Origin of the sequence: Actinomadura nitritigenes (assembly GCF_017573545.1) — a bacterium.
In the GTDB taxonomy this organism is placed as follows: Bacteria; Actinomycetota; Actinomycetes; order Streptosporangiales; family Streptosporangiaceae; genus Spirillospora; species Spirillospora nitritigenes.
In genome coordinates this window covers 55,812-168,721 of sequence record NZ_JAGEOK010000019.1, presented here as the reverse complement: position 1 = coordinate 168,721, position 112,910 = coordinate 55,812, and the positions used below count along the sequence as shown (strand labels likewise).

At 74.2% G+C, this 112,910-nt stretch carries 106 protein-coding genes and 3 pseudogenes (2 of these 109 cut by a window edge); 50 read left to right on the top strand and 59 right to left on the bottom strand.

The window, feature by feature from the left end; translation table 11 throughout:
* Positions 1-365 carry the 3' end of an AMP-binding protein gene (locus tag J4557_RS28635; protein ID WP_208269853.1) on the top strand. Its footprint begins 1,195 nt before the window's first position, so only the last 365 of its 1,560 coding nucleotides appear in the window; the start codon falls outside the window, past its left edge; its stop codon occupies positions 363-365.
* Here J4557_RS28635 and J4557_RS28630 read toward each other — a convergent pair.
* Entirely contained in the window at positions 362-1,564 is a 1,203-nt protein-coding gene (locus tag J4557_RS28630; RefSeq protein ID WP_208269852.1) for an MFS transporter, read from the bottom strand. The genes J4557_RS28635 and J4557_RS28630 overlap by 4 nt on opposite strands.
* Positions 1,565-1,656: 92 nt before the next feature.
* Between J4557_RS28630 and J4557_RS28625 the strand changes: the two genes are divergently transcribed.
* The 4 genes from J4557_RS28625 (at position 1,657) to J4557_RS51740 (ending at position 4,616) form a co-directional block, all read left to right on the top strand.
* Positions 1,657-2,574, top strand: a complete 918-nt coding sequence (locus J4557_RS28625) for a LysR family transcriptional regulator (RefSeq protein ID WP_208269851.1) — start codon at positions 1,657-1,659, stop codon at positions 2,572-2,574.
* 2 nt (positions 2,575-2,576) lie between these two features.
* Positions 2,577-3,602 (top strand): L-glyceraldehyde 3-phosphate reductase, encoded by a 1,026-nt coding sequence (gene mgrA / locus J4557_RS28620; RefSeq protein WP_208269850.1) that lies wholly within the window; start codon positions 2,577-2,579, stop codon positions 3,600-3,602.
* A 205-nt stretch (positions 3,603-3,807) separates the two neighbouring features.
* Positions 3,808-4,296, top strand: coding sequence for a YbhB/YbcL family Raf kinase inhibitor-like protein (locus tag J4557_RS28615; RefSeq protein ID WP_307800257.1), 489 nt, complete (start codon positions 3,808-3,810; stop codon positions 4,294-4,296).
* Positions 4,293-4,616, top strand: coding sequence for a DUF6343 family protein (locus J4557_RS51740; RefSeq protein ID WP_208269849.1), 324 nt, complete (start codon positions 4,293-4,295; stop codon positions 4,614-4,616). Before J4557_RS28615 ends, J4557_RS51740 begins: the two co-directional genes overlap by 4 nt.
* Here the strand turns inward: J4557_RS51740 and J4557_RS28605 are convergent, their stop codons facing one another.
* Positions 4,617-5,498, bottom strand: a complete 882-nt coding sequence (locus J4557_RS28605) for a helix-turn-helix transcriptional regulator (RefSeq protein ID WP_307800256.1) — start codon at positions 5,496-5,498, stop codon at positions 4,617-4,619. It abuts the gene before it with no gap.
* Between the two features lie 102 nt (positions 5,499-5,600).
* Between J4557_RS28605 and J4557_RS28600 the strand changes: the two genes are divergently transcribed.
* Entirely contained in the window at positions 5,601-7,028 is a 1,428-nt protein-coding gene (locus tag J4557_RS28600) for an MFS transporter (protein ID WP_208269848.1), read from the top strand.
* 24 nt (positions 7,029-7,052) lie between these two features.
* Here J4557_RS28600 and J4557_RS28595 read toward each other — a convergent pair whose 3' ends face one another.
* Positions 7,053-7,877 (bottom strand): glycosyltransferase family 2 protein, encoded by an 825-nt coding sequence (locus J4557_RS28595; RefSeq protein WP_243776464.1) that lies wholly within the window; start codon positions 7,875-7,877, stop codon positions 7,053-7,055.
* 17 nt (positions 7,878-7,894) lie between these two features.
* A complete protein-coding gene (locus J4557_RS28590; protein WP_208269846.1) occupies positions 7,895-8,782 on the bottom strand; it encodes a glycosyltransferase family 2 protein in 888 nt (295 codons plus the stop codon).
* A 271-nt stretch (positions 8,783-9,053) separates the two neighbouring features.
* Between J4557_RS28590 and J4557_RS28585 the strand changes: the two genes are divergently transcribed.
* The 10 genes from J4557_RS28585 (at position 9,054) to J4557_RS28540 (ending at position 20,105) form a co-directional block, all read left to right on the top strand.
* Positions 9,054-10,694, top strand: a complete 1,641-nt coding sequence (locus J4557_RS28585; protein WP_208269845.1) for a carbamoyltransferase family protein — start codon at positions 9,054-9,056, stop codon at positions 10,692-10,694.
* Positions 10,691-12,211 carry an HAD-IIIA family hydrolase gene (locus J4557_RS28580; RefSeq protein WP_208269844.1) on the top strand — a complete coding sequence of 507 codons (1,521 nt, stop codon included), beginning with the start codon at positions 10,691-10,693 and terminating at the stop codon, positions 12,209-12,211. The genes J4557_RS28585 and J4557_RS28580 overlap by 4 nt, the downstream gene beginning before the upstream one ends.
* Positions 12,208-13,236, top strand: a complete 1,029-nt coding sequence (locus tag J4557_RS28575; RefSeq protein WP_208269843.1) for a glycosyltransferase family 9 protein — start codon at positions 12,208-12,210, stop codon at positions 13,234-13,236. The genes J4557_RS28580 and J4557_RS28575 overlap by 4 nt, the downstream gene beginning before the upstream one ends.
* Positions 13,233-14,228 (top strand): glycosyltransferase family 4 protein, encoded by a 996-nt coding sequence (locus J4557_RS28570; protein ID WP_208269842.1) that lies wholly within the window; start codon positions 13,233-13,235, stop codon positions 14,226-14,228. The genes J4557_RS28575 and J4557_RS28570 overlap by 4 nt, the downstream gene beginning before the upstream one ends.
* Before the next feature lie 8 nt (positions 14,229-14,236).
* Positions 14,237-15,442 (top strand): glycosyltransferase, encoded by a 1,206-nt coding sequence (locus tag J4557_RS28565; protein ID WP_243776463.1) that lies wholly within the window; start codon positions 14,237-14,239, stop codon positions 15,440-15,442.
* On the top strand, positions 15,442-16,053 hold the full coding sequence (locus J4557_RS28560) for a D-sedoheptulose-7-phosphate isomerase (protein ID WP_208269840.1): 612 nt from the start codon (positions 15,442-15,444) through the stop codon (positions 16,051-16,053). The genes J4557_RS28565 and J4557_RS28560 overlap by 1 nt, the downstream gene beginning before the upstream one ends.
* Positions 16,054-16,131: 78 nt before the next feature.
* Entirely contained in the window at positions 16,132-17,529 is a 1,398-nt protein-coding gene (locus J4557_RS28555) for a PfkB family carbohydrate kinase (protein ID WP_208269839.1), read from the top strand.
* Entirely contained in the window at positions 17,526-18,203 is a 678-nt protein-coding gene (locus J4557_RS28550) for an SDR family oxidoreductase (protein ID WP_208269838.1), read from the top strand. Before J4557_RS28555 ends, J4557_RS28550 begins: the two co-directional genes overlap by 4 nt.
* Positions 18,194-19,138 carry a glycosyltransferase family 9 protein gene (locus J4557_RS28545; RefSeq protein ID WP_307800255.1) on the top strand — a complete coding sequence of 315 codons (945 nt, stop codon included), beginning with the start codon at positions 18,194-18,196 and terminating at the stop codon, positions 19,136-19,138. The genes J4557_RS28550 and J4557_RS28545 overlap by 10 nt, the downstream gene beginning before the upstream one ends.
* A 10-nt stretch (positions 19,139-19,148) precedes the next feature.
* Positions 19,149-20,105, top strand: coding sequence for an NAD-dependent epimerase/dehydratase family protein (locus J4557_RS28540; protein ID WP_208269837.1), 957 nt, complete (start codon positions 19,149-19,151; stop codon positions 20,103-20,105).
* A gap of 19 nt (positions 20,106-20,124) precedes the next feature.
* On the opposite strand, the gene J4557_RS28535 is transcribed toward J4557_RS28540, so the two are convergent.
* The 5 genes from J4557_RS28535 to J4557_RS28515 all read right to left on the bottom strand — a co-directional run bounded on the left by J4557_RS28535 (position 20,125) and on the right by J4557_RS28515 (position 23,174).
* Entirely contained in the window at positions 20,125-21,006 is an 882-nt protein-coding gene (locus tag J4557_RS28535; RefSeq protein WP_307800254.1) for a polysaccharide pyruvyl transferase family protein, read from the bottom strand.
* 342 nt (positions 21,007-21,348) lie between these two features.
* Positions 21,349-21,711 (bottom strand): fluoride efflux transporter FluC, encoded by a 363-nt coding sequence (locus J4557_RS28530; protein ID WP_208269836.1) that lies wholly within the window; start codon positions 21,709-21,711, stop codon positions 21,349-21,351.
* Positions 21,708-22,058, bottom strand: coding sequence for a DUF190 domain-containing protein (locus J4557_RS28525; protein ID WP_208269835.1), 351 nt, complete (start codon positions 22,056-22,058; stop codon positions 21,708-21,710). The genes J4557_RS28530 and J4557_RS28525 overlap by 4 nt, the downstream gene beginning before the upstream one ends.
* Complete coding sequence (locus J4557_RS28520; RefSeq protein ID WP_307800253.1) at positions 22,055-22,540, bottom strand: fluoride efflux transporter FluC; 486 nt, start codon at positions 22,538-22,540, stop codon at positions 22,055-22,057. Before J4557_RS28520 ends, J4557_RS28525 begins: the two co-directional genes overlap by 4 nt.
* Before the next feature lie 172 nt (positions 22,541-22,712).
* Positions 22,713-23,174, bottom strand: coding sequence for an SRPBCC family protein (locus J4557_RS28515; RefSeq protein ID WP_208269834.1), 462 nt, complete (start codon positions 23,172-23,174; stop codon positions 22,713-22,715).
* A gap of 174 nt (positions 23,175-23,348) precedes the next feature.
* Here J4557_RS28515 and J4557_RS28510 point away from each other — a divergent pair, with 174 nt between their 5' ends.
* Positions 23,349-24,164, top strand: coding sequence for a SigB/SigF/SigG family RNA polymerase sigma factor (locus tag J4557_RS28510; RefSeq protein ID WP_208269833.1), 816 nt, complete (start codon positions 23,349-23,351; stop codon positions 24,162-24,164).
* 6 nt (positions 24,165-24,170) lie between these two features.
* On the opposite strand, the gene J4557_RS28505 is transcribed toward J4557_RS28510, so the two are convergent.
* Complete coding sequence (locus tag J4557_RS28505; protein WP_208269832.1) at positions 24,171-25,016, bottom strand: S1 family peptidase; 846 nt, start codon at positions 25,014-25,016, stop codon at positions 24,171-24,173.
* 119 nt (positions 25,017-25,135) lie between these two features.
* Between J4557_RS28505 and J4557_RS28500 the strand changes: the two genes are divergently transcribed.
* Positions 25,136-26,125, top strand: coding sequence for a Gfo/Idh/MocA family protein (locus J4557_RS28500; RefSeq protein ID WP_208269831.1), 990 nt, complete (start codon positions 25,136-25,138; stop codon positions 26,123-26,125).
* Here J4557_RS28500 and glpK read toward each other — a convergent pair.
* From glpK to J4557_RS28465, 7 genes are all read right to left on the bottom strand, one after another.
* Complete coding sequence (gene glpK / locus J4557_RS28495) at positions 26,101-27,618, bottom strand: glycerol kinase GlpK (RefSeq protein ID WP_208269830.1); 1,518 nt, start codon at positions 27,616-27,618, stop codon at positions 26,101-26,103. The genes J4557_RS28500 and glpK overlap by 25 nt on opposite strands.
* Positions 27,619-27,699: 81 nt before the next feature.
* Entirely contained in the window at positions 27,700-28,551 is an 852-nt protein-coding gene (locus J4557_RS28490) for an MIP/aquaporin family protein (protein WP_243776462.1), read from the bottom strand.
* A 93-nt stretch (positions 28,552-28,644) separates the two neighbouring features.
* Positions 28,645-30,342, bottom strand: a complete 1,698-nt coding sequence (locus J4557_RS28485) for a thiamine pyrophosphate-binding protein (RefSeq protein ID WP_208269829.1) — start codon at positions 30,340-30,342, stop codon at positions 28,645-28,647.
* Complete coding sequence (locus J4557_RS28480) at positions 30,339-31,112, bottom strand: cyclase family protein (RefSeq protein ID WP_208269828.1); 774 nt, start codon at positions 31,110-31,112, stop codon at positions 30,339-30,341. The genes J4557_RS28485 and J4557_RS28480 overlap by 4 nt, the downstream gene beginning before the upstream one ends.
* Before the next feature lie 105 nt (positions 31,113-31,217).
* Positions 31,218-31,721, bottom strand: coding sequence for a MarR family winged helix-turn-helix transcriptional regulator (locus J4557_RS28475; RefSeq protein ID WP_208269827.1), 504 nt, complete (start codon positions 31,719-31,721; stop codon positions 31,218-31,220).
* Positions 31,722-31,764: 43 nt separating this feature from the next.
* The gene (locus J4557_RS28470) at positions 31,765-33,435 is read right to left on the bottom strand and encodes an FUSC family protein (RefSeq protein WP_208269826.1); all 1,671 of its coding nucleotides are present in this window, start codon (positions 33,433-33,435) and stop codon (positions 31,765-31,767) included.
* An 89-nt stretch (positions 33,436-33,524) separates the two neighbouring features.
* Positions 33,525-33,986, bottom strand: a complete 462-nt coding sequence (locus J4557_RS28465) for a nuclear transport factor 2 family protein (RefSeq protein WP_208269825.1) — start codon at positions 33,984-33,986, stop codon at positions 33,525-33,527.
* Positions 33,987-34,173: 187 nt separating this feature from the next.
* On the opposite strand from J4557_RS28465, the gene J4557_RS28460 reads away from it, so the two are divergent.
* Positions 34,174-35,019: a siderophore-interacting protein gene (locus J4557_RS28460; RefSeq protein WP_208269824.1), complete on the top strand. Its 846-nt coding sequence runs from the start codon at positions 34,174-34,176 to the stop codon at positions 35,017-35,019.
* 43 nt (positions 35,020-35,062) lie between these two features.
* Here the strand turns inward: J4557_RS28460 and J4557_RS28455 are convergent, their stop codons facing one another.
* Together J4557_RS28455 and J4557_RS28450 are read right to left on the bottom strand one after the other, a co-directional pair.
* On the bottom strand, positions 35,063-36,421 hold the full coding sequence (locus tag J4557_RS28455) for an ABC1 kinase family protein (RefSeq protein WP_208269823.1): 1,359 nt from the start codon (positions 36,419-36,421) through the stop codon (positions 35,063-35,065).
* A 100-nt stretch (positions 36,422-36,521) separates the two neighbouring features.
* Positions 36,522-37,199, bottom strand: a complete 678-nt coding sequence (locus J4557_RS28450) for a QsdR family transcriptional regulator (RefSeq protein WP_208269822.1) — start codon at positions 37,197-37,199, stop codon at positions 36,522-36,524.
* A 202-nt stretch (positions 37,200-37,401) separates the two neighbouring features.
* Here J4557_RS28450 and J4557_RS28445 point away from each other — a divergent pair, with 202 nt between their 5' ends.
* On the top strand, positions 37,402-38,235 hold the full coding sequence (locus tag J4557_RS28445; RefSeq protein ID WP_208269821.1) for a cyanophycinase: 834 nt from the start codon (positions 37,402-37,404) through the stop codon (positions 38,233-38,235).
* 2 nt (positions 38,236-38,237) lie between these two features.
* Positions 38,238-40,895 (top strand): cyanophycin synthetase, encoded by a 2,658-nt coding sequence (gene cphA / locus J4557_RS28440; RefSeq protein ID WP_208269820.1) that lies wholly within the window; start codon positions 38,238-38,240, stop codon positions 40,893-40,895.
* Here the strand turns inward: cphA and J4557_RS28435 are convergent, their stop codons facing one another.
* From J4557_RS28435 to J4557_RS28375, 13 genes are all read right to left on the bottom strand, one after another.
* A complete protein-coding gene (locus J4557_RS28435; RefSeq protein WP_208269819.1) occupies positions 40,896-41,723 on the bottom strand; it encodes a phosphatase PAP2 family protein in 828 nt (275 codons plus the stop codon).
* Positions 41,724-41,822: 99 nt separating this feature from the next.
* Entirely contained in the window at positions 41,823-44,048 is a 2,226-nt protein-coding gene (locus J4557_RS28430; protein WP_208269818.1) for an MMPL family transporter, read from the bottom strand.
* 161 nt (positions 44,049-44,209) lie between these two features.
* Complete coding sequence (locus J4557_RS28425) at positions 44,210-44,803, bottom strand: acyl-CoA-like ligand-binding transcription factor (RefSeq protein ID WP_208269817.1); 594 nt, start codon at positions 44,801-44,803, stop codon at positions 44,210-44,212.
* A gap of 129 nt (positions 44,804-44,932) precedes the next feature.
* A complete protein-coding gene (locus J4557_RS28420; protein WP_208269816.1) occupies positions 44,933-46,090 on the bottom strand; it encodes a 4-hydroxybenzoate 3-monooxygenase in 1,158 nt (385 codons plus the stop codon).
* A gap of 66 nt (positions 46,091-46,156) precedes the next feature.
* Positions 46,157-46,957: an IclR family transcriptional regulator gene (locus tag J4557_RS28415; RefSeq protein ID WP_208269815.1), complete on the bottom strand. Its 801-nt coding sequence runs from the start codon at positions 46,955-46,957 to the stop codon at positions 46,157-46,159.
* 14 nt (positions 46,958-46,971) lie between these two features.
* Positions 46,972-47,361, bottom strand: coding sequence for a 4-carboxymuconolactone decarboxylase (gene pcaC, locus J4557_RS28410; RefSeq protein WP_208269814.1), 390 nt, complete (start codon positions 47,359-47,361; stop codon positions 46,972-46,974).
* A 49-nt stretch (positions 47,362-47,410) separates the two neighbouring features.
* On the bottom strand, positions 47,411-48,205 hold the full coding sequence (locus tag J4557_RS28405; RefSeq protein WP_208269813.1) for an alpha/beta fold hydrolase: 795 nt from the start codon (positions 48,203-48,205) through the stop codon (positions 47,411-47,413).
* Entirely contained in the window at positions 48,202-49,419 is a 1,218-nt protein-coding gene (locus J4557_RS28400; protein WP_243776461.1) for a lyase family protein, read from the bottom strand. Before J4557_RS28400 ends, J4557_RS28405 begins: the two co-directional genes overlap by 4 nt.
* The gene (gene pcaG / locus J4557_RS28395; RefSeq protein WP_208269812.1) at positions 49,409-49,975 is read right to left on the bottom strand and encodes a protocatechuate 3,4-dioxygenase subunit alpha; all 567 of its coding nucleotides are present in this window, start codon (positions 49,973-49,975) and stop codon (positions 49,409-49,411) included. Before pcaG ends, J4557_RS28400 begins: the two co-directional genes overlap by 11 nt.
* Positions 49,975-50,640 (bottom strand): protocatechuate 3,4-dioxygenase subunit beta, encoded by a 666-nt coding sequence (pcaH, locus tag J4557_RS28390; RefSeq protein WP_208269811.1) that lies wholly within the window; start codon positions 50,638-50,640, stop codon positions 49,975-49,977. Before pcaH ends, pcaG begins: the two co-directional genes overlap by 1 nt.
* A gap of 264 nt (positions 50,641-50,904) precedes the next feature.
* Positions 50,905-51,891, bottom strand: coding sequence for a sigma-70 family RNA polymerase sigma factor (locus J4557_RS28385; protein WP_208269810.1), 987 nt, complete (start codon positions 51,889-51,891; stop codon positions 50,905-50,907).
* A gap of 160 nt (positions 51,892-52,051) precedes the next feature.
* Positions 52,052-52,300 (bottom strand): DUF397 domain-containing protein, encoded by a 249-nt coding sequence (locus J4557_RS28380; protein WP_307800252.1) that lies wholly within the window; start codon positions 52,298-52,300, stop codon positions 52,052-52,054.
* 256 nt (positions 52,301-52,556) lie between these two features.
* Positions 52,557-53,405, bottom strand: a complete 849-nt coding sequence (locus J4557_RS28375; RefSeq protein WP_208269809.1) for a helix-turn-helix domain-containing protein — start codon at positions 53,403-53,405, stop codon at positions 52,557-52,559.
* Positions 53,406-53,999: 594 nt separating this feature from the next.
* Here J4557_RS28375 and J4557_RS28370 point away from each other — a divergent pair.
* The 5 genes from J4557_RS28370 (at position 54,000) to J4557_RS28350 (ending at position 58,432) form a co-directional block, all read left to right on the top strand.
* The gene (locus J4557_RS28370) at positions 54,000-54,629 is read left to right on the top strand and encodes a hypothetical protein (RefSeq protein ID WP_208269808.1); all 630 of its coding nucleotides are present in this window, start codon (positions 54,000-54,002) and stop codon (positions 54,627-54,629) included.
* 74 nt (positions 54,630-54,703) lie between these two features.
* On the top strand, positions 54,704-56,197 hold the full coding sequence (locus tag J4557_RS28365; protein ID WP_208269807.1) for a B12-binding domain-containing radical SAM protein: 1,494 nt from the start codon (positions 54,704-54,706) through the stop codon (positions 56,195-56,197).
* Positions 56,198-56,272: 75 nt separating this feature from the next.
* Entirely contained in the window at positions 56,273-56,827 is a 555-nt protein-coding gene (locus tag J4557_RS28360; RefSeq protein ID WP_208269806.1) for a universal stress protein, read from the top strand.
* 44 nt (positions 56,828-56,871) lie between these two features.
* The gene (locus tag J4557_RS28355; protein ID WP_208269805.1) at positions 56,872-57,516 is read left to right on the top strand and encodes an adenylate kinase family protein; all 645 of its coding nucleotides are present in this window, start codon (positions 56,872-56,874) and stop codon (positions 57,514-57,516) included.
* A 58-nt stretch (positions 57,517-57,574) separates the two neighbouring features.
* The gene (locus tag J4557_RS28350) at positions 57,575-58,432 is read left to right on the top strand and encodes a 1-aminocyclopropane-1-carboxylate deaminase/D-cysteine desulfhydrase (RefSeq protein ID WP_208269804.1); all 858 of its coding nucleotides are present in this window, start codon (positions 57,575-57,577) and stop codon (positions 58,430-58,432) included.
* 73 nt (positions 58,433-58,505) lie between these two features.
* Here J4557_RS28350 and J4557_RS28345 read toward each other — a convergent pair whose 3' ends face one another.
* The 4 genes from J4557_RS28345 to J4557_RS28330 form a co-directional block, all read right to left on the bottom strand.
* A complete protein-coding gene (locus J4557_RS28345; protein WP_208269803.1) occupies positions 58,506-59,579 on the bottom strand; it encodes an acyl-CoA dehydrogenase family protein in 1,074 nt (357 codons plus the stop codon).
* The gene (locus J4557_RS28340) at positions 59,576-60,769 is read right to left on the bottom strand and encodes an acyl-CoA dehydrogenase family protein (protein WP_307800251.1); all 1,194 of its coding nucleotides are present in this window, start codon (positions 60,767-60,769) and stop codon (positions 59,576-59,578) included. Before J4557_RS28340 ends, J4557_RS28345 begins: the two co-directional genes overlap by 4 nt.
* Positions 60,770-60,903: 134 nt before the next feature.
* On the bottom strand, positions 60,904-61,314 hold the full coding sequence (locus J4557_RS28335; RefSeq protein ID WP_208269801.1) for a nuclear transport factor 2 family protein: 411 nt from the start codon (positions 61,312-61,314) through the stop codon (positions 60,904-60,906).
* Positions 61,311-61,709 carry a nuclear transport factor 2 family protein gene (locus tag J4557_RS28330; RefSeq protein ID WP_208269800.1) on the bottom strand — a complete coding sequence of 133 codons (399 nt, stop codon included), beginning with the start codon at positions 61,707-61,709 and terminating at the stop codon, positions 61,311-61,313. Before J4557_RS28330 ends, J4557_RS28335 begins: the two co-directional genes overlap by 4 nt.
* An 83-nt stretch (positions 61,710-61,792) precedes the next feature.
* Between J4557_RS28330 and J4557_RS28325 the strand changes: the two genes are divergently transcribed.
* Positions 61,793-62,389: a TetR/AcrR family transcriptional regulator gene (locus J4557_RS28325; protein ID WP_208269799.1), complete on the top strand. Its 597-nt coding sequence runs from the start codon at positions 61,793-61,795 to the stop codon at positions 62,387-62,389.
* Here the strand turns inward: J4557_RS28325 and J4557_RS28320 are convergent.
* Together J4557_RS28320 and J4557_RS28315 are read right to left on the bottom strand one after the other, a co-directional pair.
* Positions 62,368-63,261, bottom strand: coding sequence for a DNA-3-methyladenine glycosylase family protein (locus tag J4557_RS28320; protein ID WP_208269798.1), 894 nt, complete (start codon positions 63,259-63,261; stop codon positions 62,368-62,370). The two genes, J4557_RS28325 and J4557_RS28320, sit on opposite strands and share 22 nt — an antisense overlap.
* A 61-nt stretch (positions 63,262-63,322) precedes the next feature.
* Positions 63,323-65,326 carry a HelD family protein gene (locus J4557_RS28315; RefSeq protein ID WP_208269797.1) on the bottom strand — a complete coding sequence of 668 codons (2,004 nt, stop codon included), beginning with the start codon at positions 65,324-65,326 and terminating at the stop codon, positions 63,323-63,325.
* 228 nt (positions 65,327-65,554) lie between these two features.
* Between J4557_RS28315 and J4557_RS28310 the strand changes: the two genes are divergently transcribed.
* Both J4557_RS28310 and J4557_RS28305 read left to right on the top strand, forming a co-directional pair.
* A complete protein-coding gene (locus J4557_RS28310; protein WP_208269796.1) occupies positions 65,555-66,247 on the top strand; it encodes an alpha/beta fold hydrolase in 693 nt (230 codons plus the stop codon).
* Positions 66,248-66,352: 105 nt separating this feature from the next.
* Positions 66,353-67,162 carry an SDR family NAD(P)-dependent oxidoreductase gene (locus J4557_RS28305; protein WP_208269795.1) on the top strand — a complete coding sequence of 270 codons (810 nt, stop codon included), beginning with the start codon at positions 66,353-66,355 and terminating at the stop codon, positions 67,160-67,162.
* A gap of 6 nt (positions 67,163-67,168) precedes the next feature.
* Here J4557_RS28305 and J4557_RS28300 read toward each other — a convergent pair whose 3' ends face one another.
* Positions 67,169-68,527 (bottom strand): NAD(P)/FAD-dependent oxidoreductase, encoded by a 1,359-nt coding sequence (locus J4557_RS28300; protein WP_208269794.1) that lies wholly within the window; start codon positions 68,525-68,527, stop codon positions 67,169-67,171.
* A gap of 158 nt (positions 68,528-68,685) precedes the next feature.
* Here J4557_RS28300 and J4557_RS28295 point away from each other — a divergent pair, with 158 nt between their 5' ends.
* Entirely contained in the window at positions 68,686-69,534 is an 849-nt protein-coding gene (locus J4557_RS28295) for an ATP-binding cassette domain-containing protein (protein WP_208269793.1), read from the top strand.
* Here J4557_RS28295 and J4557_RS28290 read toward each other — a convergent pair.
* From J4557_RS28290 to J4557_RS28280, 3 genes and pseudogenes are all read right to left on the bottom strand, one after another.
* A complete protein-coding gene (locus J4557_RS28290) occupies positions 69,467-72,679 on the bottom strand; it encodes an acetyl-CoA carboxylase family protein (protein ID WP_208269792.1) in 3,213 nt (1,070 codons plus the stop codon). The two genes, J4557_RS28295 and J4557_RS28290, sit on opposite strands and share 68 nt — an antisense overlap.
* Before the next feature lie 119 nt (positions 72,680-72,798).
* Positions 72,799-73,032 (bottom strand): annotated as a pseudogene (locus J4557_RS28285) (family 1 glycosylhydrolase); the annotation flags it as partial.
* A 70-nt stretch (positions 73,033-73,102) separates the two neighbouring features.
* A pseudogene (locus J4557_RS28280) lies at positions 73,103-73,648 on the bottom strand (RNA-guided endonuclease TnpB family protein); the annotation flags it as partial.
* Positions 73,649-73,907: 259 nt separating this feature from the next.
* On the opposite strand from J4557_RS28280, the gene J4557_RS28275 reads away from it, so the two are divergent.
* Positions 73,908-75,206, top strand: a complete 1,299-nt coding sequence (locus tag J4557_RS28275; RefSeq protein ID WP_208269790.1) for an ROK family transcriptional regulator — start codon at positions 73,908-73,910, stop codon at positions 75,204-75,206.
* On the opposite strand, the gene J4557_RS28270 is transcribed toward J4557_RS28275, so the two are convergent.
* Positions 75,131-75,931, bottom strand: a complete 801-nt coding sequence (locus J4557_RS28270; protein ID WP_208269870.1) for a class I SAM-dependent methyltransferase — start codon at positions 75,929-75,931, stop codon at positions 75,131-75,133. The two genes, J4557_RS28275 and J4557_RS28270, sit on opposite strands and share 76 nt — an antisense overlap.
* 55 nt (positions 75,932-75,986) lie before the next feature.
* Here J4557_RS28270 and J4557_RS28265 point away from each other — a divergent pair, with 55 nt between their 5' ends.
* Both J4557_RS28265 and J4557_RS28260 read left to right on the top strand, forming a co-directional pair.
* Positions 75,987-76,595, top strand: a complete 609-nt coding sequence (locus tag J4557_RS28265; RefSeq protein ID WP_208269789.1) for a TetR/AcrR family transcriptional regulator — start codon at positions 75,987-75,989, stop codon at positions 76,593-76,595.
* Between the two features lie 137 nt (positions 76,596-76,732).
* Positions 76,733-78,241 carry an RtcB family protein gene (locus tag J4557_RS28260; protein WP_208269788.1) on the top strand — a complete coding sequence of 503 codons (1,509 nt, stop codon included), beginning with the start codon at positions 76,733-76,735 and terminating at the stop codon, positions 78,239-78,241.
* A 4-nt stretch (positions 78,242-78,245) separates the two neighbouring features.
* On the opposite strand, the gene J4557_RS28255 is transcribed toward J4557_RS28260, so the two are convergent.
* Positions 78,246-79,679 (bottom strand): aldehyde dehydrogenase family protein, encoded by a 1,434-nt coding sequence (locus J4557_RS28255; protein ID WP_208269787.1) that lies wholly within the window; start codon positions 79,677-79,679, stop codon positions 78,246-78,248.
* A gap of 146 nt (positions 79,680-79,825) precedes the next feature.
* Here J4557_RS28255 and J4557_RS28250 point away from each other — a divergent pair, with 146 nt between their 5' ends.
* Positions 79,826-81,007: an acyl-CoA dehydrogenase family protein gene (locus J4557_RS28250; RefSeq protein ID WP_208269786.1), complete on the top strand. Its 1,182-nt coding sequence runs from the start codon at positions 79,826-79,828 to the stop codon at positions 81,005-81,007.
* A gap of 70 nt (positions 81,008-81,077) precedes the next feature.
* Here J4557_RS28250 and J4557_RS28245 read toward each other — a convergent pair whose 3' ends face one another.
* Positions 81,078-82,544 carry a class I adenylate-forming enzyme family protein gene (locus J4557_RS28245; RefSeq protein ID WP_208269785.1) on the bottom strand — a complete coding sequence of 489 codons (1,467 nt, stop codon included), beginning with the start codon at positions 82,542-82,544 and terminating at the stop codon, positions 81,078-81,080.
* Between the two features lie 120 nt (positions 82,545-82,664).
* On the opposite strand from J4557_RS28245, the gene J4557_RS28240 reads away from it, so the two are divergent.
* The gene (locus J4557_RS28240; RefSeq protein WP_208269784.1) at positions 82,665-83,099 is read left to right on the top strand and encodes an SRPBCC family protein; all 435 of its coding nucleotides are present in this window, start codon (positions 82,665-82,667) and stop codon (positions 83,097-83,099) included.
* A 23-nt stretch (positions 83,100-83,122) separates the two neighbouring features.
* On the opposite strand, the gene J4557_RS28235 is transcribed toward J4557_RS28240, so the two are convergent.
* The 3 genes from J4557_RS28235 to J4557_RS28225 form a co-directional block, all read right to left on the bottom strand.
* Positions 83,123-83,926 carry an enoyl-CoA hydratase/isomerase family protein gene (locus J4557_RS28235; RefSeq protein ID WP_208269783.1) on the bottom strand — a complete coding sequence of 268 codons (804 nt, stop codon included), beginning with the start codon at positions 83,924-83,926 and terminating at the stop codon, positions 83,123-83,125.
* Positions 83,923-84,876, bottom strand: a complete 954-nt coding sequence (locus J4557_RS28230) for an alpha/beta hydrolase (protein WP_307800250.1) — start codon at positions 84,874-84,876, stop codon at positions 83,923-83,925. The genes J4557_RS28235 and J4557_RS28230 overlap by 4 nt, the downstream gene beginning before the upstream one ends.
* 96 nt (positions 84,877-84,972) lie before the next feature.
* Positions 84,973-85,722 carry a gamma-glutamyl-gamma-aminobutyrate hydrolase family protein gene (locus J4557_RS28225; RefSeq protein WP_208269781.1) on the bottom strand — a complete coding sequence of 250 codons (750 nt, stop codon included), beginning with the start codon at positions 85,720-85,722 and terminating at the stop codon, positions 84,973-84,975.
* 668 nt (positions 85,723-86,390) lie between these two features.
* Between J4557_RS28225 and J4557_RS28220 the strand changes: the two genes are divergently transcribed.
* Entirely contained in the window at positions 86,391-87,503 is a 1,113-nt protein-coding gene (locus tag J4557_RS28220) for a globin domain-containing protein (protein WP_243776460.1), read from the top strand.
* Between the two features lie 46 nt (positions 87,504-87,549).
* Here J4557_RS28220 and J4557_RS28215 read toward each other — a convergent pair whose 3' ends face one another.
* Both J4557_RS28215 and J4557_RS28210 read right to left on the bottom strand, forming a co-directional pair.
* The gene (locus J4557_RS28215; RefSeq protein WP_208269869.1) at positions 87,550-88,350 is read right to left on the bottom strand and encodes a helix-turn-helix domain-containing protein; all 801 of its coding nucleotides are present in this window, start codon (positions 88,348-88,350) and stop codon (positions 87,550-87,552) included.
* A 193-nt stretch (positions 88,351-88,543) separates the two neighbouring features.
* Positions 88,544-89,011, bottom strand: coding sequence for a tyrosine-type recombinase/integrase (locus tag J4557_RS28210; protein WP_208269779.1), 468 nt, complete (start codon positions 89,009-89,011; stop codon positions 88,544-88,546).
* Positions 89,012-89,100: 89 nt separating this feature from the next.
* On the opposite strand from J4557_RS28210, the gene J4557_RS28205 reads away from it, so the two are divergent.
* A complete protein-coding gene (locus tag J4557_RS28205; protein WP_208269778.1) occupies positions 89,101-89,241 on the top strand; it encodes a hypothetical protein in 141 nt (46 codons plus the stop codon).
* A 2-nt stretch (positions 89,242-89,243) separates the two neighbouring features.
* Entirely contained in the window at positions 89,244-90,656 is a 1,413-nt protein-coding gene (locus J4557_RS28200) for an RtcB family protein (protein WP_208269777.1), read from the top strand.
* 32 nt (positions 90,657-90,688) lie between these two features.
* Here J4557_RS28200 and J4557_RS28195 read toward each other — a convergent pair whose 3' ends face one another.
* Positions 90,689-91,129, bottom strand: coding sequence for an archease (locus J4557_RS28195; RefSeq protein ID WP_208269776.1), 441 nt, complete (start codon positions 91,127-91,129; stop codon positions 90,689-90,691).
* Positions 91,104-91,619: a nitroreductase family protein gene (locus J4557_RS28190; RefSeq protein ID WP_208269775.1), complete on the bottom strand. Its 516-nt coding sequence runs from the start codon at positions 91,617-91,619 to the stop codon at positions 91,104-91,106. Before J4557_RS28190 ends, J4557_RS28195 begins: the two co-directional genes overlap by 26 nt.
* 205 nt (positions 91,620-91,824) lie before the next feature.
* On the opposite strand from J4557_RS28190, the gene J4557_RS28185 reads away from it, so the two are divergent.
* Positions 91,825-92,064 (top strand): hypothetical protein, encoded by a 240-nt coding sequence (locus J4557_RS28185; protein WP_208269774.1) that lies wholly within the window; start codon positions 91,825-91,827, stop codon positions 92,062-92,064.
* Between the two features lie 832 nt (positions 92,065-92,896).
* Here J4557_RS28185 and J4557_RS28180 read toward each other — a convergent pair.
* Positions 92,897-94,540 carry a hypothetical protein gene (locus J4557_RS28180; protein ID WP_208269773.1) on the bottom strand — a complete coding sequence of 548 codons (1,644 nt, stop codon included), beginning with the start codon at positions 94,538-94,540 and terminating at the stop codon, positions 92,897-92,899.
* Positions 94,541-94,711: 171 nt separating this feature from the next.
* Here J4557_RS28180 and J4557_RS28175 point away from each other — a divergent pair, with 171 nt between their 5' ends.
* The 4 genes from J4557_RS28175 (at position 94,712) to J4557_RS51735 (ending at position 100,291) form a co-directional block, all read left to right on the top strand.
* Entirely contained in the window at positions 94,712-96,103 is a 1,392-nt protein-coding gene (locus J4557_RS28175; protein WP_208269772.1) for a serine/threonine-protein kinase, read from the top strand.
* A gap of 430 nt (positions 96,104-96,533) precedes the next feature.
* Positions 96,534-97,136: a TetR/AcrR family transcriptional regulator gene (locus tag J4557_RS28170; protein WP_208269771.1), complete on the top strand. Its 603-nt coding sequence runs from the start codon at positions 96,534-96,536 to the stop codon at positions 97,134-97,136.
* 72 nt (positions 97,137-97,208) lie between these two features.
* Positions 97,209-97,934, top strand: a complete 726-nt coding sequence (locus J4557_RS28165) for an ABC transporter ATP-binding protein (RefSeq protein WP_208269770.1) — start codon at positions 97,209-97,211, stop codon at positions 97,932-97,934.
* Positions 97,931-100,291 (top strand): ABC transporter permease, encoded by a 2,361-nt coding sequence (locus J4557_RS51735; RefSeq protein WP_208269769.1) that lies wholly within the window; start codon positions 97,931-97,933, stop codon positions 100,289-100,291. Before J4557_RS28165 ends, J4557_RS51735 begins: the two co-directional genes overlap by 4 nt.
* A gap of 214 nt (positions 100,292-100,505) precedes the next feature.
* Here the strand turns inward: J4557_RS51735 and J4557_RS28155 are convergent, their stop codons facing one another.
* Both J4557_RS28155 and J4557_RS28150 read right to left on the bottom strand, forming a co-directional pair.
* The gene (locus J4557_RS28155) at positions 100,506-100,886 is read right to left on the bottom strand and encodes a recombinase family protein (RefSeq protein ID WP_208269768.1); all 381 of its coding nucleotides are present in this window, start codon (positions 100,884-100,886) and stop codon (positions 100,506-100,508) included.
* A 259-nt stretch (positions 100,887-101,145) separates the two neighbouring features.
* Positions 101,146-101,643 (bottom strand): MarR family winged helix-turn-helix transcriptional regulator, encoded by a 498-nt coding sequence (locus J4557_RS28150; protein ID WP_307800249.1) that lies wholly within the window; start codon positions 101,641-101,643, stop codon positions 101,146-101,148.
* 138 nt (positions 101,644-101,781) lie between these two features.
* Here J4557_RS28150 and J4557_RS28145 point away from each other — a divergent pair, with 138 nt between their 5' ends.
* Genes J4557_RS28145 through J4557_RS28135 form a run of 3 tightly spaced genes read left to right on the top strand, consistent with a single transcriptional unit; the run spans position 101,782 to position 105,467 of the window.
* A complete protein-coding gene (locus J4557_RS28145; RefSeq protein WP_208269766.1) occupies positions 101,782-103,665 on the top strand; it encodes a chloride channel protein in 1,884 nt (627 codons plus the stop codon).
* Between the two features lie 24 nt (positions 103,666-103,689).
* Positions 103,690-104,658, top strand: coding sequence for an ATP-binding cassette domain-containing protein (locus J4557_RS28140; RefSeq protein ID WP_208269765.1), 969 nt, complete (start codon positions 103,690-103,692; stop codon positions 104,656-104,658).
* Complete coding sequence (locus J4557_RS28135) at positions 104,655-105,467, top strand: ABC transporter permease (protein ID WP_208269764.1); 813 nt, start codon at positions 104,655-104,657, stop codon at positions 105,465-105,467. The genes J4557_RS28140 and J4557_RS28135 overlap by 4 nt, the downstream gene beginning before the upstream one ends.
* On the opposite strand, the gene J4557_RS28130 is transcribed toward J4557_RS28135, so the two are convergent.
* Together J4557_RS28130 and J4557_RS28125 are read right to left on the bottom strand one after the other, a co-directional pair.
* Positions 105,449-108,532, bottom strand: a complete 3,084-nt coding sequence (locus J4557_RS28130; RefSeq protein WP_208269763.1) for an AfsR/SARP family transcriptional regulator — start codon at positions 108,530-108,532, stop codon at positions 105,449-105,451. The genes J4557_RS28135 and J4557_RS28130 overlap by 19 nt on opposite strands.
* Before the next feature lie 228 nt (positions 108,533-108,760).
* Complete coding sequence (locus J4557_RS28125; protein ID WP_208269762.1) at positions 108,761-109,240, bottom strand: hypothetical protein; 480 nt, start codon at positions 109,238-109,240, stop codon at positions 108,761-108,763.
* A gap of 72 nt (positions 109,241-109,312) precedes the next feature.
* Here J4557_RS28125 and J4557_RS28120 point away from each other — a divergent pair, with 72 nt between their 5' ends.
* From J4557_RS28120 to J4557_RS28110, 3 genes are all read left to right on the top strand, one after another.
* Complete coding sequence (locus tag J4557_RS28120; RefSeq protein WP_208269761.1) at positions 109,313-109,633, top strand: antibiotic biosynthesis monooxygenase family protein; 321 nt, start codon at positions 109,313-109,315, stop codon at positions 109,631-109,633.
* Positions 109,634-109,728: 95 nt separating this feature from the next.
* Positions 109,729-110,499, top strand: coding sequence for a hypothetical protein (locus J4557_RS28115; protein ID WP_208269760.1), 771 nt, complete (start codon positions 109,729-109,731; stop codon positions 110,497-110,499).
* Between the two features lie 281 nt (positions 110,500-110,780).
* Positions 110,781-111,206, top strand: a complete 426-nt coding sequence (locus J4557_RS28110) for a permease-like cell division protein FtsX (protein WP_208269759.1) — start codon at positions 110,781-110,783, stop codon at positions 111,204-111,206.
* 157 nt (positions 111,207-111,363) lie between these two features.
* Here the strand turns inward: J4557_RS28110 and J4557_RS28105 are convergent.
* Positions 111,364-111,555: pseudogene (locus J4557_RS28105) on the bottom strand (hypothetical protein); the annotation flags it as partial.
* Positions 111,534-112,187 carry a membrane protein YczE gene (gene yczE, locus J4557_RS28100; RefSeq protein WP_208269758.1) on the bottom strand — a complete coding sequence of 218 codons (654 nt, stop codon included), beginning with the start codon at positions 112,185-112,187 and terminating at the stop codon, positions 111,534-111,536. The gene yczE and the pseudogene J4557_RS28105, both read right to left, overlap by 22 nt.
* Before the next feature lie 118 nt (positions 112,188-112,305).
* On the opposite strand from yczE, the gene yczR reads away from it, so the two are divergent.
* On the top strand, positions 112,306-112,910 hold the beginning of the coding sequence (yczR, locus tag J4557_RS28095; protein WP_208269757.1) for a MocR-like transcription factor YczR. 787 nt of this gene lie beyond the right edge of the window; only the first 605 of its 1,392 coding nucleotides appear in the window; its start codon is at positions 112,306-112,308; its stop codon lies off the right edge, out of view.

The following is a 112,910-nucleotide window of genomic DNA, read 5'->3' as shown; positions in this document are numbered from 1 at the left end:
TCGGCGGGCTGATGGCCGTCGGCGACCTCGGCCACCTGGACGAGGCCGGCCGGCTGCACGTGGACGGCCGCGCCGACGACATGATCGTCTCCGGCGGGGAGAACGTCCATCCGGGCGAGGTCGAGGACCTGCTGGCCGCCCATCCCGCCATCGCCGAGGCCGCCGTCGTCGGCGTCCCCGACGAGGAGTTCGGCCAGCGGCTGCGCGCCTTCGTCGTCGCCGCCGGCCTCGGCGAGGACGACGTGAAGAAGCACGTCGCCGCCAACCTCGCCCGCCACAAGGTGCCCCGCGAGGTCGTGTTCCTCGACGCCCTCCCCCGCAACCCCGCCGGCAAGGTCCTCAAACACGCCCTCCCCGAGCCCTAGGCGGCCTCGCGGCGCAGCGCCGCCGTCCCCGCGAGCATCGAGGCCGCCCCGGCCAGCACGATCAGCGCCGCGACCAGCACGGTCACCGGAACGCCCAGCGCGGACGAGGCGGCGCCGAAGGCGAGCGGCGCGACCGCCGCACCGCCGAACAGCCCGATCTGCACCGTCGCGCCGGCCCGCTCGCCCTGCCCCGGCAGCAGCCGCATCACCGCGGCGAGCAGCAGGCCCGTCCAGCCCCAGCCCCCGGCGACGGCGAGCAGCGCGCCCGCGACGAACGCGGCGGGGCCGCCCGCGGCGACCAGCGCGAGGCCGGCGGCGCCGCTCAGCATCATCGCGGTGACCAGCGCCGGGTTGCGGCGCGGCGCGCGGTCGGCCAGCCCGCCGGCGGCGAGCCGCACGGCGACGGCGACGATCCCGGCCAGCGACTGCATCAGCCCGGCGAGCGCGGTCGACAGGCCGGAGTGGGTGCCGAGCTGCACGAAGTACGACGCGGCGGCGTTAGAGCCGATCGTGGCGAGACCGGCGGCGAGCGTCCACAGCACCAGCGTGCGGCCGGCCCGCGCGGCGCCGCCCGCCGCGGCCTCCGGCGCGGGACCGGCCCGGCCCGTCCCGGCCAGGAACGCCGCCGGGATCGCCAGGGCGGGCAGGACGGCGCCGAGCAGCAGCGCCGGCCGCCAGCCGAGCGGCCCGGCGGCGAACCCGGCGAGCAGCCCCGGGACGAGCGGCGCGGCACCGAGCGCGGCGCTCACCATGCCGGTGGCGAGCGACAGCCGCCCGCGCGGGACCCGCGCGCCGATGTAGCGGCCCGCCGCGGGCTGCACCAGCGCGTTGCCGGCCCCGCCCACCAGCAGCGCCGCGGCCAGCGCGGCCAGGTTCCCGGCGGCCGCCGCCAGTGCGAGCGCGGCGAGCGCGAGCACCCCGGCCGCCGTCAGCACCACCGGCACGGGCAGCCGCGCCGCGACGCGCTTGGCGGCGAACGAGCCCAGCGCGCTCGCCGCGAAGAAGCCGCTCAGCGCCAGCCCGAAACCGGTGGCGGAGACCCCCAGCCCGCGTTCGACGGGCGTGGCCAGCGCCGCGACGCCGAACGCCGGCGTCATGGCCGCCACGGACGTCAGCACGATCGCGCCCATCCCCGCCCACGGCCGGCCCGCCTCACCCGCCGGGCGGGCGGTCTCGATGTCGATCTCAGTGGTCGTCACTGTCCCCCCTCCTCGGTCCCCGAGACTGGCCCCGGCCGCCCCGCCACGTCCAAGATCCGTCGTCATGCCCGGATGGAATTAGCATTCGGGGCATGGACATAGCGGTCCGGTCGCTCCGGTACTTCGTGGCGGTCGCCGAGGAACTGCACTTCACCCGCGCCGCGGAACGGCTGCGCATCGCCCAGCCGGCGCTCTCCAAGTCGATCCGGCGGATGGAGCGGGAGATGGGCGTGACGCTCTTCGAACGCAGCCGCCAAGGCGTGGCGCTGACCGACTCGGGCCGATCGCTGCTGCCCGTCGCGCGCGGCGTGGTCGGCGACCTCGACTCCTGGCTCGCGGGCGTGCGCCGGGACCGCGACGCCGCGTCCCGCGTCCTCCGCGTCGAGTACCACTCCGGCATGGACGCCGAGACGATCGAGCCCGTCATCGCCCGGTTCGCTCAGCTCCGTCCCGGCTGGCGGGCCGACCTCCGCGTCGGCGACTGGCACGACCCGGCCGGGGGCGTCCTCGACGGCCGGGTGCACGCCGCGTTCCTTCCGCTGCCGGTGCCCGGCCAGGAGAGCCTGGACGCGGAGATCCTGCGCCGCGAGCCCCGCCGCGTCGCGCTGCCCGCGGAGCATCCGCTGGCCGCGCGCGCGACGGTCCGGCTGGACGACCTGCGCGACGAGAGGTTCGTCGCGCTGCCGGCCTCGTCCGGCCCGCTCCGCGAGTTCTGGCTCGCGACCGCCGAGTTCGGCCGGACCCCCGCGATCGGCGCCGAGGTCGCGAACTCCGAGGACTGGCTCCAGGCGGTGCTGTCCGGCCGCGGCGTCGCGCTGATCACCGAGTCGAGCGCCCGCGTGTACGCGCGGCCGGGCATCGTCTACCGGCCGGTGGAGGGCGTCGCGCCGGCCGTCCGCGCCGTCGTGTGGCGGCGCGACGCGACCGATCCCGTCCTGCGCGACTTCGTGCGCGCCTGCGTCGAGGCCGCCGGGGCGCGGGCGGGGCGCGGCGGCCTGAAATACTCGTGACCATGACTTACACGGCCGACGGCGACCGATACGAACGACTTCCCTACCGGCGGTGCGGGCGCAGCGGGCTGCGGCTCCCCGCGATCTCGCTCGGGCTGTGGCACAACTTCGGCGACGACCGCCCGGTCGACGTCCAGCGGGCGATCCTGCGGCGGGCGTTCGACCTCGGGGTGACGCACTTCGACCTCGCCAACAACTACGGGCCCCCCTACGGGTCGGCGGAGACCAACTTCGGCCGCATCATGCGCGAGGACCTCGCGCCCTACCGGGACGAGCTCGTCATCAGCACGAAGGCCGGCTACGACATGTGGCCCGGCCCGTACGGCGAATGGGGGTCGCGCAAGTACCTGCTCGCGAGCCTCGACCAGTCCCTGAAGCGGATGGGGCTGGACTACGTCGACATCTTCTACAGCCACCGGTTCGACCCGGAGACGCCGCTGGAGGAGACGATGGGCGCGCTGGACCACGCCGTCCGGTCCGGGAAGGCGCTGTACGCGGGGATCTCGTCGTACTCGCCGAAGCGCACCGCGGAGGCCGCGCGGATCCTGCGGGAGATGGGGACGCCGCTGCTGATCCACCAGCCGTCCTACTCGATGCTGAACCGGTGGATCGAGGGCGGCCTGCTCGGCACCCTTGAGGAGGAGGGCGTCGGCTGCATCGCGTTCTCGCCGCTGGCGCAGGGCATGCTCACCGGCAAGTACCTCGGCGGCATCCCGGAGGGGTCGCGGGCCAGCAGGAACACCTCGTTCTCCAGCGATCTGCTCACCGAGGAGAACGTCCGGCACGTCCGGACGCTCGACGAGATCGCCCGGGGGCGCGGCCAGTCCCTCGCGCAGATGGCCCTCGCGTGGTCGCTGCGGGACGAGCGGGTCACCTCGGCGCTCATCGGCGCGAGCAGCGTCGCGCAGCTGGAGGAGAACCTCGCCGCGCTGGACCGGCTCGACTTCGCCCCGGACGAGTTGGAGGCGATCGACCGGGACGCGGTGGAGGCCGGCATCAACATCTGGGCGGCGTCCAGCGCCGACTGACCGGCGACCGGAGCGGAGCGCCAGCGGAGCGGAGGTCGCCGGTCAGTCGGCTTTTCCGGGGGGCCTGGGGGGTCGCCCCCCAAGAGGGGAACTGCCGGCGACCGGAGCGGAGCGCCAGCGGAGCGGAGGTCGCCGGTCAGTCGCCCTTTCCGGGGGGCCTGGGGGTCGTCCCCCAGAGGGGAACTGCCGGCGGCCGGAGCGGGGCGTGCATCGTCGTGCCCGCACCGGGCACGACGCCCGCATGGAAGAGATGACGCTGCGCAGTGCCGCATTCGACGATCACACGCTCATGCCGTCGGAGTACTCGCACGACAGGGGCGACGTCTCGCCGCCCCTGGAGTGGTCGCCGGTCCCGGAGGAGGTGGTGGAGCTGGCGCTCTCCTGCGAGGACCCGGACGCCCCGGTCGGGACGTTCGCGCACTGGCTGGTCGCCGGGATCGACCCGGTCACCACCGGCCTTGACGCCGGCGAGCGGCCGACGGGCGCGGTCCTCGGCCGCAACGACTACGGGACCGAGGGGTACGGCGGGCCGAAGCCGCCGGCCGGCGACGACCCGCACCGCTACTTCTTCCGCCTGTACGGGCTGTCGGAGCCGTCCGGGCTGCGGGACGGCTTCACGGCGGAGGAGCTGAGGGACGCCGTCGAGGACAAGGTCGTGGCGGCGGGCACGCTCGTCGGCACGTTCGCGCGGTGACGGCCGGGAGCCCCGGCCCGGACGACGACGGCCGCGAGCACGACCACCACGGCCGCGAGGGCGGCGAGCATCGCGAGCACGGGGGGCGCGAGCAGCCGCCGGGGACCGAGCCGATGACCGCGCGGAGCGCGCTGGGCCTGCGCGCCGTCCTGTCCGGCATCGCGCTCGTGGCGGCGGTCGCGGCCGCCATCGTGTTCGGCATCGTCGCGAACCACGACGGGAGCGGTGCCGCCTGGGGCGCGGCGGTGGTCTGCGTCATCGTCGCCGCGATCGCGGCGACGGACCTCGCGGTGATCGCCCGCCGCGCCCGCGGCCGCTGATCAGTGGCGGTGGGCCGGTGCGGCGAGCTCCGGATGGGCGAGCAGCCAGGAGATCCGCTCGCGGCTCTCGTCGTCGGTGGGCGTGTACACGACCATCCGGGCGCCCGCCGACCCGGTGATGTCCAGGTTGGTGGTGCGGGTGCGGATCTCCTCGACCACGGGGTGCCAGAGGACCTTCACGCGCGGGCCCGGCAGGGCCACCTCGTGCTCGGCCCACAGCCGCGCGAACTCCGGATTGGCCGCTTGGAGCCGCTGGACCAGTTCCTTCCAGCCCGGCTCGTTCATGTGCCGGCTGTAGCGGTAGCGGAACACCGCGACGTGCATCGGCATCTCCTCGGCCATGTTCCCGACCGGGTTGCAGCACGGCGGGGTCGTGAAGGTGATCCACATCGTGTTGCGCTCGCACGGCGGGGCGGTCGCGATGGACGGGAAGATCGCCGCATAGGCGGCGTTCCAGGCGAGCACGTCGGAGCGGGCGTTGCACACCGACGCGGGCAGCGGCAGCAGCCCGTCCAGGATCGTCTGCATGTCCTCGGGCAGCTGCTCGGCCTCGTCCGGCGGCTCCGCCTCCGGCACCTCCGCCAGCCGGTACAGGTGCTCGCGCTCGGCGCCGTCGAGGCGCAGCGTGCGGGCCACCGCGTCCAGCACCTGGGTGCTGGCGTTGATCGGGCGGCCCTGCTCCAGCCAGGTGTACCAGGTGACGCCCACCCCGGCGAGCTGCGCGACCTCCTCGCGGCGCAGGCCGGGCGTGCGGCGCCGCGGGCCCGGCGGCATTCCCACCTCGTGCGGGGTGATCCGCTCGCGCCTGCTGCGCAGGAACTCCGCCAGTTCGGTGCGGCGCCTGGACGCCCTGCGCCCGGTCGCCGTTCCGGTCGTCGTCACGGTTCCACACTGCCCTCTGCCCGCTCGCGTTGCCAGGTGCTGTCAGTACCAGTATCGAGGGGCTCTCGTTACCGGTACCGGATCGGCGCCAGTGTCGTTCCCATGACACAGACAACCGATCTGCGCGGGGTCGTTCCCGAGCGGGATGCGCGGAGCGGTCCCGGAGGCCTCACCCTCGGCCTCCTGCTGCTGGGACAGTTCATGGCGATCCTCGACGTGAACATCGTCAACGTGGCGCTGCCGACGATGCGCGCGGACCTGCACGCGTCCGGCGCGGGACTGCAGCTCATCGTCGCCGGATACACCATCACCTACGCCGTGCTGCTGATCACCGGGGCGCGGCTCGGCGACATCGCCGGGCACCGCCGGACGTACCACGCCGGCCTGGCCGCGTTCACGGTGCTGTCGCTGGCCTGCGGCCTGGCGCCGTCCACCTGGCCGCTGGTCGGGTTCCGGTTCCTGCAGGGCGCCGGGGCCGCGCTGATGACGCCGCAGGTGATGTCGATGATCCAGCGGAACTTCGCCGGGGCGGCGCGGGCGCGGGCGCTCGGGCTCTACTCGGCCGTGATCGCGGGCGGGGTGGTCGTCGGCCAGGCGGCCGGGGGCCTGCTGGTGAGCGCGGACCTGTTCGGCGCGGGCTGGCGGACGGTGTTCCTCGTCAACGTCCCGATCGGCGCGGTGCTGCTGGTGGCCGGGCCGCGGCTGCTGCCGCGCGACGGCGGCGCGCGGGGCGGGGACCTCGACGTCCCGGGGCTGCTCACGCTGTCGCCGGCCGTGCTGCTGTTCGTCGTCCCGCTGATCCTCGGGCACGAGCTGGGCTGGCCGCTGTGGGGGTGGTTCTCGCTCGCGGCGAGCGCCGCGTTCCTCGCCGCGTTCGTCGCGGTGGAGCGGGGCGCGGCGGCGCGCGGCGGCCGGCCGCTGATCTCGCCGCGGGTGCTGCGGGCGCCGCGGCTGCTGCCCGCCTGCGGGGCGCTCATGCTGGCGCCGGGGACATGGGGCGCGTTCCTGTTCACCACGACGCTGCACCTCCAGGGCGATCTGAGGATGTCGCCGCTCCGGTCGGGGCTGGCGTTCGTCCCGTGCGTCGCCGCGTTCGCGCTGGTGGGGCTGAACTGGCAGCGGCTGCCGGCCCGCTGGCACCGGAGGGTGATCCCGGTCGGCTTCGCCATCGCCGCCGCGGGCTACCTGTGCGTCGGCCCGCTGGCGGGCGGCGGCGTCGCGTACGAGCTGCTCACCGCCGTGATCGGGTTCGGCCTCGGGGTCATGTCGATCATCATGACGGCGGGGCTGGAGCACGTCCCGGCGGCGGACGCGGCGGACGCCAGCGGGCTGCTGCTGACGCTCATGCAGATCAGCCAGGTCATCGGCATCGCGACGATCGGGACGCTGTTCCTGACCGCGGCGGAGTCGAGCGGCTCCACCCGGCACGCCGAGTACGCCACCGGGTGGGCGCTCGGGGCCGTGGCCCTGGCCGGCACCGCGTTCACCGTGCTGCTGGCCCGGAACCGGGCGGGCGCGCGCGACGCGTGACGCGCCGCGCCTCCAGAAGGAGGGTCAGCCGCCGAGGCGGGCGCGCGCGCCCTCCACGGCGGGCGGAAGGGGGCGCCGCGCGCCGGCCAGCCGCGGCAGCGCGCGCGCCGCGTCGGCGAGTCCCGCCCGGCCGTCACGCGTGCCGAGCGCCGCACCGGCCATCCGCGCGACCGCCGGAAGGGGGCGGCGCAGCCAGGCGGTCAGCAGCGCGTTGCGGATCTCCCGGCGGCGCCGTGCCGCCGGGTTCCGGCCGCTCCGCGACGGATGGTGGTGCACGACCAGCTCCGGCACGTAGGCCAGCCCCCAGCCCGCGGACGCGAGGTCGAGCGCGAGGAGCTCCTCCTCGCCGGCGAAGTGCAGGACGTCGGAGAATCCCCCGGCGTCGAGGTAGGCGTCGCGGCGGACGACGGCCGAGCACGCGAGGAAGCCGAGGACGGCGGGCCCGGGCAGCCCGTCCGGGCTCCCGAGCGGTGACCGCGCCATCGCCTCCGACACCGGTTCCAGACGTTCGTCTTCGCCGACCAGGACGCGGGCGGCCAGCAGCGCCGTCCTCGGATGGGCGTCGAGGATCTCCACGGCCCGCTCCAGCGCGCCCGGCTCCCACCAGGAGTCGTCGTCGGCGAAGGCGACGTAGCGGGTCGCGGCCTCCCGCACGCCGGCGTTGCGGGCGGCGGCGCCGAGGTTGCCCGGCAGCCGCAGCACCCGCGCGCCGGCGTCCTCCGCGACCTCCGCGGTGCCGTCGGTGGAGGCGTTGTCGGCCACGATGACCGGCGCGGTGTGCCGGGTGAGGCTGTGTCGCAGTTCGGCGGCGCGGTCGCGCGTCGCGACCACGATCGTGACATCGGGCATGCTCTCCCCCGCTCCCATCAGCTGACGTACCGGCGCGCCTTGGAGGTCCGCTGCGCCTCCTCCAGGCTGCGCAGCCTGGCCTCGACGTCGCGCGGCAGCGTCCGGCGCTCCCGGGCGACCCAGCGCAGGCCCGCCGCCGCCTCGGCGAGCGCGCCCGCGGTGACGCGGTCGCGCGGCAGCGTGCGCAGCAGCCCGGCGGTGCGGCGGAACGCGACGGGCAGCGGGCGGCGCAGCCAGGTGAACCACAGCGTGTTGCGGATGCCGTGCCGGCGCCGCAGGTGGGCCTCGCGCAGCGGGGACGGCTCGTGGTGCACGACGACGTCCTCGGCGTAGCAGAGGTGCCAGCCGAGGGCCATCAGGTCGGCGCTCAGCAGCTCCTCCTCGCCGCCCAGCCACAGCCGGGGCGAGAACCCGCCGGCCTCCCGGAACGCCTCGGCCCGCAGCATGGACGCGCCCGCCAGGAACGAGCCGAGCGCGGGTCCGGGGATCCAGGACGGCCCGGGGACGGGCGAGCCGCGCAGTTCCGGGACGATCGGGTCCTCGCGCCCACCGGGCTCGACCAGGATCCGCCCGGTCACCACGGCCAGCCGCGGGTGCGCGTCCAGCAGGTCGGCGGCGCGCGGCAGCGCGCCCGGCTCCCACCAGGTGTCGTCGTCGCAGAACGCCACGTACGGGGTGCGGACGTGGTCGACCGCGAGGTTGCGGGCGACGGCGCCGAGGTTGCGCTGCGACCGGATCAGCCGGAAGCCGGGGAACTCCTCGGCGACGGCGTCGGGCGACCCGTCCCGCGAGGCGTTGTCCACCACGATGACGGGCGGCGGCCCGGGCAGCGCCCGCAGCCGGCCGAGCGTCGCCAGCAGCGAGCGCCGCCGATCCCGGGTGATGACGACGACGGTGCAGCGCATGGCACGCCCCCTACCCCCCGCACCTGCCCCCATGTCCGACTTGCGTCTTCAAACCCAATAAACCCCCGCAGCCATCGCGATGCACGTAAAAGCCGACTGAACTGTCAGTTCGCTCATCAGCGACTTTTCCCGGCACAGCGTTTAGAACCGGACTTCCCGGCAATGCCCGAAATCACCTATAGGGGATTCGCTCCATCGAGATCCCGGGCCGATGCCCACGACGGACGGCATCGGTACTCCACCGAACGCTGCGCCGAAACGGGGTTCATACATGCGCGTGCTCGGAATCAACGCGATCTTCCACGACCCGGCCGCCGCCCTCGTGGTGGACGGAACGGTCGTGGCCGCGGCGGAGGAGGAACGGTTCAGCCGCCGCAAGCACGGGAAACGGCCGGTCGCCTTCTCCGCCTGGGAACCGCCCGAGCAGGCGGCCCGCTGGTGCCTGGAACGCGCCGGGCTCGAGCCCGGCGACCTCGACGCCGTCGCCTACTCCTACGACCCCGACCTGGTCGAGCCCGGACTGGACGGCCACGACGAGCAGTGGGAGCGGCTGCGGACCCTGTACGCGCGCCGCGCCCCGAACTTCCTCGCCGCCGCCCTGCCCGGCCTGGACCCCGGGATCGTCCGGTACGTCCCGCACCACGTGGCGCACGCCGCGTCCGCCGCCCTGGCCGCGCCGCGGCCCTGCGACGGCGACGTCCTCGTGCTGGACGGCCGGGGCGAGTCGCACTCGCACCTCGCCGGGACCTACGCCGGCGGTGAGCTGACCCCGCTGCACGCGCAGCGCCTGCCGCACTCGCTGGGCCTCATGTACGAGGACCTCACCGAGCACCTCGGCTTCCTGCGCTCCAGCGACGAGTACAAGGTGATGGCCCTGGCGTCCTACGGCGAGCCGCGCTTCCTCGACGAGATGCGCGAGCACGTGCGGGCCACGGGCGACGGCGGCTTCGCGGTCGCCCCGATCGACTGGGGCGCGCTCGCCAAGGCCCGCTCGTCCGAAGGCGAGTGGACCCGCGACCACGCCGACCTCGCCGCGAGCGTCCAGGCGCGGCTGGAGGAGGTGCTGCTCGACCTGGTGACGTGGCTGCACGGGCGGACCGGCTCGCACCGGCTGATGCTCGCGGGCGGCGTCGCGCTCAACTGCGTGGCGAACTCGCGGCTCGCCGCGGACGGGCCCTACGACGACATCTGGGTGCAGCCCGCCGCGGGCGACTCCGGCACCGCGCTCGGCGCCGCCCTGCACCTGGCGCACGACGGCGGCGACGACGTCACCGCGATGCCGGGCGCCGACCTCGGCCGCCAGTGGGACGACGCCTCGATCGCGCGGTACCTCGACATCGCCAAGGTGCCGTACGAGCGTCCGCCCGACATCGCGGCGGCCGTCGGCGAGGCGCTGGCCCGCAACGAGATCGTCGCGTGGTTCCAGGGCCGTTCGGAGTTCGGCCCGCGCGCGCTGGGGCACCGGTCGCTGCTCGCCCATCCCGGTCATGCCGCCAACGTCGAGCGGCTCAACGACGTGAAGGGCCGCGAGCAATTCCGGCCCATCGCCCCGATGGTCGCACTGGAGCACGCCGCCGAGATCTTCGAGGGCCCGATCCCGAGCCCGTACATGCTGTTCGTCCATCGCGTCCGGCCGGAGTGGCGGGAGCGGATCCCCGCCGTCGTCCACGTGGACGGCACCGCCCGGATCCAGACCGTCGCGAGTGGCCACGAACCGCTCGTCGCGCGGCTGCTGGAGGAGTTCCGGCTGCGCACCGGCCTGCCGGTCGTCGTCAACACCAGCCTCAACACCGCGGGCCGGCCCATGGTGGACGACCCGCGGGACGCACTGGAGTGCTTCGGGTCCGCGCCCGTGGACCTGCTGGCGATCGGCCCGTTCGTCGTCCGCCGCCGGGAGGTGCACGCCCGATGAGCTGCACCGTCGTCATCCCGACGATCGGCAGGCCGAGCCTGCGCAGCGTGCTGGACGCGCTGCTGGACTCGATAGCCGGCGGCCCGGAGCCCGCCCCGCACGAGATCATCGTCGTGGACGACCGGCCCGCGCACGGCGCGCCGCTGCCGCTGCCGGACACCGGCGGCCGCCGCGTCCGGGTGATCCGCTCCGGCGGGCGCGGCCCGGCCGCCGCGCGCAACGCGGGCTGGCGCGACGCCGCCACCGAATGGGTCGCCTTCCTGGACGACGACGTCGTCCCCGACCCCGGCTGGACGCAGCGGCTGGCCGCCGACCTCGCCGGGCTGCCGCCGAAGGTCGCGGGATCGCAGGGCCGCGTCACCGTCCCGCCGCCGGACGGCCGCCGCCTCACCGACTGGGAGCGCAACACCGCCGGCCTCGCCGCCGCCGAATGGATCACCGCCGACATGGCCTACCGGCGCGGCGTGCTCGCCGAGCTGGGCGGCTTCGACGAGCGGTTCCGCCGCGCCTACCGCGAGGACGCCGACCTCGCGCTGCGCGCCCTGGCCGCCGGGCACGACCTGGTCCGGGGCGAGCGGCACGTGACGCATCCGGTGCGCCCGGCCGGGTTCTGGGCCTCGGTCCGCGCCCAGGCCGGCAACGCCGACGACGTCCTCATGTGGCGGATCCACGGCGCCGGCTGGCGGGCCCGCGCGGGCGAGGCCAGGGGCCTGCTGCGCCGGCACGTCCTGACGGCCGCCGCCGGGACCGCCGCGCTCGCCGCCGCGCCCGCCGCGCTGCGCGGGAGCGGGACTGGCACGGCCGCCGCCGCGCTGGCCGCGGGCGCGTGGGCGGTCTCCACCGCCCGGTTCGCGTTCGAGCGGATCCGTCCCGGGCCCCGGACGCCCGGCGAGGTGCTGAAGATGGCGGTCACGAGCGCCGTCATCCCGCCCGCCGCCGTCGGGCACCGGATCCGGGGCCTGCTGGCGCACCGCGACGCCCGGCCCTGGGCCGGGCCTTGGGTCGTGCTGTTCGACCGCGACGACACCCTCATCCGCGACGTCCCGTACAACGGCGACCCGGCGCTGGTCGAGCCGATGCCGGGCGCGCGCCGGGCGCTGGACCGGCTCCGCCGGCACGGCGTGCGGATCGGCGTGGTGTCCAACCAGTCGGGCGTGGCGAAGGGGCGCATCACCGTCCGCGACGTCCGGCGCGTCAACGCGCGGGTCGAGGAGCTGCTCGGCCGCATCGACGTGTGGGAGTTCTGCCCCCACGACGGCGGCGACGGCTGCGACTGCCGCAAGCCGCGGCCCGGGATGATCGTGCGGGCCGTGCGGCGGCTCGGCGCGCTGCCGGCCGACTGCGCCGTCATCGGCGACATCGGCCGCGACATCGAGGCCGCGGCGGCGGCCGGCGCGCGGGGCATCCTGGTGCCGACCGTCCGCACCCGGCCCGCCGAGATCGCGCGGGCGCTGGAGACCGCGCCGAACCTCGGCGCCGCCGTCGATCTGGTCCTCGGCGGAAGGCGGGCGCGATGAGGGTGCTGCTGGCACGTCAGGACAACCTCGGCGACGTGCTGCTCGCCGGGCCCGCCGTACGGGCGGTCGCCGCGCGCGCGGACGAGGTCGTGCTGCTGTGCGGGCCGCGCGGCCGTGCCGCCGCCGACCTGCTGCCCGGCGTGGACGAGGTCATCGAGTGGCGCGCGCCCTGGATCGACCCGAAGCCGGACCCGGTCGACCGGGCCGACGTCGAGCGGGCCGTCGCGAAGCTGGCGGGCTTCGACCGGGCGCTGATCCTCACCTCGTTCCACCAGTCGCCGCTGCCGCTCGCGCTGCTGCTGCGGCTGGCCGGGACCCCGTGGATCGGGGGCATCAGCGAGGACTACCCCGGCTCCCTGCTGGACCTGCGGCACCGTCCCGAGGGCGACGTGCCCGAGCCGCTGCGGATGCTGGCGCTGGCGGAGGACGCCGGGTTCCCGGCGCCCGCCGACGCCCGGCTTCGGGTGCGCGAGCCGCTGCCCGACACCGACCACCTCACCGGCGGCGCCGGCTACGTGGTGGTGCATCCCGGGACGTCCGTCCCGGCGCGGGCCTGGCCGCCGGAGCGGTGCGCCGAGGCCGTCCGGCTGCTGCGCGCCGCCGGCCACCGGGTCGTCGTGACCGGGCACGGCGAGGAGAAGGAGCTGACCGCGCTGGTCGCCGGGGAGGACGGCCTCGACCTCGGCGGCCGCACCGCCCTGCCGGAGCTGGCGTCGGTGCTGCGCGGCGCGCGCGCCGTCGTCGCCGGCAACACCGGCCCCGCGCACCTCGCCGCCGCCGTCGGGACCCCGGTCGTGTCGCTGTTCGCGCCGACCGTGCCCGCCGCCCGATGGGCGCCGTTCGGGGTGCCGATGGCGCTGCTCGGCGACCAGGGCGCCCCCTGCAAGGACAGCCGCGCCCGAGAGTGCCCGGTGGAGGGCCACCCCTGCCTGGCGTCGGTCGGCGCCGACGAGGCCGCCGCCGCCGTCGAGGTCGTCGCCGCGGACCCGCGCGGAACACCGCGTGAGGAGGCCCCCGCCCGATGAGAGTCCTGCTCTGGCACGTCCACGGCTCGTGGGCCACGTCGTTCGTGCACGGGCCGTGGACCACGCTCGTCCCCGTCACCCCCGACCGGGGGCCCGACGGCCGGGGGCGCCCCGACACCTTCACCTGGCCGGACCGCGCCGTCGAGGTCGCCCCCGAGCGCCTGCGGCACGAGGACGTCGACGCCGTCGTCCTGCAACGCCCCCATGAGCTGAGGCTCGCCGAGGAATGGCTCGGCCGCCGCCCCGGACGCGACGTCCCCGCCGTCTACGTCGAGCACGACACCCCGCGCCGCACGCCCGCGGACGCGAGCCTCCCCGAGGAGGTCGTCCCCGACAGCCGCCACTTCCTGCACGACCGCGACGACATCCCGGTCGTGCACGTCACCCACTTCAACCAGCTGTTCTGGAACTGCGGCCGTGCCCCGACCACGGTCATCGAGCACGGCGTCGTCGACCCCGGCTACCGCTGCACCGGCGACATGCCCCGCGCCGGCGTCGTCATCAACGACCCGCTGCGGCGCGGACGCGTCGCCGGGACCGACCTGCTCGCCGGCCTGGCGCGCGCCCTCCCCCTGGACCTGTTCGGCATGAACGTCACCGGCGTCCCGGAGGCGCTCGGCATCGCGCCGGAGTCCCTGTGGACGTTCGAGGACCTCCCGCAGGGGCGGATGCACGAGGAGCTCGCCCGCCGCCGCGTCTACGTCCACCCCTACCGGTGGACCTCGCTCGGCCTCGCCCTGATCGAGGCCATGATGCTCGGCCTGCCCGTGGTGGCGCTCGCCACCACCGAGGCGGTCGAGGCGGTGCCGCCGGAGGCCGGGGTGCTGTCCACGCGGGTCGCCGCACTGGCCGACGCCGCGCGGACCCTGGCCGCCGACCCGCCGCGCGCCCGCCAGATGGGCAAGGAGGCGCGCGCCCACGCCGTCGAACGCTACGGCCTGCCGCGGTTCCTGCGCGACTGGGAGCGAACTCTCACGGAGGTAACGCGATGAGAATAGCCATGATCTCCGAGCACGCCAGCCCGCTGGCCGCCGAGGGCGGGCTGGGCGGGGCGGACGGCGGCGGCCAGAACGTCTTCGTCGCGGAACTGGCGGCCGAGCTCGGGCGTCAAGGCCACTACGTCACCGTCTACACGCGGCGGGACGCGCCCGCCCGGCCGCGCCGGGTGCGGCTCGCGCCCGGCGTGGCGGTCGAGCACGTCCCGGCGGGCCCCGCCGCGCACGTCGCCAAGGACGACCTGCTGCCGTGGATGCGCGACTTCGGGCTGTACCTGGAGCAGCGCTGGGCCGCCGACCCGCCGGACGTCGCGCACGCGCACTTCTGGATGAGCGGCCTCGCCGCGCTCCAGGCGTCCGCACCGACGCTGGCGCGGCGGGTGCCGGTGGTGCAGACCTACCACGCGCTCGGCACCGTGAAGCGGCGCCACCAGGGCGGCAACGACACCAGCCCGGCGTCGCGGCTCCAGCTGGAGCGCGCGATCGGGCTGTCCGCCGACGCGGTCATCGCCACCTGCGCCGACGAGGTCGCCGAGCTGACCGCGATGGGCGTGCCGCACGAGCGGATCTCGGTGGTGCCCTGCGGCGTCGACCTCCGCCTGTTCACCCCGGACGGGCACGGCTCGGACGGCCGGGAGCGGCACCGCCTCGTCGTGCTGTCGCGGCTCGTCGAGCGCAAGGGCGTGGACACCGCGATCCGCGCGCTGGCGCACCTGCCGGACGCCGAGCTGGCCGTCGCCGGCGGGCCGCCGCGGAGCGGCCTGGACGGCGACGCGGAGGTGCGGCGGCTGCGGCGCGTCGCGCGGGACGCGGGCGTCGCCGGGCGGGTCGAGTTCCTCGGCAGGCTGGACCGCGAGGAGGTCCCGCCGCTGCTGCGGTCGGCGAGCCTCGTGGTGACCCTGCCCTGGTACGAGCCGTTCGGCATGGTGCCGCTGGAGGCGATGGCGTGCGGCGTGCCGGTCGTGGCCAGCGCCGTCGGCGGGCACCTGGACACCGTCGTGGACGGCGCCACCGGCGTGCTCGTCCCGCCGCGCGACCCGGAGGCGGCGGCCGCCGCGATCCGGTCGCTGCTGGACGACCCGGCCGGCCGCGCCGCGATGGGCTTCGCCGCAAGCGACCGGGCCCGCGACCGCTACTCCTGGACGCGCGTCGCCGCCGACACCGCCGGCGTCTACGAGCGCGCGGCGGCGCTGAGCGGGGTGGCCGCCTGATGACGACCACCACCCAGCGGGTCGCGCGGACCCGCATCGCCACCGCGCAGGACAGGCGCCTGGAGGCGCTGGCCGACGCGGCGCTGGCGTTCCGCGAGCAGGTCCCGACCATCGAGGCGTGGGGCCGCCGGCTCGCCGGCGTGCTGCGCGCCGGCGGCCGGCTGCTGGCCTGCGGGAACGGCGGCAGCGCCGCCGAGGCCCAGCATCTGACCGCCGAGCTCGTCGGCCGGTTCGAGGACGAGCGGCGGCCGCTGTCGGCGATCCCGCTGCACGGCGACACCTCGTCGTTCACCGCGATCGGCAACGACTACGGCCCGGCGCACGTGTTCGCCCGGCAGGTGCAGGCGCACGGCCGCCGGGGCGACGTGCTGGTGTGCCTGTCCACCAGCGGCCGCAGCCCCAACGTGATCACCGCGGCGGACCGGGCGCGCGAGCTCGGGATGACGGCCTGGGCGGTCACCGGGCCCGGCCCGAACCCGCTCGCCGACGCCTGCCACGACGCGATCACCGTGCGGGCCGCGGCGACCTCGACCGTCCAGGAGATCCACCTCGCCGCGGTGCACCTGCTGTGCGGGGTGGTCGACGACGCCCTGGGGGCGCCTCGTGCCTGAACTCGGCTTGTGCGGCGGCCGCACGGGCGCGGCCGCCGCCGGGAGGTATGGGGGCCCGTCCCCCCGGAAGGAGGCGAGATGACCGCACCGCTGGTGGTCGTGGGCGACGTGCTGCTCGACGTCGACATCGTCGGCACGAGCAGCCGGCTGTGCCCGGACGCGCCCGTCCCGGTCGTCGAGCAGGCGGAGGAGCACGCCCGGCCCGGCGGCGCCGGGCTGGCCGCGCTGCTGGCGGCGGCCGGCGGCCGGGAGGTCGTGCTGGTCACCGCGCTCGCCGACGACGAGCCGGGACGGCGGCTGCGCGCCATGCTGGAGCGGCACATGGAGGTCGCCGCATTCCACCTGCACGGCGGCACCCCCTGCAAGCTGCGCATCCGCTCGGGAGACCAGTCGGTGGCGCGCCTGGACGCCGGGGAAGGGCAGGCCCTCGACGGGCCCGTCGGTCCGCGCGTCACCGACGCGATCTCGGGGGCCGGCGCGGTGCTGGTCTCCGACTACGGGCGCGGGGTGACCCGGCACCGCGCCGTCCGGTCGCTGCTCGCGGCGCTGCCGCGCGGGGTCCCGGTCGTGTGGGACCCGCATCCGCGCGGCGAGCCGCCGGTGCCGGGGACGCGGCTGCTCACCCCGAACGAGGAGGAGGCCGCCCGGCTGGCCGCCGCGGACGGCGCCGACATCACCGGGTTCGGGCTGTCGGCGGCGGGCCGCCGCGGCCGGCACCTCGGCCGGGCGTGGGGCATCGAGGGCGTCGCGATCACGCTCGGGTCCGAGGGCGCGCTGCTGTGCGACGGGTCGGAGGCGCCGTTCCTGGCCCCCGCCGAGCCGGCCCGCGGCGACGCCTGCGGCGCGGGCGACAGCTTCGCCGCCGGAACGGTGGAGGCGCTCGTGGAGGGGGCGTCGCTCACCGGCGCGGTCACCGCGGGCGTGCGGCGCGCGTCGGACTACGTCCGGGCGGGCGCAGCGGCGGCCGTCGCGGCGCAGCTCGCCGAGTCCGGCACGGCCCGGCTCGTTCCCGAGCGCGGGGAGGACGCCTGGGACGTCGTCGAGCGGACGCGGCGGGCGGGCGGCACGGTCGTGGCGACCGGCGGCTGCTTCGACCTGCTGCACGCCGGGCACGTGAGCATGCTGCAGCAGGCCCGGCGGCTCGGCGACTGCCTGATCGTCTGCGTCAACTCCGACGCCTCGGTGCGCCGCCGCAAGGGCCCGACCCGCCCGGTGACGCCGGCCGCGGACCGCGTCCGGGTGCTGGAGGCGCTCAGCGACGTGGACGCCGCGGTCGTGTTCGACGACGACACCCCGGCGCCGCTCCTGGAGCGGCTGCGCCCCGACGTCTGGGTCAAGGGCGCCGACTACGCCGGGACGATCCTGCCCGAGGCCGAGACGGTCCGGGCGCACAACGGCGAGGTGGTCCTGCTGCCTCTGCTGGAAGGGCGCTCCACCACGCGCCTGCTGTCCACCACGAAGGGAAACGCGTCATGAACGTCCTCATCACCGGCGGGTCCTCCGGACTCGGCGCGGCCGTCGCGCGCAAGGTCGCGGAGGACGGAGGGCGGCCCCTCGTCCTCGACCGGCACCCCCCGAAGGACGACTTCGAGCACATGCAGGCGGACCTCGCGGACCGGCCCTGCGCCGAGCGCGCCGTGCACGGGCTGGCGCGCGCGGCGGGCGGCCTCAACGCGGTCGTCACCGCGGCCGGCACCGACGCGTGCGGCACCCTGGGCGACGTGCCCGCCGAGGACTGGGAGCGGGTCGTGCAGGTGAACCTGCTCGGCACGGCCGCGGTCGTCCGCGCAGCGCTCCCCTACCTGGAGAACGAGCCGAGCGGGCGGATCGTCACGGTCGCCTCGACGCTCGGCCTGCGGGCGCTGAGCGACGCCACCGCGTACTGCGCGTCCAAGTTCGGCGTCGTCGGCTTCACGCGCGCGCTGGCCGCGGAGATGGCCGGGAGGGTCTCCGTCACGATGATCGTGCCGGGCGGGATGGACACCGCGTTCTTCGACGACCGCACCGAGCAGTACAAGCCGGGGCCGGACGCCCAGCTGAACAGGCCGGAGAACGTCGCCGCGGCGATCGCCTTCGCGCTCCGGCAGCCGCCCGGCTGCGAGGTGCGGGAGATGGTGGTCTGCCCGTCGAACGAGCCGTCGTGGCCGTGACGCCCTCCCGCCGCGCGCTGGTGCTGCGGGCGCTCGGGCTGGGCGACCTGCTCACCGCCGTGCCCGCGCTGCGGGCGCTGCGGCGCGGCATGCCCGGCGCGCGGATCACACTCGCCGCGCCGCCCGCGCTGGCGCCCCTGGCGCTGGCCACGGGGGCGGTGGACGACGTCATGCCGGCGGACTCCGGGCTCGGCCCGCTGCCGCCCTCGGAGCCGGTCGGCACGGCCGTCAACCTGCACGGCCGGGGCCCGCAGAGCCACCGGGTGCTGGCGGCGCTGCGGCCCGCCCGGCTGGTGGCGTTCGCGTCCGCGAGCGCCCTGCACACCGACGGGCCCGACTGGGATCCGGGCGAGCACGAGGTGGCGCGCTGGTGTCGGCTGGTGCGCGCCTACGGGTTCGACGCCGAGCCCGACGACCTGGACCTGGCGCCGCCGGCGGTCCCCTCGCCCGCGCCCGGCGCCGTCGTCGTCCATCCGGGTGCCGCGTTCGCGGCGCGGCGCTGGCCGGCCGAGCGGTTCGCCGCGGTCGCGGCGGCGCTGCGCGCCGGCGGCGAGCGGGTCGTCGTCACCGGCGGCCCCGGCGAGGGACCGCTCGCGCACCGCGTCGTGGAGCTCGCGGGGCTGGACCCCCGCGACGACCTCGCCGGCCGCACCCACCTGCCGCAGCTGGCCGCGCTCGTCGCGGGCGCCCGGCTGGTGCTGTGCGGCGACACCGGCGTCGCGCACCTCGCGACCGCCTTCCGCACGCCGTCGGTGCTGCTGTTCGGGCCGACCCCGCCCGCCCGCTGGGGGCCGCCCGACCGGGCCGAGCACCGGGTGCTGTGGGCGGGACGGTCCGGCGACCCGCACGGCCGCGAACCCCACCCCGGTCTGCTGGAGATCTCCGCGGACCAGGCCGTCGAAGCCGCCGGGAAGGCGCTCACGCTACACGCTTAGGAGGAAACCGATGAGGCATGCCCGCGCCGTCGTCACCGGAGGTTCCGGCTTTCTCGGCTCGCACCTGTGCGAGGCCCTGCTGGCGCAGGACATCTCGGTCGTCTGCCTGGACAACCTGCTGACCGGCACGTCCCGCAACATCGCGCACCTCGCCGACCGGCGGGACTTCCGGTTCCTGAGGCGCGACCTCACCGAGCCGGTGCACGTGCCCGGCGACGTCGGCTACGTGTTCCATCTGGCGTCGTCCGCGTCCCCGGCGGACTACATGCGGTACCCGATCCAGACGCTGGATGTCGGCAGCCAGGGCACCCGCAACGCGCTGGAGCTCGCGGAGAGCAAGGGCGCCCGGTTCGTGCTGGCGTCCACGTCCGAGGTGTACGGGGACCCGCTGGTCCATCCGCAGCCCGAGACCTACTGGGGCAACGTCAACCCGGTCGGCCCGCGCAGCGTCTACGACGAGGCCAAGCGGTTCGGGGAGGCGCTGACGTCGGCGTTCCGGCACTCCCGCGGGCTGGACGCCGGGATCGTGCGGATCTTCAACAGCTACGGGCCGCGGATGCGCCCCGACGACGGCCGCGCGATCCCGACGTTCCTGCGGCAGGCGCTGACCGGCGAGGACCTCACCGTCACCGGGGACGGTGCGCAGACCCGGTCGATCTGCCACGTCAGCGACACCGTCCGCGGCATCATCGCGCTCGCGATGGCGGACCATCCGGGGCCGGTCAACATCGGCAGCCCCTACGAGATCTCGATGGCCGACCTCGCCGGGCTGATCGTCGAGCTGACCGGGTCGCCGTCGCGGGTCCGGTTCGTCGACCGGCCGCAGGACGACCCGAAGGTGCGGCGGCCGGACACCTCGCTCGCCGAGGAGGTGCTGGGCTGGCGCCCCCGGTTCGGCATCGAGGAGGGGCTGCGCTCCACCATCGAGTGGTTCTCCCGCGAGCTGCTCATCGCCCGTCCCGCCTAGCCGTGGTCCGCGCGACGGGCTAGAGGGCGGCCAGGAGGTCGGTGAGGAGGCCGGAGGACGGGGGCCGGGCGGGCGTGCGGCCCGCGCCCCCGGTCTCCAGGCACCAGCTCCACCACCGGTCGAGTTCCGCCGGGTCCAGCAGCGGCGGCGCGTCGCGTTCGCCCGTGGTGACGACCGCGGGCCACGACCAGGCGCGGGCCTGCGCCGTGACCTTCGCGCCGCCGGCCACCGGGTCGACGGCCAGGGCGGGGACGCCGTTCTTCAGCGCGAGGACGAGCCCGTGCAGCCGCGTCGTGACGACCACGTCGAGGCGGCGGAGCGCGGACTCCAGCTCGCCGGCCGTCGAGAACAGCCGCCAGTCGCGCGGGTCGAGCCGGGTGTCCAGGGGCATCCGCGCGCACGCGCGGCCGGAGAGCCAGTCCGTGAGCTCGGCCTCGATCCGGTCGTGGCGGCGCCGCGTCCCGTACTCGCGCTGGCCGGGGGCGAGGACGACGCCCGCGACGGGCACCCGCTCCGCCTCCGGCAGCGCCGCCAGGTCGTGCCGCGCCGCCGTCCCCGGCGCGTCCCTCGGCAGGACGGCGTCGAAGCCCGTGACGGCGGGGTCGTCCGGGTCGATGACCGAGACGCCGACCGCGACGCGCCGGCAGCGCGCGTACCGGCGGTGCAGTTCCTCGACCTGAGCGCCGTGAAGCGGGCCGCAGGCGAACACCAGGTGGGTGTAGCGCGCGGGATCCGCCCGGCCGAGGTCGAGGCCGCCCGGCCGGAAGACGGGGCTCCAGGCGACGTCGCACCCGATCCCCGCGCCGTCGAGGGCCCGCCGGACGGCCTCCATCGCCAGGACGTCCCCCGCCGTGGCCTCGCCGTGCAGGAAGGACGGCCACCCGGTCACCAGTGCCCGCACGCCGCCCTCAGCCGCCGCTCGGACGAGTCATGTCGATCCCCCATAGGTGACGCGCTGGTGCGCTGTTACCCGGGGGCGGCGCTCCCATGCCCGCGGCGGCCCCGGCTTGGGCCGTCCGTGGCGGAGCACGGAACGCCGCGTGGCCCGCCTCCCCGCGCCGTGACACTTCGGACACCTGCCGGTTTACCGAACCGGGCGGACGGGAACTGTACCGTCGCGGCCCACTCGCCGGCCGGGTTCTGCCAGGTCCCTTGGTCAGCGAGCCTGGGCCGCGCCAAGCTTCCGCGGGCGACGATCCGCAGGCGATGGTCTCGCGGTGGCAGCCCCGCGCGGAGCGGGCCGTCAGCCCGTGAACGCCTGCGCGAGCGCCATCCCGCAGTAGGCGGCGCCGAGCCCGCCGGCGACGCTCGCGCCCGCGTTGAGGACGGCGTAGAAGCGGGCGCCGTCCTCGGCCAGCCGGAGCGTCTCGTAACCGAACGTGGAGTACGTCGTCAGCGCGCCGCAGAAGCCCGTCCCGGCCAACGCCATCGGCCCCCCGGACAGGGGCAGCGCGGCCAGGAACCCCAGCAGCGCCGATCCCGCCACGTTGACGGTGAACGTCCCCCACGGGAACACCGAGTCGTGGCGCGCCTGCACGGCCCGGTCGGTGAGGTAGCGCAGCGGCGCGCCGAGCGCGGCGCCCAGCGCGATGAGCAGGACCGTCACGCCTTCCCCTCCGTGCCGCGGCCCGTGTAGCGGATCACCTCGACCGGGTCGATGATCACCAGGCCCTCCTCCAACAGCTCGTCCAGCTCCGGCAGGAAGGCGCGGATCTTCCGCTCGGCGTCCACGATCACGATCACCATCGGCAGGTCCTCCGACAGCGACAGGATGCGCGCGGTGTGGATGCGGCTGGACGCGCCGAACCCCTCGCATCCGCGCAGCACGCTGGCGCCGGCGAGCCCGGCCCGGTGGGCCCGGTGCACGATCTCGGTGTACAGGGGCCGGTGGTTCCACCGGTCGCTCTCCCCGACGAACACGGTCAGGCGCAGCGCCGGACCCTGGATTCTCATGACCGCTCCCTGGGACGCGCGCGGACGGCGAGGCGGGTCAGCCGGACACCCGCGAACACCGCGGCGAGCGCGGCGGCGAGCGTCCCCCCGAGGTACGACAGTCCCACCCCGGGCGCCCCGGCCGCCAGCGCCTTCTGGAAGTCGACGATATGGGTGGAGAAGGTGGTGTAGCCGCCGAGCACCCCGACGCCGAGGAAGGGCCGGACGAGCCGGTGCACGCGCCACGTCTCGGTGATCAGCACCATCAGCGCCCCGATCACCAGGCAGCCCGACACGTTGATCAGGAACACCGGCCACGGGAACTCGCCGGGACGGTACGGCATCGCCTCGGTGAGCCCGTACCGGGCGAGCGCCCCGAGGATTCCTCCGGCCGCGATGGCGCCGAGCGTCGCCCAGGGGGCGCGGCGCAGCTCGAAGCGCTGGCGCGGCACGCTGAGGTCGACGTCGGGGTCCACGGGACGTCCGGTCACGGCATCGGGCACGGCACACTCCTACCAGCGGAAACATCGGTCACCGGTAGGGACCGTTGGCGGATCGCACCGCGGTTCTCCCCCGTCGCGGGGACGGCGGGCCCCACCGCCGCGGCGCCGCTCTCCCGAGGGCGCGCGCCCAGTCTACCGGCCACCGGGAGACGCGCTGGAGCGGCCCGCCCGGTCAGGACCCGGGACGATCGGCCTCGCCGCGCCGCCCGCCCGTCCGCACGCCCCGCGACTCCACGAACGTCTTGAAGCGCCGCAGGTCCGCCTTGACGCGGCGGTGCAGCGCCCCGGCCCTGTCGCCGGCCTTCTCCACCAACCCCTCGGGTGCGAACTCCATCTGCGCGGTGACGCGGGTGGTGTCGCCGTCGAGGCGATGGAACGTCACCACGCCCGCGTGCGCGGGTCCCTCCGTCGACGTCCACGCGACGCGCTCGTCCGGCAGCCGCTCGGTGATCCGCGCCTCGAAGCGCCGGGTGACGCCGGCGACCCGGACGGTCCAGTGCAGCGTGGTGTCGTCCACCCGCCGGATCTCCTCGACGCCCTCCATGAACAGCGGGAACTCCTCGAACCGCGCCCACTGCTCGTAGGCGACGCGGATCGGAACGGTGACGTTGACCGACTCGGTGATGGTGCTCACGGGGCTCTCCCCTTCGTCCGTCACCCGCCCCGCTACCCTCCCGGTCTCCTTCTACACGGTGGCCTTCCACACGGCGGCGGGTCCGGTGTGAGCGGCGGCTCGCCGGGTACAGGAGGCGCAGCGATCAGCGCCCCCGCCCATCGCCGGCACCTCTGACAAGGAGGCCAGACCCCCATGACGTCGGCGCGTCCGTCCAGCTCCCCGCGGTCCGATGCCCGGGTCCCCCGCTTCGGGGACGGCGAGGCCGAGCTCCTCCTGGCGGAGATGAGACGCCTGCCGGAGGACGACCAGCGGCGCCACCGGCTCCGCACGCGGATCGTGGAGATGCACGTGCCGCTCGTCCGCGGGATCGCGCGAAGGTACGCCAACCGGGGCGAGCCGCTGGACGACCTCCAGCAGGTCGCGTACCTGGGGCTGGTCAAGGCCATCAACCGGTTCGACCCCGAGGTCGGCGACCGGTTCGTCACCTACGCCTACCCGGTCGTGACCGGCGAGGTGAAGCGGCACTTCCGGGACAAGACGTGGGGCGTGCGGGTGTCGCGGCGCATCCAGGAGCTCCGGCCGGTGCTGCAGAGCGCCGTCCAGAAGTTCACCCGCGAGCACGGCCGCTCGCCCACGACCCGCGAGATCGCCGCGCTCATGGAGATCACCGAGGACGAGACGGTCCAGGTGATCATCGCCTGCGACGCCTACCGGCCGCTGTCGCTGGAGGCGCCGGCGGACGGCGGCGCCGAGGGCGACGCGGCGACGGTCGGCGAGCGGCTCGGCTCCGACGACCCCGCCCTGGAGAACCTCATCGACGGCGACGCGCTGCGGCCGCTGATCGACGAGCTCCCCGAACGCGAGCGGACGATCCTGCTGCTGCGGTTCTTCGGCAACAAGACGCAGACGCAGATCGCCGAGCAGGTCGGGCTGTCGCAGATGCACGTGTCGCGGCTGCTGCGCGCGACCCTCGAGCGGCTGCGCGGCGGCCTGCTCGCGGAGGGCTGACCCGGGTCAGGGCCGCGGCAGCGCGCAGGACCCGCCCAGCACCACGTCGCCGCCCTCGCCGAGGCACCGTGCGAGCAGGTAGGTCTGCTGGGCGTAGTGGGCGCCGCGCCGGACGTCGACGTTCCCCTCGCGGTCCACCTCGCACGGGTTGTTCAGCGTGCAGCGCCCGCCGTCGTCGTTGCCGGTGTTGTTGATCGCGACGACGTGGCGGGTGCGGGCGTCGACGACGGGCGAGCCGGACGTGCCGTGGACCGTCTGGCACTGCGGCGTGTACCGGATGGAGTCCTTCCACGTCCATCCGGCCTCCCGCAGCCGGTAGACGGTCGCGTCGCTCTTGCAGCCGTAGACGGTCTTCCAGTAGCCCGACACGACCCGGATCTCGGTGCCGTCAGAGGGACGGGCGGTCGACAGCCGCAGCGCCGGGATCCCGTACCGCTTGCGGATGGTCCCGTAGCTCTCGTCCAGCCGGTACACGGTGACGTCGGTGTCGGTCATGGTCGAGTACTCGACCCTGGTGGCCTTCAGGGTGCCGAGGCTCGTGCGGCCCGTCCGGTCGAGGAGCCTGAACGTCCGGGCGGACGGCCGGTCGACGATGACCTGCCCCGGCGCCGGCATCCCGTCCTCCAGGCAGTGGCCGTTGGTCAGGACCAGGGCCTTGTCGGAGTCGCGCGAGCGCGGCCCGCGCACCAGGGAGCCGGAGCAGTTGCTGAGCGCGACGATCCCGGTGAAGTCGACCTCCCCGTGCCCGCGGGCGGGGGCGCCGGCCCCGGCGGCGCTCGCCGGGGCGGCCGCGGCGGCGGCGCCCGCGAGGGCGATCGACGCGGTGACGGCTCCAGCGAATCGCCGGTTCATGCGGGGTCCTCTCGGGTGGGCCGACACGGACGGTGACCAGCCGGTGACCAGGCTGTCCCGGCGGACACTAGATCACCTTCGCCGCCGGAGGAAGGACCGCCACACCGTACGATCGGCCCATGACCGACTCACCGCTGCGCTGGGGCATCCTCGGGACGGGCGGCATCGCCTCGGTGTTCACCGAGGACGTGCTGCGCCTCCCCGGCCACGAGGTCGTCGCCGTGGGCTCGCGCTCGCACGGCACCGCCGCCGCGTTCGCCGAACGGTACGCCGTCCCCCGGGCGCACGGCTCCTACGCCGGGCTCGCCGCCGACGACGGCGTCGACGTCGTGTACGTCGCCACGCCCCACCCCCTGCACTACGAACCGGCTCGGCAGTGCATAGAGGCGGGACGGGCCGTGCTGGTGGAGAAGCCGTTCACCACCGGCGCCGCCGACGCCGAGAAGCTCGCCGCGCTCGCCCGCGAGCGCGGCGTGTTCGCGATGGAGGCGATGTGGACCCGGTTCAACCCGCTCGTCCGGCGGCTGCGCGACCTCGTCGCCGGCGGCGCGATCGGTGACGTGACGGCCGTGTACGCCGACTTCTCCATCACCCGGACCTACGACCCGGAGCACCGGCTGTGGTCGCCGGAACTGGGCGGCGGCGCGCTGCTCGACCTCGGCTGCTACCCGCTGTCGTTCACCTGGCCGCTGCTCGGCCCGCCCGCGTCCGTGCAGGCCACCGCGTCGCCCGCGCCGACCGGCGTGGACGCCAACACGGGCGTCCTGCTCGGCTACGAGTCCGGCGCGGTGGCGCTGCTGCACTGCGGCCTGCTCGGCGACTCGCCGCACACCGCCACCGTCATCGGGACGGGCGGCCGCGTCGACGTCGCGTCACCGTTCTACCGGCCCGCGTCGATGACGGTCGTGCGGACCGGCGGCGACCCCGAGGTCCTCACCGCGGACATCGAGGGGCACGGCTACACCTACCAGGCGCAGGAGGTGGCGCGCTGCCTGCGCGCCGGCCTCACCGAGTCGCCGCTGATGCCGCTGGACGAGACCGTCGCGATCCTGCGGACGATCGACGAGATCACCGACCAGTTCACTCAGTCCACGTCCACCCAGCCGTAGGTGCGCTCGACCGCCTTCTTCCAGCCGGCGTAGCCCTTCTCGCGCTGCTCGTCGCTCCAGGTGGGCAGCCAGCGCTTGTCCTCGTTCCAGTTCTGGCGCAGCTCGTCGGTGGTGTTCCAGAAGCCGACGGCGAGGCCGGCGGCGTAGGCGGCGCCGAGCGCCGTGGTCTCGGCGACGACGGGGCGCGACACCGGGACGCCGAGGATGTCGGCCTGCATCTGCATGCACAGCTCGTTCGCCGTCACGCCGCCGTCCACCTTCAGCACGTCCAGCGAGACCCCCGAGTCCTCGCGCATCGCCTCGACGACGTCCTTGGACTGGTAGCAGATCGATTCGAGGGTGGCGCGGGCCAGGTGGGCGTTGGTGTTGAACCGCGACAGCCCGACGATCGCGCCGCGCGCGTCCGACCTCCAGTAGGGGGCGAACAGCCCGGAGAACGCGGGGACGAAGTACACGCCGCCGTTGTCCTCGACCTGCCGGGCCAGGTTCTCGCTCTGGGCGGCGCCGGAGATGATGCCGAGCTGGTCGCGCAGCCACTGCACCGCCGACCCGGTCACCGCGATCGAGCCCTCCAGCGCGTACACCACCGGGTGGTCGCCGAACTTGTAGCAGACCGTCGTGAGCATCCCGGCCTTGGAGCGGACGAGTTCCTCGCCGGTGTTGAGCAGCAGGAAGTTGCCGGTGCCGTAGGTGTTCTTGGCCTCGCCGGGCGAGAAGCACACCTGGCCGACCGTCGCGGCCTGCTGGTCGCCGAGGATGCCGGTCAGCGGGACCTCGCCGCCGAGCGGGCCGTCCGGGCGCGTCACGCCGTACGGGTCGGGCGCCGACGACGGCCTGATCTCCGGCAGCATCGAGCGCGGGATGCCGAAGAACGACAGCAGCTCGTCGTCCCAGTCGAGGGTCTCCAGGTCCATCAGCATGGTGCGGCTGGCGTTGGTGACGTCGGTGACGTGCACGCCGCCGTCCGTCCCGCCGGTCAGGTTCCACAGCACCCAGGTGTCCATGTTGCCGAAGACGGCCTCGCCCTTCTCCGCGGCCTCGCGGACCCCGTCGACGTTCTCCAGGATCCACTGGACCTTGCCCGCGGAGAAGTACGTCGCGGGCGGCAGCCCGGCGCGGTGCCGGATCGTCTTGCCGCGGCCGTCGCGCTCCAGCGCGGAGGCGATGCGGTCGGTGCGGGTGTCCTGCCAGACGATCGCGTTGTAGTACGGGCGGCCGGTGCGGCGGTTCCACACCAGCGTCGTCTCGCGCTGGTTGGTGATGCCGAACGCGGCCAGGTCGGTGGGCTGCAGGTTCGCCTTGTTCAGCGTGCTCTGGACGACCGCGCGGGTACGCTCCCAGATCTCGGTGGGGTTGTGCTCGACCCAGCCGGCCTGCGGCAGGATCTGCTCGTGCTCGAGCTGGTGGCGGGCGACCTCGTTGCCGCCGTGATCGAAGATCATGAACCGGGTGCTGGTGGTGCCCTGGTCGAGGGCGCCGACGAAGTCGGCCATGCGGCTGTGCCTTTCTGCGCGGGACGGGCGGGGCGGGAACGTGCGGGGCAGGGGACGTCCGGGCGGGACGGGCGGCGCCCGTCACTCCTCGACGTCGTACTCGGGCCTCGGCTCGGTGCCCCCCGGGCCTTCGTCGGGGATGTTGCGGCCGATGAGCAGGATGTACAGGCCGGCGCCCAGGATGCCCCCGATGACCGGCGCGACGAGGGGCACCCAGAAGTAGAAGTGCCCGTACTGATCTCGCCAGGCGGTGTCGTAGCCGGTGATGTACTGCGCGAGCCGCGGGCCGAAGTCGCGCGCCGGGTTGATCGCGTACCCGGCGGCCGAGCCGAACGCCATGCCGATCGCGACCACGACGAGCCCGATGATGAGCGGCGCCAGGTTCGCCAGCGGAGGCGAGTTGCGCGGATCGGTGAGCGCCAGCACCAGGAACAGCAGGATCGCGGTGCCGATGATCTGGTCGCGGAACGCGCCCCAGGTGTGGATCGGCAGCGACCCGTTGCCCGGCATGGTGGAGAACACGAACTGCGACTTGGCGGTGTGCCCGGGGTCGAACTTGGCCAGGATCTCGGTGTAGTCCCACCGGACGATGAGCGCCGCGATGAACGCGCCGAGCACCTGGGCGAAGATGAACGGGACGACCTTCCGCCACGGGAAGCCCTTGAAGACCGCGAGCGCGATCGTCACCGCCGGGTTGATGTGGCCGCCGCTGAGCCGCGCCGAGACGTAGACGCCGAGCGTCACCCCCCACCCCCACGCCCAGGTGATGGCGTCGTGGCCGCCGAGGCTCTGCGGGGCGCCGAGCCCGCTGGCCGCGACGGCCTGCGCGACGACGCCCACTCCGAAGAGGATGAGGATCAGGGTCCCCGCGAACTCCGCGGACATCTCGACGGCGAGGTCCGGGAGTCTTCGTCCTCGCGGGAGTGCGGCCATCTCTCCTCCTCGGGGATGTGACGCTGGGTGCAGTGGATGATCACTTTCCGCGTTCCTTCCCCCGCGATCGTCCGCTACACGAACCCGCGCAGGTCAGTGTCCTCGGAACGCCTCCTCCAGCCACCAGGACGGCCGCCCCCGCGTGATCTTCGCGTGCACCAGCATCGGCCGGTCGCGGGGCCCGGCCAGCCAGCGCGCCACGGCGCCGAGGTCGGCCGGCCGCCGGACGGTCGCCGCCGCGCAGCCGTAGCCCCGGCCGATCGCGGCCAGGTCGGCGGGCGGGAACGTGACGGTGCCGAGCGGATGCCCCGACGGCCCGAAATGGTGGACCTCCGCGCCGTAGGCCTCGTCGTCGTAGACGACCACCAGCAGGCCGAGGCCGAGCCGGACGGCCGTCTCCAGCTCGGCGGCGGCCATCAGCGCGCCGCCGTCGCCGAGCGCGGCGACGGTGAGCCGGCCGGGACGGGCCACCGCCGCGCCGATCGCGGTGGCCAGGCCCAGCCCGATCGACTGGAACGCCTGCGTGAACACCAGCCCGTCGGCGTCCGGGACGTCCAGGAACATCGCCGGGTAGCCCATGAAGTTGCCGGAGTCGACGGCGACGGTGCGCTCGCGCGGCAGCATCCCGTCCAGCGCGATCGTCAGCGTGCGCGGGTCGATGCGCGGGCCGCCGCCGGGGTGCCGGTCGTGCTCCTTGTCCTCCTCGTAGGGGACGTCCTGCCAGCGGCCCTCGCGGGCGAGGCGCTCGGCGACGTCCGCGGTGCGGTACCCGGTGGCGGAGTGCCCGCGCGCCTCCAGCTCCGCGGCGGCGGCCCGCGCGGTCTCCGCGGCGTCGCCGATGAGGCCGAGGTCGACCCGGTGGTGCGCGCCGAGCGCACGGGCGTCCACGTCGACCTGGACGACCGTGGCCGCGCGGCCGACGAGGGCGCCGTGCCGGGTCGTCCACATGTTCAGCGAGCAGCCCCACGCGACGAGCAGGTCGGCGCCGGCGATGAGCTCGGCCGCCGCGGGGGTCGCGAACCCGCCGCTGACGTCCAGGCCGTACGGGTCGCCGACGAACAGCCCCCGGGCGACGGCGGAGGTGGCGACCAGCGCGCCGCACCGGGCGGCGAGCGCGGCGAGCTCACCGCCGGCGCCCGCGAGCCGCGCCCCGCGCCCGGCGATGAAGACGGGGCGCTCGGCGGCCTGCAGCGCGTCGGCGAGCCGGGCGACCGCTCCCGGAGGCGGCACGGGCAGCGGCGGCACCCGCGACGGGCGGGGCCGGTGGCCCGCGGGCGCGGCCGCCCGCGCGTCCCCGTCGGGCAGCTCCGCGCCCTGGACGTCCAGTGGCAGCCCGAGCAGCACCGTGCGGCGCTCGGCGACCGCGGTGCGGCAGGCCCGCGCCACGTCGGCGAGCGCGGTCTCCGGGGAGCGCACCCGCTCGGGGACGGCGCCGACGGCCGCCGCCAGCGCGGCCTGGTCGATCCGGAAGTTCGAGCGGACCGCCGACGCGGCCACCTCGCCGGCCAGCACCAGCAGCGGCGTGCGGCTCTTGGCGGCCTCGGCGATGCCGGTGACGGCGTTGGTGAGGCCCGGCCCCTGGTGCACCGACACCACCCCGAGCCCGCCGCTCACCCGCGCGTAGGCGTCCGCCATCGTGGCCGCGCCGCCCTCGGTGCGGGCGGCGACGAACCGGGCGCCGTGCGCGGCGAGCGCGTTGGTGACGTGGAAGTTGCCGCTGCCCACCACGCCGAACACGGTCTCGGCGCCGAGGCGGGCGAGGGCCTCCCCCACGGCCTCCGCGACGATCATCGCTCGACCAGGGCCAGCACGCGGGCCGGGCTGCCGGAGCCGCCGACGATCGGCAGCGGCGCGGCGACCAGCACGGCGCCGCGGACCGGCAGGCGGGCGAGGTTCTGCAGCTGGGTGAGGCCGTACTTGCCGGCGCCGAGGAAGTAGGAGTGGCAGGGGAACGGCGGGTCGAACGCGTGCGCGCCGCCCGCGTCGGTGCCGACCGTCTCCACCCCGAGCCCGAGCAGCGGCGTCTCCTCCGCCAGCCAGCGGGCGCACTCCGGCGAGACGCCGGGCGCGTGCGAGCCGTTCTCGTCGGCGTTGAGGAACTCCTCCTGGTCGCCGGAGCGCGCGTCCCAGCCCGTCCGGTACAGCAGCCAGCCGCCGTCGGGCAGCGGGCCGTTCGCCCGCTCCCACTCGCGGACGTGGTCGATCTCCAGCAGGAAGTCGGGGTCGGCGGCGGCGTGCTCGGAGGCGTCGAGGACGACCGCGGGGGCGACGAGCCGCCCCGCGGGGACCTGCGCGACGTCCTCGCCGTCGCGGCCGGTCGCCCAGTGCACGGGCGCGTCGAAGTGGGTGCCGACGTGCTCGCCGGTCGTGATGTCGTTCCAGTACCAGGCGGGCCCGCGGTCGTCGTACCGGCTGATCTCCCGCAGCGAGAAGGGGACCGTGTTCGCGAACGGCTCGGGCAGCCGCAGGATCGGCGTCCGGTCCGACAGCGGGGCGGTGAGATCGACGATCTCCACCGAGCCGGCGGCGAGGGCGGCGAGGAGCTGGGCGAGGACGGGCATCGTTCCTCCGGGCGGCGCGTACGGGCTGGGGGGTCTCGCGCGGGGTGATCCGAACGTACCGCAGATGCCCCTGTTCGCAGGGTCACCCGGCGCAGGTGCGCCGCCCTATCCGATCAGTCCGCCGAGCCTTCCCTCCAGGACGACGAGCAGCTCGGCGAGCGCGCCGGCGAGGGCGTCGCGCCGGTCCTCCGGCAGCCCCGACAGCAGCGCGGCCTCGTACCCCACCTGGTCCGGCATGATCCGGTCGATCAGCGCCCTGCCGTCCCCGGTGAGCGCCAGGTGCTGGACCCGCCGGTCCCGCTCGTCGGGGCGCCGCTCGACCAGGCCGCGCTCCTGCAGCCGGCGCACCCGCTTGGTCACCGCGGCGCCGGAGGAGAACGTCTCGCGGGCGAGCCGGGTCGGGGTGACGCCGGGACCGAGCCGGCGCAGCGCGGTGAGCACGTCGAACTCGGCGCGGACGAGCCCCTCGCGGCTCAGCGGGCCCTCCTCGGCCTGCTGGAGCAGCGCGGCGCAGCGGGTGATGCGCCCGATGACCGCCAGCGGGGCGGTGTCCAGCCCCGGGTGGATGGCCCGCCACTGGCGGATCACCTCGGCGACCACGTCCTCCACGCCCGGCTCCCCTCCGCGTGCCGTCCGGGTGATCGTACGCCCGTCACGCCGCGCGGGACGCGGGGGCGCGGCCGGGGGCGAGCGCGGCGAGGGCCCGGTGCCCGTCGCGTTCGGCGCGTTCGACCCGTTCCGCGGGCAGCGCGCCCTGCCACCACTCGCCGGACGCGACGTCGACCGCGTCCCGCACGTCCACCAGCGCGGACGCCAGGCGGTCGCGGGCCCGCGCGGCCTCCGGCGGATCGGGAACGGTGGCGCCGAGCGCGCGGGCGGCGGCCGTCGCGGCGTCGAGCCGGGCGAGGGCGGCGCCGATCCGCCCGGTGGCGCGGCGGTTGGTGACGAGCGCGCAGCCCAGCAGGCCGGCCGCGACGCCCACGCAGGTGTCCAGCCAGCGCTCGGCCGCAAGCCTCCCGGCGGGCTGGAGCGCGGCCAGCTCGACCATCAGCAGCGCCATCGGCGTCACGAACACGCTGCCCAGCCAGTAGTTGCGGGCCATGGTGGCCTCGGTGCAGAACTGCAGCGCCATCACGACGGCGACCAGTGCGAGGCCGCCGGCGCGGGTCGTCGGGAGCAGGACGGTGAACAGGGCGAGGCCGGCCAGGTTGCCCACGGCGCGCTGGAGCCCGCGGCGCCAGCTGAGGGTGATGTTGGACTGGAAGACGGCGGCGGCGGTCACGACCGCCCAGTAGGGGCGGCCGACGCCGAGCGCCATCGACGCCCAGCCGGCCAGCGCGGCGCCCGTGGCGACGCGGGCGGCGACGGGCAGCAGCGGCGAGCCTGGCCGCAGCACCCGCAGCAAACCCCGGACGCCGCGCGGCGCGGCGGCGCGGTCGGCGGCGATGCCCGCGAGCTCGCCGTCCTCGCCGGGACGGGCGGGCGGACGCGGGACGGCCCGGTCGCGCCGCAGGTCGGCGGCCCAGCCGGCGAGCCGGTCCGGATCGTCCGGGGTCCCGGCGACGACGGTCCCGGCGTGCACGAGGAGGCGCTCGAGCCGCCGCCGGTCCGCGGCCCTGGCCGGGGTGCGGGCGCCGGCGCGCAGCAGCGTGTGCCAGGCGGCGTTGACCGCGGCGGCCGCGTCGTGGCGGGCGCGCGCCGCGCCGTCCGGCTCCGCGTCGGCGAGGCGGGACGCGGCCTCCAGCGCGCGGGCCACCGCCGTCCGCTCGGGGCCGTCGGGCCGGACGAGGCCGGGCGCCATGGTCACCAGCCAGGCGACCGCGCCGCCCGCGAGGCCGAGGGCCAGGTGGAACGGGACGTCCGCGAGCCGCTCGCCCGGGACGAACAGGCAGCTCGCCGTGACGAAGGTGAGGATGAGGCCGCCGGGCGGCCCGGTGCGCGCCGCGTCGCAGAGCGTCCTGTGCGCGGCGGCGAGCAGCGCGGCGACCGCGACGCGGATCGCCGCGGAGTCGGTCGAGGCCGCCGTGACGAGCGCGATCCCCACGCTGGCGAGCATGCCGAGGACCACGACCGCCATGAAGCGGGCGCGGGAGGCGTACGGCTCGCCGTGCGAGTAGATCGCGCACAGCGACCCGGCGGAGGTGTAGAGCGCGAGGTCGAGCCGGCCCAGGGCCAGGAGGACCAGCGCCGGCACGCCGAACGCGACGGGCGCGCTCAGCGCGGCCTTGTGCCAGATGTCGGCCGCCTCGCCGACCTTCAGGACGCCCCGCAGCGGAAGCGGCCGGATCCGGACGGCCGGGACGCCGATGCTCTCCTCGCTCACCGTTAAAGCTTAACAAGTAATTTACTCGTGAAATATATGCTCGGCGTGTGCTCCCCGCCACGTCCCCCCGCCCGGCCCTTCGAGCCCGGCTAGTCTTTCAACCAGGGATAACGGGCCGTGTCGCCGCCCGCGTAGTCCGGATCCAGGTAGATGAACACCCGCTGGATCTTCCAGTCGCGGATCTCGAACACGTCGCACCACCGCCCGGCGCCCCACTCGGGCACGCCCGCCCGCCACGGCCCGTCCCGGTGCTCGCCGTGGCTCGTGCCCTCCACCACCAGCGTGTCCCCGCCCGAGAACACCCAGTTGAACGTGGCGTAGTGGTGCTCGATGGACGCGATGGTCGCGCCGACGTCGCCGAACAGCCGGCCGATCGCCTCCTTGCCGGTCGCGAGGCCCCACTTCGGGAAGTAGACCTGCGCGTCGTCGGCGAACAGGTCCAGCAGCGGCGCGCCGTCGGACGTCACCCCGCCGTTGTCGAACCCCTTGAGGTACTCCAGCGCGACCGACTTGCGCTGCTCGTCCGTCATCGTCTGCCTGCTGACCGCCAACCGCCTCACCCGTCCCGTGCGCAGAGGGAGCCGCCCCGCAGACCGTACCCCGGCGGCCGTCCCGCCGTCAGTCCCCGCCCGCGCCCCGCCGGACATGGGCGGGACGCGGGGGTCCGGCGGAACAATCCTGACGCGTCAGAGGTTAGGGTTGCCTAATTACCACTGATCCTCATCGGCGGAGGTCCGCATGGCCACGGAACCGGTACGCAAGGGGCGCAGGCTCAACCGGGGGACGGTGCTGCGCACCGAGCGCCTCACCCCGCACATGATCCGCGTGGTGCTCGGCGGCGAGGACCTCGCCGGGTTCGGCGCCGGCGCGTTCACCGACCACTACGTGAAGCTGCTGTTCCCCCAGCCGGGCGTGGAGTACCCCGAGCCGTTCGACATGGAGAGGGTCCGCGCCGAGATGCCGCGCGACCGGTGGCCGAGCGTCCGGACCTACACCGTCCGCGCCTGGGACCCCGAGGCCGTCGAGCTGACCATCGACTTCGTCCACCACGGCGACAAGGGCATCGCCGGGCCGTGGGCGGCGCGCGTCCGGCCGGGCGAGGAGATCTTCTTCAACGGCCCGGGCGGCGCCTACGCGCCCAGCGCCGACGCCGGCTGGCACCTCCTGGTCGGGGACGAGAGCGCGCTCCCCGCCATCGCCGCCTCCCTGGAGCGGATCCCCGACGGGGTCCCCGCCCGCGTGTTCGTCGAGGTCGCCGGCCCGGAGGAGGAGCAGGACCTCCGCGCCTCCGCCGGCACCGAGATCGTCTGGCTGCACCGGAACGGCGGCCAGGTCGGCGACCTGCTCGTCGAGGCCGTCCAGAAGCTCGACTTCCCCGACGGCGACGTGCACGCGTTCGTCCACGGCGAGGCCAACTTCGTGAAGGCGCTCCGCCGCCACCTGCGCGTCGACCGCGGCCTGCCGATGGAGCGGCTGTCGATCTCCGGGTACTGGCGCCGGGGCCGCGACGAGGACGGCTGGCAGTCGAGCAAGCGCGACTGGAACCGCCAGGTCGAGGAGGAAGAGGCGCGCTCCCTGTCCTGACGGGCGGCCTCCGCTCGCCACGTTCGCGGTGCGGCGCCGGGGGTCAGGCGGTGGCCTCGGTCTGGTCGTCCAGGTCGGGGCCTTCGTCGTCGGCGAAGCCGGGGAGCCAGCGCTCGGCCTCGGCGCGGTAGTCGCCCTCCGCCTCCAGCTGGCAGAGCACGCCGCCGCCGCCCGCCAGGGCGCGGCTCACCGCCAGGTACTGCGGCGGCAGCCGGAACTGGCGGGCGAGCGCGCCCGGCCGCATGTCGGCGGCGAGGCCGAGGCCGCGGGACGTCTGCTCGCGCATCCATTCGCGGGTGTAGCGGAACCGGCCGACGGCGAACGGCGCGGCGTGGGGGGTGACGAGCGCGGCCACCTCCTCCGGGTCGACCTCCGCGTCCGGCGCGAGGAAGCCCTCCTCCCACAGCGCGTCGACGATCTCGTCGGGGTCGCCGAGCGTGCCGATGCGCAGCAGCCGGCCGATCGACCACTGCAGCTCGTCGGGGACGCGGGCGGCGCCGCCGAAGTCCATGACGCCGAGGCGGCCGTCGTCCAGCAGCCGGAAGTTGCCGGGGTGCGGGTCGATGTGGATCATCTCGCAGCGGGACGGGCCCGACAGCAGGAAGCGGAACAGCAGCAGGCCGGCGCGGTCGCGCTCCTCCCGGCTCCCGTCGGCGATGACCCTGGCCAGCGGGGTGCCGTCCAGCCACTCGGTGACCAGTACGTTCCCGGACTGCGCGACGACCGCCGGGACGACGAAGTCGGGGTCGCCGGCGTAGGCGTCGTGGAAGGCGGTCTGGGCGCGGGCCTCGTCGACGTAGTCGAGCTCCTTCTGCAGGCGCCGCTTCAGGTCGGCGACGACCGGCTTGACCTCGACGCCCGGGAACAGCGGCGTGATCACGCGGCTCAGCCGGGAGATCTGGTTGAAGTCGCTCATCAGCGCGTCGGCGGCGCCCGGGTACTGGACCTTGACCGCGACGGTCCGCCCGTCGTGCCAGACGGCCTTGTGCACCTGGCCGATGGACGCGGCCGCGGCGGGACGGTCGTCGAACTCGGCGAACCGCTCGCGCCAGTCCGCGCCGAGCCCTTCGGCGAGGACCTTGTGCGTGGTGGCGGCCGGCATCGGCGGCGCGGCCTCCTGCAGCCGGGTGAGGCTCGCGCGGAACGGCGCGGCGACCTCCTCGGGCAGCCCGGCCTCGAAGATCGACAGGAGCTGCCCGACCTTCATCGCGCCGCCCTTGAGCTCGCCGAGCACGGAGAACAGCTGCTCGGCGGTGCGGCGCTGGACCTCCAGCGCGACGGCCTCGGCGGGCCGTCCGATGGTCCGCTTGCCGAACCCGAGGGCGGTGCGCCCGGCGAAGCCGAGCGGGAGCGTCGCCAGTTTCGCGGTGCGCGTCACCGCGCGGCGGGGGATGTCAGTCACGGCCCGGCCGTCCCTCGTTCGACAGTGCGTCCAATGATCTCCAGCCTCTCACGGCGGACGAATACCACGAAATAGTCATTCCCGCTAAAAGCCTCAGCGTTCAGACGGGCTCGGAGATTCCCTCGGCGCGCGGCCGGAGCTCCGGGCTCGCGGCCGCCTCGTGGCGGCAGGGCCGCAGCAGCAGCTCCACGACCTCCAGGGCCTGCTCGATCTCCGGCCGGTTCCCGCCCAGGTAGTGCGCGTACATGAACGAGTCGGCGATGCGGACGACGGCCTGGGCGAGCGTCCGGGTCGGCAGGGGCACCCGAAGCGCGCCCCGGTCGATCTCCCGCTGCAGCTCCCGGGTCAGCAGCTCGGTCGCGCGGTCCTCGATGGTGCCGGGCATCGTGGCGAGCCGGATGAACAGCCGAGGCTCGCGCTCGGTGAACGCCTTGAGCGGCGCGGCGTCCACCACCGCCCGCATGAACCGGTCCAGCACGGTGAGGATCCGCTCCGGCCCGGTGCCCCGCACGCCGCGCGCGGCGACCCGGTAGGTCCGCTCGGTCATCTCCGCCAGCACGGTGCCGAGCAGCTGCTCGCGGCTGCCGACCCAGCGGTAGAGGGTGGCGCGGCCGACGCCCAGCTCGGCGGCGAGCGCGGACATGTCGATCGGCTCTCCCCGCAGGTAGTGCGCGGACGCCGCGGCGAGCGCGGCCTCGGGCCCGGTCGGGCGGCGCGCGGGCGCCGGGGCGGGCGACGGGCCGGGAGGCCCGCTCGGGGGAACAGAGCTGCCGCTCATCCGCCCAGCATGACACAGCGGGGACGATGCTCCGGCAGGCGCGCGAACGCGGTACGGGGAGGCCGGGCGGGGGCCGGCGGCGGTCGGTCGGCGCGGCGAGCGGCGCGGTGCCGGAGGGACGGCGGAGGCGGGGCCGGGCCGCTCCCCCATGACACCTCGCGAACGCGAGACTACCCAGAGTGATCAAGGGTAGTCGGTAGGTGTGAAAGAGAGAAGCGGGGACGCCGGACGCAAGGGCCGGCTGCTGATCATTGGCGGGGCGGAGAACCGGACCTGCGGGGCCGGGCCCCTGGAGACGTTCGTCGAGCTGGCCGGCGCGGAGGACGCGCGGATCGTGGTGGTGACGACCGCGACCGAGGTTCCCGAGGAGGTCGCCGAGGAGTACACCGCGGTGTTCGGGCGGCTCGGCGTGCCGTCGGTGCGGGAGCTGCGGCTGCTCGGCCGCGCCGCCGCCGACGACGCCGCGACGCTGCGCGCGCTGGACACGGCGACCGGGGTGCTGTTCAGCGGCGGCGACCAGTCGCGGATCCGGACGCTGGTGGGGTCGCGGACCAACGAGCTGCTCAAGCGACGGCTGAAGCAGGACGGCCTCGTGATCGCGGGAACGAGCGCCGGGGCGACCGCGATGGGCCATTGGATGATCCTCGGCGGCCACGGCCACGAGGTCGCGGCGTCCAGCGTGAAGGTGGGGCCGGGCCTGGCGCTGCTGGACAACGTACTGATCGACATGCATTTCAACGAGCGGGGGCGGCTGCCGAGGCTGCTCAGCGGCATAGCGCTGGACACCCGGCTGCTCGGCGTCGGGATCGACGAGGACACCGCGATCGTGGTCGGCGACGGGCAGTTCCAGGTGGTCGGCACCGGGGTGGTGACGGTCGTGGACGCGGGCCAGTCGACCGTCGCCTACGCCGCGTCCGACGACGAGCCGATGGCGATGTTCGACGTCTCCCTGCACCTGCTGCCCGCCGGCTGCTCGTTCCAGATGCACGACCGGCTGCCCGCGATCGGCACGATGCGCGGGCCCGGGGAGGAGTGACCGTGCGGCTTCTGCATGTGCGCCGCCTCGGCGGCCCGAACGTCTACCTGAACCGCCCGGTCGCCGTCGCGCGGCTGGACCTGCGGGGCCTGACCGGGCACGAGACCACCGACCATCCGGGCTTCGCCGAGCGGCTGGTGGCGGCGCTGCCGGGGCTGCGCTCGCACCACTGCTCGGCGGGCCGGCCGGGCGGGCTGCTCGACGCGATGGCCCGCGGCACCTATTTCGGTCACGTCACCGAGCACGTGACGCTGGAGCTGTCCGGGCTGATCGGCCGGGAGGCGTACTTCGGCCGGACGGTCCGCGCGGGCGGCCCCGGCGAGTACGAGCTGATCCTCGAATGCCCGCGGGACGAACCGGCCGAGACGGACCTGGTGGAGGCGCTGATCGAGCTGGCGGTGCGGACGGTGACCGCGGCGCTGTCCGGGGCCGTGCCGGATCCCGCGCCCGGCCTCGCCCCGATCGCCGCCGCCTACGAGGCGAGCAGGCTCGGGGTGAGCACCGCCGCGCTGGCGCGCGCCGCCCGCGAGCGGGGCGTGCCGGTCCGCCGCGTCGGCGACCTGAACCTGCTGCGGCTCGGGTACGGGCGGTACCGCCGGATGGCATGGGCGGCGATGACGGACGGCACGTCCGCGATCGGGATGGAGGTCGCCGCGGACAAGCGGCTGGCGCACCGGGTGCTGGCGGACGCGGGCGTCCCCGTGCCGGAGGGCCGGGTGGCGCGGGCGCCGGCCGAGGCGCTGGAGGCGCTGCGGGAGATCGGCGCGCCGGTGGTGGTCAAGCCGCTGTCGGGGCACCAGGGCGAGGGCGTGCACATCGAGCTGTCGGAGCCGCCGGAGGTGGTGGCGGCGTTCACGTCGGCGGCGGGCGGGGAGGGGCGGGGCGACGCGTCCGGCGTGCTCGTCGAGTCCTACATCCCGGGCCGCGACTACCGGGTCCTCGTGGTCGGCGGGCGGGTCTCGGCGGCGGCCGAGCTGACCGCCGCGCGGATCACCGGCGACGGGACGTCCACGGTCGCGGAGCTGGTGGAGCGGGTCAACGCCGACCCGGCGCGCGGGGAGGGCCACGACAGGCCCCTCACCCGCCTGGCGCTGGGCGCGACCGAGCTGGCACTGCTGGCGCGGCAGGGCCACGGCCCCGGCACGGTGCCCGGCGAGGGCGAGACGGTGCGGCTGCGCCGCAACGCGAACCTGTCCACCGGCGGGACGAGCCGGGACGTCACCGACGACGTGCATCCCGAGGTCGCCGCGATGTGCGTGCGGGCCGCCGCGACCGTGGGGATGGACGTGTGCGGCATCGACCTGCGGCTGCCCGACATCGGCTCGCCGCTTCCCGCCGAGCGCGGCGCCGCCGGGATCCTGGAGGTGAACGCCGCGCCGGGGCTGCGCATGCACCTGGCCCCGTACGAGGGCGGGCGCCGCGACGTGGCGGGCGACATCATCGACCTGATGTATCCGCCGGGGACCCCGTCGCGGGTGCCGGTGGTGTCGGTGACCGGCACCAACGGCAAGACCACCACGGTCCGGATGATCGCGCACATGCTGGAGCTGCACGGCGTGCGCACCGGCATGACCAGCACCGAGGGCGTGTACGTGGGCGGCCAGCTGATCCACCGGTCGGACGCGTCCGGGCCGCGGTCGGCGGAGATGGTGCTCGGCGACCGGTCGGTGGAGGCCGCGGTGCTGGAGACGGCGCGCGGCGGGATCGTCCGGCGCGGCCTCGGCTACGACCGCGCCGACGTCGCGGTGGTCACCAACATCACCCGCGACCACCTCGGCATGGACGCCACCGAGTCGGTGGACGACCTGATCGACATCAAGGCGCTGGTCGCGGAGGAGATCCGCCGGGGCGGCCATCTGGTGCTGAACGCGGAGGACGGCCCGTCGGCGGGGCTGGCCGGGCGTCCCGCGGTGGCGCGCCGCGACCCGGAGCTGTGCTTCTTCGCGATGTCGGCGGACGCCCCGGTGCTGGCCCGGCACCTGGAGGGCGGCGGCGCCGGGTACTTCGTCGAGGACGGCCTGCTGACGGAGGCGCGCGGCGGGCGCCGCACGCGGGTGCTGCCGGTGGAGGAGGTCGCGGGCGCGTTCGGCGGCCGCGCCGGGCACGTCGTCGCGAACGCGCTGGCCGCGCTGGCCGCCGCCCGCGCGCTGGGCGTGCCGGTGGACGTCGTCGCGGAGGCGCTGCGCACCTTCGATCCGCACACCCGCAATCCCGGGCGCGGCTGCGTGTACCAGGTCGGCGACAACCCGGTCCTGGTCGACTACGCGCACAACCCGGCGGCGGTCACCGCGATCGGCGCGTTCGCGCGGGCGCGCTGGGGCGGGGGCGGCGTCGCGGCGGTGACGCTGCCCGGCGACCGGTCCGACGAGCTCGTCGCCGAGACGGCCCGGTGCGTGGCCGGCGCGTTCGGGCGCGTCGTCGTCTACGAGGACGAGGACCTGCGGGGGCGCAGGTCCGGCGAGATGACGCGGCTGATCGTCCAGGGGCTGCGGGAGGGCCGCCCGGACGTGCTGCACCATCCGGCGGGCGACCTCAAGGGGGCGCTGACCTCGGCGCTGGACATGGCCGGGCCCGGCGAGCCGGTGCTGCTGCTCTACGAGAAGCTGCAGCCGGTCGTCGAGCTGCTCGAGACCCTCGGCGCCGAGCCCGCGGCGCCCTGACTAGGACGTCTCCGGTTCCGCGCGCTTCTCGCCGGGGGCGCGCGGCGGGCCCGCGGCGGGCAGCGCCGCCGCGGCGGGCCGCAGCAGGAGGACGGCGACGGCCAGCAGCGCCAGCACGACGATCCCGTCCATCCAGTAGTGGTTGGCGGTGCTGACGACGACGGCGACGGTCGCGGCGAGATGCGCCAGCCACAGCCACCGCCAGCGCGTCCGGCAGGTGACGATGAGCCCGATCGCGATGATCGCGGCCCAGCCGATGTGCAGCGACGGCATCGCCGCGTACTGGTTGGCCATGGTGTCGTGCTGCGGCGAACCGTACACCGACGGGCCGAAGCGGGCGGCGGTGTCGATCAGGCCGGTGGCGGGCAGCATCCGGGGCGGCGCCAGCGGGACGAGCAGGTGCAGGGCGAGCGCCCCGGCCGTCAGCGCGACCAGCACCCGGCGGATCCACCGGTAGTGCGCGGGCCGGCGCAGGTAGATCCAGAGCAGGAACAGCGCCATCGCCGGGAAGTGGACGTAGGCGTAGTAGCAGTTGGCCACGTGCACGAGGAACTGGCTGTGCAGCAGCCCGTGCTGGAGGTGCGCCTCGCTCGGCAGGTCGAGGGCCCGCTCGACGTCCCAGATCCGGTGCGCGTTGCCGAACGCCTCGCCCACCCGGTCGTTGGCCAGCAGCCGCCCGAGCTTGTAGACCGTGAACAGCACCCCGATCAGCAGCAGCTCGCGGACGGGCCGCGGCCGCCCGCCCGGCCGTCCCCCGCCCGGCCCTCCCGGTCTGCGCAGCCGCGCGAACGACGAGACCGGCCGGGACGGCTGTTCGAGGAGGCTCATGGGAGGTCCTTTGGCGGGCGGGTCCGCCGCGCTCGGGCGAGGCGGCGGCTGCTGGGACGGCCCGGGCCGTCCCCCGCGAGGGACGGCCCGGGCACTGGGTCAGGTCACGGCCGGGTCGAGCTCGCGCTCGCCCTCGCCGGGGCGCGGCGCGGGGTCGCCGCCGCCGTGCCCGTCGTGGAGCAGATGCCGAAGCCTCTCACCCTCGACGTCCACGTTGGGCAGGATGCGCGCCAGCCACCGCGGCAGCCACCAGGCGGCCCGGCCGACGAGCGCCATCACCGCCGGGACGATCGTCATCCGGACGACGAAGGCGTCGAAGGCCACGCCGGCGGCCAGCGCGAAGCCCATCATCTTGATCATCGACTCGGAGGAGGAGAGGAACCCGGCGAACACCGCGATCATGATCACGGCGGCGGCGGTGACGACGCGGGCGCCGTGCCGGAAGCCGGTGACCACCGCCTCCCCCGGGGGCGCGCCGTGCACGTACTCCTCCCGCATCCGGGTGACGAGGAAGACCTGGTAGTCCATGGCCAGCCCGAACACCACGCCGATCATGAAGATCGGCATCATGCTCATGATCGGGCCGGTCTCCTCGACGCCGAACAGCCCGGACAGCCAGCCCCACTGGAACACCGCGACGACGGCGCCGAAGGTGGCCGCGACCGTGAGGAGGAACCCGAGCGTGGCCTTCAGCGGGACCAGCAGCGACCGGAACACCAGCATCAGCAGGATGAACGCGAGCCCGACGACGAGCCCGAGGTAGGGCGCGAGGGCGCCGCCGAGCTTGGCCGACACGTCGATCATCATGGCGGTCCGGCCGGTGACCATGGCCCCGGCGCCGGTCTGCGCCTTCAGCCCGTCGCCCCTGTCGCGGATCGCCGAGACGAGGTCCTCGGTCTTCTGGCTGCTCGGCCCGCTCTTCGGGACGACGGTGAGCACCGCGGTGTCCCCCGCCGGGTTCGCCTGCGGCGGCGTCACGGCGGCGACGTCCGGCAGCGTCCGGATCTCCCCGGCGAACCGCTGCCCGGCCGCCTGCGCGTTCGCGCCGTCCACGACCACCATCAGCGGGCCGTTGAAGCCGGGCCCGAAGCCCTTGTCGAGCAGGTCGTAGGCCTTGCGCTGGGTGGTGGCGGGCGAGGCGACCTCGTCGCCGGGCATGCCGAGCCGCAGGTCCAGCGCCGGGACGGCGATCGCGCCCATCCCGGCGATGGCCAGCAGGAGCACCGGCAGCGGGCGCCGGACGACGAACCTGGCCCACCGCTCGCCGAACGGCGGGCGGCCGCGGCGGGAGACGCCGCCGCGCAGGAACGGGATCCCGCCGCCGAGCACCTTGCGGCCGGCGAAGCCGAGCAGGGCGGGCAGCAGGCTGAGCGCGATCAGGACCGCGACGACCACGGCGAACGCGGCGGCGAGCCCCATCTCGGTGAGCATCGGGATGTCGACCACGGCGAGGCCGGCCAGCGCGATGACGACGGTCAGCCCGGCGAACACCACCGCCGAGCCGGCGGTGCCGACGGCGCGTCCCGCGGCCTCCTCGCCGGCGCGGCCCTCGCGCAGCTCGTGCCGGTACCGGGAGACGATGAACAGCGCGTAGTCGATCGCGACGGCGAGGCCGAGCATCAGTGCGAGCGTCGAGGTCATCGAGCTCATCTCGAACAGCCCGGTGGCCGCGGTGATCCCGGCCATCGCGATGCCGACGCCGAGGATGGCGTTCAGCAGCGGCAGCCCGGCGGCGATCAGCGACCCGAAGGTGATGATCAGCACGACCGCGGCGACCGCGACGCCGATCACCTCGGTGGCGCTCTGCTCGGGCATCGCCTCGGTCGCGTCGCCGCCCATCTCCACCCGCAGGCCGGCGTCCCGGCCGGGCTGGGCGGCGGCGGTCAGCGCGCCGCGCGCGGCGTCGGTGACGTCGATCGCCGGCACCTTGTAGGTGACCTGCGTGTAGGCGATCCGGCCGTCCTGCGAGACGGCCTTCGCCTGGTAGGGGTCGACGACGGAGGCGACCTGCGGCGCCGCCTTCAGCTTGGCGACGACCTTCTCGACGCCCGCCTTGCCGGCGGGGTCGGTCACGGTCTTCCCGTCGGGCGCGGCGAACACGACCCGGGCGGTGGCGCCGTCCGCCGACGCCTGCGGCATGCGGTCCTTGAGCAGGTCGATCGCCTGCTGGGACTCGGTCCCCGGCATCGAGAAGTCGTTGGAGGTGGGCCCCTTGAGCACGGCGGCGCCGACGCCGAAGAGCACGAGCAGCCCCACCCAGAGCAGCGTGACGAGCCGGCGGCGCCGGAACGAGAACCGGCCGAGCCGGTAGAGGAAGGTGGCCAAGAGAGCGTCCCATCGGTAACGGGGCGTGCGGACATGGCCCCACGGCGGCCGGCCGTCAGGCTGTCGCTTCGGTCAGGGGGGTGGTGGGGGTGCGGCCGCCCTGCCAGGGGACCCGGTGCCGTCGGGCGGCGGCTCGGCGCCGGGGGTCGGAGAGCGCCCGGTCAGGGGCCGGGCAGCCCGGCGCGCAGCTGCGCGAACGCCGAGTCGATCAGTTCGGGCAGGTCGGCGCCGCTGCGCCCGTCGACCCACAGGTCGACGGCGGTGCGCATGGCGACGCCCGCGGCGCCCGCCAGCAGGTGCGGGTACAGGTCGCGGCCGGCGTGGGTGCCGGTGCGCGCGGCGACGACCTCGGCGATCTGCCGCTGCATCTCGCCGAGGCCGCACAGCTGCTTGCCGACGAGCGCGGGGTTGCGCTTGACCACGCGCAGCAGCGCGATGGTCTCGTCGCGGGTGTCGGTCGGCAGCAGGGCCTCCCGGACGACCTCGCGCAGCGCGTCCCAGATCGGCTCGCCCGCCGGGCGGGCGCGCAGGGCGTCGATCACGGCCTGCGCCCCGTCGGTGAGCGGCGCGACGATCGCCTCTTCCTTGCCGGGGAAGTAGTTGTGGAAGGTGCGGGGGGAGACTCCGGCCGCGTCGGCGATCGCCTCGATGGTGACGCCCTCGACGCCGCGCTCCACGGCGAGGAGCGCGGCGGCCCGGCTGAGCGCCCGGCGCGTCGCGACCTTCTTGCGCTCGCGCAGGCTCGTCTCGGTCATGCCTTCACGGTAAACCGAACTTGCGTGTCCGGCAAAATTTCAGGCACTGCCAGCTTGCGTGATGTGCATCTCATCGCCGGGCGGGAACAGATCCGCGTCGTCCGCCGTTCACCGGCCCGCCGCGCGCCGCTAGCCGAGCGGCAGGCCCGTGTAGTTCTCGGCCAGCGACGCCTTCGCGGCCTCGGAGGAGGCCACGTAGTCCAGGTGGGAGCGCTGGAGGCGCAGGGCGAAGTCGTCGGCGGCCGGGTCCACGTGCAGCAGCGTGGTCATCCAGTAGGAGAAGTGCTCGGCGCGCCACACGCGCCGCAGGCATGTCGAAGAGTACGCGTCGAGCAGAGCGTCCGAGCCCGTCGCGTACCGCTCCGTCAGCGCCCTGGCCAGCACGATCACGTCGGACACCGCCAGATTGAGGCCCTTGGCGCCCGTTGGCGGGACAATGTGCGCCGCGTCGCCCGCGAGGAACAGCCGGTCGTGCCGCATCGGCTCGGCCACGAAACTGCGCATCGGCGTGATCGACTTGTCGGTGATCGGACCCTCGTGCAGCTTCCAGCCGTCGTCGGTGGCGAACCGGGCCGCGAGCTCCTCCCAGATCCGCGCGTCGGACCAGTCCGCGATGTCCTCGTCCGGCGCCACCTGCAGGTACAGCCGGCTGACCTGCGGGGAGCGCAGGCTGTGCAGCGCGAACCCGCGGTCGTGGTTGGCGTAGATCAGCTCCTCGGTGGACGGCGGGACGTCGGCGAGGACGCCGAGCCAGGCGAACGGGTACTCGCGGGAGAACGTCCGCAGCCCCGGCACCGCCGGCCGGCTGACGCCGTGGAACCCGTCGCAGCCCGCGATGTAGTCGCAGTCGAGCGTGTGCGTCCCGCCGCCGTCGCGGAACGTCACGCTGGGCGCCGCCGGGTCGAGGCCGACGACCTCGGCCTCGAACCGCACGTCGCCGCCGTCCGCCAGCCGCTTGGCGACGAGGTCCTTGACGATCTCGGTCTGCGCGTAGACGGTGACGGTCCGGCCCGTCAGGTCGGTGAGCGGGACCCGGTGCCCCGCGCCGCCGAACCGCAGCTCCAGGCCGTGGTGGACGAGGCCCTCGCGGTCGAGCCGCTCCCCGACGCCGCTCTCGCGGAGCACGTCCGTGGTGCCCTGCTCGAGCATCCCGGCCCGCTGCCGCCGCTCCACGTAGCCGCGGTCACGGCTCTCCAGGACCACCGAGTCGATCCCCTGCAGATGCAGCAGATGCGACAGCAGCAGCCCCGCCGGGCCACCGCCGATGATCGCCACCTGGGTACGCATCGAGCCTCCTCGTCATCGCTCTCTCGGGGGGATCCCCCTGTGATGCTGGCGCGCGTACCCGCAGGTTCAGGCGCCGGTCTTCCGCTCGGTGGAAAACACCTCAGGGTGTCCGCGCCAGTGCTGGCCGACGTCCCGCGACAGCGCCCGCGCCGCCGTCGTCAGCGGCGGCAGCAGCCGCCGCAGGTCCGCGCTGCGGGTCCGCGCGACCAGCGACAGCGCGGCCACCACCTCCCCCGTCCCGTCGCGGACGGGCGCGCCGACCGAGGAGGCGCCCAGCGTCATCTCGTCGCGGGTCAGCGCGTACCCCGAGCGGCGCACCTGTTCCAGGCAGCTCCGCATCTCGTCCGGGTCGGTGATCGTGCGGGCCGCGTGCCGCACCAGACCCGCGCCGATCACCCGCTCCCGGTACTCCGGCGCCGCGAACGCCAGCAGCACCTTGCCGACGCCGGTGGTGTGCAGCGGCAGCGTCGCTCCGACCTGTGTCACGACCGGCACCGAACGCGTCCCGCGCAGCCGCTCCACGACCAGGACGCGGTCGTCGCGGAGCACGGCGAGCTGCACGTTGTCGTGGGTCGCCTCGTACAGGTCCTCCATGTGCGGCAGCGCCAGCTCGCGCAGCCCGGTGACGGCCGGGGCCTGGCTTCCGATCCGCCACAGCCGGGTGCCGATGCGGTACGTCCCGTCCGGGACCCGCTCCAGGAACCCGCCCGCGGCCAGTTCCCCGACCAGCCGGTGCCCGGTGGCCAGCGGCAGCCCGGCGCGGCGGCAGATCTCGCTCAGGTTCAGGCGCACGTCGCCCTGGGCGAAGGCGTTCAGGATGGCCATCACCTTGCCCGCCACGCTCACCGGGCGCGCGCGCTCAGCCATGGCCCTCCCGCCGGTCACTCCTGTTCGGCCAGTACCCGCTGGGCGACGGCGAACGCCGAGTTCGCGGCGGGCACTCCACAATAGATCGCGGTCTGCAGCAGGACCTCCTTGATCTCCTCGGGGGTCAGTCCGTTGCGGAGGGCGGCGCGCACGTGCATGGCCAGCTCGTCCAGGTGGCCGCCCGCGACCATGGCGGTCAGCGTGATGCAGCTGCGGGTCCTGCGGTCCAGGCCCGGGCGGGTCCAGATCTCGCCCCACGCGTACCGGGTGATCAGGTCCTGGAAGTCCTCGGTGAAGGCGTCCTTGCGGGCCTCGGCGCGGTCGACGTGCGCGTCGCCGAGCACCTCGCGGCGCGTCCGCATGCCCTCCGCGTGCCGTTCCTCATCGGTGCGGCGCGAGCTCATCGGGCACCCCGTAGGGGGACGATCCTCCACACCCTCCGGTTCGCTTCGCTCATTCTCGTCCCTTCCACGTGCGGTCCAGGTGTGCGGTGATCGCCTCGGTGACCACTTCCGGGCGTTCGGCGCCGGCGAGGTGCCCGGCGCCGTCGACCACGACCAGTTCGGCGCCCGGGATGCCCTCGGCGAGCCGGTCGGCGTGCCCGCGCGGCGGGGTGGGGCCGTCCTGCGCACCGGCGATCACCAGCGTCGGCGCGGTGACGTCGCCGAGCAGCGCGGTCGCGTCGTAGGAGGCGAGCGCGTCGCAGCAGCCCGCGTAGCCTTCGGGGTCGGTCTCGCGGAGCATCGCGACGTACGGGTCCGCGCCGGTGAACCCGGGGGTGAACCAGCGTCCGGCGGCCGTGGCGGCGACCGGCTCCACCCCTTCGCGGCGGACGAGCGCCGCGCGCTCCCGCCACGGCCCCGGGTCGCCGAAGCGGGGCGACGTGCAGCACAGGACGAGGCTCGCGACGCGCCGCGGAGCGAGAAGCGCGAGGGCGGTGCCGACGGCGCCGCCGAGCGACACCCCGGCGTACGCGGCCTCGGCGATCCGGAGGCGGTCGAGCAGCAGGGCGACCCCGGCGGCGAGGCCCTCGACCGTGTACGGGCCGGGGGACGACGGCGCGCCGCCGTGCCCCGGCAGGTCGTAGCGCAGCACCCGCCACCTGCGCGTCAGCGCCGGGAGCTGCGGCAGCCACAGGTCCGACGAGGTGCCGAGCGACGGGCCGAGGACGACGACGGGCGCGTCCGGCGGCCCGTCGAGGCGGTGCTGCGGGATCCCGAAGTGCAGGGTTCCCGGGTGGGGGGTCATGCGCGGCTCCTCCGGTAGGCGTCGAGGGCACGGTCGGCCAGGGCGGCGGCCGCGCCGGTGCCGGGGTCGTCTCCGAGGACGTCCAGCAGGCCGCCGAGGTTCGCGCGCATCCGGTCCGCCGACACCTCCAGGCCGCAGACGAGTTCCGCCGCGGTCTCGGCGGCGCCGCCGGTCAGCCGCAGGCACTCGCGCAGCGGCTGCCATTCGGCGTGCCACTCCCCCGCCGGGCGCTCCAGCGGCGCGGCCTGCGCGGCGAGGACGACCTGCGCGTACGCCGGGACCTGCAGCGCCGCCGACCGGACGAGGGCCGACAGCGCCGGGTTGCGCTTGTGCGGCATCGACGACGAGCCGCCGCGCCCGGGACCGGCGGCCTCGGCCACCTCGCCGACCTCGCTCTGCGCGAGCAGCCACACGTCGGTGGCGATCTTGCCGAGGGCGCCGGCGGTCGCCGCGAGCGCCGAGGCCAGGTCCGCGACCGGGGTCCGGCGGGTGTGCCACGGCAGGAGCGGCGCGTCCAGGCCGGTCTCCTCGGCGAACGCGGCGACCAGGTCGAACGCCCGGCCGCCGTAGGCGTCCAGCGTGCCGGCGGCGCCGCCGAGCTGGACCGGCAGCGCGACCGCCGCCAGCCGCTCGCGCGCCTCCAGGCAGCCGAGCAGCCAGTTCGCCGCCTTCGCGCCGAACGTGGTGGGCAGCGCCTGCCGGCCGAGCGTGCGCGCCGCCATCGGGGTGTCGCGGTACCGCGCCGCGGTCCCGGCCAGCGCGTCCAGTGCCCGGTCGAGGTGGGCGAGGACGACGCGCCTGGCCCGGGCCGCGACGAGCATGGCGCCGGTGTCGGCGATGTCCTGGCTGGTGGCGCCCCGGTGGACGTGCTCGCCCGCCGCGCCGGCGAGGCCGCGCAGGTCGGCGACCAGTGGGACGACCGGGTTCCCCGATCCGCGGGCCCGGCGCGCCACGTCCGCCGCGTCGATCCCGCCGGACGCGCCGCTCGCGGCGGCCGCGGTGATCGTCTCCGCCGCCGCGGCCGGGATGATCTCCAGGCGGGCCTGCGCCCGGGCGAGCGCCGCCTCGGCGTCCAGCATCGCCGCCAGGTACGCGGCGTCGCCCGTGGCCGCCTCGGCCTCCGTCCCGGCCCGCACGGGCGACAGCAGCCCCGCGTCGGGCGACGGCCCCTCGGAGGACGGCGACGTCTCAGAGGGCGGCGTCTCAGAAGGCAAGGAAGACCGTCTCCCCCTCGCCCTGCAGCCGCACGTCGAACCGGTACGTCCGGTCGCCCTCCCGTTCGGCGACGAGCGTCCCGCGGCGGTCCGCCGGGACCTCCGCGAGCAGCGGGTCGGCGGCGTGCGCGGCCTCGTCCTCCGGGAAGTAGATCCGGGTCGCGACCGGCTTCAGCAGCCCCCGCGCGAACACCAGGAGCGCGATGTAGGGCGCGCCCGCCCCGACCGCGCCCGGCTTCACCGTGGTGAACCAGAACCCGCCCGCCGGGTCGGTGCCGCACCGCCCGAACCCGGAGAAGTCATGGCCCTCCCGGACGATGCCGCCCGGCCGCCGCGGGATCTCGCCGTTCTCGTCGGCCTGCCAGATCTCCAGCAGCGCGTCCGGCACCGGCTCGCCCGCGCCGTCGAGCACCCGCCCCCGCACGGTGATCGCGTCCGGCCGCCACGCGGGGGCGACCCGCGGACCGGCCTCGTACGGCAGCGCGTAGCCGTAGAACGGGCCGACGGTCTGCGAGGGCGTGGTCTTCGCCGACGTGCTGTTCGCGGGCACGGTCATCACGCCTCCATCGGGGTGTCGCCCAGCACGATGTCCCACTGGAACCCCAATGCCCACTCCGGCTTGGTGAGATCCATGTCGAACCGCGAGATCAGCTTCTCGCGGTCCTTCTGCTCGGGGATCGACTGGAAGATCGGGTCGAACGGGAACAGCGGGTCGTCCGGGAAGTACATCTGCGTGACGAGCCGCTGGGTGAAGGCGGTGCCGAACACCGAGAAGTGGATGTGCGCCGGCCGCCACGCGTTGTGGTGGTTGCCCCACGGGTAGGCGCCCGGCTTGATCGTGATGAACCGGTAGCGGCCCTCGTCGTCGGTGAGGCACCGGCCCGCGCCGGTGAAGTTCGGGTCCAGCGGCGCGGGGTGGATGTCGCCGAGGTGGTCGTAGCGGCCCGCGGAGTTCGCCTGCCAGACCTCCACGAGCGCGTTCCGCACCGGGCGGCCCGCTCCGTCCAGCACCCGCCCGGTCACGATGATCCGCTGGCCGAGCGGCTCGCCCGAGTGCTGGACGGTCAGGTCGTGGTCCAGCCGCCCGAGCTCCTGGTGGCCGAAGACCGGCGAGGCCAGCTCGACGCTGTCCGGGCCGAGCTTCGGCATGATCAGCTCCTGCGCCGGGGCGCGGAGCACCGTGCTCTTGTAGCCCGGATACAGGTACGGGGGATGCGTCATGCGCTCGTTCCTTCCTCGGCGTGCTCCGCCGGTGCCGCCCCGGTCGCGGCGCGGCGGCGCCCGCTCCTCCGTGATCCCGGCAGGGCCGCCTGCGCCGTCCGCACTGCCCTCAACCCTGGCAGCCGCCGGCGACGGCGGCCTACCCGAGTTTCCGCTGAACGGAAAATCAGGGCCGCCGTCAGCACCGGACGCGGCCGGCCCCCGTTGCCGAGGAACTCCCCCACACGGGCACCGACCGGCGCCCCACGTGTCCCCGGACGTGGTTCAGAGGGTCTCGGGCAGGCCGAACACCGGGAACAGCGACGTGTCGAAGAACGCCGACACCTGCGCCACCCCCTCGCCGGTGACGGCGAGCACCTGGAGCTGGAACGGCCGGTGCACGCCCTCCGCGTCGCGCCGGTACATGCCGAAGGCGGGCTGCCCGTTGGCGGACGCCGGCACCATCCGCAGCTCCCCCGGCTCGGGCCCGCACTGCGCCTTGATGAGCCGGACGATCGTGTCCGCGCCGACGAACCACTGGGGGAAGGGCGGCATCTCCCAGACCGCGTCCTTCCTGAAGAGCTCCAGCAGCGCGTCCACGTCCGCGTCGTCGAACGCCTTCGCGTACCGCTCGAGCAGGTCGCGCTGGTCCGGGTCGGTGGGCTCGACCAGCTCGTCGCGCAGCGGCGCGGTCTCCTCCAGCTGCGCCCGCGCCCGCTGCAGCGCGCTGTTGACGGCCGCGGTGGAGGTGCCGAGCAGGTCGGCGGCCTCGGCCGCCTTCCACTTCAGGACGTCCCGCAGGATCAGCACGACCCGCTGCTTGGCGGGCAGGTGCTGGAGAGCGGCGACGAAGGCGAGCCGGGTGCTCTCGCGGGCGGCGACGATGGTGGCGGGGTCGGCCGCGTCCGCGCCGAGCACCGCGTCGGGCGCCGGCTCCAGCCACGGCACCTCCGGCGAGGCGACGACGGGGCGCTCCGGCTCGTCGCTGGGAGCGCCCAGCCCGGACGGCATCGGGCGGTGGCCGCGCTGGTCGATCGCGGTCAGGCAGACGTTCGTCGCGATCCGGTAGAGCCACGTCCGCAGGGACGACCGCCCCTCGAAGCCCTCGTAGGAGCGCCAGGCGCGCAGGTACGTCTCCTGGACGAGGTCCTCGGCGTCGTGGATCGACCCCAGCATCCGGTAGCAGTGCGCCAGCAGCTCCCGCCGATACGGGTCGGCCAGCTCCTGAAAGTCCCGGTCCGTCTCTTTGGTGCTGTTCGCCATGGTGGTCATCACCTTCGCTCGGCTGCGTCACTGTGGCGGCGCTCACACGGCCGCCTCACACCCCCGACCGTAGGCGACCCCACCGACAGAACACACGGATTCCACCGATCCTACGCCCGACCTGCGCTTTCGCCGGGAGGAACGGCGGCCGCCCGCACCGTCCGCACCGTCAGCCGGCGCCCTCGCGGAGGTCCGCCACCAGCCCCGCGAACGCCGCGCGCGTCAACACGATCACAGGCCCCGCCGCGTCCTTCGAGTCCCGGACGAGCACCCCGGCCCGCCCGCTCGCGACCTCGACGCACTCGGCCTCCCGGCTCGCCGACGCCTTGCGCCAGCGCGGGGCCCCGGCGGCCCGTTCAGGAGCGTCGGCGGGCGCGGCTCCATGGGATGGGGAGCCAGACCGCTGGACCAGTGACACCAGAGCCTCCCACCGGCCTCACCGAGGCCGTTTCGCATATCGACAGGCGCCAACGCCCGTTGCTTACCCAAAGCGACCGACGAGCACTCTCGGTAGCGGTCGCGGATCTTGGCAGGAAGATTTGTACCAGTTCCGGGGCCTCCGAGGCCGCCGCAATGCGACTCTCGGCACCGGGATCGTCCGCGACACGGCCGGCATGCCTCCGCCACCGGGCCGGCGGACGGCCGACGGTCACGTCATCGAAGCGATGATCTCTTCAATGAAGCGACCCGTCTCGCCGGGGGGGCACGGCCAGCTGCCGCAGGTTCTCGTACGCCGCCCGGTAGGCGGTGATCCTCGAGTCCGGGTCCATGACGGTGACGTCGGTCTGCTCCAGGTAGAGGACGTCGTTCACCCGGGCGTCGGCGAACTCGAGAACGGTGAACCCCCCTCCCATGCCGAAATGGGCACCCTTGGAGAAGGGGATGACCTCGATCGACACATAAGGCTTCTCGAGCATGCCGAGAAGGTGCTGCAGCTGCCGGGGCATGACGCCGGGGTCGACCTGTCCCCCCACCCTGCGGTGGAGCGCCGCCTCGTCCACCACCATCGATACCCGCGGCGGCTCGTTCTGCGCGAAGATCTCCTCCTGCCGCCGCATCCGCACCTCCACCACGACGTCGCGCTGGTTCGGAGTCGGAACGAACTCGATCGTCACCGCGTTCGCGTACTCCTCGGTCTGAAGAAGTCCGGGCACCAGCAACGGCTGGAAGCTGCGGATGATCGAGGCGCCGTTCTCGTACCCGATGTACCTGAGGTATTCGGGCGCCAGCTCGTTCTTGTAGAGCGCCCACCAGCCGCGCTGGCGGGCATCGCGGGCGATTTCGGTCAGCTTCGCGACCTGCGCGTCACCGTCCTGAATTCCGTAGTGGCGCAGCAGCGCGTGCAGATCCGTCGTGGAGACGCCGACGGCTCCGCCCTCGATGCGGATCAGTTTCGAGGTCGACCAGTCGAGCGCGGCAGCCACCTGCTCCTGAGTCACGCCGTTCTCCTGCCGGAGGCGCTGCAGCTCACTCGTCAGGATCGCGCGCTGGACCACCGGCCCAGGCCGGGAGGGCACGCCCATGCTCACCCCTCTGCTCGCCCTGGCGAAGCGGCACATCACCGAACGCCGCCTCGCGGGATGCTCCCATTAAAACAGCGATGTGGCAGTTTGCCAGACCCACCGCACCAGGTCGCACATTGCAGCGAGACAAGAGCGGAAAGCGCTTCGGTACCTCACGCTCCTTCCCAGGAATCCCACCAGGCGCCTTCCTTTCGACTGTTCACCCGAAGATGGCGCGTCATCGAGCACTCCGCCTGCTTGCACACCGCCACTCGTCCCGATGCGATGCCGCACCGCGCATGACGCTCGGTTGCCACTTATCGCGACGACAGGCGGAGAAAAAGATTCTTGCGATCTGCGGCGCACAGATCTGCGCCAGGCAATCAGCCGTGGGCAGGGGCCTCTCGGCGGGTCTGCGCATAATAGTGGGCGGAGATGAACACGCCACCCGCGGGCCGATGAAAACCACCAGAAGCCCGTGACGACAGCAGCGGGACCCCTGCTGTAACAGGAGTCCCGCATGTGACCGTAGCAGCCATTCCAGAAAGGCTTCGATCCTCAATGAGGATACGACGCGCGCACGACCGGAAGCCAGCGTCACGGGACGCTTCCGTCATGCAGGCGCACTTCACGGGAGCGTGGGCGCCGGGTCCGGCCGTGCCCTCCGATCCGCGGCACTACACGTTCCTCCTCGCCGTGGACGTGGTCGGGTTCGGCGCGCCGGGCCGGGACGAGGCGATCCAGGAGGAGCTCCGCGGAGCGACGTACGAGTTGCTGGAGCGGGCCCTCGAGATGACCCGCCTGCCCTGGCGGGCCTGCCATGTCGAGGACCGGGGCGACGGGGCCCTCGTCGTCCTGCCGCCGGGCATGCCCGGCCATCTGCTCCTCGATCCGCTCGCGCACCACCTCGGGGCCATGCTGCGGCACTCCAACCGGTGCCGGAGCGACGCCGCGCGGCTGCGGTTGCGGGTGGCGGTGACGGCCGGCCTCGTGCGATGGGACGGGCGCGGGGTGGCCGGGCACGCCGTGATCCACCTGTTCCGGTTGCTGGAGGCGCCGGCCTTCAAGGAGGCGATCGAACTGTCCGGTTCGGACGTCGGCGTGATCGTCGGCGACCGGATGTTCGAGGACGTGACGGGCAGCGGCGCGTACGTGGAGCGGGAGCGGTACCGGCCGGTCCACGTGGTCTGCAAGGAGACCAAGGCGACGGCGTGGCTGTGGACCTCGGGCTCCGGCCCCGTGTAGGGCGGCCGCGGACCTCCACGCGATCTCCACAAGTGCCGCACATGTCGCACCTTTTCGGGCGGGAGCGTGGGGGCATGCGCGTGAAGATGATCCTGCCCGCCCTGACCGAGGCGTCGTCCCCGTTCTTCCGGCCGATCAAGTACTCGCTCTTCCCGCCGCTCGGGCTCGCCACGCTCGCCGGGTATCTCGACCCGGACGACGACGTGACGATCACCGACGAGCACGTCCAGAAGGTCGATCTGTCCGACGAGCCGGACCTCGTGGTCATCCAGGTGTACATCACGTCCGCGCGGCGGGCCTACGAGTTGGCGGACCACTACCGCGCGCGGGGCGCGTACGTGTGCCTCGGCGGGCTGCACGTGACGTCGCTGCCGGACGAGGCGGCGGCGCACGCCGACACGGTCTTCTGCGGGCCGGGCGAGGACACCTGGCCGCGCTTCCTCGCCGACCTGCGCGCGGGGCGGCCGGCGCCGCGCTACGTCTCCGCGGAGCGGACGCTGGCCGGCCTGCCGCCGGTACGGCGGGACCTGATCGACCGGCGCCGGTATCTCGTGCCGAACTCGATCGTCGTGTCCCGGGGATGCCCGCACGTCTGCGACTTCTGTTACAAGGAGGCGTTCTTCGAGGGCGGCAAGTCGTTCTACACCCAGACCGTGGACGCGGCGCTCGCCGAGATCGACCGGCTGCCGGGCCGGCATCTGTACTTCCTCGACGACCACCTGTTCGGCAACGCGCGGTTCGCGGGGGCGCTGTTCGACGGGATGCGCGGGATGGGGCGGCTGTGGCAGGCCGCCGGGACGGTCCAGTCGGTGCTGCGGCCGGGGCTGCTGGAGAAGGCCGTGGAGTCGGGGCTCCGCAGCCTGTTCGTGGGCTTCGAAACGGTCAACACCGGCAATCTGGCCGAGCAGCGCAAGTGGCAGAACATCGACCGTGACTACGGCCAGGTGATCAGACGCCTGCACGACCACGGCGTCATGGTGAACGGAAGTTTCGTGTTCGGCATGGACCAGGACGACCCGAGCGTGTTCGAGCGGACGGTGGAGTGGGCGGTCGGCCAGGGCATCGAGACCGCCACGTTCCACGTGATGACGCCCTATCCCGGCACGCGGCTGTACGCCCGGATGGAAAAGGCGGGACGGATCCTGCACCGCGACTGGGACCGCTACGACACGCGTACGGTCGTGTTCAAGCCCGCCCGGATGACCGCGACGCAGCTGGAGGACGGATACTGGCGCGCCTACCGGGACTTCTACCGGTGGCGGAACATCGCGCGGGGCGCCGCGTCGAAGCCCACGCTGCGCGGCAAGGCCCGGCACGCCGCCTACGCGGGCGGGTGGAAGAAGTTCGAGCCGGCGTGGGACGTGGTGATCCGCGCGAAGCGGGCGGGTGCGGCGCTGCCGCTGCTGGAGTCGGTCCTGTCCGGCTTCGGGACCCGGCCCGCGGGCGCCCGCGCCGGCCGGCCCGCCGAGATGCCCGCCGAGATGCCCGCCGACCGGCCTGCGGCGGGGCGCGGCGAGCGGCCCGCGGGCGACACGCCGGTGACGATTGCGGAAACTCGGCTTTCCTGAAGCGGAAACACTTCCGTCGGAACGGGTATGCCTGCACCCTAGAGTGCACATCAGTCCGTTGCTTCAGGAGGGACCGTGATCGCGAGACCGGAGGGCGGCCCGCGCGTCGTCGTAGGGGTCGATGACTCCTCGGGGGCACGATGCGCGCTCTCCTGGGCGATCGGCGAGGCGCGGCTGCGCCGGCTGCCGCTGCTCGTCGCCCACTCCGCTCCGCTGCCGCCGCACGTCTCGGCGGCGGGCCAGCTCGGCTGCGGGATCACCGACGCGCTGCGCGGGTCGGGCGCCGAGCTCGTCGCCCGGCTGCTGGACGAGGTGAGCGGCGGCCCGCCGGACGGCGTGGAGATGACCGCGCTGGCGCTGGTCGGGGAGCCGGGGGCCACGCTGGTCCGGCTGGCGGGCGAGGACGACATCCTCGTCGTCGGGCACGGCACGCGGGGGCCGTTCTCGCGGCTGCTGCGGCCGTCGGTGCGGCTGCACTGCGCGCGCCGGGCGCGGGCGACGCTCGTGTGCGTGCGGCCGCCGGCGATCGGGACGCTGCCGGACTGCCTGATGCTCCGCGACGAGCCAGAGCACGTGCCCGACCGCTCGCGGTTCCGGTGGCTCGGCCGGGCGCTGCGGATCGCGCGCTGACCCGGAGCTCGGCCTCCCGGGCCCGCGCCGCATAGGCTGCGGGCATGCGCAAGTACGTGATCATCGGCGCCCAGGGCAGCGGGAAGGGGACGCAGTCGCTGCTGCTGGCGCGCGATCTCGACCTGGTCCACATCGGCGTCGGTGACATCTTCCGCTGGCATGTGCAGAACCACACCAAGCTCGGCGCGCAGGTGCGGCGGGCGATGGGGGCGGGCGAGCTGGTCGGCGACGACCTCGTCGAGGGCGTCGTCCGGGACAGGCTCGAGCAGCACGACTGGAACTACGGGTTCATCATCGACGGGTTCCCGCGCAGCAGGCGGCAGGCGGAGTTCTTCCTGGAGAGCTACGACATCGACGGGGTGATCCACCTGGACCTGCCGGACGACGAGGTCCGGCGCCGGGTCCTGGCGCGCAGGCTGTGCTCCGAGTGCGGGATGGACTACAACCTGATCGCGGACCGGCCCACCCAGGAAGGCCGGTGCGACGTGTGCGGCGGGGAGCTCGTCACGCGGGAGGACGACACCGAGGAGGCCGTGACGGAGCGGCTGCGGCTCTACCGGCGGAAGACCGCCCCGATCCTGGAGCTGTTCGCCCGCAAGGAGTACGTGGTGACCGTGGACGCGCGGCCCGGCATCGACGCGGTGCAGCGGACGCTGCGGCACAAGCTCGGCCTGCCGGCGCCCCGATGAGCCCCGGTCCGCCGCATTGAGCCCCGGTCCGCCGCGCGGTGGTCCGGCCCGTCCCGCGATGATCCCGCCCGAAGCCGCGCCGTCCCCGGTCGTGGAGCTGGACGACGCCCGGTTCGCGCGGCGCGGCCTCCGGCTGTTCCTGAAGCGCGACGACCTCGTCCATCCCGAGCTTCCGGGCAACAAGTGGCGCAAGCTCCGGCACAACATCGGCCCCGCCCGCGAGCACGGGACGCTGCTGACGTTCGGCGGGGCGTACTCCAACCACCTGCGGGCGACGGCGGCGGCCGGGGACGTCTTCGGGTTCGCGACCATCGGGGTGGTGCGGGGCGAGGAGCACCTGCCGCTCAACACCTCGCTCGCGTACGCCGCGAGCCGGGGCATGCGGCTCACCTACCTGGACCGGACGGCGTACCGGCGCAAGCACGAACCGGACGTGGTCGCCGCGCTGCGGGAGCGGTGGGGCGACTTCTACCTGCTGCCGGAGGGCGGCAGCAACGCCCTGGCGGTCCGGGGCTGCGCGGAGCTGGGGGCCGAGTCGGCCGGCTTCGACGTCGTCTGCTGCCCGTGCGGGACGGGCGGGACGCTGGCGGGCCTCGCGGCCGGGCTGCCGCCGGACGCGCGCGCCCTCGGCTTCTCCGTGCTCAAGGGCGGTTTCATGGAGGCCGAGGTGGAGCGGCTCCAGCGCGAGGCGTACGGGGATCGGCGCGGGTCGTGGCGCGTCGAGCACGGTTTCCACTTCGGCGGCTACGCCCGGACGTCCCCGGAACTGGACGGTTTCATCGGCGACTTCGCGGCCCGGCACGGGCTCGTCCTCGACAGGGTCTACACGGCGAAGATGATGTTCGGGATCGTCGCGCTCGCCGAGCGCGGCGCGTTCCCGGAGGGCACGCGGATCCTGGCGGTCGTCACCGGCTGACCGCCCCGGCGTCGCGCTCGCCGGGGCGGTGCCGCACGTGCGGGGCGCGCGCGGGCGCCCGCGGGCGCCCGCCTCAGGCCGGAGGGAGGTCGACCAGCGACGCCAGGGCCGCGCGGTGGCGGTCGGCGGCGCCGAGCGCGATCGAGTCGGCCTTGGCCCGCTTGAGGAACAGGTGCGAGGAGTTCTCCCAGGTGAAGCCGATGCCGCCGTGCATCTGCACGCACTCCTCGGCTGCCTTCAGCGCGACCGCCGAGCAGTGCGCCTGGGCGACTGCGACGGCCACCGGCAGGTCCGCATCGCCGGAGGCCGCGCAGGACGCGGCGTACCGGGCGACGGCGCGGGCCTGCGTGATGGACGTCCACAGGTCGGCGAGCCGGTGCTTGAGGCCCTGGAAGGAGCCGACCGGACGGCCGAACTGGTACCGGTTCTTGACGTAGGCGACGGTGTCGTCCAGGCACCGCTGGGCGAGCCCGAGCTGCTCGGACGCCAGCATCGCCGCGCCGGTCAGCAGCGCGGCGCGGACCGCGCCGCCGCCCTCCGCGACGCGCCGCGCGGGCGCCCCGGAGAGGGCGATGTCGGCCAGGCGCCGGGTCATGTCGAGCGAGGTGACGGCGGTGCGGGCGGCGTCGGCGGCGTCCACCGCGTACAGGCCGTCGCCGGCCGGCACGAGCAGCACGTCGGCGGCGAGGCCGTCGGCGACCCCGGCGACCTCGCCGGTCAGCGTCCCGTCCGCCGCCCGGACGGTCGGGGCGGCGTCGCCCGGCGGCGTCGCGAACGGGACGGCGAGCACCGCGATCCTCTCCCCGGACGCCAGGGACCCGAGCAGCTCCCGCTCCCCCGCCGCCAGCAGCGCCGCCGTCGCGATGACGGAGCTGGTCAGGAACGGGACGGGCGCGACGGCGCGGCCGAGCTCCTCCATGACGACGGCGGTCTCGCGCCAGGTGGCGCCGGCGCCGCCGAGGTCCTCGGGGACGGGGAGCCCGGCGCAGCCGAGCTGCCCGGCGACGGCCCGCCACAAAGCCGCGTCGTAGGGCTCGTCCTTCTCGGTGCCGGCGAGGACGGCGGCCCAGGGCGCCTTGTCGTCGAGCAGCTCGCGGACGCCGGCGCGCAGGTCGTTCTCGATCTCGGAGTAGAGCAGGTCACTCACTTGGGCAGGTCCTTCCACGCCACGTCCTTGTCGACGCGGATCTCACCGGGCAGGCCGAGGACGCGCTCGGCGATGATGTTGCGCAGGATCTCCGAGGTGCCGCCCTCGATGGAGTTGCCCTTGGCGCGCAGGTAGCGGTAGCCGGGCGAGCGGCGGGTGAAGTCGACCTCGGTGGGGCGGCGCATCGTCCAGTCGTCGTAGCGCAGTCCCTCGTCGCCGAGCAGTTCCAGCTCCAGGCCGGAGACCTCCTGGTTGAGCTTGGCGAAGGCGAGCTTGGCGCCGGACCCCTCGGGGCCGGGCTGCCCGGCGGTGAGCTGCTGGCGCAGCCGCTCGCCGGTGAGCCGGGCGGCCTCGGTCTCCACCCAGGCGCGCAGGACGGCGTCGTGCAGGCCGGGGGTGCGCAGCTCGGGGCGGTCGCGCCACAGGGACGCGACGACGCCGATCATCCCGCTCTCGCGCGGCGTGGCGGCGCCACCGATCGCGACGCGCTCGTTCATCAGCGTGGTGGTGGAGACCTGCCAGCCCTGGCCGACCTCGCCGAGCCGGTGCTCGTCGGGGATCGCGACGTCGGTGAGGAAGACCTCGTTGAACTCGGCCTCGCCGGTGATCTGCCGCAGCGGCCGGACCTCGACGCCGGGGGCGGTCATGTCGCAGACGAAGTAGGTCATGCCGCGGTGCTTGGGCACGTCCGGGTCGGTGCGGGTGACGAGGATCGCCCAGCGGGCCTCGTGCGCCATCGACGTCCAGACCTTCTGGCCGTTGACGATCCAGCGGTCGCCGTCGCGGACGGCGCGGGTGGCGAGCGCGGCGAGGTCGGAGCCGGCGCCGGGCTCGCTGAACAGCTGGCACCACCGCTCCTCGCCGGTCCACAGCGGGCGCAGGAGGCGGCGCTTCTGCTCCTCGGTGCCGAACGCGAGGATCGTCGGCGCGGCCATGCCGAGCCCGATGCCGTTGCGCTCGGGGTGGTTGGTCGGCGCCCCCGCCTTCGCGAACCGCCGGTCGACGGCGGGCTGCAGGGCGCGGGGGGCGCCGAGCCCGCCGAGCCCCTCGGGGTAGTGGACCCAGGCCAGGCCGGCGTCGAACCGGGCCCGCAGGAACTCCAGCGGTTCGGTGGCCGACGGGTCGTGGGCGGCGAGGAACTCGCCGACGCGCCTGCTCAGCTCGTCGGCGTCGGGCGGTGCAGTGCTCACAGGGCGAACCTCCGCGCGGGGTGCAGGGGTGGCGAACGGGCCACCGCGAACGAACATACCAACCGGTCGGTATGGCCCGTCCACCCTAAGAACCGGCACGGGGGCCGGTCAACCGCCCACGCGACCCGTTCTCCCTACCCGGCGGCGCCGAACGCGCGGGCGAAGCCCCGGTGGTCGTGGTAGTCGCGCGTCTCCACGATCAGGCCGTCCCGGACGCGCAGCACCTGGACGTTGGAGACGCGGAACTCGTGCCCGTTGGTCGCGATGCGGCCGTCGTAGTCGAACTCGGCCACGATCACCTCCGGATCGTCCGTCTCGTGCACCACGACGTCCCGGGCGCGCAGGTGGAGCGGTCCTTCGGCGGCCCTGCGGAAGTGCTCACCGATGATCGCGCGGCCCTCCAGGTGCGGCGGCGCCGGCGGGAGGGCGAACGGCTGGTCCACCACCGCGTCCTCGGCGTAGAGGTCCGCCAGCTCGTGCCAGCGGCCGGCGGAGATCCCGGCGCTCAGCCGCGCGAACACCTCGCGCGGAGTGGGGGCGGTCACGCCATCGCCTCCTCGAACGCCTGATGGTGGGCGTAGTCGCGGGACTCGACGATGCGCCCGCCCCGGACCCGCATGACGAAGACGTTCGGCACGACGAACTCGCGGCCCGTCTCGGTGTTGCGGCCCGCGTACTCGAACTCGGCCACGATCACCTCGGGGTCGGCGGTCTGGTGGACGACCACGTTGCGGGCCTCGAGCTCCACCGGGAGGGTCTCCAGCCGCGCGAAGTGCGCGCGCAGGGCCTCGCGGCCCTCCAGCCGGGACTCCGGGTGGGCGAACGGGTGCACGACCACCGCGTCCTCGGCGTACAGCTGCGGCAGCCCCTCGGGCCGCCGCGCGGTCACCCCGTCGATCACCCGCTGGAAGACGGCGCGGGGGGTGGCGAACTCGGACATGACTCTCTCCCGTACAATCGGAGTTTCTGCTCCGCATCCGAAAATACGGAGCCTGCACTCCACTTGTCAACGGGAAGGCCGTGATGACGACGACCTCGTCCGGGAAGCCGCTGCGCGCCGACGCCCTGCGCAACCGCGCCAAGGTCCTGGCCGCGGCCGAGGACGTGTTCGCCGCGCAGGGCACGTCCGCCTCGACCGAGGAGGTCGCGCGCCGCGCCGGAGTCGGGATCGGCACGGTCTTCCGGCACTTCCCCACCAAGGAGTCGCTGCTGGAGGCCGTGCTCGTCGCGCTGCTGGACCGGCTGGCCGGCGAGGCGCGGGAGCTGGCGTCGGCCGCCGACCCCGGCGAGGCGTTCTTCGGCTTCTTCGCCCGGGTGGTCTCCCAGGCGACGACCAAGCAGGCCCTCACCGAGGCGCTGGCCGAGGCCGGCGTCGACGCCCGCGCCGCCACCGGACGCACCGGACCGGACGTGAAGGACGCGATCGGCGCCCTGCTGGAGCGGGCCCAGCGGGCCGGGGCCGTCCGCGCGGACATCGGGCCGAACGAGGTCACCGCGCTGCTCGCGGGGATCTCCTTCGCCGCCGGGCGGGCCGGCGGCAGCGACGACGTCCTCCGGATCGCCTTCGACGGCCTGCGCCCGCGGGGCGGAGAGACGGATCAGGTGGCCGCGCGGAGGTAGTGCGCCCAGTACCCCTGCCACGGCCCGTAGCCCTCGGCGATCCGCTGCAGATCGGCGTCCGACAGCGGCCGCCCGTAGGCGCGCGACGCGGCGCCGCGCAGCGCCTTCTCCAGCGGCGTCTCCTCCATCCTGCCGAGGCCCCGGATGAGGACGAAGTTCGCCGACCAGGCGCCGACACCGGGCAGCGACAGCAGGAACTCCTTGACCTCGCCGTACGGGCCGGTGCGGAGGAAGTCCTCGTCCGTCCCGTGCCAGGCGTGCAGCGCGCCGTGCAGGTAGCGGCCCTTGCGCTGGTTGCCGACGAGCTCGGCGATCCGGCCCTCGGACAGCGTGACGAGCTGGTCGACGTCGGGGAACGCGACGTACTCGGCGCCGTCCACGGTGATCCGGTCGCCGAACTCGTCGCGCAGGGCGTGCTTGCCCCGCGCGGCGACGGACTGCGGCGCGCGCTGCGACAGGATCGCCCACACGAGGTTCTCCAGCGGCGTCGGGAACTTCACCTGGTGGTAGCCGTACAGCCGGTCGAGGACGGGCGCGAAGGCGGGATCCTCCCGGCCGATCGCGTAGAAGCCGGTGAGGTCGTCGCCGAGGCTGAGGTGGAACGCGATGCGGTCGGCGGCGGCGCGGACGACGTCCTCGGTGAGCGGCTCGGCGGCGTGCAGGGTCGCGCGCACGCCGTCGCCCGCCTGGACGACCCTCGCGGCGACCGTCCGGCCGGCGGCGCGCAGCGCCTTGGTGAGGGTTCCGCCGTCGATCGCCTGCTCGCCGGCGGTGGGCGCGAAACCGCACAGGAAGCGGAGCGCGGCGCCCAGGTCGAACGGCGGCGCCGCGGGCAGCTCCACGGTCTCGGTGAACAGGGGCGGGACGGTCATGGCCGGTCTCCTCGGCGAGGGCGGTGGGCGGGAGCGGGATGCGGGGCGTGTGACGGCGGCGTCAGGAGGCCAGCTCGGCGGGCAGGTCGTCGCGGTGCAGGACCGTCAGCGAGGTCACCGCGCGGGTCAGCACGACGTACAGCCGGGCCAGGCCGCGCGCCTCGGCGGCGGCGATCGCGGCGGGCTCGGCGACGATCACGTGGTCGTACTCCAGGCCCTTGGCCAGCGTCGCCGGGACGACGAGCAGCCGCGCGGCGCCGTCGGACTCCGGCCCGAGCAGCGAGGCGTCCAGCCCGGCCTCCGCCAGCGCCGCCGCGTGCGCGTCCGCGAGCGCGTCCGGCACGATCAGCCCGATCGAGCCCGCCCGGGCGAGGGCCTCCCGCGCGGCGTCCACCGCCGCGGCCACCACGTCGGGCACGCGCCGCACGTCCAGCGCGCCGGCGCCGGCGCGCAGGGACCGCGGCCTCTCCAGCTCGGGCGCGACGTGCGGGAGCAGCCGGGCGGCGTAGTCGAGAACGGTGCCGGGCACGCGGAAGCCGAGGGTCAGCTCGGTGACCTCGCCGTCCTGCCCGAGATGGGTCAGGACCTCCTTCCACGACCGCGCCGACCACGCCGTCGTCCCCTGGGCGAGGTCGCCGAGGACGGTCGCCGACCCGGTGCCGCAGCGGCGGCCGAGGGCGCGCAGCTGCATCGCCGACAGGTCCTGCGCCTCGTCCACGACCAGGTGCCCGAGCGAGGCGGTGCGCTCGATGAGGTCGGCCAGCTCGTCCAGGAGCGCGCGGTCGGCGGCGGTCCACTTCACCGAGCGGTGCGACCGGGCGGGCCTCTCCCACAGCAGCGCGGCCTGCTCCTCGGCGTCGAGGACGCCCTTGGCCGCGGCGCTCAGGAAGCCGGCGTCCGACAGCAGCCGGTAGAGGACCTGCTCGGGCGAGACCTTGGGCCACACCTGGTCGAGCAGCTGCTTGACCGGCCTGCTGCGCGCCACCTGGTCCTGGACGCGGTCGTCGGGGGCCTCGCCGCGCTGCTCCATCCGGACGAGGATCTGGTGCGCGAGCCGCTGCGCGAACGCGGCGCGGCCGCTGCCGTAGCGGGTGGTGCCGCGCAGCGCGGCCGCGATCTCCCGGACCTCGTGGTCGGCGAGCCGGTAGCGGGCGACGCCGCGGGTGACGACGAGGCCCTCCTCCGGCTTGCGGACGTGCAGCCACAGCGCCCTGCGCAGGACGCCGGCCATCCGCGCCTCGCCCTTGGCGGCCGACACCGCCGCGGGCTCCTCCCCCAGCGGCTCGCCGAGCAGGTCGTCGATGGTCGCCTGCTCGACCCTGACCTCGCCGAGCGCGGGCAGCACCGCCGCGATGTAGGCGAGGAACGCGCGGTTCGGGCCGACGATCAGCACCCCGGACCGCGACAGCCGCTCGCGGTGGGTGAACAGCAGGTAGGCGGCGCGGTGCAGGCCCACCGCGGTCTTCCCGGTGCCGGGGGCGCCCTGCACGCAGACGGTGCGGGGGAGGTCGGCGCGGACGATCACGTCCTGCTCCGGCTGGATGGTCGCGACGATGTCGCGCATCGGGCCGGTGCGGGGCCGCTCGATCTCCTCGGTCAGGATCCGGGAGGGGCCGGGCTCCGCGCCGCCGTCGAGGGGCTCGTCCTCGAAGGCGGTCAGCTCGCCGCCCTGGAAGCCGAAGCGGCGCCGCAGCCGCCAGCCCATCGGCTCGGCCGGGCCCGCCTGGTAGAACGCCCGCGACACCGGGGCGCGCCAGTCCAGCACCAGCGGGCGGCCCTCGTCGCCGTCGTGGACGTGCCGCCGCCCGACGTACATGACGGCGGGCAGGTCGGGGCCGTCGTCGCCGTCGCGGTCCATGCGCCCGAAGAACAGCGGGGTGTCGGGGTGGTCGGCGAGCGCCGCGACCCGCTGGTCGAGCAGCGACTCCAGGAACTGCTTGGACACCCAGTCCGCGGCGACGTCGGCGGACAGGCCTTCCGCGTGCTCGCGCATCCGGCGTAGCGCGGCGCGGGACTCGGCCAGGTGGGCGCGCTCGGCGGCGAGGATCGACGGTTCGGCGGGCATGCCGGAGGACCTCCTGAGGTGAGGGGTGGACGCGTGGCGGCGAAACCCACCACCTTACCGACGTCAGGACGACGCGCGCGGCCCCTTTTCGACGCGGGCCCGTAGGGGAGAATATGCAGGATTCGTAGGCATGAACGATCCGGTCGCCCCGCGCCCCGCATCGTCGCTGCGGTGCCCTCGCTCCCGCCGGTCAGGAGCGTCCGCCGTCCTCTCCGGAAGGGAGCCCCCGTGAAGCTGAAGGTCCACGAGACCGGCGGCGGCGACAGGACCGCCCTGCTGATCCACGGCGTCATGGCGTCGGCCGGCACCTGGTGCCGCGTCGCGCCGCTGCTCGCCGCGCGCGGCTACCGGGTCCTCATGCCGGACCTGCGCGGCCACGGGGAGAGCCCGCACGCCGCGGAGTACTCCCCCGAACTGTTCGCGGCCGACCTGGTGGAGTCCCTCCCCACCGGAGCGGACGTCGCCATCGGACACTCCCTCGGCGCGCTGTCGCTCTCCCTGGCCGCCGCGGACCTGCGTCCCGCCAAGGCCGTCTACAGCGACCCGGCGTGGAGGATCGGCGGCGACGTAGGCGCGGACCCTGAGGGGCTCGCCGCGTTCACCAAGCAGGCCACGGCGGAGCAGATCCGGACAATGTGCCCTAGATGGGCGGACGAGGACATCGCCGCCGAGCTGGACGGGTACGCGCGGTGGGACGTCGGCGCGGCCGCGTGGCTGCACGAGCCGGTCGACCTGGTCCCGGACCGCCCCGTCGTGCCGTCGCTGGTGCAGGCCGCGGGCGACCGGCGGCTGGTGCCGGACGATCTCGCCGCCGACCTGCGCGCGAAGGGGTTCGCGGTGACGCGGGTCGAGGGCACCGGCCACTGCGTGCACCGCGACGACCTCGACGGCTTCATGGCGTCGCTGGAGGGCTGGATCTGAGCGCCCCGCCGGCGGGCAGTTCCGCCGCGCGATGCCGGTGTCCCTTTCGCCGCGCGACGGCGGTGCGCCTTGCCGCGCGGCGCGGCCGTGTGTGACGTTGGCGCCATGGTGAGTCTGACGGGAAGGTCGGCGTTGGTCACGGGCGCCTCGTCCGGCATCGGCGCGGTCGTCGCGGAGGCGCTGGCCGAGGCGGGCGCGCGGGTCGGGCTGGTCGCGCGGCGCGAGGAACTGCTGGAGAAGACGCTCGCCCGCTGCCGCGAGCACTCCCCCGGTTCGGCGATGTGGGTCGCCGACCTCGCGGACCCGGACGCGGCCGCCGGGCTCGCGGCCGCCGTGGAGGCCGAGTTCGGCGGCGTGGACGTCCTGGTCAACAACGCGGCGATGCCGAAGCGGCGGCGCGTGCAGGACATGGCGCCCGCCGACAACGACGACGTGATGCGGCTGAACTACCTGTCGCCGGTGCGGCTGACGCTCGCGCTGCTGCCCGGGATGATCGAGCGGGGGCACGGGCACCTGGTCGCGATCGGGTCGGTCGCGGCGCGGCTCGGCCCGCCGCACGAGGCCGCGTACGGCGCGTCGAAGGCGGCGCTGACCGCGTTCTGGGAGAGCATGGCCGTCGACCTGGACGGGACGGGCGTGCAGGCGCACATCGTCCAGCCGGCGCTGGTCGACACCGACCTGTTCTCCCTGCCGGGCAACGAGCCGCCGCTCAGCGACCTGTCCGACGCGCTGCCGCCGCGGGAGGTCGCCGCGGCGGTGCTGGAGGTCATCGAGAACGGGCGGTTCGAGCGGTACGTGCCGGACTGGTTCGCCGAGATGGCGTCGGGCAAGGCCGCGGACGTCGAGGGGTTCATCGCGGGCGTCAAGGAGTGGACCCGCGAGCGGCTCCAGGCGCTCGGCGCCGGGCCGGCCTGACGGGGCTCACTCCAGGAAGCGCAGGGCGAGCCCGGTCAGCGGGCCGCGGTCGCCGTCGTCGGCGCGCTGCAGGACGCGCTGCGAGCCGTTGAGGACGAGCGCGCGCAGCGGGCCCGGCGGCAGCGGCACGGGCCGCTTGGCGGCCATCGGCAGGTCGAGCAGCCCGCCGTCGCGGTCGAGCAGCAGGTCGCGGGCGATCTTCGCGGTCAGGTGGCTCGGGCCGACGCCGTGGCCGGCGTACCCGAGCGCGTAGACGACGCGCCGCCCGCGGCCGAGCCGCCCGGCGTGCGCGAAGCAGTTGACGGTGCCGGCGACGGGACCGCACCAGCCGCGGTCGATCCGCACGTCGCCCAGCTGCGGGAACGTCCACCGGAACGTCTCCTCCAGCCGCCGGAACACCAGCGGCGACCGGTCCTGGCGCGGGTCGGGGCCGCCGGGCGCGAACGGCGCGTCGCGGCCGCCCCACAGGATCCGGCCGTCGGGGGTCGGCCGGTGGAAGTGCGGCATGATCCGCTTGTCCTCGACGCCCGCGCCGCCCTCCCAGCCGACCCGCTTCCACTGCTCGCCGGTCAGCGGCTCGGTCACGACGATCGAGGCGACGATGGTGAACAGCCAGCGCCGCAGCGCGGGCACCGCGTGCGCGTAGGCGTTGGTGGCCAGCAGCGCCCGGTCCGCCCTGACGTCGCCGCCGGGCGTGCGGGCCAGGACGTGCGTGCGGGGCAGGGCGAGGCTGTGCACGGGCGTCGACTCGAAGACCCGCACGCCGAGGCGGACGGCGGCGTCGCGCAGGCCGCGGGTGAGCGCGGCGGGGTCCACGAGCAGCGCGTCCTCCTCGAAGTGCCCGCACCGGATCCGGTCGCCGGCCACCAGCGCGCGGCATTCGGGGCCGCTGAGGTAGCGGAGGTCGTCCAGGCCGAGCCGCTGGGACGCCTCCAGGTCCTGGCGGATCCGCTCGTCCTGCTCGGGCCCGTTCGAGACCGTCAGCAGGCCGGGTCGGGTGAGGTCGGCGTCGATGCCCTCGTCGCGGACGAACGCGGCGATCTCGCGCAGGGTGCTCCGCATCGCCAGCCGGGTGGCGCGCGCACGCGCCGGGCCCGCCTTGCGGACCAGGTCGTGGAGGTTGCGGCCCACCATCGTCATGGCGAAGCCGCCGTTCCGACCCGACGCGCCGTACCCCGCCACGCGCTGCTCCAGCACGGCGACGTCCACGGACGGGTCGGCGTGCTTGAGGTGGATCGCGGTCCACAGGCCGGTGAAGCCGCCGCCCACGATGACGACGTCCACGTCCAGGTCGCCGTCGAGCGGCGGCGCGGGCTCGTAGGGCTTGCGCGACAGCCACAGGCTCCGCGTCCTCCAGTCCGCCATGACGTCCTCCGCCCGTCGCCGGCACGCGCATCGGTTGGCCGCGCGCACCCGTTGCCCGCGCGCGCACGCCTCAGTAGGGTGATGATCCGTCAGTGATCCACATCACACAAGGCCCGCGCTGCGGACCGCCGGGCACCGGACCGGCCGGGGAGGCGCCGATGTCGACCGCTCAGGGACTGCGGGTCGCGGACGTCACGGTGCGGGTCGGCGGCGTCACCGCCGTCCGGGGCGCCGCGCTGACGGTCCCGCCCGGCACGGTCGCCGGGCTCGTCGGGCCGGACGGCGCGGGCCGCACGACGCTGTGCGACGTCATCGCCGGCCTGCGCCGGCCCGCCGAGGGCACCGTCCATCTGGGCGACGCCGACCTGACGGGCATCGCCGCGCGAGAGCGCGCGCGGCGCGGGATCGCCAGGACGTCCCGTGAGCCGGGCCGGTGGCGGTCGCGGACCGTCCGCGAGAGCGTCCGCGCCGCGGCGCGCAGGCATGCGGCCCTGCGCGACCACGGCGGCCGGACGGCTCGGGACCGGTGGGCGCGCCGCCGCCGCGCGCGCGGCGAGGCGGGCGACCGGGCCGACGAGCTGCTCGCCCGCGTGGGCATCACCGAGTTCGCCGACCTGCCGGAGCGGGACGTGCCGCCGGGCGTGGCGCGCCTGACCGGGCTGGCGCGCGCGCTGGCCGCCGAGCCCGCCGTGCTGCTGCTGGACGAGCCGTGGGCGGACCTGCCGGAGCGCCGTGCCAGGGCGCTGGAGGTGCTGCTGCGCGACCTCGCCGCCGAGGGCGTCGCGGTGCTGGTCGCCGAGCGCGACCTGGAGCCGGTGCTCGGCGTGTGCGACGTCCTGCACGTGCTGGACGGCGGCCGGGTGATCGCGGCCGGCCCGCCCGCCGAGGTCCGTGCCGATCCGTGCGTCCGGGCCGCCTACCTGGCGGGACCGGCCCCGGTCACCAGGTGTCCACCCAGCGCCGCGGCCGGTCCGCGGTGGGCGGTGCGGACGCGAACGCCGTGGTGACGATCCGGCGGGTGCCGGCCGGGTCGATCACGTCGTCGAGTTCGAACACGGTGGCGGCGTTGAGCGCCCTGCCGTGCTCGTAGGCGGCGGCGACCATCGTCTCGAACAGCGCCTTCGGGTCCTCGGCCGCCGCGAGCTCCTTGCGGTACCCGAGCCGGACGGCGCCCTCCAGGCCCATGCCGCCGATCTCGCCGGTCGGCCACGCGACGGTCGCGAGCGGCGCCTTGAACCCGCCGCCCGCCATCGCCTGGGCGCCGAGCCCGTACCCCTTGCGCAGGACGACGGTGACGAGCGGGACGCTCAGGTTCGCGCCGATGACGAACATCCGGCCGAAGTGCCGGACGGTCGCGGTGCGCTCGGCGTCCGGTCCGACCATGAACCCGGGGGTGTCGCACAGCGACACCACGGGCAGGCCGTGCGCGTCGCACAGCTGCAGGAAGCGGGCGGCCTTGTCGGCGGCGTCCCGGTCGATGGCGCCGCCGAGATGCGCCGGGTCGTTGGCGATGAGCCCCATGGGGCGGCCTTCGATCCGCACCAGCGCGGTGATGATCCCGACGCCGAACGCCCGCCGCAGCTCCAGCACCGACCCGGTGTCGGCCAGGTGCCCGATCACCCTCCGGACGTCGTAGGCGCGCAGCCGGTTCTCCGGGATCACGTGCCGCAGGAGCCGCTGGTCGTCGCACGTCCACTCGTCCGCGGGGCCCTGGAAGTAGGACAGGTAGCGGCGGGCCGCGCCGACGGCCTCCGCCTCGTCCTCGACGACGATGTCGACGACGCCGTTGGGCTCCTGGTCGGCGACCGGGCCGATCTCCTCGGGGGCGAACACCCCGAGGCCGCCGCCTTCGATCATCGCGGGCCCGCCCATGCCGATGTTGGCGTCGCGCGTGGCGATGATGACGTCGCAGCAGCCGAGGAGGGCCGCGTTCCCGGCGAAGCAGCGCCCGGACGCGATGCCGACGGACGGGACGGCGCCGCTGAGCCGGCCCATGGCGTGGAAGGTCGTCACGTCCAGGCCGGACACCATCGAGGTGTCGGTGTCGCCGGGGCGCCCGCCGCCGCCCTCGGCGAACAGCACGACCGGCAGGCGGCGCCGCCGCGCGAGGTCGAGCATCCGGTCGGTCTTGCGGTGGTTGTGGTGGCCCTGCGTCCCGGCCAGCACCATGTAGTCGTAGGACATGACCACGGCCTGGGCGCCGTTCACGTCGCCGAGGCCGCAGACCATGCCGTCGGCCGGGGTGCGCTCGATCAGGTCGTCCAGGGACCGGCGCTGCCGTTGCGCCGCGATGGCGAGCGCGCCGTACTCCACGAACGTGCCGGGGTCGCAGAGGTCCTCGATGTTCGCGCGGGCGGTGCGGTGGCCGCGCGCGTGCCGCTTGGCGACCGCGTCGGGACGGGCCGCGTCCAGCCCGATCTCGTGCCGCCGGATCGTCTCGGCGAGGTCGGCGCGGATCGCGTCGAGGTCGGCCTCGGCCTCGTCGTCGGTGTGGCGGCCGCCGGCCTCGGCGGGTTCGAGGAACAGCAGCGGCGCGCCCGCGGCGACGGTGGTGCCGGGTGCCGCGGCGAGGGCGCGGACGACGCCCGCCTCCTCCGCCCGGACGACGTGCTCCATCTTCATCGCCTCGAGGATCAGCACCGGCGCCCCCGCGCGGACGAGGTCCCCTTCGGCGGCCTCCATGCTCACCACCGTGCCCTGCATGGGCGCGGCCACCGCGACCGTGCCGGGCGGCGCGTCGGGCACCGCCGCGACGGGGGCGGCGGCCTCCTCGGGCGCGGGAACGTAGAACCGGTGGTGCTCGCTGCGCAGCAGTTCCGGCAGGTGGTCGGCGAGGAACGAGGTCGGGACTCCGCCCGCCGTGAACTCGGGATGCCGCAGGACGCCCTGCAGCAACGGGATGCTCGTCGCGACGCCGGCGATCTCGAACTCGCCGAGCGCGCCGTGGGCGCGGGCGGCGGCCGACGGCAGGTCCTCCGCGCGGGCGACGACCTTCGCCAGCAGCGGGTCGTAGCGGAGGCTCGTGCGGTAGCCGGGGTGCCCGTAGGTGTCGACGCGGACGCCGGGGCCGGTCGGCGGCGTGAACGCGGCGAGCGTCCCCGCGTGCGGGCGCGGCGTGCCGTCCGGGTCGATCGTCTCGGTGTTGACGCGCACCTGGACGGCGCAGCCGTGCGCGGGCGGCGGCGCGGCGAGGCCGACGCCGGCGAGGTCCTCGCCCAGCGCCAGCCGGATCTGCGCCTTCACCAGGTCGACGCCGGTGACCTCCTCGGTGACGGTGTGCTCGACCTGCAGCCTCGGGTTGGCCTCCAGGAACCAGAACTCCTCGCCGGACACGAGGAACTCGAACGTGCCGAGGCTCTCGTAGCGGACGTGCGCGGCCATGCGGACGGCGGCGCCGAGCAGCGCGTCCCGCAGGCGCGGCGGCAGCGCGGGCGCCGGGGCGATCTCCACCAGCTTCTGGTTGCGCCGCTGGACGCTGCAGTCGCGTTCCCACAGATGGGTGACGGTTCCGGAGCCGTCGCCCGCGATCTGCACCTCGATGTGCCGGGCCCGGGGCACGTGCTTCTCCGCGTACAGGTCGCCGTTCCCGAAGGAGGCGAGCGCCTCGGAACGGCACCGCTCGTACGCCTCCGCCATGTCGCCGGGCCCGGCGACGACGCGCATGCCGCGCCCGCCGCCGCCCGCGAGGGCCTTGAGCATCACGGGGCCGTGCTCGCGCGCGAACGCCTCGGCCTCGGCGGGGGTCACCGGCCCCGGCGTGCCGGGCGTCACCGGCACGCCCGCCTCGCGGGCCAGCGCGCGGGACCGGGTCTTGTCGCCGAACAGCTCCAGCAGCTCCGGGCGCGGGCCGACGAACGTGAGGCCGGCGGCGGCGCACCGCGCGGCGAACGCGGCGTTCTCGCTCAGGAACCCGTAGCCGGGGTGGACGGCGGTGACGCCGGCGTCCTTCGCTGCGGCGATCAGCGCGTCCGCGTCGAGGTAGCCGGCGACGCCTTCGCCGGGCAGCGCCCGGACCTCGTCGGCGCGGCGGGTGTGCGGGGACCCGGCGTCGTCGCGGGTGTGCACGGCGGCCGTCCGCAGCCCCAACTCCGCCGCCGCCCGGACGATCCGCAGCGCGATCTCGCCCCGGTTGGCCACAAGGATCCCGCCCACCCGGCCCCTCCTCACCCCGGCGCCCGCCCGTCACGGGTCTGGTGGAGCCTCACTGTAGGCGGGACGGGCGGCGGGCCCGGACCGGGGCCCCATGCGGCGCAGGGCCCCGGCCCGGACGGTCAGCGGCCGGTCGCGACCGTCCCGGCGGACAGGCCGCGGTGCGCACGGATGATCTCGGCGTAGCGGCGCCCGCTGTCCTTGACGGTCCGCTTCTGCGTCCCGAAGTCGACGTGGACGAGCCCGAACCGCTGCGCATACCCGTACGCCCATTCGAAGTTGTCGAGCAGCGACCAGGCGAAGTAGCCGTCGAGCGGGACGCCCTTGCGGATCGCGGACGCGCAGGCCGCCAGGTAGATCGCCTCCAGGTCGCCGCCCCGCACCGGCGGCTCGACCCCGTACACCTGAACAGCACGAACGGCGTGGTCAGCTTCTCGGCCGTGGACGGCCGGGCTTGCGGCCCGGTCGTTCACACCTCGTCGCGCTCCCCTTCGCGGCCGGCTGTCGCGCTGAGGTCGCATCACCCTTCCCCCCGGGTGGGGGCGGGTCGGGCATGCTGACGAATGCCCACGCCGTGCGCGCCCGTCGGCGGACGTTCACGGCGGCGATGTGGTCGGCCGCGCCAGCGAGCCCGCACCGACGACAACAGAAACGGTCCCGGACGGGACGATTGTTGCGTGCGACATGCCCGCAGCGCGGGCAGGTCTGCGAGGTGTAGGCCGGGTCCACCTCCAAGACCGGCACCCCGGCTCGTTGGGCCTTGTAGGCGATGCAGTTGCCGAGCTGATGGAACGGCCAGGTGCAGAGCGTGGCCCGCTGGTGCCGCCTGAGCCGTACCCGTTCGCGGATCCCGCCCAGCTCTTCGAGGGCGATCCCGCGTCCGGTGCGTTGGGCATCGGCCACGATCTGCTTGGCGATCTGGTGATTCACATGCGCGGCGTGCCGCCCCTCCCGCGCCCTGTGCCGCGCGGCAGGCGCGCGCGCCGGCCGGGGCGGGGGGTCAGTGCGGTGGCGGGCGGGTGTCCCCGGAGGATGTCGCGCTGTGTCCGGACGCCGGTGAGGTGGGGTGGCGCATCGGCTCGGCCTTCCGCGTAGGAGGGGGCGCGTCGCTCGGGAGAGTTACGTCACACCTTATTTCACGGCGTGATCTAAGCGGTGACATAATTCCGGGGTCAAGACCTGAGAACCTTCCGGGGGACGCGGCCGCCGGGCCGCGGCGAAAGGGGGCCCGATGCCGGACCGGCGCCGCAGGACCGTCCGGGATCTGCGCCGCACCAACCGCTCGGTGCTGCTGCGCAGGCTCTACTTCGACGGCCCGCTCAGCCGCCAGGACCTGGCGCGCGAGACCGGGCTCAGCCCCGCGTCGGTCAGCAACGTCGTCGGCGAGCTGATCGAGGCGGGCCTGGTGGCGGAGGCCGGCAGCGTGGAGTCCGACGGCGGCCGGCCGCGGGTGCTGCTGAAGGTCGCGGCCGGTTTCGGCCACCTGGTCGGCGTGGACGTCGGCGAGACGCGCGTGATGGTCGAGCTGTTCGACCTCGACCTCACCCAGCTCGCCAAGGCCGACCTGCCGCTCGGCGACGGCGGGCACGACGACCGCGCCGTGGCGCGCCACATCCTGGAGGGGCTGGCCGACGTCATCGGGCGCGCCTCGGTCGACCCGTCCACCATCATCGGCGCCGGGGTCGGCGTCCCGGGCGTCGTCGAGCACCGCCCGGCCGGGGGCGGCACCGAGGCGGTCGTGCACTGCCAGACGATCGGCTGGGACGGGGTGCCGCTGGAGCGGATGCTCCGGGAGGGCACCGCCCTGCCGCTGTTCGTCGACAACGGCGCGACCGCGCTCGGCCAGGCGGAGATGTGGTTCGGCGCCGGGCGCGGGCACCGCAACGCGGTGGTCGCGCTCATCGGGTCCGGCGTCGGCTCCGCGGTGATGATCGACGGCTCGCCCTACCGGGGCGCGGCGGGCAGCGCCGGCGAGTGGGGGCACACGACGTCGCGGGTCGGCGGCGTGCCGTGCCGGTGCGGGTCTCTCGGCTGCCTGGAGGCCTACGTGGGCGCGGCGGCGCTGCTGGAGCGCCACCGCGCCGCGGGCGGGCCCGCCGGCGCCGACGAGGAGACCGCGCTCGCGGGGCTGCTGGACGATCCGTCGCCGGCCGCGGCGGAGCTGCGCGCCGACGTCGCCGAGCACCTCGGCGCGGGCATCGCGGACCTGGTCAACCTGTTCAGCCCCGAGAAGATCATCATCGGCGGGTGGGCGGGGCTGCTGCTCGGCGGCCGGATGCTCGACCGGATCGTGGACGCCACCGCCCGGTACGCGCTGCGGCAGCCGTTCGCGCAGACCTCGGTCGAGCCGTGCCACCTCGGCCCTGAGGCGGTCGCGGTGGGCGCGGCGACGCTGCCCCTCGCGCACCTGCTCGACGCCGGCGGCGAGCCGGCGGCCCCGCCGCCGCCCCCGGTTCAGCCGTCGGCGGGACGGGTGGCGCGGAGGGAGTACATCAGCGGGACGCGCGGACGGCCCTCCGGCAGCCGGTAGACCGTCCCGTGCCGTTCCAGCGCCGCGAAGCGCTGGAAGTACGTGTGGTCGTGCTCGTGCAGGAAGTCGATGCGCAGCCCGGCGGCGGCGAGGGCGCTGACGACCTTGCCGAGCCCGTGCTGGAACGTCACCGACCGGGTGTTGCGGGTGTTCTGGTCGCCGTCGGTGTAGGTGCCGGGCTCGTCCCACACCTGCGGCGAGGCGTCGAAGTAGTCGTAGGCGACGGTGGAGCCGTCCGCGTCGTCCAGGACGTCGCCGAACGGGTGGAACTCGCTGAGGTACAGGAAGCCGCCGGGCTCGAGCAGCCCGGCGACGACCCGCGCCCAGCGGTCCACGTCCGGCAGCCACACCAGCGCCCCGATGCCGGTGTAGACGATCTCGTAGGTCTCCCCCAGCGCGGCGGCCGCGTCGTACACGTCCGCCTCGACGAACCTGGCCTCGAGACCGCATCCGGCCGCGATCTCCCGGGCGGCCTCCACGGCGGGCCCGGAGAAGTCGAGGCCGGTGACGCGCGCGCCGAGCCGCGCCCACGACAGCGTGTCCAGCCCGAAGTGGCATTGGAGATGCACCAGCCGGCGGCCGGCCACGTCGCCGACCTCGGCGATCTCGAAGTCGCGCAGCGCGGTGCCGCCGGCGCGGAAGCCGGCGACGTCGTAGAAGTCGCTGGCGACGTGGATGCCGACCCGTTCGTCCCACAGCGCGCGGTTGAGCGCCCGGTAGTCCATTTCCGTCACCGGGCAAGGATAATGGCGGGGTGACCGCCGGCCGGAAGGACCACTGATGGGCAGCGCGGAACGTCCGGTGCGCGAATGCCTGCTGGACGCCGCCGCCGCGCTCCTCGTCGAGCGCGGCTACCGGGCGGTGCGCATGCAGGACGTCGCCGCCGCGGCCGGGGTGAGCCGGCAGACCGTCTACAACGAGTTCGGCGACAAGTGGGGGCTCGCCCAGGCGGTGGTGGTGCGCGATAACGACCGCTACCTCGACGGGATCGACCAGGTCCTGTCCGAGCACGAGGACCTGTACTCGGCGGTGGTCGCGGCGGTGCTGTTCACGCTGGAGATGTCCGCCGACGACCAGCTGAAGAAGGCCGTGCTGACCGGCGCGGACGGCGACGACATGCTGCCGCTGCTGACCACGCGGGCCGAGCCGGTGCTGTTCACCGCCAGCTCCCGGCTCGCCGAGCACGCGCTGCGCCAGTGGCCGGGCGTGGACCGCGACGCGCTCGTGGAGATCGCCGACGCGGCGGTCCGGCTGACGATGAGCCACATCATGCTGCCGTCCGGCCCGCCAGAGCAGGTCGCGCACTTCGTCGCCCGGATGGTGACGAGCTACATCGGGGCCTACGGGAAAACCGATGGCCCGGCGGAGGACCGCGCGGTACGGTCGTAACCGCCTCGCGGCTGCTGAACCCGAGGAACGAGCGGGCCTTCCGCCCCGCTCCCCCGGCCGTCGCGCCCTTCCGCGCGAACGGCCCTCTTTCCTGCGCGCCGTCGCGCGCCTTCCGGCAGCCCGAAGGATCTCCCCCCATGCCCGCACGTCAGGACCGGCGGCTCGTCCGCACCGGCGACCACTGGCTCCACCTCCCCAACCCGTACGGCGTCCCCGCCGAGATCTGCGCCGGGGACGACGTCCCGCTCGAGCACGCGGCCGTCGACGAGGCGCTCGCGCTCCTGGAGACCGCCCGCACCCTGGAACGCCTCGCCGAGGCCACGCCCGGCTATGACGGCCCGGAGCCGCGCATCGCCCGCGTCGCGCTCACCCCCGACTTCCACAAGGGCGCCGGGATCCCGATCGGCACCGTCCTGGAGACCGAGCACGCGCTGCTGCCGCAGGCGGTCGGCAACGACGTCAACTGCGGGATGCGGCTGGAGGTCACGTCCCTGGACGCCGGCCGCGTCCGGCCGAGGCTCGGCGCCCTGGAGCGGCGGCTGCGGCACCTGTTCTTCGAGGGCGGCCGGCGGATCGCGCTCACGCCCGTCCAGCGGGAGGCGCTGCTGCGGGACGGGGTGCCCGGCCTGCTGCTCGCCGGCGCGGCGCCGTGGCGGGGCGTGCGGCCCGAGGACGCCGACGACGCCCTGGACCGCATGCACGCGCCCGGCCTCCCGGTGGGGACGGCCGAGGCGTTCGCCGACTGGATCGGCAGCGCGGGCGGCGCCAGCCACGACAGCGTCATCGGCGGGATCGGCGGCGGCAACCACTTCGCCGAACTCCAGTACGTGTCGCGGGTGCACGACGCGGCGGCGGCGCACGCGTGGGGGCTGGCGCCCGGCACGGTCGTGACGATGGTGCACAGCGGCTCGCTGTCGCTGGGCCATCAGGCGAACGCGACGGCACTGGACGCGCTGCGCGCCGGCTGGCCCGGCGGCCTTCCCCGCCCGGAGAACGGGATCCTGCCGTTCCTGCTCGACGAGCGGTCCGCGCGCGCACGGCGCCGATACCTGGACGCGTTCGGCAACGCCGCCAACTTCGCGTCCGGGAACCGGTTCTTCCTGTCGCTGACGATGCGGGCCGGGCTCGCGGCGGAGTGCAGCGGCGCGGAGGCGCGGCTGCTGTACGACGCGCCGCACAACCTGTTCTGGCAGGACGGGGCACGGGTGGTGCACCGCAAGGGCGCCACGCCCGCGGCCGGGCACGCGGCGATGGCGGGCGGCCCGTACGCGATGTGGGGCGAGCCGGTGATCGTCCCCGGGTCGATGGGCGCCGCGAGCTTCGTCCTGCGCGGGCACGGCGACCCGCGCACCCTCGCCAGCGCCTGCCACGGCGCGGGACGCCGGGTGCCCCGCGGCGCGTCGGCGCGGGGGAACGACGCGGAGCTCGACGCGTTCCTGCGCGAGTTCCGCGTCGTGACGCCGCTGGACCACCGCGATCCGATGGTCGCGCGGCGGTCGGACGTGATGGCCGCGTGGCGCCGCGACCTCAAGCAGGAGGCGCCCTGGGCCTACAAGGACATCGGGCCGGTGGTGGCGAGCCTGCAGGGCGGCGGCGTCGCGACGCCGGTCGCGGAGCTGCGCCCGCTGCTGACCGTCAAGGGATGACGCCTCAAGAGACGTCGGTCTCCAGGTGGACGACCTTCACCGCGGTCATCTCGTCCAGCAGCTCGGGGCCGTAGCCGAAGCCCCGGCCGCTGGCCCGGCGCGGGGTGGCGGCGCCTCCCGGGGCGCCGCCGAACACCGCGTTGATCTTCACGGTGCCGGCCTTCAGGGTGCGCCAGGCGCGCTGCGCGTGCGCCATGTCGCGGGTCAGGACGGTCGCGGCGAGGCCGTAGCGGGAGCGGTTCGCCCTGTCCAGCGCCTCCTCGAACGAGGCGACGGCGCGGACGGGCGCGACGGGCCCGAACGTCTCCTCCGCCATGACCGCCATGTGGTCGGTGCAGTAGTCCAGGACGGTCGCCGGGTAGAAGCAGCCGGGCCCGTCCGGGATCCGGCCGCCGGCGCGCAGCCGGGCGCCGTCGGCGACGGCCTTCTCGACCTGCTCGTGCACCTGGGAGCGGTGCCGCTCGTCCACCAGCGGGCCGAGCTCGGTGGAGGGGTCGTCGCCCGGGCCGGGCCGCAGCGCCTGCGCGCGGGCCGTCAGCGCCGCGACGAAGTCCTTGGCGACCGCTCCGTGCACGTAGATCCGCTCGACCGAGGTGCAGATCTGGCCGGCGTTGGCGAAGCAGCCGGTGGCGGCCTGCTCCGCGGCCCAGGCGGGGTCGACGTCCGCGTCGACGATCAGCGGGTCGGCGCCGCCGTTCTCCAGCAGCGTCTTCGCGCCGCTCGCGGCGGCCAGTTCGGCGACGCGGCGGCCCGTGCGGGTGGAGCCGACGTGCGCGATCGCGTCGAGGTCCGGGTGGCCCGCGAGCGCCTCGCCGGTCGTCCCGTCGCCGCTGACCATGTTCAGGACGCCGGCCGGCAGGGACCCGGCGAGCAGTTCGGTGAGCAGCGCCCCGGTGTGCGGCGTCCGCTCGGACGGCTTGTGCACGACGGTGTTGCCGGTGACCACGGCCGCGCCGATGAGGCCGCAGGCGATGGCGACGGGGTCGTTCCAGGGGGTGATGATCGCGACGAGCCCGAGCGGTTCGCGGGCCATGAAGTCGGCGGCGCTCCAGCCGCCCTGCAGGCTCCGGCCCCCGTGCAGTGGCCCCAGCTCGGCGTACTGGCGCAGCGTCCCGATCCCGGCCCGGACGCCGCCGAGCGCGTCGTCCGCCGGCTTGCCCATCTCCGCGGTGACGAGCGCCGCCAGGTCGTCGGCATGCCGCTCGACCGCGCTCGCGGCGCCGTGCAGGGCGGCGCCGCGCTCGGCGGGCGCGGTCGCGGCCCAGCCGGGCGCCGCCCGGGTCGCGGCGGCCACCGCGGCCGCGACGTCCACGGCCGTGCCGACGGGCACCTCTCCCACCGTCTCGCCGGTCGCCGGATCGGTCACCGTGAACGCGCCGTCCCCGCCGCCGCGGCTCCACCGCGCGCCCGCCAGCGTCCACCTGTCGCCTGGTCGCATCCCGTGACCCTCCTGCCGCGCGTAAGACCTCGACCGCCGTTGCCTACCCGGAGATCGGCGCTTCAATGACGGCGGGGACCTGCGTCAGTGCTCACTTACTCCATCGGCTACGGTGGAGCCCCGCACGAGAGTCGAGGGAGGCGCGGGTGGACTTCGATCTGCCGGAGAACGCGGCCGCGGTGCGCGAGGGCGTGCTGGCGATCGCCGGGAAGTACGACCAGGAGTACTGGAGCCGCTGCGACGCCGACAAGCGGTGGCCGGAGGAGGTCTGGCGGGAGCTGGTCCAGGGCGGCTGGCACAGCCTGGCGATCCCCGAGGAGTACGGCGGCGCGGGCCAGGGCCTGCTGGAGCTGGCGGTGGCGCTGGAGGCGCTCGCCGAGGGCGGCGCGGGCGGCGCCGCGTCGTTCATGTACCTGCTCACGCCCGCGTTCGGCGGGCTCACCATCGCCCGGCACGGCACCGAGGAGCAGAAGCGCGCGTTCCTGCCGAAGATCGCGGCGGGCGAGATCGAGACCTGCTTCGCGATCACCGAGCCGGACGCGGGCAGCAACGCGATGAACATCACCACGCACGCGCGCCGCGACGGCGACGGGTTCGTAGTGAACGGGCAGAAGATCTGGATCTCCGGGGTGGAGCGCGCCGACCACCTGGTGCTGGTCACCCGGACGATCCCGGCGGCGGAGGCGAAGCCCCGGACGTCCGGCTTCACCGTCCTTCTGGTGGACGTCAAGCAGGCCGTCGCCGACGGCACGCTCACCTACCGGCCGATCCCCAAGCTCGGCACCAACACCGTCGCGTCCAGCATGGTCTTCCTGGACGGCGTGCGCGTCCCCGCCGACCGCGTCCTCGGCGAGGTCGACCAGGGCTTCGCCGTGCTGTGGGACATCCTCAACCCCGAGCGGATCCTCGCCGCCGCGGGCGGCGTCGGGTCCGGCGGCCTGGTGCTGAAGATCGCCTGCGACTACGCCACCGACCGGGCGCCGTTCGGCAGGCCGATCGGATCGAACCAGGGCATCGCCTTCCCGCTCGCCCGGATCAAGGCGCAGCTGGAGCTGGCCCGGCTGATGACCTACAAGGCGGCATGGCTGTGGGACCGGGGCCGCCCCTGCGGCTCCGAGGCCAACATCGCCAAGCTCACCGCCGCCGACGCCGCCTGGCAGGCCGCCGACCGCGCCTTCCAGACCCACGGCGGCATGGCGTACTCCCTCGAGTACCCGGTCGCGCGGATGTTCCGCGACGCCCGCATCGCCAAGAACATCCCGGTGGCGGAGGAACTGGTCCTCGCCCACATCGCCCAGCACGAACTGGGCCTCCCCCGCTCCTACTGACCGCCGGTCCGCGGCGAGTCGTCGTTGTGAGGCGCCTCATGACGGCGACCCGCCGCGGGCGGACGCGGCTCTAGCCGCCTTCGGGGAGGCGGACGGAGCGGCCGGGGTCGTGCGCGGCGCGCAGGTCGCGCTTGAGGATCTTGCCGGAGTGGTTGCGCGGCAGGGCCTCGACCAGCTCGTACCAGCGGGGGCGCTTGAACCCGCCGAGCAGGCCGCGGCAGTGCGCGTCGAGGTCCGCGGGCGTCGTCCCGGCGCTGACGACGACGAGCGCCTTGACCGCCTCGCCCCACCGGGCGTCCGGGACGCCGATCACCGCGGCGTCCAGCACGCCCGGATGCCGGACGAGCACCTGCTCGACCTCGGCGGAGTACACGTTCTCGCCGCCGCTGCGGACCATGTCCTTGGCGCGGTCGACGAAGTGGAAGTAGCCGTCGGCGTCGCGGCGCATCAGGTCGCCGGTGCGCAGCCATCCGCCGTCCATCGGGTCGGGGAGCCCGGCGTACCCCGCCATCACGCTCGCGCCGCGCAGCAGCAGCTCCCCGACCTCGCCGGGCGCGTCCGCGCCGTCCAGCGCGAGGTCGAACGGCGGCAGCGGCAGGCCGACGGTGCCGGGGCGCTCCAGCTCGTCGTCCAGCGTGGTGACCGTGACGAAGTTGCCCGCCTCGGTCGACCCGTAGACGCCGCGGTACCCGATGCCGAGGTCGCAGAGCGCCTCCAGCGTCCCGGCGCGCTCGGTGCCGGCCATCCCGAACACCAGCCGCAGCGTCCCGGGCGCGGCGGCGGGATGCCGCAGCGCCCGACCCGTGCCCGTGGGGAAGATCGCGACCGTGACGCCGTGCCCGGCGACGAGCGGCCAGAGCACGTCGGGCGACGCGCCCGCCGGGAACACCACCGTCCCGCCGGCCGACAGGTGGCCGAGCGCGGCCCCGTACCCGGCGACGTGGAACAGCGGCAGCGCGCCGAGGAGGCGGTCCGCGCCGGTGATGCCGAACGCGTGCACCGCGTTGGCGGTGGCGGCGACCCATCCCTGGTTGGTGAGCAGGCAGCCCTTCGGCCGGCCGGTGGTCCCGGACGTGTAGAGCTGGATGATCGGCGCGTCCGGGGCCGGCCGCGGCAGGTCGTGCGGCGGCGCCCCGTCCAGGGCCCGGTCGAGGCCGGGGCCGATCGTCCAGTGCGTCAGGTCGAGCAGCCCCGACGCGCGGGCGAGCTCCTCGAGCGCCGGGTGGACGACCGCGTGCCGCGCCGCCGCGTCCCCGACCTGGAAGCGGATCTCCGCCGGGGCCAGCCGGACGTTCAGCGGCACCACGACCGCGCCGATCAGCGACGCCGCGAACGCGGTCTCGATCGCCTCCGGGACGTTCACGCTCAGCAGCGCGATCCGGTCGCCGGCCCGCACGCCGCCGGCGGCGAGCAGCCCGGCCCAGCGCCCGACGCGGGCGTGCAGCTCGCGGTAGGTGCGGACGCGCCCGTCCCAGGCGAACGCCGTCCGGTCCGGCCAGAGCGCGGCGCCGCGATGCGCGAGGTCGCCGAGGAGCATGCCCCGATCCTCCCGAACCCGGTTCAGCCGGGTCAAGATCCGGCCGCGCCGGCCCGTTGCCGTGATCACACCGCCGCGCCAGCATGAGGGCAGCATCCGCCGCCGCGCCGAGGAGAACCGATGCCCAGGTCGTACGCCAGCGCCGTGCTCAACGCCCCCGCCGACGAGGTCTGGGCCTACCTGCGCGACTTCGGGAACATCGCCGACTGGATGCCGGGCCCGGAGACCAGCGTGATCGAGGACGGCGGGCCCGCCGACCGGGTCGGCTGCGTCCGCCGCGTCATCGGCCCCGGGGACTCGGTGTTCCGCGAGCGGCTGGCCGGGCTGGACGACGCCGAGCGCACCTACTGGTACCAGGTCCTCGAGGCGCCGCTGCCCATCCGCGGCGCCCACGGCCACCTGCGCGTGGCGCCCGTGACCGGCACCGGCCAGGCGTTCGTCGAATGGTGGGGCGAGTTCTCCGCCGACGCCGGCGACGAGGAGGCGATGGGCAAGACGCTGTCCACCGGCATCTACGCCACCGGCCTGGACGCCCTCGCCAAGCGCTTCTCCTGACCCGGAGGGTGCGCGGGCGGTGCTCAGGCGAAGCGGGGCGGGCGCTTCTCCCGGATCGCCGCGACGCCCTCCCGCACGTCCGGGCCGGTGAAGCCGAAGAACTCCATGGCCAGCGACGCGTCGAACGTCGGGCCGGCCAGCCGCAGCCAGTTGTTCAGCGCGTGCTTGGTGAACGAGATCGCCTCGGCGGGCCCGGCGGCGAGCCGGCCGGCGATCTCCAGCGCGCGCTCGTGCACCTCGTCGTCGTCCACGCACAGCGAGACGAGTCCGATCCGCTCGGCCTCCTCGCCGGTCAGCACGTCGTTCAGCAGCAGGTAGTACTTCGCCTTGGCCATCCCGCACAGCAGCGGCCAGATGATCGCGGAGTGGTCGCCCGCGGCGACGCCGAGCCGGACGTGCCCGTCGATGATCTTCGCGGTGCGGCCCGCGACGGAGATGTCCGACAGCATCGCCACCGCCAGCCCCGCGCCGACCGCGGGGCCCTGGATCGCGCTGACCACCGGCTTCGAGCAGTTCAGCACGTTCATCACGATGTCGCGGGCCTCGCGCATGATGCGGCGCCGCGACGCGTGGTCGCCCATCATCTCCTCGATCATGGACATGTCGCCGCCCGCGGAGAACGCCGTCCCCTCGCCGCGCACCACGACCGCGCGGACCGCGTCGTCGGCGTCGGCATCCCGCCAGATCTCCGCCAGCTCCCGGTGGCCGACCGTGTCGAGGGCGTTCAGCCGGCCCGGCGCGCTCATCGTGACGCGCAGCACGCCGTCCGCCGCCCAGTCGATCCTCAGCCGCTCGTACGTCCCGTACACCCCGTCCGCGTCGCTCATGCCGCACTGCCCTCCGCCGCTTGATCGCCGAATGCCGCGCGCAATCGTCGCACAGCGAACCGCATCGCCTCGGCACCGGCGTCGAAGATCTCCGGCAGCAGGAAGAACGAGTGCACGACGCCGTCGAAGCGGCGCGCCTCCACCGGCACCCCGGCGGCCGCGAGCCGTCGCGCGTACGCCTCGCCCTCGTCGCGCAGGATGTCGTACTCGGCGGTGATCACGGTCGCGGGCGCGGCGCCGGCGAGGTCGGGCGCGCGCAGCGGCGCCAGCCGCGGATCGGCGGGGTCGGCGCCGTCGCGGTAGAGGTCCATGAACCGGGCGAGCGTCGCGGCGTCCAGCCCGTACCCGGTGCCGTACCGGCGCCAGCTGGGAGTGTCCATCGCGGTGTCCGTCACCGGGTAGACGAGCAGCTGGTGGGCGAGGCGCACGCCGCGGTCGCGGGCCAGCAGCGCGACCGCGGCGGCCAGGTTCCCGCCCGCGCTGTCGCCGCCCACGGCGAGCGCGCCCGGCGCCAGGCCGTGGCGGGCCGGGTCGCGGGCGACCGCCGCCACGACCGCCCAGGCGTCGTCCACCGCCGCCGGGAACGGGTTCTCCGGCGCGAGCCGGTAGCCGACGTTCAGCACCGCGCATCCGGCGCCGGCCGCCAGGTCGCGGCACGCGGCGTCCACGTTGTCGACGCCGCCGAGCACCCAGCCGCCGCCGTGCAGGTAGACCAGCGCGGGCAGCGGGCCGCGCTCGACCGGCTCGGGACGGTACAGCCGCACCGTGACGGGACCGCCCGGACCCCGGACGGCCAGGTCCTCGACGTGCGGGAGCTGTCGCCGGTCGACGGGGAACACCTCGCCGATCCTGCGCCGCATCTCCTCGATCGTGGGCCCGGCGTCCTCCTCGACCGGCGGCGCGCCCTCCGGGGGCGCCGTCCAGGCGGACAGCATCTCCAAGAAGCTCACGGTCTGCGGATGCAAGGGCATGCGGCGGCCTCCGGGGGGCGGTGTGCGCGGAACCTACCGCTTCGCCTTCCCCGGTGCGCGGGGCTCAATCCCCGGTCAGCGGCCGGCGGCCTCGGCCACCAGCGCCTCGAACAGCCGCTTGTCGTCGCCGTCCTCAGGGTGCCACTGCACGCCCAGGCCGAACCGGTGGCCCTGCAGCTCGACGGCCTCGACGACCTGGTCGTCCGCCCACGCCACGGCCGACAGGCCCTTGCCGAGGCGGCTGACCGCCTGGTGGTGGTAGGTGGGCACGTCCGCGACGTCACCGAGGATCTTGCCGACGGCGCTGGTCGCGCTGATCTGCACCCGGTGGGTGCCGATCTTCCCGACCTCGGGTGCGTGCGCCTTGTGCCCCACGGCCTCCGGCAGGTGCTGGACGAGGGCGCCTCCGCGCGCCACGTTGAGCACCTGCATGCCCCGGCAGATCGCCAGGAACGGCAGGTCGGCGTCCACCGCCGCCCGCGCGAGCGCGAGCTCGAACCGGTCGCGCTGCGGCTGCGGCGGCCCGGTCTCGGCGTGCCGCTCGGCGCCGTACAGGTCCGGGTCGAGGTCGCCGCCGCCGGCGAGGATGAGCCCGTCCAGGCGGGAGACCAGCGCGGCGAGCCCGCGCAGGCTGCCGGTCGGCGGGATCATGACGGGGACGCCGCCGGCCCGTTCGACCGAGCGCACGTACGACGCCGGGAGCAGCGCGGCCTCGCGCACCCAGACGCCCCAGCGGGCCGGCTCCTCGTAGGTGGTGATGCCGATGAGCGGCGGCGCGCCTCCTCCTGCGGCGGGGCCCGGAGCCCCTCGGATCGCCTCTGACATGCGTGGATTCCCCTCTGCTGAGCACTGGCCACGGGTCGGCTACCGATATCTGGTGATTCACCACTGTTGCGTGCACATCATGGCGCATCGCCCGCCCCCACGGACCGTCCCGCCCCCGGCCTTTCCCCGCAAAGCTTGCCGCACGGCCCAGATCTCCGCAGGCCGATGCGCCGGACCCGGTCCGGGCCTCCGACCTGGACGATCTTGGTCGCGGCGGCCCGGGGCGCCCCGTCCGGACGGCCGCCGCGCCCGGCCCCCGCCTGGAGAACATCCACCACCGAATCGGCGAATCTTCTACCGGGGTGCGGATCCGTCCACCGCCCCGACCGCGCCGGTCCCGCGGCGGCCGCTCGCGAACCGAACCGGCTCGTCCGCGAACACCGTCGTTTCCGGAACGGACGCCAATGTGACCGATCTTGTCGACCCCATGTGATACCGGGCGGTATTCGCCCTATTTGTCACCGTTACTGCGATCACAGGGAATTAAAAAATGATTACATACAGTGACATCAAGGAGCATCCAGACACGGCCACCTTGAGGACCTGGGAATTTCAGTGCGAGAATCCCACCGAGCCGGGCACCGCGGAGCGCGCAGTGCGCCGAATCGTCGGCGGTTCCGGCCACCACCCGCCGAGGGGGCGTGCCTGCCATGTCAACGGAACCGCGAATGCTCAAGGAGAGCTTCACCCGCCTCGAATCCCGCTCCGACAAGGCCATGAGCTATTTCTACGGCCGCCTTTTCGCCGCCGAACCGCGGCTGCGCGCGCTGTTCCCGATCGCGCTGGACACCCAGCGCGAGCGCTTCTTCCACGCGCTCACCCGCATCGTCTGGAGCCAGGACAACCCCGAGGACCTGGCCTCCCACCTGGCCCGCCTCGGCCGCGACCACCGCCGGTACGGGGTGACCGCCGAGCACTACGCCGCGGTCGAGGACGCCCTCCTCGCCACCCTGAGGCTCTTCGCCCGCGACATGTGGAGCCCGCGCGCGGAGAAGGCGTGGACCGACGCCTACCGGTCCGCCGCCGCGACGATGATCGAGGCGGCCGAGCGCGACGCCGCCGCCGCCCCGCCCTGGTGGGCGGCCGAGGTGGTCGAGCACGACCGCCGCGCCGACGACCTGGCCGTGCTCACGCTCAGCCCCGAGCGCCCGCTGCCGTTCGCCCCCGGCCAGTACGTCACGGTGCAGACCTCGCGCTGGCCGCGCGTCTGGCGGCCCTACTCCATCGCCAACGCCCCCCGCTCGGACGGCCGGCTCCGCCTGCACGTGCGGGCCCGGCCCGGCGGCTGGGTGAGCGGCGCGCTGGTGCGCGCCACCGGGACGGGCGACACCCTCCTGCTCGGGCCCGCCACGGGCACCATGACCCTCGGTCCGGACTCCCGGCGCGACCTGCTGCTCGTCGCCGGCGGCACCGGCCTCGCCCCCGTCAAGGCACTGGCCGAGCAGGCCGTCGCGGCCGGCCGCCGGCGCGACGTCCGGCTGCTGGTCGGCGCCCGCACCGAACGCGACCTGTACGACCTGGCCGACCTGCGCCTGCTGGAGTCGGCGTACCCGTGGGTCCGGGTGCTGCCCGTCCTGTCGGACGAGCCGGACTTCCGCGGCCTGCGCGGCACGCCCGCCGACGTCCTCGCCGACCTGGACGGCTGGGACGGCGGCTGGGACGACCGCGACGCCTACATCGCCGGCCCCGTCCCGATGGTGCGCAGGACGGTCGCCGAGCTCCAGCGGCTCGGGATGCCGCTGGAGCGTGTCCACCACGACCTGCTGAAAGCCGAGGAGTGAGGGCGGGGCGGCCGCCGTCCCCGGGCTCGCGCCCCGGGACGGCGGCTCACCAGCCGGCGCGCTCGCGCAGGAACGCGCTGGTCGCCTCGTCCGCCGGGTAGAAGGACTCGATCGCCAGCTCGGCGACGGTGATGTCCACCGGCGTCCCGAACGTCGCGATGGTGCTGAAGAAGGAGAGCTCCCGGCCGTCGATCCGCATCCGCAGCGGCACGAAGACGTCGTGGTCCGCCGGCGGGGCCATCGCCTCCCCCACGTCCCCCGGGAACGCGCGCAGCTCGTGGTACAGCTGCGTCAGGGCGGAGTCGGCGGTGAGCGCGACATGGCGCCGCACCCGGTCGATCATGTGGGCTCGCCACTCCGCCAGATTGAGGATGTTCTTGGCCATGCCGTCGGGGTGCATGCTGAGCCGCAGCACGTTCAGCGGCGGCGCCAGCAGCTCCGGTGGCGCTCCCTCCATGAAGAGCCGCGCCGCGGAGTTGGCGTCGATCAGGTTCCAGAAGCGGTCCACCACCACGGCCGGGTACGGCTCGTGGCCGTCCAGCACCTGCCGCAGCGCCGCGCGGACGGTGTCCATCCGCGGCTCCTCGATCGGCGTCTCGTCGAACACCGGCGCGTACCCTGCCGCGACCAGCAGCAGGTTCCGGTCCCGCAGCGGGACGTCCAGGTGCTCGGCGAGCCGCAGCACCATCTCCCGGCTCGGGGCCGACCGGCCCGTCTCCACGAAGCTCAGGTGCCGGGTCGACACGTCCGCCTCCGACGCCAGCTCCAGCTGGCTCAGCCTCCGCCGCTGCCGCCATGCGCGCAGCTGCTCTCCGATGGGTCGCACGTCGCTCAACGCCGTCGTCATTGTCGTCACGCCCCGACGGTATCGGGCCCGGGATCATGCCGACGATTACGTCAGAGGTAATCCATCGCCCCACGTCAGCCGCCTCCGGCGGCCGCAAGGGAGCCAAGCGGGGAGCCAACTCAGGCGGACCTGCTGCCCGGTGTCTCCGACCCGACGCGGAAGATCGTGTCCATGACCTCGGCTCCCCCCGTGATCACGGGTCTGAGCCGGTGCCGGTACACGGTCTCGGTGGTCCGCGTGTCGGAGTGGCCGACGAGGGCGGCGATCCTCTCGACGGGGACCTCGTGATCCTCAGCAGCGACACGAACGTATGCCGCAGTTCGCGGGGCACCCAGCGATCATCGAGGCCGGCCACTGTGGTGATCTTCTGGAACTCGGTCCGGACCTGGTCGGCGTCGAGCGCCGTCCCGTCCCGATGGCGGAACAGAAGATCGTTCTCGTGCCATGGCTCTCCCATGGCGAGCCGCTCGCCTGCCTGTCGTGCCTTGTGGGCGGCCAGAGCCGCCACGGCGACCTGAGCGATGCTCAGACCTCGGCGTGGCCTCCTTGTTCTCGTGTCGCCTCGATGCCGGTCGGCGCGAAGGACGTAGACCACCGCCTTGTCCAGATCGACGTCGGTCCAGCGGAGCGTACGCGCCTCTTCGGTCCTGATACCGGACATGAGACTCAGGATGACGTAAGCAGCGCTGCCACCGAGACGAAAATTCATGGTGTCGCATGCGGTGCCACGGTCGGGGTAGCGCCCGCGTTATGGATGCCGCCGAAGTGACGCTTGATGTCGAGAATGCCCCGCAGCCCGGTGACCTGGTCCTGCCGCACGAGCCGGCCGGCGTGGTGCCGTTCGCGCATGGGTCCGGCCGGTACCTGCCGCAGCCGGCCGACGTCTCGTGACCATGGAATTGGTGCAGGAGGCTCCGTACCGGTTCAGGATCGAGCCGACGGGGGCGATGCGGGTTCCGGGAGTGGTGTTCGCTTCGCGGGAACTGCTGGGGTCGGCCGAGAACGCGATCGATCAGGTCGCGAATGTGGCCGCGTTGCCGGGGGTGGTGCGCGCCTCGTACGCCATGCCGGACATTCACTGGGGCTACGGCTTCGCCATCGGCGGCGTGGCGGCCACCGACCCGCAGCAGGGCGGCGTGGTATCGCCCGGAGGTGTCGGATTCGACATCTCCTGCGGCGTCCGGCTGATGGCGTCCGACATCGACGCCTCCGATCTGGAGCCGGTCCTGGAGAAGCTGATGGACGGGCTGGACCCGGTGATCCCGCGCGGTATGGGCAAGGGCGCGGTATGGCGCCTGTCCGGGCGCCGCGAGCTGACCGGCATCCTCACCGGGGGATCGAGGTACGCGGTCGAGCACGGCCACGGGAACGAGCGGGACCTGCTGCGCTGCGAGGACGCCGGTGCGGTCGCCGACGCCGACCCGGACCACGTCGGCGAGCGGGCGCTCGAGCGGGGCGCGGGTCAGGTGGGGAGCCTCGGTTCGGGCAACCATTTCCTGGAGGTGCAGCGGGTCGGCGAGATCTACGATCGGCAGGTGGCCGAGGCCTTCGGGCTGCGGAACGGGCAGATCTGCGTCATGATCCACTGCGGTTCGCGGGGGCTGGGGCACCAGGTCTGCACCGATCACGTCCGGGCGATGGAGCGGCGGATGGAGCGGTACGGGATCCAGGTGCCCGACCGGCAACTCGCCTGCGCGCCGGTCGATTCCGCCGAGGGCCGCGCCTACCTGGGGGCCATGGCGGCCGCCGCCAACTATGGCCGCGCCAACCGGCAGCTGCTGGCGCAGGCGGCCCGCCAGGTCTTCCAGAGGATCGCCGGCGCCCGGCTCGACCTTGTCTACGACGTCTCCCACAATCTGGCCAAGCTCGAGGAGCACGCGGTGGACGGTGAGCGCCGCCGGCTGTGCGTCCACCGGAAGGGAGCCACCCGTGCGCTGCCGCCCGGGCACCCCGACCTTCCGCCCGACCTGCGCGATGCCGGACAGCCGGTGTTGATCCCCGGGACGATGGGGACCTCGTCCTACGTGCTGGTCGGCATGCCGGGCGGGCCCGCGTTCGCCTCCGCCTGCCACGGCGCCGGACGGGTACAGAGCCGCCACCAGGCCGCCCGGGGCGTCGACGGCAGGCGGTTGCGCGCGACGCTGGAGGAGCAGGGGATCGCGGTGCGTCCATCGTCCTGGCGCGGGCTGGCGGAGGAGGCCCCGGAAGCCTACAAGGACGTGTCCGCCGTCATCGAGGCCAGCGAGGGCGCGGGTCTGTGCCGGAAGGTCGCCCGTCTCCTGCCGGTCGGTGTCGTGAAGGGATGACCTGCGGGCTTCCTAACGGGGGCAGGGGGCGGTCACACGTCGATCGTCACCGCGCAGGACCAGCCTTCGCCGCTCCGGTCGAAACGCAGGCCGTGCAGCGAGACCGCCTTCGGCACGGCACCGACCGCAGTCGCCCGCCTCGCGTCGCCGGCCGTCAGTTCAGCGATGAGGCCTGCGCCGGGAGCGCGAGCGATCTCCACGCCGAGGACGAGTTCTCCGTCGACCTCCAACCGGTAGATCACCTCATCGAGGACGCTCACCAGCACGTCGGTGTTCGGCCCCGGCGGCAGACTCAACCGGATGGTGCGAGACGGCCGGACGCCGCTGGTATCGGCGAACGATCCCACGAGCCCCGCCACGGCCTCGGCGATGCATCGCTCCCGCGTCGGAGCCCACGCCTCGATCCTCAGGTCCGCGGTGTGCGGGACGCCGCGATGCCCCGCCGCGCTACCACCGGCCGATGTGGACGACATCGTCGAACGGCCTGCGATCGGGCCGGCCGATGGGACGCAGCGGACGGTCGGCCGGGCGTCCGAGCGCGAGCATCAAGGCGCAGAACCGGTCGCCCGGTATCCCGAGGATCTCGCGAGCCCGCTCCTGGTCGGACACGTCGGCGTGCCCGCTGCCGATGCCGAGGTCGGCGGCGGCCAGCATCATCGCCATCGCGGCCTGACCGAGGTCGAAACGCATCCGGTCACGCTGATCGGGATCGTCCTGGATCTGCGCCACCAGCACGATCGTCGCCGCGGAGCCGGCGACATGACCGGCTCCCCGCCAGACCTGGGACAGCTCCCGCAGCCTGTCCGGATCGGTGACGAGCACGAAATCCCACGGCTGCCGGTTCCGGGCCGACGGCGCCCGCCGCCCGGCCTCCAGAATCCGCCTCAGCTCCTCGTGCGGCAGCGGCTGGTCCTGATAGGTCCGGACGTTGCGACGCGAGGTGAGCACATCCCATGTCTCCACGGTGCGCGACTACCCGGCTCCCAGCCGAAGTAACGCGAGACGCCTGCCGGCCAGGCAGGCCACCACCGTGCTCAGGCCACTCGCCGAAGAGCCGGGCATGAGCCGGATATGTCCGGGTACGGCCCGATACATCACCAAGGTCCGGCCTGAGAGAGATCACGCGAGAAGGGACTGGCCGGGCACTCCATCTCCGGAAGGAGGACCTATGACGACCGCATACGCGCAGGAGACAGGTGAGATCACCGGAACCAAGGACAAGGACTACAACCTGGTCTGGTTCGTCGAGCAGTGCCTGAACAACGCGCTTCGGCTGGAGATCTACATCGCCGACGCGGAGCGGGCCGGTGACAGGGAACTGGCCGACCTGTTCCGCCGCGCCCAGGCCGAGAGCCGCAAGGGCGCCGAGCAGGGCAAGCAGTATCTGCGGCAGCGCCTCGCCGGCTGAGGCGGCTCGGCCGCCGCCCCTTGGCGATGACGTCCGGTCACAGGTGAGCCGTGTCGATCGGTCGGGCGGCGGCCGGGCGCCTGCGACCTTCGACGGCCGCGCTCGCCGCGGCAGGGACCCAGTTGCCGCGACCCCATTGAGCGAGGACTACAGCATCAGCAAGGTTCCGTTCGGGGCCGGATACTCGGGTGCCTGGGTGCAGATGCGATCCAACGGGGCCCGGCCTCCCAGGCGCGTGCCCCCGCCGCGCGCCGAGGAGCGCTACGAGTTCGACCCGGCTCCACGACCAGTTCAGCCCCACCCGGCTCAGGGGCTTCCCCGCCGCCCGTCCGCGCCGCCCGGGCCACCGCACCCACCCGCCCACCCTCGGGGGGGAGTCGGCGTCCACTCAACGACCGCCACGGCGCCCTCGGGGCTGCCGCAGGCGTCCACTGCCCTGGGGAGCCACGGGAACCAGAACGGGGAGCCAGCGTGCTCGAACACCTCACGATCCCCTGCGACCTCCTCCCTGCATCGCTGCAGGTAGGAGGCTCCCCGACCGACTCCTTCCGACGTGGTCGGACGCCTCGTACTTACGCCAGAGGTAATCCATCGCCCCACGTCAGCCGCCTCCGACCGGGCGCTGAAGCTCGCGCCCATCACCGCGGCTCCCCACGTGGTCACAAGCCTGAGCCGGTGACGGTATAGAGCGGCGGACGGCGATGAGGCGGCCCGGTGATCAGCAGCCGACCGGGCAACCTCGGCGCGCCCCGTGTACGCGCTCCGACAAGCGGCTCCAGACACACGCGAGATAGACGAACCGAGATTGGCCGGGCATGGCCGACGCGGCATGCTAGTGAGAGGTGAAGCCGCCGGTTCCGCCCACGCCGGTTCCGCCCGGCCAGTACGGGTCGGGACGCGGCGGCTCGGACCGCGGACCGCACGGCATCGGCCGCCCGCCGCGCTCGGCGGCGTCTCGAAGCTTCGTGCGCTCGTCGTCGTACGGGCTGAGCCGCGCGACGCGGTCCCGGAGGTACCGTCCGTCGGGGTCGGCGGCGTCATACCGCTCCCACTGGCCAGTCCGATACAGGAAGAGGGCCAGGTCGCAGCGATTGTCGGGCACGGGCACCAGGCAGGTTTCGGCGACCACCCGGACGGCGAGGCCGACGCCGTCCATGGCCATCGCGCATAGTTGGTTGCCGGCGGCACCGGGACCGATCGCGCGGAGGGCGGCGAGAGCATGCTCGCGGGCGTCGTGGGGGATGGGGTCGTCGTGTGCGGTGGCCGGGTGCGGGTGTGCGTCCTGCTCCAGCATCCGGACGAGGCCGTGGAGGCTCGGCGCGATGTCCTCCCGAACGACGTAGTCCCGCAGGCGATGTCCGTCCGGATCGCCGGCCGCGAGTCGCTCCCACTGCCGGGTGAGCATCAGGAACAGCGGCACCAGGTCCGGGTCGGCGGGAAGGTAGCCGGCGTCGGCCACGGCCGCGACAGCGTCGTTGTCGACGTCGGCGTCCTCCATCGCGGCCTCACACAGGATCTCCCGCGCCGGGCCCTCGTCGAGGGCTCGCAGGGCCCGGCGGCAGGCCGCGTCCGCGGGTGTGCCGGGCCGGTCCTCCGTCACCGTCAGCATCTGGTGGATCAGCCGGCCCGGCGGGAAGTCGGCGAGCAGGTCGAAGCGGCCGTGCAGCGCCGCGAGCACGGCCGAGTAGGACGTCCCGTCGTCCGACTCGGCACCGGGCGGCCGGGGCACGTGCGGATTGCTGAGCAGCAGGGACAGGAGCGGCGTCGGGGTGCCGTCGTCGCTCCACAGCTCTGGTCGCCGCCCGAGGATCAGCTCGCCGCGGATGGTCCTGCGGTCCACCCAGAAGCCGAACGCCTGCGAGAAGACGTTCTCCAGCGCGTCCAGGACGTGCGGTTCGTCGGTCTCGGCCACGACGGCGGCGCACCGGCTGCGAAGGGCGGGGTCATCCGCGCGGAGGGCCAGGTCGAGCAGCAGTGCGGCCTCTGGTGCCGTGCCGAGGCCCAAGCCGGTGACGAGCCGGATCCGCGGGACGTGCGGACAGTCCGGATCGGGGCCGAAAAGGAAACGCTCGACTGTCTCCGGAAGGTGTATCTGGTCCCTGGCTCCGGAGTCTGACCCCCAGATGCCGGTCCACGAGATTCGCGGCACGCCCGCGGAGCCGTCCGCCACCTTCGTCCATCCAGAGAGGTGGTGGTCGCTGCTGTGGCGTCCGAACGGGGAGGTGAGCCGCTCCCGGAGCAGCCACCAGATGACCTTCCGGCGCTCGGGCTCGCCGTCCCACAGCGCCTCGATCCGCGCCGCGGCTCTCCGCCTGGCTCCGGGATCGCGTGCGGAGAAGGCCACGGCGAGCAGCGCGTCCGGGTCGGCCCCGGTGTCCCAGGGCGGTAGGGCGGCGGACGTCGGGCACAGGAATGGCAGTGCAAGCCGCCCCAGCGGCCGATGGGCGTTCAGTGCCAGTCTGCGCGCCAATCCCATGCTTCGATGATGCCCGGGGAAGTGGCAGAAGACGAGAAGTCAAAAGCCCGCTTGCACGGTCACGGCCGGCCGAGAGTACCTGCACGAGCCGGTGCGCCCTGCGCAGCGCCTCCCGCTCTGCTCGGTCACGCGGTAGAACCTATCTGGAAGCCTCCCAGGAAAGGTCGGTGCATGGAGCCGCTGAAGCCCGACGATCCGCGCAGCATCGGCACCTATCAGCTCAAGGCTCGCCTCGGCGCCGGCGGCATGGGCCAGGTCTATTACGCCCACTCGCGGGGAGGACGGCCAGTCGCCGTGAAACTCGTCCGCGCCGATCTGGCCGCCGATCCGGGTTTCCGGCGGCGGTTCGCCGCGGAAGTCGAAGCGACTCGCCGCGTCGGCGGATTCTTCACCGCCCATGTGGTGGACGCCGACCCCGACGCGGACCCGCCCTGGGTCGTCACCGCCTACATCGCGGGGCCATCACTGAGAGCGACGGTCGAGGAGAACGGGCCGCTGCCCGTCACAGCGGTCCTCACCCTCGGCGCCGGGCTCGCCGAAGGGCTGACCGCGGTGCACGAAGAGAACCTGGTGCACCGCGACCTCAAGCCCGACAACATCCTGCTCGCCGACGACGGACCGCGCATCATCGACTTCGGCATCGCCCGGGCACTGGAGGGCACGACGCTGACGGCAAAGGGCGCGATCATCGGCACCCCCGCCTTCATGTCGCCCGAACAGGCACTGGGCCACGCCGTCGAGGCACCCAGCGACATCTTCTCCCTCGGCTCCGTTCTCGCCTTCGCCGCGACCGGTCACCCGCCCTTCGGAACCGGGCCGCACGCCGCGATCCTTTACCGCATCATCCACGAAGAACCCGACCTGGCGCGCGTGCCCGCCCCACTTCTGCCGCTCATCCGGCAATGCCTGGCCAAGGACCCCGCCAGGCGCCCGACCCTCGGCACCCTGCTCGACCTCCTGGAAACCACGACCCGATCAAGCGATTCAGGCCGAGCCGCCCCACCGGAAGACACCGCCCCCCTCCACCCGCGCGCGGAAAGCGAAGCCGCTTCCACTCGGAACACTTCTGGGACGCCGACGGCTCGGATACAGCCCGCCGTCTCCTTCCAGCCACCGCCCACGAACTACCCCAAAGAAGCCACCATCGGCGCCGCGGCGACCATCGTCCCGCCGCTGATCACCTGGTACTCATGGGGCCCCGCAGCCGGCCTCTTCACTTTTCCGATAACCGGCTTTTTCTGCCTTCTTGTCTTCGTGGCACTTATCTGGAGCCCTCGAACAGAGCTCGTCATCAACTCGGACGGCATCGAAACCGTGCTGCACAGGAGAGGGCGGGACGACACGGTCGAGAGCTATCCCTGGGATTCGATCCAGCGGCTCACCGCCAAGAACCCGCCCGATCGAACCGGCTTCTTCCTCACGATCTGGAGCGGAGGCGGCGCCGGGAAGCCTCAGGAAGCGAAGGTGTTGTGTCGGCTTGACGGGCCGGGCATGCCCCGCGACGAGATCTACGAGGCGATCGCCAGCCATAACCCCTCCGTTGTCGATCCCAAGGATTGGTGACGCGCACGGTGGCCGGCCGGCACCGGAACAGCCGAACTCGACGCTGAAGCCGGCGCCCGCACTCGCTGCGCCGACCAGCGATGACGACGGCGGACCAGGCGATCTCGAGACCATCCTCGTCGTGCTCGTGTTCACCGCCGTGGTCTTCAGTCCGCAGGAGTCGCCAAGTCCATCAAGCGGCGGGTGACCGCCGGCGACGGCCCCTGCCGCCCCGGGCGGCAGGGGCCGCTTACGTCCCCCTGCCCCCGGGCGACAGCCGCCTCGCTCGTCGGATCCCTTGACCGCGAGGGCGACCGTGCTACTGTTTGGGCTATCGCCCTGGTCGATCGTCCAAGTCGAACGACCAAGCCGATCGTCCAGGGTGCTTGTCCAAATCGACGGGACTACAGTCCGGAGCAGGAGTTCGCCAGGTCGAAGGAGCATGTGTCGAATGTCCGCCGATTCCGCGGCCCGGGGGCAGCAGACCCGTGCCCGTCTGCTCGACGCCGCGGTGCAGCTGATCGTGGAGGAAGGCTGGGGCGCCGCCACGACGAGGAAGATCGCCGATCGCGCGCAGGTGCGTCCGGGAGTCGTGCACTACCACTTCGGCAGCGTCACCGATCTGCTCGTCGAGGCCTCGCTGGACGCGGTGCGGCGGGAGCTGGACCGGATGCTCGTCCTGTTCAGGGAGAACGCCACCGCGCCCGGCGGGCTGGGCGAGATGCTCTCGGCGGTCGCCGGCTACCCCTCGGACGATCCGCTGACGGTGCTGATGACCGAGGCCGTGCTCGCCGCCACGAGGATCGAGAGGCTGCGCACCGAACTGGCGGACCTGCTCGGCCGGTGGCGCACCGCCATGGCGCGGTGGCTCGAGGATCAGGGAGTGGAGGACGCCGAAGCCACCGCCACCGTGCTCAGCGCCGCCATGGACGGCCTGGTGCTGCACTACATGCTCGACCCCGGACTGCGCTCGACCCCCTTGGCCGCGCCCATCTTGCGCATGGCCGGGCTGAGGCCCGGAGAGGCGGCCCCGTCGATGCCACCCGACGACTGACCGGCGTCCCGGCGGCCCACAGCCGCCGGTAGGAGCCGCGCGCGGTCGTCAAGACCCCCCGAGGAGGGCTCCATGGTAGAAACGACGACCCCGCGCGGCCGCGTGCGCCTGCGCGCGGTGACCAAGACCTATGGGACGGGCGAGGCCGCGCTCACCGCGCTCGCCGGCGTCGACCTCGACATCGAGGCCGGCGAGATGGCGGTCGTGCTCGGCCCCAGCGGCTCGGGCAAGACGACGCTGCTGAACGTGATCGGCGGTATCGAGACCGCCGACGACGGGACCATCGAGGTCGCGGGGATCGACCTGACCGGGCGCCCGCCGCGGGACCTGGTGGGCTTCCGGCGCGACCACGTCGGTTTCGTGTTCCAGTTCTTCAACCTGGTGCCCACCCTGACGGCTCGCGAGAACGTCGAGGCGATGGTCGAGCTCACCGGACGCGGCGACCGCCGCAAAGTGCCCGAACTGCTGGAGGCGGTCGGGCTGGGCGACCGCATGGACCACTTCCCCGCCCAGCTGTCCGGCGGCCAGCAGCAGCGGGTGTCGATCGCGCGGTCCCTGGCCACCGACCCCGACCTGCTGCTGGCCGACGAGCCGACCGGAGCCCTGGACCAGACGACCGGGAAGTCGGTGCTGAAGCTGCTGCAGGAGACCAACCGGCAGGGCCGCACCGTGCTGATGGTGACGCACAACGCCGCCGTGGCCGCGATCGCGCACCGCGTGATCACGATGCGGGACGGCGCCGTCCAGTCCGTCGAGCGCAACGCCGCCCCGGCCGACGCCGTGTCCGTGGGCTGGTGAGCGCCGTGCACCGCGTCCTGATCACCAAGACCCGGCGCGACCTGCGCCGCCGCCTCCCGCAGTTCGCCGCGATCGCGGTGACCGTCATGGTCGGCGTCCTGCTGTTCGTCGCCAGCTACGACGCCTTCCGCAACCTGACCACCTCCTACGACCGGACCTACGACCGGTTGCACTTCGCCGACCTCACCGCCACCGGCGGCGACCCCCGGAAGACCGCGCAGGCCGCGCGGAGCGCCGCCGGTGTCGCGCGCGTGTCCACCCGCACCCAGGCGGACCTGCCACTGCACCTCGGCGGCGGCAAACTGCTGGGACGTGTGACCGGTATGCCGGCCACCGGACCCGCCGCGGTGGACGCCGTCGATCTGAAGGACGGCCGGAAACCGGCCGCGGACGACCCGGACGGCGTCCTGCTGGAGAAGCACGCCGCCGACACCTTCCACCTCTCCCCCGGCGACCATCTGCAAGCCTTCGACGGGCGGACCTGGCGCACCCTCACCGTGCGCGGCGTCGTCGTCTCCCCCGAATACCTGTGGCCGGCCCGCGACCGCCAGGAGGTCCTGTCCGATCCGCACTCGTTCGCCGTCGTCTTCGCTCCCGAGCAGACCGCCCGGTCTCTCGCCGGCGCGCGCGCCCAGTCCCAGACCCTGGTGCGGATGAAGGGCTCCGCGACCGCGGCGGACCGCGACCGTGCGGCCGCGGCACTGCGGGCCGCCGGCGCGGTGGACGTCACCGAACGCGCCGACCAGGCGTCCAACGCGACCCTGCACGAGGACCTGACGGGCTTCCGGCAGATGGCCGTCGGCTTCCCCGTCCTGTTCCTCGCCGCGGCCGCGATCGCCGCCTACGTGCTGATCACCCGGCTCGTCCTGTCCGAGCGCAAGGTGATCGCGACCTTCCTCGCCGGCGGCGCGCCCCGCCGCGTCGTCGTGCGGCACTACCTCGGGCACGGGACCATCGCCGCGACCGCCGGCGCCCTCGCCGGAGCGGCCCTCGGGCAACTGGCCACCTCGGCGATGACGCACGCCTACACCAAGGGCTTGGGCATCCCGGACACCGTCGTGCAGGCGCGGCCGCTCACCCTCGTGATCGGGGTGCTGTTCGGCGTCCTCGTCGGCCTGGCCGGCGGCATCGCGCCCGCGCTGTCGGCGTCTCGCGCCGCGCCCGCCGAGGCCATGCGCGGTGACGGAGGCGCGCTGCGACCGCCGGGGCCGTGGAGCCGGGCGGTGGCCCGGGCCCGCCGCCTGCCCGTGGTCGCCCGGCTCGCCCTGCGCGGGCTCACCCGCAGCAAGCGCCGGACGGCCGCGACCATGACCGGCACGCTGCTCGCGCTCGTGCTGGTGCTGGTCTCCGGCGGCATGATCATCAGCATGCGGTCGATGATGAACACCCAGTTCGGCGACGTGCAGCGCCAGGACGCCACCGTCACCGCCGCACCGAACGCACCGGATCTTGCGCCGGACCTGCGAAGCATCGGGCACGTCGCACGGGTCGAACCGGTGACGGTGGTGCCGGTGAGCCTCACCGCCGCGGGCCGCTCCTACCGGACGACGCTGACCGGCTACGAACCCGGCACCCGCATGCACGGCTTCCGCACCGATGACGGCGGCGACGAGCCGCTGCCCTCGACCGGTGTCCTCGCCGGGAAGGGGCTGGCCGCGGAACTGCACGTCTCGGTCGGCGACACGATCACGGTGCACTCTTCCAGCGGCGCCCGTACCGTCCGGCTCGCCGGATTCGTGGACGAGCCGTTCGGCACCTCCGCCTACGGCACCCGGCAGACGGTCCGGTCGCTGACCGGCGCCCGGACCGACTCCTACGAGCTGCGCTTCACCCCCGGCACCGGGTCCCGGCAGCGCGACCAGGTCCGCGCGCAGATCAGCCGGCTGCCCGGGGTGGTCGCCTACGCCGACGCGCAGGCGGTCAAGCGCCAGTTCAGCAGCTTCCTCAAGCTGTTCTGGCTGTTCGTGGGCGTGATGCTGGTGCTCGGCGCCGTCCTCGCGCTCACCGTCATCTACGTGACGATGACGGTCAACGTCGCCGAACGGAGCACCGAGCTGGCCACCCTCCAGGCGGCGGGCGTGCCGCTGCGGCGCATCGCGGGCATCCTGGCGGTCGAGAACCTCACCGCCACCGCGCTGGCGACGCCCTTCGGGCTGGTCGCCGGGGTCGTCGCGGCCTGGGCGGCGCTGAAGTCGTTCGACAGCGACATGTTCTCCATGGAACTCGAGATCGGCTGGCCCACCCTGGCGCTCGCCGCCCTCGCCGTGTTCGGTGCGTCGGTGCTGTCGCAGATCCCCGCCAACCGCATGGTCCGCCGACTCGACATCGCGCGCGTCGTCCGGGAGCGGGCGCAATGACGAAGAGCCCGCCCTGCTGAGAGGGATGGGGCCCGAGCCGGCGCCTCGGGCCCCATCGCTCGCTCCCGGACGCGCCAGGCGGGTCCCGTAGCGGGCGGGTTCGGCATCGCCGTCGCGATCGGCCTGGCGGTCCGCCGTCGGGCGCACCACTGGACGATGCCGCCGCCATGACGCCCCTGCGATGGCGCGTCCATCGAGGGCGGCGCGCACCGCCTCAGGTGACCAGTTGGAGGCAGCCGGCGGCCATCCCGTAGCCGGAGCCTACGGCGTACAGCAGCAGACTCAGGGCCGGATAGGTCCGGGGTGGATCGTCGGATCCGTCGAGGGAGCGCTGCGCGTCGAAGAACAGCCGCTCGGGCACCAGCGGCGTCCACGCCACACGCTCCTCCTCGTCGGTGGTGGCCTTGCCGATGTACGCGGGGTTGCGGACGATGTCGTGCACGACCGACCACGACCAGCGCGGCCCGCCCCGCGGAGCGCGCACGCCGCGGCCCTCGAGTTCCCGGATGATCGGCAGGATGCCCTGCCCCTGGGCGACCCGGCTGATGATCTCCCGGACGACGCTCGCCTGCGGCTCCATGGGCAGTTGCGTCACGTACCGCCCCCGCTCATCGCGAATGCACCGGTAGCCGTAGGGCACCGGCCGACCTCTCCTCCGCGCCACCGCATCCCCCTTCACCGCACGCGGCCCGCCGTCACGCCCGGGCAAGCATTCCGGCTTCCATTGCATAGTGCAACAGTTGAAACAGAACGAAGTCGCTTCGCCACGGAGCGGCGACGCGTGCCTCCGGCACCGCCGAGCGCTCACCCCGGTGCGGCACAGCAGCCGGAAGATCGGCGTCGCGCAGACGGCCTCACTCCCAGCCGAGCGGAACGGCGTCGGAGACCGGCGGCTCGCCCCCGGCCTCGCTGAACGCCCGCAGTGCGGCGACCAGGGCACTGCGTTCGCCCGGCGGCATGCGCGCGACGATCTCGGCGATGTCGGCGCGCCGCCGGGCCGTCACCTGGTCCACCACGGCACGCCCGGCCGGGGTGAGCTCGATCCGGATCTCGCGGCCGCTGTGGGGACTGGCCCGGCGATCGACCAGTCCGGAGGTGACCAGGCGGTCGACCATGCGCATCGCCGTCGACGGGTTGACGTCCAGCAGTCCCGCGAGCGTCACCAGCTTGGCGGGCCCCTGCGAGGACAGGACCACCAGCAGCCGGAACTGCGGAAGCGTCACCGCGTCCTCGACGGCCGCCAGCGACCGCGCCGCGATCGCGACGAGCAGCCGCGAGGCGGTCAGCATGGCCGAGGTGAGTTCGTCGACGTCCCCGGCTTCCGGACCGGCGTCCTCACGTCCATGGATCACGATCACGTTTCTACCGCCCTGGCAACGGGTGCGCCAATCCCACTCCGTGGCCACCGGCTCGCCCCGAGGAATGTCATTCGCGGCAAAATGTTGCATACTGCAATAGTTATGGGACGGACAGGGAGGGACGACTCAGCAGTGGACACCACGGTCAGCCGTCGAGAGATACCAGTCGAGACAGGCGCTCGCCTTCTGGTCACGCGGCTCCGTGAAACGCAGGGCGGCCTGATCGCCCTGGCCCTGCTGGTGGGCTGCGGAGCCGGGCTCGGCGCGGTCGTCTTCCGCAAGCTCATCGCGGCGTTCACCCATCTGCTCACCGGGCACGCCGACTACTCCGCCGCCGGACACGCCGGCAACCCGAACCTGCCGTTGCTCGGTCCGTTCTTCGTGCTTCTCGTCCCGGTGGCCGCCGGGCTGGTCTACGGGCCCCTGGTGCACCGCTTCGCCCCCGAGGCCCGCGGGCACGGGGTGCCCGAGGTCATGTTCGCCGTCGCGCAGCGCGGCGGCCGCATCGGCGCCCAGGTCGCCATCGTCAAGTCCCTGGCATCGGCGCTGACGATCGGGTCGGGCGGCTCGGTCGGCCGCGAGGGCCCCATCGTGCAGATCGGCGCCGCCCTCGGCTCCACCCTCGGCCGCCTCGCCCGGCTCACCGAGAACCGGCTGCGGATCCTGGCGGCCTGCGGCGCCGCCGGCGGCATCGCCGCCACCTTCAACGCGCCCATGGCCGGAGTGTTCTTCGCCATGGAGTTGATCCTGCGCGACTACACCGTCGAGTCGTTCGGCGTCGTGGTGCTTTCCAGCGTCACCGCGAGCGTCATCGGCCGCGCCGTCCTCGGCTCCGCACCCTTCATGTCACCGCCCCACTTCGAGGTCTCCCACCCCGCCGAATACGCCCTGTTCGCCCTACTGGGGCTACTCGGCGCACTGGTCGGCGTCGGCTTCACCCGAACCCTCTACCTGGTCGAGGACCTGTGCGACCGGGCCTGGCGCGGCCCCGAGTGGCTCCGCCCCGCCGCCGGCGGCCTGCTCCTCGGACTGCTCCTGCTCGCCGTCCCCCAGATGTACGGCGTCGGCTACCCCGTGCTGCAGAACGCCGTCAACGGGCAGTACGCCATCGCGTTCCTCCTCCTGCTGCTGGTGGCGAAGATCGCCGCAACGAGCCTGACCATCGGCATCGGCGGCTCCGGAGGCGTGTTCGCCCCCAGCCTGTTCATGGGCGCCATGCTCGGCAGCGCCTTCGGCGCCATCGCCCACCACGCCGCCCCGTCCCTCACCGCCTCACCCGGCGCCTATGCCCTGGTCGGCATGGGAGCGGTCTTCGCCGGCTCCGCCCGCGCCCCGATCACCGCCGTCGTCATCCTCTTCGAACTCACCGGCGAATACTCGATCATCCTGCCGATGATGACCGCCATCGTCGTCGCCGCCCTGATCAGCAGGCGCCTGACGTCCAGCACCATCTACACCCTCAAACTGCGCCGCCGCGGCGTCGACCTGGACGCCCCGCCCGTCGACCCGCGGATGACCGCCCTGGTCTCGACCGTCATGGCCCCGGTCCCCGACCCCCTGCCCGCCACATCGACCATCGCCCCCGCGTCGCGACGCCTGGCCCTGTCCGCTCACGGCGCCCTCCCCGTCATCGACGGCAACGGCTCCTACCAGGGCCTCGTCACCTCCCGCGCGGCCGCCGAAGCCCTGGCCGACCCCGAACCCCGCGGGCCCGAAGGCGGCCATCCCGCAACGGTGGGCGCGCTGGCCGAGATGCCCGCCCCGCTCACCGCCGACATGCCCCTCGCGGACGCCCTCCACCACCTGACCACCACCGACGGCACCGGCCTGCCCGTCCTCGACACCGACCGCTCCGCCCTCGTCGGATGGGTCACCCACCAGGCCGTCCTCCGCGCCCTCCACGCCCCTCGCCGGCTCCCGGAGGAGGAACGGTCGTCACCCTCCGCAAGACACTGCCCCGCACCCACCGTTGAGAGGGCCGGGACCATCACCGCGGACGCTGTGAGCGATCTGTGAGCGGTCTGCGGCACCGTCGCCGTCATGGACGACGCGATCCGGGCCGAGGGCCTGGTCAAGAGATTCGGTAAGACGGTCGCGCTGGACGGTGTGGACCTGTCGGCTCCTCCGGGCAGCGTGCTCGGTCTGCTGGGCCCGAACGGGGCGGGGAAGACGACGGCCGTGCGGGTGCTCGCGACGCTGCTGCGGCCCGACGCGGGGCGGGCCGAGGTGCGGGGACTGGACGTGGTGCGCGACGCCGCGAAGGTGCGGAGGCTGATCGGGCTCACCGGGCAGTACGCGTCCGTGGACGAGGACCTGACCGGCGCCGAGAACCTCGTACTGATCGGCCGGCTGCTCGACCTGCGCAAGGCCGAGGCGCGCGCCCGCACCGCCGAGCTGCTGGAGCGGTTCGGGCTGACCGGCGACGCGGGACGCAAGGTGTCGACGTACTCGGGCGGGATGCGGCGCCGCCTCGACCTGGCCGCCAGCATGATCGCCCGGCCCGCGGTGATCTTCCTGGACGAGCCGACGACGGGCCTGGACCCGGGGCGGCGGGAGGAGGCGTGGCGGCTGATCCGGTCGATGACGGCCGACGGCGGGACCGTCCTGCTGACCACGCAGTACCTGGAGGAGGCCGACGCGCTCGCCGACGCGATCACGGTGATCGACCACGGACGGGTGATCGCGGCGGGGACGCCCGCGGAGCTGAGAAGGGTCGCGGGCGGGCAGACCATCGCCGTCCGGCCGCGCGACCCGGGACGGCTGGTGGAGGTCGCGGCGGTCCTCAACGCGGTGACCGGCCGCGACGCCGAGTCGCCCAGCCGGGGCGTCCTCGTCGCCCCGGTCGTCGGCGAGGACGGGGACCGCGCGCTCGCCGAGACCGTCCGGCGCCTCGGCGCCGCGGGGATCCCCGTCACCGAACTGTCACTGCGGCTGCCGAGCCTGGACGAGGTCTTCTTCACCCTGACCGGCCACCGCACCGGCGACGCGAGCGAGGGAGAGGCGGCATGACGGCGACCATCGACACCACGAGGACGATCGTTCCGCCGGCGAGGCGGCCGTTCGGGCTCGTCCGGCACAGCCTGCTGCTGGCGGGCCGCAGCCTGACCAAGAACCGGCGGAACCCGGGCCTCCTCAGCGACGCCCTGTTCGTCCCGATCATCTTCCTGCTGCTGTTCGTGTACCTGTTCGGCGGTGCGGTGTCGGGCTCGACGCACCGGTACCTGCAGTACATCTTCCCCGGCGTGCTCGTGATGACGGCGATCCTGGTCGGGATGCTGGCGACCGGGCTCAGCATCAACACCGACATCAAGAAGGGCGTGTTCGACCGGTTCCGCAGCCTGCCCATCGGCCGGTCGGCGCCGCTCGCCGGCTCGGTCCTGGGCGACCTGATCCGCTACGCCGTCGCCGTGGTGGTGCTGTTCGCCACCGGCTACCTGCTGGGCTTCCGCGTCGAGACCGGGCCGCTGAAGGCGCTCGGCGCGGCGGCGCTGGCGGTGACGCTCGGGTTCTGCATGAGCTGGATCACCGTGCTGATCGGCGTGCTGATCCGGGAGGAGGTCATCGTGCAGTCGGTGGCGTTCCTGGGCATCTTCCCGCTGGCCTTCGGGACGAGCATGGTCGTGCCGACCCGCACCCTGCCAGGCTGGCTGCGGGCATGGGTGAAGGTGAATCCGGTGAGCCACGCCGTGGACGCCTGCCGCGGCCTGCTGATCGGCGGGCCGGTCGCGCACCAGGCGATGCTGACGCTGGTGTGGTCGGCGGTGTTCCTGGCGGTGTTCGCGCCGCTGGCGGTGGCGGCCTACCGGCGGCGCAGCTGATCGTCCAGAAGGGCGAGCGCGTCCGGGACCTTCCGGGCGGCGCCCTTCGCGTAGGCGTCCCGGTAGGCGCGCTCCCCCAGGATGCGGCGCAGCTGCCGGGACGCCTGGACGACATCGGGATTGAACGCGTCGGGCGCCCCGCGCAGAACCGAAGCGGCGCCGAGGGTCTCGGCCGCCGCATCGGGCACGGACGCGGCGCCCAGCCGTGCGACGGCGATGCCGGCGACCGCGGCGATCGGCAGGTCGGGCGCGTCCATGGCCAGGGCGAGGGCTTTGCGGAGATGGCGGCGGGCCGCGTCCGGCTCGTCCGCCTCGATCGCCAGGTGCGCCATCGCGGTCTCCAGCAGTGAACCGAACTGCGGGTAGGCGGGGACGCGGGCGAGGTACCGCTCGGTGGCCGCGTAGTGGTGGCGGGCCCGGCCGACGTCGCCGTCGTGGCGGGCGAGATCACCGAGGGCGAGATGCGCGGGAACGAGGTGCCGGACCGGCGTCGCGGTACCTGGGCCGGTCATCGCGGCGAGCTCGTCCCGGGCCCGCCGGACGTCGCCGGAGCGGGCCCGCGCCACCGCGAGCATCACCCGCTGCATCCCCGCGCCGCTCTCCTGCCCCAGCTCGCGCAGCAGCTCGACGGACTCCTCCAGCTCGGCGATCGCGGTCTCGAAGTCGCCCGCGACCGTCCGTCCCTCGGCCGAGAACGCCAGCGCCAGCGCCAGCCCCGCCCGCTCGCCGGACCGCCGGAATCCCGCCAGTGCCGCGGCGATGTCGCGGGCGGCCTCGTCCATGGCACCGCGATTGCCGTTCAGCATCGCCCGTACCAGGTGCAGAGCGGCACGCGCCCATGGATCCGGCTCCGCGCTCAGGCCGCGGTCGACGGCCGCGAGCCCGCGGACGGGGTCGTCGTCGAGCAGCGCGGCGGACGGTTCGGCGAGCGCGGCGAGCGGATGCCCGGCGGCCGCGCCCGGTCGTGACCGTCGCAGCAGCGGATCATCGCGGGCGTCGCCGCCCGACAGGACGGTGTTGAACGCGTACCCGCCCAGAGCGACCGCGACGGCATCGCCGGGGACGGTGTCCTCGCCCCGCATCCCGAGCGCGAGGCGCAACCGCCGCGCCGCCTCGGCATGGTCCCCCTGGATCATCCAGAAGGAGGCGAGCGCCGCCCCCAGGCGGACGGCGGACACGGCGTCGCCCGACTCGACCGCCCACGCCAGAGCCGCGGACAGGTTGTCGCGCTCGCCGTCCAGCAGTCCGATCCAGTGCAGCTGCCCGGCGCCGCGCAGGTGGGGCTCCGCGCGTTCGGCCAGATCGAGGAAGCAGGCCAGATGGGCCGCCCTCGCCTCGCCGGTCTCCCCCGCCGCCTCCAGCTGCTCCAGCCCGTACTCGCGGATCGTCTCCAGCATCCGGAACCGCGGCCGCGGACCGTCGATCACCTGGAGCAGCGACCGGTCGGCCAGCGCTTCGAGGGCCTCCAGGACGTCCGGCCGTCCGCCGACCCGTGCCGCGCCCTCCGGGCCGATCGCCCCCGGGAACACCGACAGCCGCGCGGCGAACCGGTGCTCGGGGCCGTCCAGCAGGTCCCAGCTCCAGGCGACGACGGCGCGCAGCGTCCGATGCCGCGGCAAGGCCGTGCGGGCGCCGCCGCCCAGCAGGGCGAACCGGTCCTCCAGCCGCGCGGCGAGCTGCTCGGCGGGCATCGTGCGCAGCCGCGCGGCGGCCAGCTCGATCGCCAGCGGCAGCCCGTCCAGCCGGCGGCAGATCTCCCCGACCAGGGCGGCGTTCTCCGCACCGACCTCGAAGCCGCGCCGGACCGCCGCCGCCCGCTCCCCGAACAGGCGCGCCGACTCCGCCTCGTCCATCGGCGGGACCGGGCACAGCGCCTCCCCGTCCAGCCCGAGCCGTTCCCGGCTGGTCGCGAGGATGCGCAGGCCGGGGCAGCGGCCGAGGAGGTCGTCGGCGAGCCGGGCGGCCGCCTCCACCACGTGCTCGCAGTTGTCCAGGACGATCAGCGTCTCGTCCAGCGCCAGGGCGTCGACCAGTCCCTCCGCGGCGCCGCGCCAGCCCCCGCCATCGCGGAGCCCGAGCGCCTCGGCCACCGCCCGCGGGACCCCGCCGGGGGCGGCGACCGCCGCCAACTCCACCAGCCACACTCCGCCGGGAAACCGGCCGGCCACCTCCGCCGCGACGGTCGTCGCCAGCCTCGTCTTGCCCGCACCGCCCGGCCCCACGAGCGTGACCAGCCGGCCCTCCCAGAGCCGGCTCCCGATCCAGGCGCGCTCGTCCTCCCGTCCGACGAAGCTGGTCGACGGGGCGCGCAGGTTCCCGCGCGGCCGCTCCGGCGGAGCCGATCGCAGTACGGCGAGGTAGGCCTCCCGCGACTCGGGCCCGGGGTCGGCGCCCATTTCCTCGGCCAGGATGTCCCGGAACCGCTCGTACGCCGCCAGCGCTTCGGCGGGGCGTCCCGCACGGTGGAGAGCCCGTACCAGCAGCGCCTGCACCCGCTCACGCAGCGGATGCCGCGCCGCCAGCCCTTCCAGCTCCGCGACGAGCCCTGCCTCATCGGCTCCCGTAGCGAGGTCCGCGGCGACACGATCCTCCGTCGCGGCGAGCCGCAACTCCTCCAGCCGAACGGCCGCGGCGTCGGCGAACGGCAGGCCCGCCGCGTCCGCCAACGCGTCCCCTCTCCACATCTCCAATGCCTCGCGCAGAAGGGCGGACGCGCGAAAGGCGTCGCCCTCCCGCAAGGCCCGCGCACCGTCGCGAGCCATGCGCTCGAAGGACAGCGCGTCAACCGCCTCGTATGCAATATCCAAGACATATCCTCCAGGCAGCGACCGCAGCCGCCCTTCGGGAAGCACCCGCCGCAACCGCGAGACCAGCGCCTGCAACGCGTGCACGCGATCGGCCGGGCCGCCGTCCGGCCACACCGCCCGCACCAGCGAATCCACCGGCACCGGCCGACCCGGCTCCAACGCCAGCCTGACCAGCAGCACCCGCAACCGCGCACCGCCCACCGCGACGCCACCGCCCTGATCGGTGACCGACAACGGCCCGAGGATCGCAACGCGCATGCCCTCACTCTGCCACCGGCGGCTCGGCGAAACGGCTCCGGCGGACACCGCCGAGTATCCCGACCACAGGAGCGCAGCTCACCCTCGGAGTCGACTCGCATTGATCCGCCGAGAAGCCGCACCCGATTAGCGGGAGCGGCTACGCGCATTGCCGGTCGTCGGCCATCCACGAGCCCGCGAGCAACGGGGCGCCCGGAGGTACCTCACAGGATCCGCGCCCTGATGTGCTCAGGTGCCGCCTTCATCAGCTGACCCGAGTGCCCTGGCCGGGCGTGGCTGAACGAGGAAGTCGGTGAGGGCGGCGGCCAGTGCCTCGGCCTGGGCGAGGGGCACGGCACCATCTCCGGTAGCGGCGATGATCAAGGACAGTCGCTTGGCGGAAGGCACCAGACCGCCACATGCCATGCCGCGGATATCCACCGCAAAGCCGAATCCTGAACGCATCCACGCGAAGAGGTCCAGCAGCAGAGCGCGGTGTTCGCCGGAGGCGAGTTCACCGATCGGCGCAGTGGTCAGGTCGCGTAGCGGCAGGTGCAGCGCCGCCAGCGGCGCCGACGGACCAACGCCGTGGGCGAACGTGGGCCGGCGCGCGTTGCTCCGAGCGGACCAGGCCGGCGAGCAAGGTCGCCCAGCGACGCGCGGCCGAGCGCGCCCGGTCGCGTACCGGCGCCCACCCCGCAGACCCCAGCCGCACGGGCGCTGGGACATGACCCCCTGTGGGTCTTGTAGGGCGGTATGGTCGGTGCCCGCACACGGGTACAAGCGACAACCGGAGCCGCCATGATCGCCAGAGTCTGGCGCGCAACCGCCACCCCCGAGGGGGCGGAGGCCTACCGTGCGCACTTCACCGGCTCGGTGCTGCCAACGCTCCGTCGCCTCGACGGGCACCGAGGCGCGTACCTCTTTCGCCTGGACAGGGATGACCTGGTGGATCTGGAGGTCATGACCCTGTGGGAGTCCGATGAGGCCATACGGGCTTTCGCTGGAACCGACATGACGACGGCCGTGGTGGAGCCGGAGGCACGAGCCGTGCTGTTGACCTATGACGAGACGGTCAGCCATCGGACGGTCGTGGTCGACACCGTGAACGATCTGGTCTAGCGGGCGCTCCGCGCTCCCTAGCCGGGGATCAGAGCCGGTAAGGTTGCGATCTTCGGTCGGCGGGAACGTCCCGGAGCCCTTGAAGGCGATCGCCCATGACGAGCCTTGACCCGACGTGCGCCGGCCTGCGCCTCACGTCCGCGTTGGACGGCCTGTCCGTCACCTTCCGCGGGATGGTCGCCGCCCCTGACGAGCACAACTGTGAGTGTCACTGGGGCAGCGCGAGAGAGCTCGCGCTGTTGAAGATGCCCGATGTGACGCTCGATCCGGACCTGCTGCGCCGCACCTGGCAAGCTCCAGGATGGGACGACCACGCGTCCGTGGTCCGCCGGATCCTGCCGCAATTCGCGACCGCCCTGGTAGGTGGCCTGATCGAGTCTGAGCGCGGTTTCGAGGACGTTGGACGGTTCCTCGCCCGCGGTCAGTGGCAGGAATGGCCAGCGGGCCAAGCGAGTGCGGTCGCCGAGTTCCTCGACGCCTGGTGGGACCACACCTTGCCCCTGCCGGAACCCGCCGTACCCGCCTACGACGTCCTCGCCTGCGTCGCCGAAGCCTCCGGCACCCTCACCCCATGGCTGACCGCTTGGGAGACCTCGCGCGCCCCGGCAGCCGACCGACATCTGGTGCAAGCGGTAGAACAGTGGGACTACGACCTCCTGGGCGACAGCCTGCCATGGGACACCTGGAGCTCTGAGGAGACCGAGGCGCAGACCCTCGCCGAACTGGTGGCATGGCTGGTCGATCACGCCTCGGACCGGCTCCGGCAGCACGGCGCTCCACCAGCACTGCTCCACCGTGTCCGTCTGATCGGCCTCAACGGACCGGCCCGCTGGGACGACCCGCACTGGCCCGGCTACAGGTACTGATCCGGCGCCTGCTCCGGGTTCACTCACCGGCAGCATCACCGACGAGTCCGGAGGCCGTGGGTCCTCTCACGCCATGGATCGCGTGGTCACTCAGAAGACGAGCCATAAAGACGCTAGTGTCTGCATGACCGTTGTGAGCGGCGACTGGAGGTTCACAGATGACTGACCGGCCCCCCTCCCCGGCCGACCGGCCCCCCTCGGCGCAAGACCCTGGTCCCGCCTCCAGTCGCGCGGCCATGCACGTCCGACCACCGCTCCCCAGCGGTCCGTTGGGGCCGTCCATGCCGCCCAAGCGGCCCAACAAGGTGCTCATCGCGTTCCTCGCTGCCGGCGGGACACTGCTGGGGCTCGGCGCGATCACCGTGGCCATTGCCTTGATGATGTCCCGGCCAGGGGGAGCGAACTCGCCCACGACACCTTCGCCCGCAGGGCAGCAGAAGCTGGTGGCGGTCTTCTTGAACGACGACGTCACCCCCACACAGATGCGGGAGATCCTGCAGACTCTGGATCCCGACCCTGGCGTCATCTCGGTGGCGTACGTGACCCCTCAGCACTCCAAGACGTCAACGCAGCTTCCGCCCAGCATCCGCCCGAGCCAACCCACAGCATTGTTCGTGGCTCGGATCCGCGACACCGCCACCATCAAGACCCTGCGTCAGAGACTGGCGGGCAGGCCAGGCGTGCAAGACGTCAAGGACGCCGAGTAGACGCCAGGACGTCGAGCGAGCAGTGCAGCCGCTCATTCCTCCCCGTCTTCCTTCGCTAAGGGCCCCGACGAAACCTCCACCTTGCGGTGGAAACCCAGGCGGTTCCGGATCAAGTTGCAACCCGGTTCAGTCGGCGAGGTGCTGGGGTGATCGAGGGCAGTTCGCCGTGACGGCGGTGGCGATTCACCCACTTCGGCGCACACGCCCTGGACATGCCCATCTCCCCGGCCACATGGGCGAAGGGACGCGTCTTGCTGCGCGCTGCCAGTCGGCGTCGCCCTTCAACCAGAAGTGGGGCGTTCCGATGAAGCGCGGACGTACCCGCGATCACGATTCGCGTCGTTCGCATGGAGAAGTGGAAGGCAGGCGTACGGCTGTTCGTGGCAAGAAGAAGCCCACGAGAGGCCCCATGCACAGCGCGATGAGCACGGTTCCCGCCCCGACGGTCCCTCCCAGCAGCCAGCCGATGCCGGCGACCACGACTTCGATTCCGGTGCGGACGGCGGCGACGGGCAGACGGGTGAGCCGCACAAGTCCGGTCATGATGCCGTCGCGTGGGCCCGACCCGAACTGTGCGCCGAGGTAGAGCGCATCGAAGAACGCCAGTGCGACCAGGCCGAGCAGGAGGTACCCGCTCTGGCCGAGCATCCCCTGCGGCTCGGGGAGCACGGCCGCGGTGGCATCCGCGGCGAATCCGACGATGGCCACGTTGAGAAGTGTGCCGAGTCCGGGTAGCTCCCGCATCGGGATCCATGCGAGGAGCACAAGGACGGAGATCAGGTTCGTCGCCCAACCGAACGAAACGCCCAGCGCGTCGGCCGTCCCCTCCGTGAGCACGTTCCAGCTCGCAGCTCCAAGCCCGGACCGGACCAGCATCATCACGGCGGCCCCGTACCCCGCCAGACCGGCCAGGAGCTGGAGGATTCGGCGGGTCTTTCGGCCCGCCCGAACTTGGGCGGCGGCGCTCATGCGCAGCAGCACGGGTCGGTCGCAAGGAGGCGGCTCGGAGAAGCGTTCAGGAGTAGCAAGAGGTGCCATGGGGCAACCTTGCAGACGATCTGGCCCTGGATTCCATAGCCAGATTCGTTACGCTGGTCCGGTGAAGGTCAGTTCGCACACGGTGGCCGGCATGGTGGGCGACTGGCAGGAGGGCCCCGGGCCGGCGCACCAACGCCTGTCCGACCGGCTCCGGCTGCTGGTCCTGGACGGACGCCTCTCCCTGGGCGCGGCCATGCCGAGCGAGCGGGACCTGGCCAACACGCTCGGCACCAGCAGAACCACCGTCGGCACCGCGTACCGCACCCTGGTCGATCACGGTTACCTCGCAACCCGGTCACGCGCCAGAGCGACCGTGCGGCTGCCCGATGACACGCCGGCCGAACGGCGGAACGACGCAGGCTCGGCGACCATCGACCTGTCCTTGGCCGCTCCGCCGGCACCGGTCGAGATCCTCCACGCCGCGTTCGCGACCGCTCTCGAACAGCTGCCCCGGCACTTCGAGCGGCACGGCTACGACCGCTACGGCACCACAGAGCTGCGCGAAGCGGTCGCCCACTGGTACCGGGGGCGAGGACTGCCCACCCGACCCGACCACATCATGATCACCAACGGCGCCCAGCACGCACTGGCCGTTCTGGCGCGAATGATCCTGTCGCCACGCGACAGGATCGTGATCGACCATCCGACCTACCCGCACGCGATCAA

Bases quoted from the DNA above. Each gene is read 5' to 3' on its own strand.
- J4557_RS28625 (WP_208269851.1), top strand. From the start codon at position 1,657: ATGGACATAGCGGTCCGGTCGCTCCGGTACTTCGTGGCGGTCGCCGAG.
- mgrA (WP_208269850.1), top strand. From the start codon at position 2,577: ATGACTTACACGGCCGACGGCGACCGATACGAACGACTTCCCTACCGG.
- J4557_RS28600 (WP_208269848.1), top strand. From the start codon at position 5,601: ATGACACAGACAACCGATCTGCGCGGGGTCGTTCCCGAGCGGGATGCG.
- J4557_RS28595 (WP_243776464.1), bottom strand. From the start codon at position 7,877: ATGCCCGATGTCACGATCGTGGTCGCGACGCGCGACCGCGCCGCCGAA.
- J4557_RS28590 (WP_208269846.1), bottom strand. From the start codon at position 8,782: ATGCGCTGCACCGTCGTCGTCATCACCCGGGATCGGCGGCGCTCGCTG.
- J4557_RS28585 (WP_208269845.1), top strand. From the start codon at position 9,054: ATGCGCGTGCTCGGAATCAACGCGATCTTCCACGACCCGGCCGCCGCC.
- J4557_RS28580 (WP_208269844.1), top strand. From the start codon at position 10,691: ATGAGCTGCACCGTCGTCATCCCGACGATCGGCAGGCCGAGCCTGCGC.
- J4557_RS28575 (WP_208269843.1), top strand. From the start codon at position 12,208: ATGAGGGTGCTGCTGGCACGTCAGGACAACCTCGGCGACGTGCTGCTC.
- J4557_RS28570 (WP_208269842.1), top strand. From the start codon at position 13,233: ATGAGAGTCCTGCTCTGGCACGTCCACGGCTCGTGGGCCACGTCGTTC.
- J4557_RS28565 (WP_243776463.1), top strand. From the start codon at position 14,237: ATGATCTCCGAGCACGCCAGCCCGCTGGCCGCCGAGGGCGGGCTGGGC.
- J4557_RS28560 (WP_208269840.1), top strand. From the start codon at position 15,442: ATGACGACCACCACCCAGCGGGTCGCGCGGACCCGCATCGCCACCGCG.
- J4557_RS28555 (WP_208269839.1), top strand. From the start codon at position 16,132: ATGACCGCACCGCTGGTGGTCGTGGGCGACGTGCTGCTCGACGTCGAC.
- J4557_RS28550 (WP_208269838.1), top strand. From the start codon at position 17,526: ATGAACGTCCTCATCACCGGCGGGTCCTCCGGACTCGGCGCGGCCGTC.
- J4557_RS28540 (WP_208269837.1), top strand. From the start codon at position 19,149: ATGAGGCATGCCCGCGCCGTCGTCACCGGAGGTTCCGGCTTTCTCGGC.
- J4557_RS28525 (WP_208269835.1), bottom strand. From the start codon at position 22,058: ATGAGAATCCAGGGTCCGGCGCTGCGCCTGACCGTGTTCGTCGGGGAG.
- J4557_RS28510 (WP_208269833.1), top strand. From the start codon at position 23,349: ATGACGTCGGCGCGTCCGTCCAGCTCCCCGCGGTCCGATGCCCGGGTC.
- J4557_RS28505 (WP_208269832.1), bottom strand. From the start codon at position 25,016: ATGAACCGGCGATTCGCTGGAGCCGTCACCGCGTCGATCGCCCTCGCG.
- J4557_RS28500 (WP_208269831.1), top strand. From the start codon at position 25,136: ATGACCGACTCACCGCTGCGCTGGGGCATCCTCGGGACGGGCGGCATC.
- glpK (WP_208269830.1), bottom strand. From the start codon at position 27,618: ATGGCCGACTTCGTCGGCGCCCTCGACCAGGGCACCACCAGCACCCGG.
- J4557_RS28490 (WP_243776462.1), bottom strand. From the start codon at position 28,551: ATGGCCGCACTCCCGCGAGGACGAAGACTCCCGGACCTCGCCGTCGAG.
- J4557_RS28485 (WP_208269829.1), bottom strand. From the start codon at position 30,342: ATGATCGTCGCGGAGGCCGTGGGGGAGGCCCTCGCCCGCCTCGGCGCC.
- J4557_RS28480 (WP_208269828.1), bottom strand. From the start codon at position 31,112: ATGCCCGTCCTCGCCCAGCTCCTCGCCGCCCTCGCCGCCGGCTCGGTG.
- J4557_RS28460 (WP_208269824.1), top strand. From the start codon at position 34,174: ATGGCCACGGAACCGGTACGCAAGGGGCGCAGGCTCAACCGGGGGACG.
- J4557_RS28450 (WP_208269822.1), bottom strand. From the start codon at position 37,199: ATGAGCGGCAGCTCTGTTCCCCCGAGCGGGCCTCCCGGCCCGTCGCCC.
- J4557_RS28435 (WP_208269819.1), bottom strand. From the start codon at position 41,723: ATGAGCCTCCTCGAACAGCCGTCCCGGCCGGTCTCGTCGTTCGCGCGG.
- J4557_RS28425 (WP_208269817.1), bottom strand. From the start codon at position 44,803: ATGACCGAGACGAGCCTGCGCGAGCGCAAGAAGGTCGCGACGCGCCGG.
- J4557_RS28420 (WP_208269816.1), bottom strand. From the start codon at position 46,090: ATGCGTACCCAGGTGGCGATCATCGGCGGTGGCCCGGCGGGGCTGCTG.
- J4557_RS28415 (WP_208269815.1), bottom strand. From the start codon at position 46,957: ATGGCTGAGCGCGCGCGCCCGGTGAGCGTGGCGGGCAAGGTGATGGCC.
- pcaC (WP_208269814.1), bottom strand. From the start codon at position 47,361: ATGAGCTCGCGCCGCACCGATGAGGAACGGCACGCGGAGGGCATGCGG.
- J4557_RS28405 (WP_208269813.1), bottom strand. From the start codon at position 48,205: ATGACCCCCCACCCGGGAACCCTGCACTTCGGGATCCCGCAGCACCGC.
- pcaG (WP_208269812.1), bottom strand. From the start codon at position 49,975: ATGACCGTGCCCGCGAACAGCACGTCGGCGAAGACCACGCCCTCGCAG.
- pcaH (WP_208269811.1), bottom strand. From the start codon at position 50,640: ATGACGCATCCCCCGTACCTGTATCCGGGCTACAAGAGCACGGTGCTC.
- J4557_RS28385 (WP_208269810.1), bottom strand. From the start codon at position 51,891: ATGACCACCATGGCGAACAGCACCAAAGAGACGGACCGGGACTTTCAG.
- J4557_RS28375 (WP_208269809.1), bottom strand. From the start codon at position 53,405: ATGGGCGTGCCCTCCCGGCCTGGGCCGGTGGTCCAGCGCGCGATCCTG.
- J4557_RS28370 (WP_208269808.1), top strand. From the start codon at position 54,000: ATGCAGGCGCACTTCACGGGAGCGTGGGCGCCGGGTCCGGCCGTGCCC.
- J4557_RS28365 (WP_208269807.1), top strand. From the start codon at position 54,704: ATGCGCGTGAAGATGATCCTGCCCGCCCTGACCGAGGCGTCGTCCCCG.
- J4557_RS28355 (WP_208269805.1), top strand. From the start codon at position 56,872: ATGCGCAAGTACGTGATCATCGGCGCCCAGGGCAGCGGGAAGGGGACG.
- J4557_RS28350 (WP_208269804.1), top strand. From the start codon at position 57,575: ATGATCCCGCCCGAAGCCGCGCCGTCCCCGGTCGTGGAGCTGGACGAC.
- J4557_RS28330 (WP_208269800.1), bottom strand. From the start codon at position 61,709: ATGTCCGAGTTCGCCACCCCCCGCGCCGTCTTCCAGCGGGTGATCGAC.
- J4557_RS28325 (WP_208269799.1), top strand. From the start codon at position 61,793: ATGACGACGACCTCGTCCGGGAAGCCGCTGCGCGCCGACGCCCTGCGC.
- J4557_RS28320 (WP_208269798.1), bottom strand. From the start codon at position 63,261: ATGACCGTCCCGCCCCTGTTCACCGAGACCGTGGAGCTGCCCGCGGCG.
- J4557_RS28315 (WP_208269797.1), bottom strand. From the start codon at position 65,326: ATGCCCGCCGAACCGTCGATCCTCGCCGCCGAGCGCGCCCACCTGGCC.
- J4557_RS28305 (WP_208269795.1), top strand. From the start codon at position 66,353: ATGGTGAGTCTGACGGGAAGGTCGGCGTTGGTCACGGGCGCCTCGTCC.
- J4557_RS28300 (WP_208269794.1), bottom strand. From the start codon at position 68,527: ATGGCGGACTGGAGGACGCGGAGCCTGTGGCTGTCGCGCAAGCCCTAC.
- J4557_RS28295 (WP_208269793.1), top strand. From the start codon at position 68,686: ATGTCGACCGCTCAGGGACTGCGGGTCGCGGACGTCACGGTGCGGGTC.
- J4557_RS28275 (WP_208269790.1), top strand. From the start codon at position 73,908: ATGCCGGACCGGCGCCGCAGGACCGTCCGGGATCTGCGCCGCACCAAC.
- J4557_RS28270 (WP_208269870.1), bottom strand. From the start codon at position 75,931: ATGGACTACCGGGCGCTCAACCGCGCGCTGTGGGACGAACGGGTCGGC.
- J4557_RS28265 (WP_208269789.1), top strand. From the start codon at position 75,987: ATGGGCAGCGCGGAACGTCCGGTGCGCGAATGCCTGCTGGACGCCGCC.
- J4557_RS28260 (WP_208269788.1), top strand. From the start codon at position 76,733: ATGCCCGCACGTCAGGACCGGCGGCTCGTCCGCACCGGCGACCACTGG.
- J4557_RS28255 (WP_208269787.1), bottom strand. From the start codon at position 79,679: ATGCGACCAGGCGACAGGTGGACGCTGGCGGGCGCGCGGTGGAGCCGC.
- J4557_RS28245 (WP_208269785.1), bottom strand. From the start codon at position 82,544: ATGCTCCTCGGCGACCTCGCGCATCGCGGCGCCGCGCTCTGGCCGGAC.
- J4557_RS28240 (WP_208269784.1), top strand. From the start codon at position 82,665: ATGCCCAGGTCGTACGCCAGCGCCGTGCTCAACGCCCCCGCCGACGAG.
- J4557_RS28235 (WP_208269783.1), bottom strand. From the start codon at position 83,926: ATGAGCGACGCGGACGGGGTGTACGGGACGTACGAGCGGCTGAGGATC.
- J4557_RS28225 (WP_208269781.1), bottom strand. From the start codon at position 85,722: ATGTCAGAGGCGATCCGAGGGGCTCCGGGCCCCGCCGCAGGAGGAGGC.
- J4557_RS28220 (WP_243776460.1), top strand. From the start codon at position 86,391: ATGCTCAAGGAGAGCTTCACCCGCCTCGAATCCCGCTCCGACAAGGCC.
- J4557_RS28215 (WP_208269869.1), bottom strand. From the start codon at position 88,350: ATGACGACGGCGTTGAGCGACGTGCGACCCATCGGAGAGCAGCTGCGC.
- J4557_RS28210 (WP_208269779.1), bottom strand. From the start codon at position 89,011: ATGTCCGGTATCAGGACCGAAGAGGCGCGTACGCTCCGCTGGACCGAC.
- J4557_RS28205 (WP_208269778.1), top strand. From the start codon at position 89,101: ATGGATGCCGCCGAAGTGACGCTTGATGTCGAGAATGCCCCGCAGCCC.
- J4557_RS28200 (WP_208269777.1), top strand. From the start codon at position 89,244: ATGGAATTGGTGCAGGAGGCTCCGTACCGGTTCAGGATCGAGCCGACG.
- J4557_RS28195 (WP_208269776.1), bottom strand. From the start codon at position 91,129: ATGTCGTCCACATCGGCCGGTGGTAGCGCGGCGGGGCATCGCGGCGTC.
- J4557_RS28185 (WP_208269774.1), top strand. From the start codon at position 91,825: ATGACGACCGCATACGCGCAGGAGACAGGTGAGATCACCGGAACCAAG.
- J4557_RS28180 (WP_208269773.1), bottom strand. From the start codon at position 94,540: ATGGGATTGGCGCGCAGACTGGCACTGAACGCCCATCGGCCGCTGGGG.
- J4557_RS28175 (WP_208269772.1), top strand. From the start codon at position 94,712: ATGGAGCCGCTGAAGCCCGACGATCCGCGCAGCATCGGCACCTATCAG.
- J4557_RS28170 (WP_208269771.1), top strand. From the start codon at position 96,534: ATGTCCGCCGATTCCGCGGCCCGGGGGCAGCAGACCCGTGCCCGTCTG.
- J4557_RS28165 (WP_208269770.1), top strand. From the start codon at position 97,209: ATGGTAGAAACGACGACCCCGCGCGGCCGCGTGCGCCTGCGCGCGGTG.
- J4557_RS28140 (WP_208269765.1), top strand. From the start codon at position 103,690: ATGGACGACGCGATCCGGGCCGAGGGCCTGGTCAAGAGATTCGGTAAG.
- J4557_RS28135 (WP_208269764.1), top strand. From the start codon at position 104,655: ATGACGGCGACCATCGACACCACGAGGACGATCGTTCCGCCGGCGAGG.
- J4557_RS28130 (WP_208269763.1), bottom strand. From the start codon at position 108,532: ATGCGCGTTGCGATCCTCGGGCCGTTGTCGGTCACCGATCAGGGCGGT.
- J4557_RS28125 (WP_208269762.1), bottom strand. From the start codon at position 109,240: ATGTCCCAGCGCCCGTGCGGCTGGGGTCTGCGGGGTGGGCGCCGGTAC.
- J4557_RS28120 (WP_208269761.1), top strand. From the start codon at position 109,313: ATGATCGCCAGAGTCTGGCGCGCAACCGCCACCCCCGAGGGGGCGGAG.
- J4557_RS28115 (WP_208269760.1), top strand. From the start codon at position 109,729: ATGACGAGCCTTGACCCGACGTGCGCCGGCCTGCGCCTCACGTCCGCG.
- J4557_RS28110 (WP_208269759.1), top strand. From the start codon at position 110,781: ATGCCGCCCAAGCGGCCCAACAAGGTGCTCATCGCGTTCCTCGCTGCC.